General features: G+C 61.0%; 80 protein-coding genes, 1 tRNA gene and 2 pseudogenes (1 of these 83 only partly in view). 31 read left to right on the forward strand and 52 right to left on the reverse strand.

Going from position 1 to position 96,665, the window contains the following annotated elements; all coding sequences use genetic code 11:
• Window positions 1-45: the 5' end (the start) of a molybdopterin-guanine dinucleotide biosynthesis protein B gene (gene mobB / locus PQU96_RS13040; protein WP_272772836.1), read on the reverse strand. The gene continues 450 nt to the left of window position 1, outside the view; only the first 45 of its 495 coding nucleotides appear in the window; it begins with the start codon at window positions 43-45; its stop codon lies off the left edge, out of view.
• A 77-nt stretch (window positions 46-122) separates the two neighbouring features.
• Between mobB and moaC the strand changes: the two genes are divergently transcribed.
• The 7 genes from moaC to gmtX all read left to right on the forward strand — a co-directional run bounded on the left by moaC (window position 123) and on the right by gmtX (window position 8,462).
• The gene (gene moaC / locus PQU96_RS13045; protein WP_272772837.1) at window positions 123-629 is read left to right on the forward strand and encodes a cyclic pyranopterin monophosphate synthase MoaC; all 507 of its coding nucleotides are present in this window, start codon (window positions 123-125) and stop codon (window positions 627-629) included.
• A gap of 23 nt (window positions 630-652) precedes the next feature.
• Entirely contained in the window at window positions 653-2,554 is a 1,902-nt protein-coding gene (locus PQU96_RS13050) for a type IV pili methyl-accepting chemotaxis transducer N-terminal domain-containing protein (protein ID WP_272772839.1), read from the forward strand.
• A complete protein-coding gene (locus PQU96_RS13055; protein WP_272772841.1) occupies window positions 2,551-3,204 on the forward strand; it encodes a response regulator in 654 nt (217 codons plus the stop codon). Before PQU96_RS13050 ends, PQU96_RS13055 begins: the two co-directional genes overlap by 4 nt.
• 213 nt (window positions 3,205-3,417) lie before the next feature.
• Window positions 3,418-3,579 carry a hypothetical protein gene (locus tag PQU96_RS13060; protein ID WP_308446627.1) on the forward strand — a complete coding sequence of 54 codons (162 nt, stop codon included), beginning with the start codon at window positions 3,418-3,420 and terminating at the stop codon, window positions 3,577-3,579.
• Window positions 3,580-3,736: 157 nt separating this feature from the next.
• Window positions 3,737-5,227, forward strand: a complete 1,491-nt coding sequence (gene gmtY, locus PQU96_RS13065; protein WP_272772843.1) for a gamma-mobile-trio recombinase GmtY — start codon at window positions 3,737-3,739, stop codon at window positions 5,225-5,227.
• A complete protein-coding gene (gmtZ, locus tag PQU96_RS13070; protein ID WP_272772844.1) occupies window positions 5,227-7,806 on the forward strand; it encodes a gamma-mobile-trio integrase GmtZ in 2,580 nt (859 codons plus the stop codon). The genes gmtY and gmtZ overlap by 1 nt, the downstream gene beginning before the upstream one ends.
• On the forward strand, window positions 7,803-8,462 hold the full coding sequence (gene gmtX, locus PQU96_RS13075) for a gamma-mobile-trio protein GmtX (protein WP_272772845.1): 660 nt from the start codon (window positions 7,803-7,805) through the stop codon (window positions 8,460-8,462). The genes gmtZ and gmtX overlap by 4 nt, the downstream gene beginning before the upstream one ends.
• A 262-nt stretch (window positions 8,463-8,724) precedes the next feature.
• Here the strand turns inward: gmtX and PQU96_RS13080 are convergent, their stop codons facing one another.
• Together PQU96_RS13080 and PQU96_RS13085 are read right to left on the reverse strand one after the other, a co-directional pair.
• Window positions 8,725-11,349, reverse strand: a complete 2,625-nt coding sequence (locus PQU96_RS13080) for an AAA family ATPase (protein WP_272772846.1) — start codon at window positions 11,347-11,349, stop codon at window positions 8,725-8,727.
• A 240-nt stretch (window positions 11,350-11,589) separates the two neighbouring features.
• Window positions 11,590-12,555 carry a DUF3800 domain-containing protein gene (locus PQU96_RS13085; RefSeq protein WP_272772847.1) on the reverse strand — a complete coding sequence of 322 codons (966 nt, stop codon included), beginning with the start codon at window positions 12,553-12,555 and terminating at the stop codon, window positions 11,590-11,592.
• A gap of 245 nt (window positions 12,556-12,800) precedes the next feature.
• On the opposite strand from PQU96_RS13085, the gene PQU96_RS13090 reads away from it, so the two are divergent.
• Complete coding sequence (locus PQU96_RS13090) at window positions 12,801-14,045, forward strand: hypothetical protein (protein WP_272772848.1); 1,245 nt, start codon at window positions 12,801-12,803, stop codon at window positions 14,043-14,045.
• Between the two features lie 308 nt (window positions 14,046-14,353).
• On the opposite strand, the gene PQU96_RS13095 is transcribed toward PQU96_RS13090, so the two are convergent.
• The 19 genes from PQU96_RS13095 to PQU96_RS13185 form a co-directional block, all read right to left on the reverse strand.
• Window positions 14,354-14,689, reverse strand: a complete 336-nt coding sequence (locus tag PQU96_RS13095; RefSeq protein WP_272772849.1) for a copper-binding protein — start codon at window positions 14,687-14,689, stop codon at window positions 14,354-14,356.
• Window position 14,690: 1 nt separating this feature from the next.
• Entirely contained in the window at window positions 14,691-17,870 is a 3,180-nt protein-coding gene (locus PQU96_RS13100; RefSeq protein ID WP_272772850.1) for an efflux RND transporter permease subunit, read from the reverse strand.
• Window positions 17,867-19,372, reverse strand: a complete 1,506-nt coding sequence (locus PQU96_RS13105; protein WP_272772851.1) for an efflux RND transporter periplasmic adaptor subunit — start codon at window positions 19,370-19,372, stop codon at window positions 17,867-17,869. Before PQU96_RS13105 ends, PQU96_RS13100 begins: the two co-directional genes overlap by 4 nt.
• Window positions 19,369-20,613: a TolC family protein gene (locus PQU96_RS13110; RefSeq protein WP_272772852.1), complete on the reverse strand. Its 1,245-nt coding sequence runs from the start codon at window positions 20,611-20,613 to the stop codon at window positions 19,369-19,371. Before PQU96_RS13110 ends, PQU96_RS13105 begins: the two co-directional genes overlap by 4 nt.
• A 90-nt stretch (window positions 20,614-20,703) precedes the next feature.
• Window positions 20,704-21,075: a hypothetical protein gene (locus tag PQU96_RS13115; RefSeq protein WP_272772853.1), complete on the reverse strand. Its 372-nt coding sequence runs from the start codon at window positions 21,073-21,075 to the stop codon at window positions 20,704-20,706.
• A 203-nt stretch (window positions 21,076-21,278) separates the two neighbouring features.
• Window positions 21,279-22,280 (reverse strand): YncE family protein, encoded by a 1,002-nt coding sequence (locus PQU96_RS13120; protein ID WP_272772855.1) that lies wholly within the window; start codon window positions 22,278-22,280, stop codon window positions 21,279-21,281.
• 11 nt (window positions 22,281-22,291) lie between these two features.
• Entirely contained in the window at window positions 22,292-22,939 is a 648-nt protein-coding gene (locus PQU96_RS13125; RefSeq protein WP_272772856.1) for a methyltransferase family protein, read from the reverse strand.
• Window positions 22,936-23,178: a DUF2933 domain-containing protein gene (locus PQU96_RS13130; protein ID WP_272772857.1), complete on the reverse strand. Its 243-nt coding sequence runs from the start codon at window positions 23,176-23,178 to the stop codon at window positions 22,936-22,938. The genes PQU96_RS13125 and PQU96_RS13130 overlap by 4 nt, the downstream gene beginning before the upstream one ends.
• Before the next feature lies 1 nt (window position 23,179).
• Window positions 23,180-23,419 carry a hypothetical protein gene (locus PQU96_RS13135; protein ID WP_272772858.1) on the reverse strand — a complete coding sequence of 80 codons (240 nt, stop codon included), beginning with the start codon at window positions 23,417-23,419 and terminating at the stop codon, window positions 23,180-23,182.
• A complete protein-coding gene (locus PQU96_RS13140; protein WP_272772860.1) occupies window positions 23,416-25,773 on the reverse strand; it encodes a heavy metal translocating P-type ATPase in 2,358 nt (785 codons plus the stop codon). The genes PQU96_RS13135 and PQU96_RS13140 overlap by 4 nt, the downstream gene beginning before the upstream one ends.
• Before the next feature lie 4 nt (window positions 25,774-25,777).
• On the reverse strand, window positions 25,778-26,086 hold the full coding sequence (locus PQU96_RS13145; RefSeq protein WP_272772861.1) for a DUF5676 family membrane protein: 309 nt from the start codon (window positions 26,084-26,086) through the stop codon (window positions 25,778-25,780).
• A gap of 90 nt (window positions 26,087-26,176) precedes the next feature.
• Window positions 26,177-26,563: a hypothetical protein gene (locus PQU96_RS13150; protein ID WP_272772862.1), complete on the reverse strand. Its 387-nt coding sequence runs from the start codon at window positions 26,561-26,563 to the stop codon at window positions 26,177-26,179.
• A 114-nt stretch (window positions 26,564-26,677) separates the two neighbouring features.
• On the reverse strand, window positions 26,678-27,094 hold the full coding sequence (locus PQU96_RS13155) for a hypothetical protein (protein ID WP_272772863.1): 417 nt from the start codon (window positions 27,092-27,094) through the stop codon (window positions 26,678-26,680).
• 90 nt (window positions 27,095-27,184) lie between these two features.
• Window positions 27,185-27,712, reverse strand: coding sequence for a c-type cytochrome (locus tag PQU96_RS13160; protein ID WP_272772864.1), 528 nt, complete (start codon window positions 27,710-27,712; stop codon window positions 27,185-27,187).
• 26 nt (window positions 27,713-27,738) lie between these two features.
• The gene (locus PQU96_RS13165; RefSeq protein WP_272772865.1) at window positions 27,739-28,068 is read right to left on the reverse strand and encodes a copper-binding protein; all 330 of its coding nucleotides are present in this window, start codon (window positions 28,066-28,068) and stop codon (window positions 27,739-27,741) included.
• A gap of 61 nt (window positions 28,069-28,129) precedes the next feature.
• On the reverse strand, window positions 28,130-28,606 hold the full coding sequence (locus tag PQU96_RS13170) for a cupredoxin domain-containing protein (RefSeq protein ID WP_272772866.1): 477 nt from the start codon (window positions 28,604-28,606) through the stop codon (window positions 28,130-28,132).
• Window positions 28,607-28,632: 26 nt separating this feature from the next.
• Window positions 28,633-30,030: a multicopper oxidase family protein gene (locus PQU96_RS13175; protein ID WP_272772867.1), complete on the reverse strand. Its 1,398-nt coding sequence runs from the start codon at window positions 30,028-30,030 to the stop codon at window positions 28,633-28,635.
• Window positions 30,031-30,041: 11 nt separating this feature from the next.
• Entirely contained in the window at window positions 30,042-31,127 is a 1,086-nt protein-coding gene (locus PQU96_RS13180; RefSeq protein WP_272772868.1) for a hypothetical protein, read from the reverse strand.
• Window positions 31,128-31,384: 257 nt separating this feature from the next.
• The gene (locus tag PQU96_RS13185) at window positions 31,385-31,741 is read right to left on the reverse strand and encodes a hypothetical protein (RefSeq protein WP_272772869.1); all 357 of its coding nucleotides are present in this window, start codon (window positions 31,739-31,741) and stop codon (window positions 31,385-31,387) included.
• A gap of 321 nt (window positions 31,742-32,062) precedes the next feature.
• Here PQU96_RS13185 and PQU96_RS13190 point away from each other — a divergent pair, with 321 nt between their 5' ends.
• Together PQU96_RS13190 and PQU96_RS13195 are read left to right on the forward strand one after the other, a co-directional pair.
• Window positions 32,063-32,749, forward strand: a complete 687-nt coding sequence (locus PQU96_RS13190; RefSeq protein WP_272772871.1) for a heavy metal response regulator transcription factor — start codon at window positions 32,063-32,065, stop codon at window positions 32,747-32,749.
• Entirely contained in the window at window positions 32,746-34,131 is a 1,386-nt protein-coding gene (locus PQU96_RS13195) for a heavy metal sensor histidine kinase (protein ID WP_272772872.1), read from the forward strand. The genes PQU96_RS13190 and PQU96_RS13195 overlap by 4 nt, the downstream gene beginning before the upstream one ends.
• A gap of 409 nt (window positions 34,132-34,540) precedes the next feature.
• Here PQU96_RS13195 and PQU96_RS13200 read toward each other — a convergent pair whose 3' ends face one another.
• The 4 genes from PQU96_RS13200 to PQU96_RS13215 form a co-directional block, all read right to left on the reverse strand.
• Window positions 34,541-35,194 carry a DsbA family protein gene (locus tag PQU96_RS13200; protein WP_272772873.1) on the reverse strand — a complete coding sequence of 218 codons (654 nt, stop codon included), beginning with the start codon at window positions 35,192-35,194 and terminating at the stop codon, window positions 34,541-34,543.
• Window positions 35,191-35,643 carry a disulfide bond formation protein B gene (locus PQU96_RS13205; protein ID WP_272772874.1) on the reverse strand — a complete coding sequence of 151 codons (453 nt, stop codon included), beginning with the start codon at window positions 35,641-35,643 and terminating at the stop codon, window positions 35,191-35,193. Before PQU96_RS13205 ends, PQU96_RS13200 begins: the two co-directional genes overlap by 4 nt.
• Window positions 35,644-36,116: 473 nt before the next feature.
• Window positions 36,117-36,404: a TFIIB-type zinc ribbon-containing protein gene (locus PQU96_RS13210; RefSeq protein ID WP_144373783.1), complete on the reverse strand. Its 288-nt coding sequence runs from the start codon at window positions 36,402-36,404 to the stop codon at window positions 36,117-36,119.
• A gap of 146 nt (window positions 36,405-36,550) precedes the next feature.
• The gene (locus tag PQU96_RS13215; RefSeq protein ID WP_272772875.1) at window positions 36,551-38,893 is read right to left on the reverse strand and encodes a heavy metal translocating P-type ATPase; all 2,343 of its coding nucleotides are present in this window, start codon (window positions 38,891-38,893) and stop codon (window positions 36,551-36,553) included.
• Between the two features lie 80 nt (window positions 38,894-38,973).
• Between PQU96_RS13215 and cadR the strand changes: the two genes are divergently transcribed.
• Both cadR and PQU96_RS13225 read left to right on the forward strand, forming a co-directional pair.
• A complete protein-coding gene (gene cadR / locus PQU96_RS13220; protein WP_272772876.1) occupies window positions 38,974-39,465 on the forward strand; it encodes a Cd(II)/Pb(II)-responsive transcriptional regulator in 492 nt (163 codons plus the stop codon).
• The gene (locus tag PQU96_RS13225) at window positions 39,462-40,517 is read left to right on the forward strand and encodes a DMT family transporter (protein WP_272772877.1); all 1,056 of its coding nucleotides are present in this window, start codon (window positions 39,462-39,464) and stop codon (window positions 40,515-40,517) included. Before cadR ends, PQU96_RS13225 begins: the two co-directional genes overlap by 4 nt.
• Window positions 40,518-40,935: 418 nt before the next feature.
• On the opposite strand, the gene PQU96_RS13230 is transcribed toward PQU96_RS13225, so the two are convergent.
• From PQU96_RS13230 to merR, 3 genes are all read right to left on the reverse strand, one after another.
• A complete protein-coding gene (locus tag PQU96_RS13230) occupies window positions 40,936-42,171 on the reverse strand; it encodes an MFS transporter (protein ID WP_272772878.1) in 1,236 nt (411 codons plus the stop codon).
• Between the two features lie 12 nt (window positions 42,172-42,183).
• A complete protein-coding gene (locus PQU96_RS13235) occupies window positions 42,184-42,783 on the reverse strand; it encodes an MBL fold metallo-hydrolase (protein WP_272772879.1) in 600 nt (199 codons plus the stop codon).
• Between the two features lie 170 nt (window positions 42,784-42,953).
• A complete protein-coding gene (merR, locus tag PQU96_RS13240; RefSeq protein ID WP_272772880.1) occupies window positions 42,954-43,409 on the reverse strand; it encodes a mercury resistance transcriptional regulator MerR in 456 nt (151 codons plus the stop codon).
• 71 nt (window positions 43,410-43,480) lie between these two features.
• Here merR and merT point away from each other — a divergent pair, with 71 nt between their 5' ends.
• From merT to PQU96_RS13285, 9 genes and pseudogenes are all read left to right on the forward strand, one after another.
• Window positions 43,481-43,831 (forward strand): mercuric ion transporter MerT, encoded by a 351-nt coding sequence (merT, locus tag PQU96_RS13245; protein WP_272772881.1) that lies wholly within the window; start codon window positions 43,481-43,483, stop codon window positions 43,829-43,831.
• Between the two features lie 15 nt (window positions 43,832-43,846).
• Window positions 43,847-44,146 (forward strand): mercury resistance system periplasmic binding protein MerP, encoded by a 300-nt coding sequence (gene merP, locus PQU96_RS13250; RefSeq protein WP_272772882.1) that lies wholly within the window; start codon window positions 43,847-43,849, stop codon window positions 44,144-44,146.
• 74 nt (window positions 44,147-44,220) lie between these two features.
• Complete coding sequence (merA, locus tag PQU96_RS13255) at window positions 44,221-45,906, forward strand: mercury(II) reductase (RefSeq protein WP_272772883.1); 1,686 nt, start codon at window positions 44,221-44,223, stop codon at window positions 45,904-45,906.
• A gap of 256 nt (window positions 45,907-46,162) precedes the next feature.
• Window positions 46,163-47,035: pseudogene (locus tag PQU96_RS13260) on the forward strand (sulfate ABC transporter substrate-binding protein); the annotation flags it as partial.
• On the forward strand, window positions 47,013-47,510 hold the full coding sequence (locus PQU96_RS13265; protein ID WP_272772884.1) for a hypothetical protein: 498 nt from the start codon (window positions 47,013-47,015) through the stop codon (window positions 47,508-47,510). The pseudogene PQU96_RS13260 and the gene PQU96_RS13265, both read left to right, overlap by 23 nt.
• A gap of 269 nt (window positions 47,511-47,779) precedes the next feature.
• Complete coding sequence (gene cysT / locus PQU96_RS13270; RefSeq protein ID WP_120809933.1) at window positions 47,780-48,619, forward strand: sulfate ABC transporter permease subunit CysT; 840 nt, start codon at window positions 47,780-47,782, stop codon at window positions 48,617-48,619.
• Window positions 48,619-49,500: a sulfate ABC transporter permease subunit CysW gene (cysW, locus tag PQU96_RS13275; protein WP_272772885.1), complete on the forward strand. Its 882-nt coding sequence runs from the start codon at window positions 48,619-48,621 to the stop codon at window positions 49,498-49,500. Before cysT ends, cysW begins: the two co-directional genes overlap by 1 nt.
• A 78-nt stretch (window positions 49,501-49,578) precedes the next feature.
• Window positions 49,579-50,655: a sulfate/molybdate ABC transporter ATP-binding protein gene (locus PQU96_RS13280; protein WP_272772886.1), complete on the forward strand. Its 1,077-nt coding sequence runs from the start codon at window positions 49,579-49,581 to the stop codon at window positions 50,653-50,655.
• Window positions 50,652-51,581, forward strand: a complete 930-nt coding sequence (locus PQU96_RS13285; protein WP_272772887.1) for a CysB family HTH-type transcriptional regulator — start codon at window positions 50,652-50,654, stop codon at window positions 51,579-51,581. Before PQU96_RS13280 ends, PQU96_RS13285 begins: the two co-directional genes overlap by 4 nt.
• An 86-nt stretch (window positions 51,582-51,667) precedes the next feature.
• Here PQU96_RS13285 and PQU96_RS13290 read toward each other — a convergent pair whose 3' ends face one another.
• The 9 genes from PQU96_RS13290 to PQU96_RS13330 form a co-directional block, all read right to left on the reverse strand.
• On the reverse strand, window positions 51,668-53,653 hold the full coding sequence (locus PQU96_RS13290) for a methyl-accepting chemotaxis protein (protein ID WP_272772888.1): 1,986 nt from the start codon (window positions 53,651-53,653) through the stop codon (window positions 51,668-51,670).
• 251 nt (window positions 53,654-53,904) lie between these two features.
• Window positions 53,905-54,591, reverse strand: a complete 687-nt coding sequence (gene narI, locus PQU96_RS13295) for a respiratory nitrate reductase subunit gamma (protein WP_272772889.1) — start codon at window positions 54,589-54,591, stop codon at window positions 53,905-53,907.
• A gap of 57 nt (window positions 54,592-54,648) precedes the next feature.
• A complete protein-coding gene (gene narJ, locus PQU96_RS13300; RefSeq protein ID WP_272772890.1) occupies window positions 54,649-55,311 on the reverse strand; it encodes a nitrate reductase molybdenum cofactor assembly chaperone in 663 nt (220 codons plus the stop codon).
• A 2-nt stretch (window positions 55,312-55,313) separates the two neighbouring features.
• Window positions 55,314-56,864, reverse strand: coding sequence for a nitrate reductase subunit beta (narH, locus tag PQU96_RS13305; protein WP_272772891.1), 1,551 nt, complete (start codon window positions 56,862-56,864; stop codon window positions 55,314-55,316).
• A 61-nt stretch (window positions 56,865-56,925) separates the two neighbouring features.
• Window positions 56,926-60,615 (reverse strand): nitrate reductase subunit alpha, encoded by a 3,690-nt coding sequence (locus PQU96_RS13310; RefSeq protein WP_272772892.1) that lies wholly within the window; start codon window positions 60,613-60,615, stop codon window positions 56,926-56,928.
• 280 nt (window positions 60,616-60,895) lie between these two features.
• Window positions 60,896-62,146, reverse strand: coding sequence for a sugar MFS transporter (locus tag PQU96_RS13315; RefSeq protein ID WP_272772893.1), 1,251 nt, complete (start codon window positions 62,144-62,146; stop codon window positions 60,896-60,898).
• 261 nt (window positions 62,147-62,407) lie between these two features.
• Window positions 62,408-64,024: a methyl-accepting chemotaxis protein gene (locus PQU96_RS13320; RefSeq protein ID WP_272772894.1), complete on the reverse strand. Its 1,617-nt coding sequence runs from the start codon at window positions 64,022-64,024 to the stop codon at window positions 62,408-62,410.
• Between the two features lie 243 nt (window positions 64,025-64,267).
• The gene (locus PQU96_RS13325) at window positions 64,268-65,647 is read right to left on the reverse strand and encodes a NarK family nitrate/nitrite MFS transporter (RefSeq protein ID WP_272772895.1); all 1,380 of its coding nucleotides are present in this window, start codon (window positions 65,645-65,647) and stop codon (window positions 64,268-64,270) included.
• A gap of 75 nt (window positions 65,648-65,722) precedes the next feature.
• Window positions 65,723-66,985, reverse strand: a complete 1,263-nt coding sequence (locus PQU96_RS13330; RefSeq protein WP_272772896.1) for an MFS transporter — start codon at window positions 66,983-66,985, stop codon at window positions 65,723-65,725.
• A 274-nt stretch (window positions 66,986-67,259) separates the two neighbouring features.
• On the opposite strand from PQU96_RS13330, the gene rnk reads away from it, so the two are divergent.
• The gene (rnk, locus tag PQU96_RS13335) at window positions 67,260-67,673 is read left to right on the forward strand and encodes a nucleoside diphosphate kinase regulator (protein ID WP_272772897.1); all 414 of its coding nucleotides are present in this window, start codon (window positions 67,260-67,262) and stop codon (window positions 67,671-67,673) included.
• A gap of 89 nt (window positions 67,674-67,762) precedes the next feature.
• On the opposite strand, the gene PQU96_RS13340 is transcribed toward rnk, so the two are convergent.
• From PQU96_RS13340 to PQU96_RS13360, 5 genes and pseudogenes are all read right to left on the reverse strand, one after another.
• Entirely contained in the window at window positions 67,763-68,371 is a 609-nt protein-coding gene (locus PQU96_RS13340; protein WP_272772898.1) for an alpha/beta hydrolase, read from the reverse strand.
• On the reverse strand, window positions 68,371-68,679 hold the full coding sequence (locus tag PQU96_RS13345; protein ID WP_272772899.1) for a (2Fe-2S) ferredoxin domain-containing protein: 309 nt from the start codon (window positions 68,677-68,679) through the stop codon (window positions 68,371-68,373). Before PQU96_RS13345 ends, PQU96_RS13340 begins: the two co-directional genes overlap by 1 nt.
• Before the next feature lie 65 nt (window positions 68,680-68,744).
• Window positions 68,745-69,650: pseudogene (dnaB, locus tag PQU96_RS13350) on the reverse strand (replicative DNA helicase); the annotation flags it as partial.
• 160 nt (window positions 69,651-69,810) lie between these two features.
• Entirely contained in the window at window positions 69,811-71,214 is a 1,404-nt protein-coding gene (gene dnaB, locus PQU96_RS13355; RefSeq protein WP_272772900.1) for a replicative DNA helicase, read from the reverse strand.
• A gap of 109 nt (window positions 71,215-71,323) precedes the next feature.
• Complete coding sequence (locus tag PQU96_RS13360; RefSeq protein ID WP_272772901.1) at window positions 71,324-72,493, reverse strand: BaiN/RdsA family NAD(P)/FAD-dependent oxidoreductase; 1,170 nt, start codon at window positions 72,491-72,493, stop codon at window positions 71,324-71,326.
• Window positions 72,494-72,608: 115 nt separating this feature from the next.
• On the opposite strand from PQU96_RS13360, the gene sodB reads away from it, so the two are divergent.
• On the forward strand, window positions 72,609-73,190 hold the full coding sequence (gene sodB, locus PQU96_RS13365) for a superoxide dismutase [Fe] (RefSeq protein ID WP_189373482.1): 582 nt from the start codon (window positions 72,609-72,611) through the stop codon (window positions 73,188-73,190).
• A gap of 62 nt (window positions 73,191-73,252) precedes the next feature.
• Here the strand turns inward: sodB and PQU96_RS13370 are convergent, their stop codons facing one another.
• The 7 genes from PQU96_RS13370 to PQU96_RS13400 all read right to left on the reverse strand — a co-directional run bounded on the left by PQU96_RS13370 (window position 73,253) and on the right by PQU96_RS13400 (window position 81,940).
• Window positions 73,253-75,085 (reverse strand): SurA N-terminal domain-containing protein, encoded by a 1,833-nt coding sequence (locus PQU96_RS13370; RefSeq protein ID WP_272772902.1) that lies wholly within the window; start codon window positions 75,083-75,085, stop codon window positions 73,253-73,255.
• A gap of 180 nt (window positions 75,086-75,265) precedes the next feature.
• Window positions 75,266-75,535, reverse strand: coding sequence for an HU family DNA-binding protein (locus PQU96_RS13375; protein ID WP_017509554.1), 270 nt, complete (start codon window positions 75,533-75,535; stop codon window positions 75,266-75,268).
• Window positions 75,536-75,709: 174 nt separating this feature from the next.
• Complete coding sequence (lon, locus tag PQU96_RS13380) at window positions 75,710-78,127, reverse strand: endopeptidase La (protein WP_272772903.1); 2,418 nt, start codon at window positions 78,125-78,127, stop codon at window positions 75,710-75,712.
• A gap of 142 nt (window positions 78,128-78,269) precedes the next feature.
• Entirely contained in the window at window positions 78,270-79,547 is a 1,278-nt protein-coding gene (gene clpX / locus PQU96_RS13385; RefSeq protein WP_272772904.1) for an ATP-dependent Clp protease ATP-binding subunit ClpX, read from the reverse strand.
• A 16-nt stretch (window positions 79,548-79,563) separates the two neighbouring features.
• Window positions 79,564-80,196: an ATP-dependent Clp endopeptidase proteolytic subunit ClpP gene (clpP, locus tag PQU96_RS13390; protein ID WP_189373478.1), complete on the reverse strand. Its 633-nt coding sequence runs from the start codon at window positions 80,194-80,196 to the stop codon at window positions 79,564-79,566.
• A gap of 23 nt (window positions 80,197-80,219) precedes the next feature.
• Window positions 80,220-81,530, reverse strand: a complete 1,311-nt coding sequence (gene tig / locus PQU96_RS13395) for a trigger factor (RefSeq protein ID WP_272772905.1) — start codon at window positions 81,528-81,530, stop codon at window positions 80,220-80,222.
• A gap of 325 nt (window positions 81,531-81,855) precedes the next feature.
• Window positions 81,856-81,940, reverse strand: a tRNA-Leu gene (locus PQU96_RS13400).
• Between the two features lie 158 nt (window positions 81,941-82,098).
• Here PQU96_RS13400 and PQU96_RS13405 point away from each other — a divergent pair.
• Complete coding sequence (locus tag PQU96_RS13405) at window positions 82,099-82,788, forward strand: Bax inhibitor-1/YccA family protein (protein WP_272772906.1); 690 nt, start codon at window positions 82,099-82,101, stop codon at window positions 82,786-82,788.
• Between the two features lie 133 nt (window positions 82,789-82,921).
• Here the strand turns inward: PQU96_RS13405 and purL are convergent, their stop codons facing one another.
• Window positions 82,922-86,803 carry a phosphoribosylformylglycinamidine synthase gene (gene purL / locus PQU96_RS13410; protein ID WP_272772907.1) on the reverse strand — a complete coding sequence of 1,294 codons (3,882 nt, stop codon included), beginning with the start codon at window positions 86,801-86,803 and terminating at the stop codon, window positions 82,922-82,924.
• Window positions 86,804-86,952: 149 nt separating this feature from the next.
• Between purL and PQU96_RS13415 the strand changes: the two genes are divergently transcribed.
• Entirely contained in the window at window positions 86,953-87,291 is a 339-nt protein-coding gene (locus tag PQU96_RS13415; RefSeq protein WP_189373474.1) for a P-II family nitrogen regulator, read from the forward strand.
• A 71-nt stretch (window positions 87,292-87,362) separates the two neighbouring features.
• On the opposite strand, the gene PQU96_RS13420 is transcribed toward PQU96_RS13415, so the two are convergent.
• Window positions 87,363-88,154 carry an outer membrane protein assembly factor BamD gene (locus PQU96_RS13420; protein WP_272772908.1) on the reverse strand — a complete coding sequence of 264 codons (792 nt, stop codon included), beginning with the start codon at window positions 88,152-88,154 and terminating at the stop codon, window positions 87,363-87,365.
• A gap of 145 nt (window positions 88,155-88,299) precedes the next feature.
• On the opposite strand from PQU96_RS13420, the gene rluD reads away from it, so the two are divergent.
• From rluD to PQU96_RS13450, 6 genes are all read left to right on the forward strand, one after another.
• On the forward strand, window positions 88,300-89,418 hold the full coding sequence (gene rluD / locus PQU96_RS13425) for a 23S rRNA pseudouridine(1911/1915/1917) synthase RluD (RefSeq protein ID WP_272772909.1): 1,119 nt from the start codon (window positions 88,300-88,302) through the stop codon (window positions 89,416-89,418).
• On the forward strand, window positions 89,393-90,172 hold the full coding sequence (gene pgeF / locus PQU96_RS13430; RefSeq protein WP_272772910.1) for a peptidoglycan editing factor PgeF: 780 nt from the start codon (window positions 89,393-89,395) through the stop codon (window positions 90,170-90,172). The genes rluD and pgeF overlap by 26 nt, the downstream gene beginning before the upstream one ends.
• Before the next feature lie 471 nt (window positions 90,173-90,643).
• On the forward strand, window positions 90,644-93,502 hold the full coding sequence (locus PQU96_RS13435; protein WP_272772911.1) for a ribonucleoside-diphosphate reductase subunit alpha: 2,859 nt from the start codon (window positions 90,644-90,646) through the stop codon (window positions 93,500-93,502).
• A gap of 169 nt (window positions 93,503-93,671) precedes the next feature.
• Window positions 93,672-94,253 (forward strand): hypothetical protein, encoded by a 582-nt coding sequence (locus PQU96_RS13440; protein ID WP_272772912.1) that lies wholly within the window; start codon window positions 93,672-93,674, stop codon window positions 94,251-94,253.
• A 101-nt stretch (window positions 94,254-94,354) separates the two neighbouring features.
• Window positions 94,355-95,425 (forward strand): ribonucleotide-diphosphate reductase subunit beta, encoded by a 1,071-nt coding sequence (locus PQU96_RS13445; protein WP_272772913.1) that lies wholly within the window; start codon window positions 94,355-94,357, stop codon window positions 95,423-95,425.
• 71 nt (window positions 95,426-95,496) lie between these two features.
• Window positions 95,497-96,426 carry an integrase core domain-containing protein gene (locus PQU96_RS13450; RefSeq protein ID WP_272772914.1) on the forward strand — a complete coding sequence of 310 codons (930 nt, stop codon included), beginning with the start codon at window positions 95,497-95,499 and terminating at the stop codon, window positions 96,424-96,426.
• Window positions 96,427-96,665 lie beyond the last annotated feature (239 nt).

The following is a 96,665-nucleotide window of genomic DNA, read 5'->3' on the forward strand; positions in this document are numbered from 1 at the left end:
TTTGCCACTGCCGGACCAGCCGGCAATGCCCAGCACTTTTTGCATACCCTCTCCCTTTGGTGGATTGTGGTCTACGCCATACGGCGCTATCGTTCAACCAGACTCCACTCCCGATGATCCAGATGAATCCGCTTACCCATTTCAATGCTGCCGGCCAGGCCCACATGGTCGACGTCGGCGACAAGCCGGAAACCCGTCGCGTGGCGGTGGCCACCGGCCACATCACCATGCTGCCGGCCACCTTCGCGCTGCTGCAGGGCGGCAACGCCAAGAAGGGCGACGTCATCGGCATCGCCCGCCTGGCCGCCATCCAGGGCACCAAGCAAACCGCGAACCTGATCCCGCTGTGCCACCCGCTGGCGCTGACCCGCGTCAACGTCGATTTTAGCGTGGATGAGGCGCTGTCACGGGTGGACATTTTCGTCACCAGCGAGACCGTGGGCCGTACCGGTGTGGAAATGGAAGCGCTCAGCGGCGTGATGGCCGGCCTGCTCACCGTCTACGACATGCTCAAGGCAGTAGACCGCGGCATGCAGATCGACGGCGTGCGCCTGCTGGAAAAACAGGGCGGCAAGAGCGGCCACTGGCAAGCCGACAGCGACAATTCTGCGCCGCGCGGCCAGTGCTGACCATACGCCGGACGACCTAAGCCATGCCCCTGCCCGCCCCTCCCTCCGTTCGCAGCTTGTCCAGCAAGCTGCTGATCCTGACCATCGTCTGGCTGGTGCTGGCGATGACCTCCATCGGCTACACCCTGGTGCTGTCGTGGAAACTGGAAGGCGGCGCTGCCGCCATCAACGACGCCGGCAGCCTGCGCATGCGCAGCTACCGCGTCGCGCTGCTGGTCAGCGAAGGCGCCGACCCGGCCCAGATCCAGCAGGAAGCCGTCCAGTTCAGCGACACCATGGCGCGACTGCGCAAGGGCGACCCGGCGCGGCCGCTGTTCCTGCCCGACAACGCCGAAGTGCGCTCGCAGGCGGCGGAAATCGCCAACTACTGGCAGCACGAGATGCTGCCGAAAATGGAGCAGGCGCAGCTCGACCCGCGCCGCAACACCACCCGCGTCGACCTGGGCGCCTTCGTCAATCGCATCGACAAGCTGGTGCGGCTGGTGGAAGAAGACAACGCGCGCAATACCACGCTGCTGCGTTTCTTCCAGATGACGCTGATGGCGATGGCCATCATCGGCGCCATCACCATGATGTACCTGATGTTCCTGCTGATCATCCGCCCGCTGAACGAGCTGGGTGACGCCATCGTGCAGGTGCGTGACGGCGAGCTGTCGGCACGGGTGCCGGTGATCGGCAACGACGAATTCGCCATCCTGTCCGCCGGCTTCAACCAGATGGCCGGCCGCCTGCAGGAGCTGTACACAACGCTGGAAGACAAGGTGCGTGACAAGACGCGCTCGCTGGACGAGAAAAACCGCCAGCTGACCGCGCTGTACGGCGTCACCGCCTACCTGCACGAATCGCACGACCTCAACACCATGTGCAAGGGCTTCATCGAACGCCTGATCCAGCTGACCCATGCCGACGCCGCCAGCGTGCGCATCGTCGACAGCAAGCGCGGCAAGCTGGAGCCGGTGGCGCAGATCGGCCTGCCGGAGGGGATGATCCACACCCACGACTGTGCCCACATCGACAGCTGCTACTGCGGCGCCGCCGTCGAGCAGCCCAGCTCGGTGATCCGCCTGTTCCGCGAACTGCCGCAAAAGGAACAGAAACACTGCGAGCGCGCCGGCTTCCGCTGCGTGTCGATCTTCCACATCCGCGTCAACCAGCAGAACGTCGGCATCTTCACTCTCTATTTCCGTGACGACACCCGCCTCAGCGCACAGGAACAGTTCCTGATCGAGACGCTGGGCAGCCACCTTGGGGTCGCCATCGAGAACCTGCGCCTCGCCGCCCGCGACCGCCAGTTTGCGGTGTCGGAAGAGCGCAACCTGATGGCGCAGGGCCTGCACGACAGCATCGCGCAGTCCTTGTCCTTCCTCAACCTGCAGGTGCAGATGCTGGAGAGCGCGCTTGGTGACACCCAGGACGAGCAGGCGCGCGAAAACCTGGCCTTCATCAAGACCGGGGTGCAGGAATGCTACGAGGACGTGCGCGAACTGCTGCTCAACTTCCGCACCCGCATCAGCAAGGAAGACTTCCCCGACGCGGTCAACACCCTGCTCAAGCGCTTCGAACAGCAGGCGCGGGTGCTGACCCAGTACCAGCTGCGCGGCAACGGCCTGCCGCTGAACCCGGAACAGCAGCTGCAGGTAATCTTCATCCTGCAGGAGGCGCTGTCCAACGTACGCAAGCACGCACAGGCGCACCGCGTCGACATCGACATCGACAACCACGACGACTTCGTGATGCGCATCAGCGATGACGGCTGCGGCTTTGATGCCGCGGTACTAGCCGCGCGCCAGGCGCGACACGTCGGGCTGTCCATCATGCAAGAGCGGGCATCGCGCATCAACGCCCGCATCCAGATCGAAAACCGAGTAGGCGGCGGCACCACCGTCACCCTCACCCTGCCGCACACAGAAAGACAAGCCGCATGACCCAGACCATCCGCATCCTGCTGGTAGACGACCACACCCTGTTCCGCAGCGGCCTCAAGGCGCTGCTGCAGCGCCAGCCCGATTTCGACATCGTCGGCGAGGCCGCCGACGGACTGGAAGGCGTCAAGCTGGCCGAACAGCTCAAGCCCGACGTGGTGCTGCTGGACCTGGACATGCCGGTGATGCACGGCCGCGACGCGCTGTCGCAGATCCTGGTCACCCAGCCGCAGCTGGCGGTGCTGATGCTGACCGTGTCCGAGGACGGCGAAGACCTCGCCGAGTGCATGAAGAGCGGCGCGCGCGGCTACCTGCTGAAGAACATCAACGCCGATTTCCTGCTGACCAGTATCCGCCGTGCGGTGGACGGCGACAGCGTGCTGTCACCGGAGATGACCGCCAAGCTGGTGGCGCGCCTGCGCGCGCCGGTAGCCGCGCCGCGCAACCTGGAGCTGGACAGCCTGACGCCGCGCGAGCGCGAAACGCTCAGCTACCTTGCCTCCGGCGCCAGCAACAAGGAAATCGCCCGCGCGCTGGACCTGGCGGAGAGCACCATCAAGGTGCACGTGCAGAACATCCTGCGCAAACTGAGCCTGAGCAGCCGGGTGCAGGCGGCTGTATACGCGGTGGAGCACGGCCTGGACAAGGCCTGAGGCTGACCGCGCGGGTGCCACGTTCGAAAACCCCGCAGCTCAACACCAGACAGTGGCAGCACCGGCGTGACGAGTGTCGGTGCACTGCAACCAAGCTGGCAGCGCATCTTCCATATCGCCAAACGCGATTAGCAATACAGGTTTTCTTGGTTTGTTTGCATAAAGGCACCCGCTACAGTGGTGCCATCACTGCACGCACACAAGGAAACCATCATGTCGTTCCCGTCCCGCCAGATCATCACCGCCCTGCTGCTGGGCAGCGCCAGCTTCGCCTACGCCGACGTCAGCCTGCTGAACGTGTCCTACGACCCGACACGCGAGCTGTACCAGGATTTCAACACCGCCTTTGCCAAGTACTGGTTATCAGTAGTTTGATTGCAGCCATAAGTTACAACAGTTATGATTCAAACTGCATCATGAAGCGTAGTTTCATACATATTTTACAAACATACACATAGCAATAGCACCAATAGTATGAGTGATCGGCTCAGTGCCCTCCCTTGCTGCCGTGCTCGAGGAGACATAGCACCACATGCCCTTCTTCTCCACCGTTGCCAAAGTGCGCCGCGATGACACTGGCGCCCTGACGGACATCCCCGTTCTGATTTCTGAAGAAGGCCCCCTAACCCCCCTGATTCACTATTTACTGTGGCGAAGCCATGACCGTTCGCTGTCATGGATGAGGAAGGTGACCTTGGCCGTACAGCGCTTTCTGCTCTACATGGAAGCTAACAGCCAGTCACTAGGCAGCCCAGAAGCAATTCTGAACAGTTTCATCCAGCGACTCTACAGTGGCACTATTGGCCCGGATGGCTTAGATCCTAGCGGGCTATATTGGAGGCCAATGGGAGCCAAGACTGCTGCCCCCCTCCTTGCATGCCTAAGTGACTTCTCGGATTGGCTCTCAGAGCGCCATGGCACCAATATCAATCCATTACGGCAAGCCAGTCGTTTTGATGAAATGCTGACACTGACTGCTATGCAACACCGTCATAGCCGTGCCTTTCTTGGGCACACATACAGCGCCAAACAAGCAGCCAGCCTGGCCCAAAAATCACGAAGCACCAGAGCAAAAAAGGCCCCTCATGTCGCAGATGAAGGTGAGACAAAGGAGTTTCCGGAGAAGTATTTCTCCGATTTGTTGCTGCAGGGTTTCATCAAGCGTGGATTTGAAAATCATGCAGATCCTCTCGCGCGCCTAAATCTGCGCGACTGCCTCATTACACTTTTGGTACATGGGGCGGGGTTCCGACTATCCGAGTGCTTCCACCTATGGGTACATGATGTCACTCCGGATCCGTTGGACCCTTCGATGGCATTGGTACACATCCACCACCCGGCTGAAGGCGCGGCACCAAGTGACTGGTTTAACGAAAGAGGCAAGCCGGTCAAAGGAAACCGTAGCGCATACCTGGTTTCTCGCTATGGACTTCGTCCACGTCATCAAGTGGCAGGGTTGAAACATGCAGGCTGGAAGGACCCCGCACTTGATGAAGACTATTACATGCGGGCTTATTGGTTTTACCCTGTTTTCGGCCGTATTTTCTTGCAGCTCTGGAACCGTTATCTAATCCAGCTAGCCGGAGTTAAGCGGCAGCATCCCTTTGCCTTTGTCGTTTTCAAGGGCGCAACAGCTGGAGAAATGTACAGCATAACTGCCTACTGCCAAGCGCACCGTCAGGCAGTGCAACGCATTGGCCTAGAGGCAGCCAAAACTCTAGGCACCACGCCGCACGGCCATCGACATGCATATGGTCAACGCCTCAGAAGGAACGGCATTGAGCCTTGTTTTCGGCAGAAAGCCCTTCATCACAAGGCGCCAGAGTCTCAGGCCATTTACACCGCCCCCAGCAGCGATGAAGTCAACGCGATTCTCAATCAAGCTGCCAAATCTCTTGAGCAATTAGGCTCGCCAAGCCCAAGCAACAACATTGACCTTGAAAGACTGCTCACCTTCGGTTTCGAAGATGTAGACCCATCCGGACTGTTCTCTGGCCCCAACCCGAAGTTGCAAAGAAAATAATGACAACCACAAAAAAAATCCAACGGAATGCAGACGTGCAGTTCTCGTGGATGACTCGCGAGCTTGGGCCTCAGTATTTGATTTGGCAGGAATACGCTACCACATGGCTCACAACGCAGACCGGAGGGCTACCGACCCGAATCCAGGCGGTGCAGTGTTTTGTTGAAACTTATCTGCACAAACAGAAGCTTCCATTCGAACCAGAAAAAATTCTGCACAGAAACAGCATCTTGCCTAGTTTTTTTGACGTGGCGTGCCCCCAAAGTGCAGCCGGCGTCGCATACAACAATATCGCCGCGCAGTTCTTGGACTGGGTGCTGGAAGCACATTTCAGTGAAAGCGATGACCATGGTCGTCCTGTTGTTTCTCCTGACTTTTACAACCCCATTACCCCTCGTTCCAGAAAAGGGATGGGACGCAGGACAGAGTCCGTGCATTCGCCACTTCCTTACCGGTTCATCCGGGAGTTGCGGGACATACTAGCCCCTGGAGCACACTTTCAAGATTGGACTTGGGCTCAATCTGCGCTGGGTAGTGACGTCGTCAAATCAATGAGGCTATCCTACGGCGGAGATTGGTTTCCCGTTAAAGAAAGTCTCATCGATGCCAGCGATCCGGATTGCGTATGGCGCCGGCGACCGCATAAAGATGGCTATGAAATACTCGAGATGTGGAGTCCGGTCCGCTCACTGGCCTTGCTGGTAAAACTGATGCTACCACTTCGCACCTTCCAAGTTCGGATGCTGGACTCTGGTGAGGCTGATACTTGGCGCTACACTCAGCAGGGCTGGGTGAAGAATGACAGCACATTGGCCACCGGCAATGAAAAGAAGCCATTCAGACGAGGCGTCTTTCGTCGCGTGCTAGACCTTGAAAAGGGTGAAGAGAAAACTTCGCTCTTCATTAACACCAACAAAACCGCGGACATCGACAAGGCCGGAGATGCGTTAGGGTATACCATCCCGTGGCAGTACAATGAGCTTCTATATTGGCTAGAAAAGTTACGGAACTGGCAAGCAAAATACAATCCGATCACCAAGCCGACAGCTTGGTCAGAACTTGGCGTCAAGCAGTTAAAGCACATCAAATCCGATCAGCAACTGGCTGCAATGCCAGACACCTGCTTTCTATTCCGAGATCCCACTGCTCGTAAAGTCAAAGAAAAAGCACAGCCGATCGGGGATGGCAGTCTTGCAAACCTCTGGCATAGGCTGCTGTTGCAGCTAGAAGAACGATGCAAAACCAAAAGTGAACTCAGCAAAGGTATGACGTTAAAATTTGTCGTACCAGATACCGAGGCTGCAACATACTATCCCTTGCACAGTTTGCGCGTCTCATTGCTGACCTGCCTTGCTTTGGATGCTGAAGTTCCGTTGGTGGTGCTGTCAAAGCTGGTAGCAGGTCACTCACGCCTCGTCATGACACTCTACTACACCAAAATCGGTGTTACTCATATGACCCATGTACTTGACGCCGCAACCCGGAGGCTCAATGAAACCGATGGGGAGGGGCTTCAACGTTTTTTACAGGAAGCCGAGTACGAATCGCTGTTGAAAAACATAGTGGCCAACTCCGCCGAAGGTGCGCGAGCCACCATTCCAATCCGCGCGGAAGAACGCCAGCCCGCGGGCTGGATGTCAATGCATCACGGTCTCTGCTTGGTTGGCGGCAACACCTCTCCCGTTGAGGGCAACACTCGCGTTGGCGGCTGCTTTAATGGGGGTGAGCGTCTGCGAGAAAATAAACATGATCCGTCCATGAACACAAACGCCCCGGTTCCGGGTGGCGTAAGAAATTGTGTCCGGTGTCGCTGGTTTATTACGGAGCCTCACTACCTGGACGCATTGCGTGCACATTTCAACACGACCAGCTATCACGTCTCTGAAGCCGCCAAGTTGGCACGCTCTTATGAAGAAACACTTGAAGCATTAAAAAAACGCCGGTACGAGGCCGAGCAACAGCAGCTTCACTTTGCAGAAGAGTCCACGTATTTGAAATACGAACGCTTGTGGGAGGCAGAGTTGGCCCGTGCCGATCAGTTGGCCAATGATCTCATTGCCACCTATCGACTGATAAAGCGCTGTTTCGACTTGATAGAGGAGCGTGAAGGTAGCGAAGATAAGCAGTTGCTGGTTGCTGTTGGCAACATGCAAGACCTGAGCTTGGCTCTGGAAGACACTCCATCAGAACTTCTGCAGCTTTCAGGTGTTTGCCAGGACGCTGAACTTTACCCAGACGAACTCCCTGGTAAAGCAATTATTCGTTTAAGCCAGTTCCTAGACTCCGCCCTTTATCGTGAAGGTATTGAGCCCGTCTTCATGGCACTGCATGAAAGCGAACAACTTCGGCTTGCCAACCGCTTATTAAAGCACTTGGCCGGTGTTGCTCAGCCGCAAGATCCGTTTGTGGGCATGCGCAAGGTCATTGGTGTAATCGAATCTGGCCGTCGACTTGCGGACATCGGCGTAGAAACGGATTTGGTTGACCTGCTGGAAGCTGAGTTGGTACGTCCGGTTGCGCGATTGGCTGATCTGACTCTCCCCAAAAAAACGCTTAGCAAGGTACCCCTACTCTCATGACACTGCATCCTGATGAGGTTTTAGTGATGCTCAAAGAGCAATCGCCAAACCCGGTGCGTCATCGCAACCTTGATGTCATTCATCGCATCTGTGCCGAGCTACATGCAAAGAACAGCCAAGATTTTTCTATTACGACGATCGGCAGGCTCAGCCAAGAGCGCGGCGGGATGTCGAAGCAAGCCCTTTACAATCAGACTTCTAGCTACCTGCGGGATCTGATCAAAGCTTGGGCAGGGCTCGCCGGTAACCCTCTCAAAAAACCAGCCAAGCCATCGAAACCGCTGGCTGAAAGCGAATGGCTGAAGAAGATTGAGGATCCTGCCATACGAGCGTTGATAGGCAACATCATTGCAGAACGCAATTTGCTCAGGAGTCAGGTTGCCATCCAGCGTAAAAACACAGACATAATCATCGACTGTCGCCCCCTGCCTGGAGAGATGAGCCGTCTAGACAACGGAGATATCCTTCAGGTAGTAGCTGCATTAGACACACTAACCCCAACGGAAAAATTCGCCCTAAAGAAAGCAATTTCACCAAGCTTTTTGGCCGATGAGGGGTGGTACGAAGGCAGCGCAGGAGAGATTCGGAATTCGAAAGGACGTGTTTTGTTGGATTTTGGCTTTGCCAATGGCATCCGCAAAATTCTCAATGAGTGAGAGTGCCAGATTGCCTCCAAGGTCGGGGCAGTCCAGGCTATGTGTGTGCCTGAACATTGAAGCAGGGACGGACGCCCTTGTCCGTCCCTGCTACTGAAGTGAATCGAAAACCTTGATGGCGGTGATCACCGCCGACATTCCTTGTGACTGAAACTCAAACTTCACTTTCTTCCCGACGGCAAGCCCTTGGCCAACTCCGGCTTGCCCAGTTTGAACGTCATGGTCATCGCGGGCTATTTCAGTTCTTGCACCGGCCCATGTGTTAACGGCTGAGTAGCACCGCTAATGCCTCATCCAATGCTGTGACCGATTCGACTATTGTGCGCACAGTGGTGCGGTCGAACTCATGGTCTCGTTGGGAGTCGTGCACACCACTGTTGAGATAGCCCCATTCGATGCTTCCAGCGCCGATACCGAGGAGACGTGTCAATCCGGCGACGACATCTGGTGCGCCGGTGTGCTGTGCAGCGACGCGATCAACGGCTGACCGTAACTTAGTACATTTGTTATTGAGCTCCCATGGTGAGCGCGGTCCGCTTAGCTTGAGCTCGAGGCGTCCATCCGTACGCCGGCCCAGCCAGGTCCAGAGGCGGTCCGTCAGGCTCTCCAGTGCGGGCCGCGCTTGGCGCAACGCCTCGCGCTTCTCATCGGCTGCCAATGCCTGCTGGGCCAGCAGAACGTAGTTCTTAGTCGGCGGGTCGCTATCGACGCGGAGCTCGTGTTCGCCTTGATGCGGTAGAAACTTGTAGCGCTTGATGACCGCGGCACGCCGCGTGCCCAGCTCCTGCTGGATGCGATGCAAGAACTCTTCAGCGTGCGAAGTTAGGATGATTTGCTTGCCGTCCAGCAGACCATCCTCGAAGAACGTACGCCAAATCCCATCGCGGTGGTCATCGTCGATCGCGTTGACAACATCATCGAAGATGACTACGGGGCAGCCCTGCGCGATGTTTTTGGCCAGCAGTATCGCCAGGCCCAAGCATTTGATGTGTCCTTCGCTGAATACAATCAGTGCGTCATAGCGAACGCCCGGTTCGCCAACGAACTCCACCTCGATCTTGCCGTTCTCTGCCACGGGCAACCACAGCGCGTGCAGCAGGTCGCCGGGTGGATCATCGCGATTGAACGCGTTGTATAGATGGCGGGCCTGCTCTCCCAGGCCCTGGAGCAATACGCCCGGCAGTGCGGCCAGGTAGGCCTGGATCTCGGGCAGGAAACCGTCGTAGGCGGCCTTGATCCGCTGATGGTGCGCGACTAGCGGCACCTCTGCCGCGACAGCCTGGATCAATTCGCGGTTCGCCTCGTCGAACTGAACCACGGTTTGGTGGGCGGCGGCCAATTCCTGGTCCGCCGTCATGCGCATGGTCCGAAGTTGTTCGACCTCCAGCTGATGCTGGTTCAACCTGTCCCGCTCTTGGGCCAGCGCTCCGCGCTGGGCAAGCACTTCACGAGCCTGCGCGTCGAACCGCTCAATGATTTCGGCGACCTGCAGCAGAGCATTCCAGGCATGTCGCTCACCATCCACCCACGCACCAAGCCAGTTGCCCGCAGCGGTGGGAGGCAGCAGAGGCAGGCCTGCTGCCTGTAGTTCAGCAGGACACGCGTTCGCAGCGGCCGCCTCGACGCGACGCATCTCATCCCAGAGCGCCCGCACGGCCTCACTCAACTGTGTCCGAAGGTCGGCCTCTTGTTGCTGAAGGGCGGCCAATTGCGCAAGCTGCGCCAAACCCACGCGTGCCTTGGCGAAAGGATCCTGAGCCACAGCAGCCAGTCCTGTCCCGCATGCGGGACAGGCGGTCGCCCCGTCGGCGAGGGCCAGCACCGCCTCGTAGAGCTTGGCGTATGACACCTCGCCAGCACGGGCCGCGAGCTGACCGGACGCCCCCTGCCAAAGTCTCTGGACGCGGTAGGCTTCTGCCAGAAGTGCCTGCAGCTGCGCTCGGGTCACCTCGTGTACGGCAGGTGGGACGGCATCCAGCTGTCCTTGGACAAACGGCAGCCGCCCTTGCTGCTGCGGCGTGCCGAGCAGCCATTCCACGCAAGCCTGGTACGCCACGCCGGGGAACATGCGCTGCGCCAAGGCATGCTCCAAGCCCTCGACTGCTGAGATTTTTTGCGGATAGGCCGCAATCGTTTGCTCGGAGTTCGATAGTTGCAGGCGGCGCTGTACCAGCTGAGTCGCCTGGATCCCAACGAGCATCAGGTCCTGATCGAGCGAGGGATTGAAGCTGCGGACAAATTCGCTGAACTGATCCACGCCGAACAAGGTTGCGATGAGCTGCCTCTGATCGCCTGGGGTCCGCGCGGCGATGCGGGCGAAGTCGTCTAGGCGGTTCTTTTCTATGAAGCAGAAGCGGTACTCGGTCTCGTCGGGCAGCACTGTCTGAGCCTCGTCAGCCCCTCTGGCGGAGAGAACCGGCGCGACATGGCGACGCAGGCGGGCATTGTTGCAGTAAATACGCTGATCAACCCGCTTGACTTGCGCCTCGCTGATGGAGCCAAGCATCGCAACTTCCAATGCCTCACAGAAGCTGCTCTTGCCAGTGCCGTTGGCGCCATAAACAAGGGTGATGTCATGACTGAGGTCGAACGTCTCCTGCCGCATAAACCCGCGAAACGGCCCCACCTCTAGCTGCTGCAGGCGCCCAAGTACCGGCCCAGCTTCGGGCACGTGAGCCTCCCCGTCGTACACGGCAGGCATCTGCGCCAGTTGCGCAACAGCCAGCGGCGCCAGGCGAGTGGACCGCCCACGGCGCGCGGCTCCAACCTCGGCAAGTGGCTGCAGGTGGTTTAGCACAAGGTGCGCGAGTCGGCGCACGTCGTCGTGCACTTCTTGCTGCGTCAGGTACGTTAGAAAGCGTTGATACTCCGAATGAATGCTTGCCATGCAATCCCCTCTACTCAGTAAAGACGCTTTCAGCCGCGTCTGTGGTGATGTTTATCTGCCCCCGCGCAGTTGCGTGGGCAATTTTACTTTCACTTGTCATTATGACTTATGAAATTTTTTTGCGAAATAATCGATCATTTGTGCCGCCTGGGTTCCTTGGCGGAAACGCTTTTGTTCCTCGAAATCGATCGATGGCAACATATGGATAAGCTGATGATCTGCATACAGCGCCATAACCTTCTAGGCATCCAACGTCCCGGCTCGTTGTCCCGAGAGCGTGCTCACCGCCTCAATGGCCGCCCCGATCATCACATCGGCAAGTTGCACTGCGGGACTGGCCTTGGAATCGACCTGTGTCACCGACTGGAGCTTGAGCGGGAAGGTGATGCCGGCGATCTCTGACTGACAAAACGTGATCGCGTCCTCATGGCTGATGTAGCGCTGCAGCAAGTCGTGATAGATGAGTAGGTTCTTGGACTGATCGTGTTCGATTCGATAGGGGCCGTCGGCAATGACCTCCATTCGGCTGATCAGGGACTGCAGCACCACGAAGGCGGCATCTGTGCTAACACCCGGGGCGGCGATCGCTTGCAGGCATTCCGGCGCCGCAAACCTTGCCAACGGGCCCAACGCTTCCGGCAGTTCCCGCCAGCGCGAGGCGCGCGCGGCCGCGACCAGATCGGCTAGCGCCGACGGGCTTTTTTCCTTCACTGCACGCTGGAAACTTGCAAGCAGCCGGTCAAGTGCTCCGTTCCCTAGGAGGGTCGGCCCTACCAAGTACAGTAACGATGCAAGCGAGTAGTTCTGTCCGTCCTCGTAGAAGTCGACCCCGCGCTCGTAGTAGAACGGCTCGACCGCATAGTCTAAGAACATCAGCAGCAGCAGGAAGCGCTTGTCGCAGACGTAGGTCACGCATTTGTGGTGGGTTAGCACGTTGCGCTGCAGTGCCATCAGGCGGGGGTGGTTGGCTGGGCGACGCGCCAATGCCCGGTACTTGAGTTCGTCAGCCTGCAGCTTGGGAAAGTGCTCCCGGATCAGGCGCCTGGCCTCGTCATTGTCGATGGCAATGGCCGTCGCCCCCTGAAACTGCTGCTCGGGGTTCAGCAGGTCAAAGCCGGTGAAGCCGCTTTCATCGATCCGGAAACACTCCATTTGCAATACCCTGCATACGGCCAGAAGCCTTCGTTTAATGATGTAGCCGTTCACTGGCTCGAGATGCTGACTGTTGTGTGGCAGTACGTATTGTATTGGCTGATAGCCGTCATGCCTATGTGCTAAAATAACTGTGATCGGCCAAGCAGTCTCCCCTTGCTTTCTCAGGGCGAGTGATCTCTTCAGGCTGATTGCGCCCCATGCCCGACGAAGGGCGATTCAAAGAGCCGTGAGCATCAGATCTTCGTGAGCTGATTGGCACACTACTAGGCAGCATGGCAGTGACATGAGGAGTGGCAATGTTCGGAAGCATCGACAAGAGCAAGGGGATTCTGTTTGTCACCTATGACCTAAGTGAAACGCTTCGGAATGGCGTGACTGGTCTGCGGCGCGAGGTTGATGCGCTGGAGGCCGATAGGCTCTTGAACACAGCCCCCGAGGATCTGAAGCGCTATCTGGCGGAAAAGTACTGTGTCACGCCAATTAAACTTCTGCGAGATCAGTGGTATGCAGATCACAAAGAGATTCAGGTAGATGTTCGGCATGACCCTATGCGCTGGATTCGAGATACGAGCCGCCCCGTCTTGGTATCCGGCGAACGGATAGAAGTGCGAGTGCCGTTTGAAGGCGACCCTGATCTGTTTTACGCTCATGCAAATACTTGGACATCGAATCCTCCGCGCGGAGTCGTTGAGGGTAACGAGTTGGTGCTTCGCTACGACTCTCCCTCCGATCAGCCTCGAGAAGTGCGCCCACTTTTGGATCAACAGTTGACCGAGATCGAGCAGCACATCGGGTGGCAACGTTCAATGATCGACACGCACAACTCCAGCTTGGTGAGTCTCGCAGAGCAGGCAATTCAGGAGCGACGCACCAGGTTACTCGCTCAATCACAGCGAGTTGAATCTCTCGGTATTCCAGTACGACGGCGTAACGACGCTCCCCAAACTTATGCCGTGCCAACCACGAGAAGGGCCGTAACACCAACGCTCCCACCAGCTACAACGGCGCAATTCAAACCGGAGCCCGTGTGGGCAGTCGAGCAGTACGAGCATGCCCTCAAAGTTATGCAAGACATGGCGCTGGTGATGGAGCGTAGCCCAGATGCCTTCAGGTCCATGAACGAGGAGGCACTACGCCAGCACTTCCTCGTACAGCTAAATGGGCAGTTCGAGGGAAAGGCAAGCGGCGAGACTTTCAATATGTCTGGCAAGACCGACATACTGCTGCGCGAGGGCGACCGCAACGTATTCATTGCGGAGTGCAAGTTTTGGAAAGGACCGAAAGCCTACGGTGAGGCCATTGAACAGCTGCTGAATTACGCGACGTGGCGGGACAGCAAGGTGGCGATCCTTGTGTTCAACCGCGGCACGGACACTTCCACGGTGCTAGATGGCATCGACATGGCGACGCAAGCTCACAAAAATTTCAAGCGTGCTGTGAGGTGGCCCCACGAGAGCGGCTTCCGTTACATTTTCCACAGCAACGAAGATATCAACCGCGAGATGACGGTCACAGTTCTAGTGTTCCATGTACCCAAATAATCACACAGGTCCACGGCACTCCCTACATACCGATCAATTGGCCACCAAAAGTACAAGGGGTCAGAAAGGGTCTGCCTCAACCAGCACCACTGGTGCCGATGCACCGGAATTTTCACCAGCTGCCTGTTTGTGGAGGCTGGTCGTCGGCCCAAGCGGCCGAAGGTGATTCGTCTTACCTTTGACAGCTTATTGTCAGTAAACAACCTTAACTCGCTGCCTACTTAGGTCAACACAGGCCAGTCCAGGCTACGTGTGTGCCTGAACATAGAAACAGGGACGGACGCCCTCGTCCGTCCCTACCACTGAAGTTAATCGATCACCTTGATGGCGGTGATCACCGCCGTCATCCCTTGCGACCGAAACTCGAACTGCACTTTCTTCCCGACGGCCAGCCCCTTGGCCAGTTCCGGCTTGGCCAACTTGAACGTCATGGTCATCGCGGGCCATTTCAGTTCCTGCACCGGCCCATGCGCCAGCGTGATGGTACCGGCCCTGGCATCCAGCGCCTTGATGACGCCCTCCGCATGGGCCAGCTGAGCGGACGATTTCGCTGTACTCGCCATCCCCATATCAGTGGCTTGGGCCGGAAGCATCGCAGTGAGGCCGAAGGCGGTGGCGAACAGAATCGAGAGCAACTTGGTCATTTTATTTCTCCTGAATGGATTGGGTAACGAGGGTTGTATCAGGCAATGCCTGAGACGCTTGCTTCTTGGTGCGCATCAGCCGATACGCCGCCGGGATCACGAACATCGACAGCAGCGGCGCGGTGATCATGCCGCCGACCATCGGTGCGGCGATGCGGCTCATCACTTCGGAGCCGGTGCCACTGCCAAACAGGATCGGCAACAGGCCGGCCAGGATCACCGCTACCGTCATCGCCTTGGGTCGTACGCGCAATACGGCGCCTTGGCGAATCGCCTGATCGAGCATGTGCGCGTCCAGCTTGAGTCCGTGTTCCTGCCGTTCCGCCGCCGCCTGCTTCAGGTACAGCAGCATCACCACGCCGAACTCGGCCGACACCCCGGCCAGTGCGATGAAGCCGACGCCGGTGGCCACCGACAGGTGGTAGCCCGCCAGGTACAGGAACCACACCCCGCCCACCAACGCGAACGGCAGCGTCGCCATGATCAGTGCCGCCTCGTCCAGCCGGCGGAAGGTCAGGTACAGCAGCACGAAGATGATCACCAGCGTGGCCGGCACCACCAGTTTCAGCCGGGCGTTGGCACGTTCCATGTATTCGAACTGCCCTGAATAGGCGAGGCTGATGCCTGGCGCCAGCTTCACCTGCTGCGCGACGCTGGTACGCAAATCGGCTACCACCGAGGCCAGGTCGCGGCCGCGCACGTCGACGTACACCCAGCCCGACGGCCGGGCATTTTCGCTTTTCAGCATCGGCGGGCCGTCGCTGATGCGGATGGTGGCGACAGTGCCCAGCGTGAGCTGCTGCCCCATGTCGGTCAGCAGCGGCAGGTTGCGCAGCCCCTCCAGCGAGTCACGGATCTCGCGCGGGTAGCGCACATTGATCGGGTAACGGGCACGCCCCTCGATGACTTCACCTATGTTTTCGCCGCCGATGGACGACGACACCACGGCCTGCACCTCGGCGATGTTGAGGCCGTAGCGCGCGGCGGCGGCACGATCGATATCGACGTCGATATAGCGCCCACCGGTCAGCCGTTCCGCCAGCGCGGAGCTGACTCCCGGCACGCCCTTGGCCACCCGTTCCACCTGCTGCGCCACCTTGTCGATGGCCGCCAGATCGGTGCCCGACACCTTGACCCCGATCGGGCTCTTGATACCGGTCGCCAGCATGTCGATGCGGTTGCGGATCGGCGGTACCCAGATATTGGACAGCCCCGGCACCCTGACCACACGATCGAGCTCGTCGACCAGCTTGTCCGGCGTCATGCCCGGCCGCCACTGTTCACGCGGCTTGAACTGGATGGTGGTCTCGAACATCTCCATCGGCGCCGGATCGGTCGCCGTTTCGGCGCGGCCAACCTTACCGAACACGCTCGCCACTTCGGGCACGGTCTTGATCAGGCGGTCGGTCTGCTGCAGCAGTTCGGCCGCCTTGGCCGCCGACAGGCCGGGTAGCGCGGACGGCATGTACAGCAGGTCGCCCTCGTCGAGTGGCGGTATGAATTCACCGCCCAGCCGGGTCACCGGCCACAGCGTGGTCAGCAACAGCAGGCCGGCGACGAGCAATGTCGTCTTTGGCCGGCGCAGCACCACGTCGAGCAAGGGGCGATAGCCTCGAATCAGCCAGCGGTTGAGCGGGTTGTGGTGTTCGTCCGGAATGCGGCCACGGATCCAGTAGCCCATCAGTACCGGGATCAGTGTCACCGACAGTCCGGCGGCAGCGGCCATGGCATAGGTCTTGGTGAACGCCAGCGGCCCGAACAGCCGACCCTCCTGTGCCTGCAGCGTGAACACCGGGATGAACGACAGCGTGATGATCAGCAGGGAGAAGAACAGCGCCGGCCCGACCTCGGCCGCCGCCTCGGTCATCACCCGCCAGTGCGCTTCGCCGTGCAGTGTTTCGCCTGGATGCTGGTGGCGCCAGGTTTCGAGGTGCTTGTGCGCGTTTTCGATCATCACCACCGCCGCGTCGACCATGGCGCCGATGGCAATGGCGATGCCGCCCAGCGACATGATGTTGGCGTTGACGCCTTGCTCCCGCATCACGATGAAGGCGATCAGGATGCCGAGCGGCAGCGACACGATCGCCACCAGCGCCGAGCGCAGATGCCACAGGAACAGCGCACATACCACCGCCACCACGATGAATTCCTCAATCAGCTTGTCCTTGAGGTTGTCCACGGCCCGGTCGATCAACTGGCTGCGGTCGTAGGTCGGCACGATCTCGACACCGGGCGGCAGGCTGGACTTGAGTTCGGCCAGCTTGGCCTTGACCGCCGCGATGGTCTCGTGCGCGTTCTTGCCGGAGCGCAGGATCACCACGCCGCCGACGGTTTCGCCCTGGCCGTTGAGCTCACTGATGCCACGCCGCATCTCCGGGCCGAGCTGGAGCGTAGCGACGTCACCTAGCCGTACCGGCACGCCGGCTTGGCTGGTGGTAAGCGGAATGGCGCGGAAGTCATCCAGCGATTTGAGATAGCCGGAGGCACGCACCATGTACTCGGTTTCGGCCAGCTCCAGCACCGAGCCACCGGTTTCCTGGTTGGCCTGCTGGATCGCCGCAACCACCTTGCTCTGCGGGATGCGGTAAGCCGCCAGCTTCAGCGGGTCGAGTACCACCTGGTACTGCTTGACCATACCGCCAACGGTGGCCACCTCGGACACACCCGGCAGGCTCTTCAGCTCGAACTTGAGGAACCAGTCCTGCAGGCTGCGCAGCTGGGCGAGGTCGTGCTGCCCGCTCTTGTCCACCAGCGCGTACTCGTAGACCCAGCCGACACCGGTCGCATCCGGGCCTAACGATGCCTTCGCGGCAGCGGGTAGTCGGCCCTGTACCTGGTTCAGGTACTCCAGCACGCGTGAGCGTGCCCAATACAGATCGGTACCGTCCTCGAACAGCACGTAGACGAAGGAATCGCCAAAGAACGAGTAAGCCCGTACTGTCTTGGCGCCCGGCACCGACAGCATGGTAGTCGCCAGCGGATAGGTGACCTGGTTCTCGACGATCTGCGGCGCCTGGCCTGAGTAGCTGGTGCGAATGATCACCTGTACGTCGGACAGGTCAGGCAGCGCGTCAAGCGGCGTAGCCCTGACTGCCCACACCCCCCAGACCGCCACGAACAAGGTGGCGAGCAACACCAGGAAGCGGTTGGCTACCGACCAGCGAATGAGTTTTTCGATCATGGGGTGCCTCCGCTCTTGCCGAGTTGCTGCACCACGAAGTCGCTGCCTTGCTGGCTGAAGCCGAACGAGACGTTGTCACCGGGTTTCAAACCCGCGGCCAGTTCTGGCTTGGCGAGCTTGAAGGTCATGGTCATTGCCCCCCAGCCGAGCGAGGCGACCGGACCGTGCGACAGGGTGATCTCGCCCGGCTTGATGGCCTCGACCTTGCCGCTGGCCTGGTTCAGGGCTGCGGTCTTGTTATTGGACGGCGTCGAGGATGGTGCCGGAACGGCCGAGCCCTCCGCCATGCGCGCCAGCACGCCCTTCAGGCTGGCTTCCGAGTCGATCAGGAACTGGCCGGAAGCCACCACCTTTTGCCCCGCCGCCAGCCCGTTGAGTACTACGCTTTTGCCGCCGGCTTCCTGGCCAAGTTGCACCTCGACCGGTTGGAAGCGTCCGCCGTCGCCAGCGAGTAGCACGACGCTACGGGTACCGGTGCGAATAATGGCTTCGGAAGGCACCATGATTACCGGTTTGTCCGTCCCCGCCTCGAGACGAACCTGGGCGAACATGCCCGGCTTGAGTCGGCCATCGCGGTTGGGCAACTCGATGCGGACCCGCAGGGTCCGGCTATCGGCGCTGGTTTGCGGCAGCACCGCGATGACCTTGCCCTTGAACGTCTTACCGGGATAGGCCGTCAACTGCGCCACCAACGACTGGCCGGTGCGGACACGACTAGCCTGCGCTTCGGGGACGGCCGCTTCCAACCATACGCTGCCCAGCCCGTTGACCCTGGCCAGCGTCATGCCCATGCTGACGGTCATGCCGCTGCGTACGTCCAACTCTTGGATGACGCCGCCGATCGGGGTAGAAATGGTGACAATGGGGTGAAGTGTGCCGGTTTGCTCGACGCGGCGAATCAGCGACTCCGGCATTCCGGTGAGGCGCAGGCGCTCCCGGGCGGCATTGGCAAGTGCCTTGTCGCCGGTGTTGCGCATGGCCAAATATTCCTGCTGGGCGCCAGCCCACTCCGGCACCAGCAGGTCGGCGATGGGGGTGCCGGCTGAAACCACATCGCCCGGGGCTCGGGCATACACTCTTTGCACGAAACCGGGACTACGAGCCTGGACGACGGCGACTTCCCGCTCGTTGAACCCGACGGTCGCCACCGCGTCGACCGTTTCCGTCAGGGTTTTGGATTCGACCGTGGCGAGCCGGATACCCAGGTTCTGCACCACGCCGGGATCGATCTTGACCCCGGCCGCCTCGCCCCCTTCGTCGGCGTACTTGGGTATCAGTTGCATGTCCATGAACGGCGACTTGCCCGGCTTGTCGAAGTGCTGGTTCGGCATCATCGGGTCGTACCAGTACAACACTTTGCCGCCTGTGGCGTCGGCCGCCGTGGCAGCAGGGCTTGCCGTGTGCTCGGTCTGACCTTGGCGGGACAGCCAGTAGCCCCCGCCGCCGCTTGCCAGTGCCACAGCCACCACCAGGGCGACGAGTTTGCATTGCTGCTTGTTCATGGTGCGTTCTCCCCATAGGCAAAGTAGAGTCGGGCGGCGCTACTGGCGCGCTGGTAGTCCAGCTCGATGAGCTTGAAGCGCTGTTCGATCAACTCGCGCCGCGCCGCCAGTACCACCGTCAAATCGGCCTTGCCCGCCTGGTAGCTGGCGGTAACCAGATCGACCTTTTGCTGGGCCAGTGGCAGCCACTCTTGACGGGCCCGATCCAGCTGGCGACCGAGTGCGACGTAATCCGCCACGTTGCTGTCCAGTTCGTTGGCATGATCGCGTAGCAGCGCTTCGCGCTCTGCCTCGATCCTGGTCAATTCCTGCTGCCTGGCCGCAATGTTCGGGTCTTGGCGTGTCCTGGTGAACAGCGGCAGGTCAAAGGTGAACTGCAGCGACACCATGTCGCCAAACTGGGCACCCCGTTTCTGGTAGGCCAACTCCACGCCCCAGTCCGGTTTTTTCATTGCGACCGCTTCGCTTACTTCGGCTTCAGCCTTGTGCGCCGCCGCGCCGAATGCCGCGATCTCCGGGTGCTGGGACAGATGCAAGCGCAAGCTGCCGGCATCGAGGCCGAATGTTGGTGGTTCGCCTGCCAGCGGCTCATCGGCCTCAGGGCCGATCAGGCGGCGCAGCTCGGCCTTCGCCTTGGCCAGGTCGCGAGTCAGGTCATCGTGCCGATCGGCCAGTTGGGCGGACTCCTGCTTTGGCATCACCGCGTCGGCGGGCTGGGCACGTCCTGACGCAATCTGCGCCCGAACCGCCGTGGCAAGTAGCCGGCTCTCCCGTCCGAGCGCATCAAACAGCGTCAGCTTGCGCTCCAGGGCGTATCGGTTGAGCCAGGCGAGCGCGACCTCACTGCGCACCTTGAGGCGAGCCATCCGGTTTTGCGCTTCGGCCACCTCGATCTCGGCCGTGGCGGCCTCGACCCGCGCCCGGCGCTTGTCGGCGTTGGGGATTTCCTGCATCACGCCAACCTTCTGCATGGTCATGAAATCCTGAGTCAGCGAGCCGCGCATCGGCCCGGAGACCGGGTAGTTGTCGATCCCGACAAATAGTTTCGGGTCCGGCAAGGCGCCAGCCGGCATGGCGGCGGATTGGGCGGCACCGATTTGTGCGCGTTGGGCGGCAAGTGCCGGGGAAGTGTTTTCGGCTTGGTCGAGTGCCGCGTTAAATGTGAGTGGTGCGGCCTGGGCAAGGCCGACCAGCCCTGCCAGCGACAGCTGCAGGGGGAATCGTATCCAGCAACGGGACATGTTCTAACTCCATGGCGTGACAGGTGCGCGAAAGCGCACGACAGCAATCCGGGCGACGAAAATCGCACCGGATCGGGACGTCAAACGGGGTTAGAGCTGAGGGGGGCGCCACAACCCGGACGGGTCATGGGAATGAATGGCGGTGTCGGAATAAATGGTAACAACGGCGCTGGCTGGCAACGGTTGAAATTCCAGCAAAGCCAGTACAGGAGAAAAGACTTGGCCGAGCTTGCATTCCTGCCCCGGTTTGCATGGTGTGGACGACTTGGCCTTCGATGATTCCTGGCTGCCCACCTTGTCTATCTGGCAGCAATCGTCGTGATCGGCCTGCATGCCCATACTGTGCGTCATGTCAGACTGCATCGGGCAAGGCGGGATTTGCGGCATGGCAAGTGCCGACGCACCCAGGAACGGGATCGCCAGCATCAGCACAAGAGAAAACATAAGCCGCAGCAATTTCATGGGGGCGAAGTGTATGTGAAAGTGATTGAAAAAGGAAAGCACCCAACACCAGAATAGCTGCTTTCTGATGAGCAAGCCGCTAATATTCACATGGGTTCTGACAACCTCTTTGGCCGAGCTGTCGCTCGGCCAGCACCGCTGGGGACTGATCGGCAGACCAACGGCGGCCTTCCTTCAGAAAGCAGCCGTCACATCGCATTAACTTAGTCGCGATAGCTGATGCCGTTTGGTCCCGCCCCTACCTGATAGGTACTGAGCACGCGGTGTTGACGACTATCGATCACCGACATGGTGCCGGCTTCGATATTGCTGACAAACACGTACTGCCCGTCACTGCTGATCGCCACGCCGTGTGCACCTGGGCCGGTTTTCACCTCGGCAATGGTTTTGCCGGCGGTCGGGTCGACCACCGATACGCGGTCGTCCGGTTGCTTGCTGCTACCCTGGTTGGCTACGAACACCTTGCTGCCGTCCGGGGTGGCGTACATCTGAATCGGGTTGCGGCCAACCTTCACCTTGCCGCTCAGTTTGCGGCTGGCGGTGTCGATCAGACCCAGCGCGTTTTCCGCGCTCAACGATACATAGGCCTGTTTGCCATCAGCGGCGAAACCCACCTGCACCGGGGCATTGCCCACGGCGATACGCCCGGTTTCCCGCAGGCTGGCCACGTCGATCACCGATACGCTGTCGCTCTTCACGTTGGCCACATACAGGGTGCTGCCATCCGGGCTCAGTCGCAAGCCATGCGGATAGTTGCCGGTGTTGATAGTGGCTATCTGCCGTTTGCTTGCCAGCTCGTATACCTGCACCGCGTTGTTGCCGGCATCGGTGACAAAAGCCAGCTTGCTATCGCGGTCGGTCACGACGTGCCCCGGGTGACCCGCCACCGGCAGGACAAAGCTCGGCTGGCTGCCCAGCGGCAGGTCGAACACCTGCAGCTCGCCGGCACTCTGGCCGCTGCCATGGTGGCCGGCATGAATGTTCATGCCCACCGCCAGCAGGCGCTTGCCATCGGCACTGACCTGCACATTGTGCGGCGAAATTTCCAGCGGGATGGTGGTGACATTGCCATCTGCCAGCGTGATCTGGCTGATGGAATTGCCGCGCTCGTTGGCGGTAAACACGGTGCCGGATGGCGCCGCCAGTGCGGATGTGGCCGTCAGCGAGAAGGCGAGCAGCAGCGAGGCGGGAATAAGCTTGCGCATGAGGGATTCCTTTAATGATGTTGTGTCTGCCCCTTGGCGGGGATGAAGGCGGGGGTGTGCTGTCGGTAGGATTGGTAGCGCTCGCCAAACTGCGCCAGCATGTCGGCTTCTTCGTGCTGGGCAAGGCGGGAGTAGATCCAGACCAGAATCGGGAACATCAGCAGAGTCAGCAGGGTTGGCCACTGCAGCAGGAAGCCGAACATGATGACGACGAAGCCGACGTATTGCGGGTGGCGAATGCGGGCATAGGGTCCCGCCGTCGCCAGCTCATGCCGGCGCTGGGCGTGATACAGCACACGCCAGGCGGCGGACAGCAGCCAGAAGCCGGCGAAGATCAGCACCGTGCTGAGCAGGTGAAATGGCCCCCAGTGCGGATTGCCACGCCAGCCAAACATCACTTCCAGCAGGTGGCCATTGTCGTGCGACATGAAGTCGACACCGGGGAAACGGCTGCCCAGCCAGCCGGACAGCAGGTAGATGGTCAGCGGGAAGCCGTACATCTCGGTAAACAGCGCCACGATGAAGGCGGAAAACATCCCCAGCGAGCGCCAGTCTCGTGCCGACTTTGGCTTGGTGAAGCTGAAGGCGAAGATGATGAAGACCAGCGAGTTGATCAGTACCAGCCCCCATAAGCCGTAGGCCTGCATATGGTCGTTCATGGTTGTTCTCCATCCTGATCGTGCCGGTGGGGGCGGCGTGATGCCCCGCCATGGCGATGGCCGTGATGCATGAACAGGTGCATCAGCGGGCAGGCAAGCAGCAGCAGGTACGGCAATGCGCCCAGTACATGCGCCCGGTGCTCGGTGAACAGCAAGAAGCCGGCCACCAGCACAAAACCGATGAAGACCCAGTGACTGCGCTTGCCATGTTGCTCGTGTTGATCATGTTGTTCGGTCATTTCAGACTCCTTTTCCATGCTGGCTGTCATGCTCATCCGGTTTGTTGGCGGCGACGGCCTGGTCAATCTCGGATTCCGCCTGCCGTGCCAGCCGGTAGCTCAGCCAGATCACGCCCCACGGACATGCGGCCAACAGCAGTGCCAGCAACAGCGTGGCAAGCGATAAGCCAAAACGCAGCAGCACGAACACCATGATGGCAAGTGCCAGCAGCGCGCAGAGTTGGTAGGCCCGGGTCTTCATGATGCTGCTCCTTCCGCCTGGGTACTGATGCGCACGCGCTTCAGCAGCGCCGAGTTGACGATGACGGAGAGCGAGCTCAACGCCATGGCGGCGCCAGCCACCATCGGGTTCATGAGCCCCAGGGCGGCAATGGGAATGCCGATGCTGTTGTAGATGAAGGCCCAGAACAGGTTCTGCTTGATCTTGCGCATGGTGGCGCGGGACAGGCGGATGGCGTTCTCCACGTCGCGGACATCGTTGCGAATCAGGATGATGCCGCCGGTTTCCTTGGCCACGTCGGAGCCGGAGCCGATGGCGATACCGATGTCGGCGGTGGCCAGCGCCGGCGCATCGTTGACGCCGTCGCCCACCATCGCCACCACCTCACCTTCCTGTTGCAGCTGCTGGATCACCTTGACCTTGTCCTCGGGCAGCACCTCGGCAATCACCCGCTCGATACCCAGCTGTCGGGCGATGGCGCCCGCAGTACGCTGGTTGTCACCGCTGAGCATCACCACCTTGATGTGCTGCTGTTTGAGCAGGGCAATGGCTTCGCTGGCCTCCGGCTTCAGCGTATCAGCCACGGCGATGATGCCGATCAGCTTGTCTGCATACCCCACCAGCATCGCGGTCTTGCCGTTTTGCTCCAGATGCCGCATGGCGTCATCGGCCACGCCAGTGGCGATGCCCTGCTGGGCCAGTAGCCGCCGGTTGCCTAGCCAAACCGGCAAGCCATTGACCTGGCCGCGGATACCCAAGCCGGCAAGACCGGTAATGGCGCTGGCCGCCGGCAAAGTTAGCTGCCGATGGTTGGCCGCACGTACGATCGCCTCACCCAGCGGGTGCTCCGAGCCGGTTTCCACCGCCGCCGCCAGGCGCAGCACGTCCAGTTCATCGTGGACATCAAACGGCACGATGTCGGTCACCGTCGGCTCGCCGCGCGTGAGGGTGCCGGTCTTGTCGAAGACCACGCAGCTGAGCTTTTCCGCCCGCTCCAGCACCTCGCCACCGCGGATCAGCATGCCGCCGTCCGCGCCCTTGCCGACGCCCACCATCAGCGCCGCCGGGGTGGCGATGCCCAGCGCACACGGGCAGGAGATGATCAGCACCGCGATGAAGGCCAGCAGTCCCTGCGGGAAGTCGCCGGCCAGCCACCAGCCGACAAATGCCAGCACCGCCACGCTGATCACGGCCGGCACAAAGTAGCGGGTTACCTCGTCCGCCAGGCGCTGGATGTGGGCGGTGCTGGTCTGCGCTTCTTCCACCATGCGGATGATCTGCGCCAGCGCGGTGTCGGCGCCAATGCGGGTGGCACGGAAGCTGAACACGCCGGCGCGGTTGAGGGTGCCGCCAATCACGGTGTGACCGGGCTGCTTTTCCACCGGCATGGATTCGCCGGTCAGCATCGACTCATCCACCGTGGACTGGCCGGAAATGACCTCGCCGTCGGTCGCGATCTTCTCGCCGGGCTTCACCACCACGGTTTCCCCGACCATGATGCTGCCGGCCGGAATCTCCACCTCCTGGCCATCGCGCAGCACATGGGCGGTGGCGGGCTTGAGGTCCAGCAGCCGGCGTACGGCGGCGGAAGACTTCTTCTTGATGATCTCTTCCATGTAGCGCCCCAGCAGCACGAAGGCGATGATCACGGCGGAGACTTCAAAGTACACGTCGCGCTCGGCCACCTTCACCGGCAGCACGTCCGGGAAGAACATCACCACCACGCTGTAGAAGTACGCTACCGAGGTACCCAGCGCGATCAGGAAGTCCATATTGATATTGCCGGTGCGCAGCGTGTTCCAGGCACCGCGGTAGAAGGTCCAGCCGCCGATGAACTGCACCGGGGTCACCAGCAGGAACAGCCACATGCCCCAGGTGAACCATGGCAGATTGGGAATGGGCGCCCAGCTCAGTAGCGTGGCTCCGGTTGCCAACCCGAGGAAGGCGCCGGCGCGCAGCACCGCCAGCGCCAGTACCCCGGTCATGGCGATGGTGACGCGGGTTTTCATCGACTTCAATTCGTTTTCCGGCGACTCGAAGGTGCGCAGGCAGGTTTCGCTGCAGAAGTAATAGCTGCGCCCGCCACGTTCGCTCTTCAGCGCGGTGGCCTTGTTGACCACCATGCCGCAGATCGGGTCTTTGGCCTTTTCTCCTGGCTCGATTGCAGCGCTTGCAGGGGCATGGTGCTGATGTTGCGACCCAGCCGTCGGCCCCGTATCGGCCGGTGCCGCCGCATAGCGCGCGGGCGTGGCCACAAACTGCTGCTGGCAGTGCGTGGAGCAAAACCAGTAATCCTGCCCAGCATAGCGATAGTTGGCCGCAGCCTTGCTGCTGTCCACCGTCATGCCACATACCGGATCCTTGACGTGAGCCATGCCATCACTCCTTGTCCGGGGGCGCACAGTGCGCCTGGTGCTTACAACAGCGCGCCAGACACTGGCTTACCCAGCTGAATACCGTGCCGGTGACAAAGCCCCACCCCACCAGCACCGTCAGCGGGAAGAAAAAATCCCCCAGGCTGAATGGTGTCGGTGTGCGAAGCCGGCCAAAGTCCAGCCCGTGGAACAGGGCGTTCAGAAAGGCAACGCCTTGCTCCGGCCACAGCCGGTACAACAGCGCGCACACGGTGTAACTGATTGCCATGGTGATCGCGAGGCTGCGACCGGTATGCCAGTGCGAGGTCTTCATCTGGATACTCCTGCGGGAAGGGCACAGGGAGGTGTGGGTCGGGCGCGCCGCGATCAGCGCCGCGCCTTACCCGCCATGGCGGCGCCCGATTTATTGCATGGGCATCGTTTTGCCTTGCTGCCCCATCATCTGCTGCATCATGTCCATCATCTTCATGCGCTGCTCCATCATGGTTTTAGCGTCTGGGGCCCCAGCACCCATGCCCTGACACGGCATCATGCCTTTGGCCATCATGTCTTTATCCATGGACTGCATCATGGCCATACCGTCCTGCATCGACTGCATCTGCTCAGCCATGAGTTTTTGTCGTTCCTGTGGTGTCTTCGCCGCCATCATCTTGTCGTGCATGGTGCGCATCTTCTGCATCTGCATTTCCATATTGGCCGCATTGGGCTGCATCGGTGGCTGCGCGGCTAGGGTCTGGCTGGCAACGGCGGCCAGCAGCAGGGCTGCGGAAAAATGCTTCAGGCTGTTCATGATCAAAGTCCTCCAAGATGAAAAATGACGTGCAAAATGCAGCGCGATTGCGCGCCGGGCACGAGCGAAGTCGCTACGAGGCAAGGCGTCGCAGTGGCGGGAAGGCTGGATTGGCTAGTTGTTGAAGCGCTGGAACAGTAGGTGTGGTCGCGGTGGCGTGCCACCGGTGGCGGGCGGTGAAAGCAGATGGGGGGCGATGGCCGGCGCCAGCCACAGTAATGGCGGCAGCAGGAACCAGACAAGCAACAGGGTGGACAACAGCGGCAGCGCAACGCTGACATCAGCTTTGGCTAGCGGGGAGGAAAGCGTCTGGCAGGCTTGTTCGCACAGCGGAGACTGCGACGTATCGTGGGCTGCGGCGTGCCCTACTGTAGTCAGCGACTGTGCCGCCTGGGCATGGACAGCGACAGAGTCATGACTATCCGCTGCTTGCTCCTGACAACCAAGCAGCACGCCAAACGCAAACACCAGACACCATGCTGCCAGTAACAGGCGGCACAGTTGCCGGGCTCTTGCTTGGATAAGGCGCATGGTGACAGGCTCCTGTAAAGGTTGATAGCACTATAGACCGCAGCTCATTAACGGGGCTTGATGGCGGTCAATCACTTCTGGCGGGCATGGTCAGCCTTTCCGGGCCCGCTGGTTTACCGCATCGTGCTGGGCACGGATCTCGGCGGGCCACTGGCTTTTTATCCACGACAGCGCGGCGACAATGTCGGCATCACTCAGCCTGCCCTCGTATGTCGGCATGGCGGATTGGTAGTCTGGCATTTTGGCTACCTTGGCAACGCCATACTTGGTCAGCTCAAACAGCATCTCGTCCGGGTGGTGCCAAGTGTGGCCGGTCTCGTTGTGCGGCGGTGCCGGCAACATGCCTTGGCCATTGCGCTCGCGCCAGTTGGGCTGACCTTCCAGCTTGCCGCCGTGGCAGCTGGCGCAATTGGCCAGGTAAACCTGTTGGCCGCGCACAACTAGGGCGGCATCGTCCGGGCGCAGCGTGAGCGATGTCGGCCCGGGGGTCGTGGCGGTATACCAATAGAACCCCAAGCCTGCGGCCAACAGGCCGATTACGGAGGCTACGGCGACGAGTTGCTGTTTGCGAGTGAGAGACGGCATGTTTTCACGGTCGACAAAAAGTGGATAAGGCATGGCCAGGGTTTAGCTGGCCATGATGGTCAGCTGGCAGGCTGGATATCTGTGACCAGCATCTTGCCATCTTCATGACTGACCATGAAGCGGATCTTGTCGCCGACCTTGACCTGATCCAGTAGTGTCTTGTCCTTGGCGGTAAACACCATGGTCATGCCAGGCATGTCCATATGTACGATTGGACCGTGCTTGATGGTGATTTTGCCTGCGGTAGGATCGATCTTGCGGACTTCACCATCGGTCAGCATGGCCATATTGCTATTGGTGGTAGCAACCGGCGTCTGAGTGGCTTGGGCAAAAGGGCTCAGGGTTGCCAAACCCATGGCAGAGGCGAGAATCAGTGCGCGGATAGTCATCGTGTCATGCTCCTGAAGAATGAAAACGGTGGCTAGCCATCAGGCCAGCCACGGTGCGGCGTTATTTTTTGGCAACCTTGATCAAGCCCTTCATACCAGCATCGTAGTGGCCAGGGTGCAGGCAGGCAAAATCGACGGTGCCAGCCTTGGAAAACTGCCAGATCACCTCGCCCTTGGCGCCCGGGGCCAGCGATACCTTGCTTGGCTCGTCGTGCTCCATATCCGGAAATTTCTTCATCTGCTCGTAGTGTTCCAGCAATTCTTTTTCCGTGCCCAGACTGAACTCGTGTTTCACCTTGCCCAGATTTTTGATCACGAAGCGGATGGTTTCGCCTTGCTTCACCGTGATCAGAGGTGCGGAGAAACGCATGTTGTCTGTAGCATCCAGTTGAATGGTGCGGGTCACATTGGTCGCTTTGCCCGGCTGTCCAATCGCAGACTCATCATGCCCCCCAGCATGGGCGCCACCGGCAAAGGCCGAGGTAATGCCCAAGCTAGTTAGCAGGGTAATAGCGAGAAGGTGGTGGGTGGTTTTCATGTAGCGCTTTCCTGATGGTGGTGTGGTTAATGCTGTCCAGGGGGCATCCCCGGTTTTTTGGCTTTGACCGTGGTAGCGGTGGCAGCTTGCGGGTTGACCGCAGCTTGCTGCCGCGGCGCAGTCGGCAGCTCACCGCTGTATTCGTAGGCAACGGTACCAGCCGGGTGCTGGTACCAGCCCGGATCCTTGTAGTTACCGGCCGGCAGGTCCTTGCGCACTTTCAGCACGCTGAACATACCGCCCATTTCCAGTGGGCCGAACGGTCCCTGCCCGGTCATCATCGGCGCGGTGTTGTCGGGGATCGGCATTTCCATTTCACCCATGTCAGCCATGCCACGCTCACCCATCAGCATGTAGTCTGGTGCTACTTTCTGGATCTTCTGCACCAGACCACGGTGATCGACGCCGATCATGGTCGGCACGTCGTGCCCCATGGCATTCATGGTGTGGTGGCTCTTGTGGCAATGAATCGCCCAGTCGCCTTCTTCGTCAGCAATGAACTCCAGCTGCCGCATCTGACCGACCGCCACATCGGTGGTGACCTCATGCCAGCGGGTGGATTTCGGTGTCGGGCCGCCATCGGTACCTGTGACCAGAAACTCATGACCATGCAGGTGGATCGGGTGGTTGGTCATGGTCAGGTTGCCGACCCGGATGCGCACCTTGTCGTTCAGTCGCACATTCAGCGAGTCGATGCCCGGGAAGATGCGGCTGTTCCAGGCCCAGATGTTGAAATCGGTCATGGTGTTGACCTTGGGCGTCTTGCTGCCCGGCTCCACGTCGAAGGCGTTGAGCAGGAAGCAGAAGTCACGGTCGACCTCGTCGATCAGCGGGTGATTGCCCTTGGGGTGGGTTACCCAGAAGCCGTGCATGCCCATCGCCATCTGCACCATTTCGTCGGCATGCGGGTGATACATGAAGGTGCCGGGGCGGCGCGCCACGAATTCGTAGACGAAAGTCTTGCCAGGCTTGATGCTGCGCTGGGTCAGGCCGGAAACACCATCCATGCCGTTGGGCAGGCGCTGGCCGTGCCAGTGAATGCTGGTATGTTCCGGCAGCTTGTTGCTGACGAAGATGCGCACGCGGTCGCCTTCCACCACTTCGATGGTTGGACCCGGGCTCTGGCCGTTGTAACCCCACAGTTGCGCGGTGAAGCCCGGCGCCATCTCGCGTTCCACCGGTTCGGCGACTAGATGGAATTCCTTGACGCCGTTGTTCATGCGCCAGGGCAAGGTCCAGCCGTTCAGGGTGACCACCGGGTTGTACGGGCGGCCGCTATTCGGGATCAGCGGCGGAGCCGTTTCCACCGAGGTCTGGATCACCGGTTCCGGCAAGGCGGCCAGCGCCGAGCGGGCCACGGTGGCACCGACGACCGCGGTGGCGGCACCGGCAACGAATTGGCGACGGGATGGATCGATACTCATGGATTACCCTTTCAGTGGCCAGCAGCGGCAGGGCTATCGCCGCCACCTGCTGCCAGAGAAACAAAACTTTCCGGAACATGGCCCAGCATCACTAATTGCAAATCGGCTTCCGCAAGCCAAAAGTCCCGCAATGCATTGATCGCCTCTACCTGGGCTAATGCACGGGCACGAGACTCTGCCAGTAACTCCCACGTATTCATAAGCATGCCGTTGTAGCGCAGTACGGTTTCGTCGTAGATGAACTGTCTCAGTTTAAGAACCTGCTGCTGACTATCCTTGGCCAGGGTATAGGCTGTGCGATAGGCGCTGTAGGCCAGCTCGGCGTTAGCACGCATGCCGATTTGCTCGCCTAATGGCAAGGTATCCGCCACCTTATTCAAACGAGTTTGTACGGCCTGCTCGGATAGCATGTTCGTAGGCAAAGAAGGCAGAGAAGCCGGTAGCGCCAATGTCTGTGGCGTACTACGGTTCCACTGCTGCAGAGACTTGAGAACCGATGCACGACTTTGCAGTGCGGTGTACTGGCTGCGTTGCCATTGCTGCAGAGAGGCAAGACGGGACAATTGCTGCTGGGCATCCTGCAGCTTGCTCCAGTTACCTACTTTCGCAAGACGGGAGCCGAGTTCTGCCGCAGCTTCATCCGCTTGCATGGCTTCTTGCTGAGAAGGCAGGCCTTGTTCGACAGCGATCGCTGCCAACACGGTTTTACGCGTGGCATGAGCAATGCCGATTACTTCATCAGCATCATCAATCTTGCGTAGCTTTGAGAGGGACAGCGCTTGCCATTGTCCACTGGCAATTAGCCCCACCTCCGCACGCCCCAGTTGAGACATGGGCTTAGCTAAGTCTGGATGGGTTTGCCAAGCTAGGTATACGGCATCGTCAATACTCTTCAACGACAGGGTGGCTGGCTTGTTGTCTGTAGTGTTAGTAGAAACCGAATTGGCTTGCTCCCACTTCAGTACATCTGCATGCCCTCTAGGGAACTCCGCTACTTGCTGATTGGCTTGGCGCCACTCGGAATCAGGCGTTTGCTGTGCCTGTGCCAAGCTAGCCAGCAAAAACAAATGACTTACGAGTAATATTTTTTTGTTCATGCACCTGGCTCCTTCCCTGCCCGCTGATGTCTTGTCATGGTCAAGGCTTAAGGTTCTGAAATATGCATTGCGATTCTGTCTTACCAATATGAACAGGAACCTGACAGCTGGATTACAAATTTGTCATTTTCATCAGTTGTCTAATGTGGGCAGAGTGATTGCGCTCATCAGGTCCTAAAAAATTGCTGAAAAATAATAGTGAAGTGAAGCACACAGAGAAGGTCAGAAACACGGACCTTCTCTGTGATACACAGTAGTTAGCCGATGTAGCGCGCATCGCCAGATTCACGCTTCGAGATGTAACGTGCATCACCACCTTCGCGGCGAGCAACCATGTACGGCGCATCACCGCCTTCACGGCGAGCAACCATGTATGGCGCATCACCACCTTCACGGCGAGCAACCATGTATGGCGCATCACCACCTTCACGGCGAGCAACCATGTATGGCGCATCACCACCTTCACGGCGAGCAACCATGTATGGCGCATCACCGCCTTCACGGCCGGCAACCATGTACGGTGCATCACCACCTTCGCGGCCAGCAATTTCTCCTGCTTGGGCAATGCCAGTCAGTAGCGCAAAAAGAGATGCAAGCATTAGCTGTTTTTTCATGATTCAATTCCTTTTAAAACTAGGTAATAAATTTGGTGAACAAGTTGTAAAGCTATTCCGCCTTATTCATGCATATGCACTAAATTGCCCAAGCTTCGGAGCAAATCCATCTGCGAGAAAATAACTTGAGCAGGGCCTATTTTTTTACTCCCTGGTAGTGTTTTGCACGACCTGAGCAAAACGTGCATTTCAGGTTTTGTTGTCATCACTTTAGGAGAAAGAAGCAAACAGAAAGCTGACACTCAGATTACAAATATGTCATCTAGAGCATGGCGATGCTGGTTAGTGGCAAACTACAAGAGTGCGGAAGAGGAGTACGCTATGAAAATTCTGATCGTTGAAGATGAAGTTAAGACGGGTGAATATTTGCGTCTTGGGCTGTGCGAGGCAGGCTTTGCCGTAGACCTGACACATGATGGCGTGGATGGATTGCACTTGGCGTTGGAAGGCAATCATGATCTAGTGATTCTGGATGTGATGCTGCCTGGCATGGATGGCTGGCAGGTACTCACTCAACTACGTCGGCAACAAAAAACCATGCCAGTGCTGTTTCTGACAGCCCGGGATCAAGTTGAAGACAGGGTGAAAGGACTGGAACTGGGCGCGGATGACTATTTGGTAAAACCGTTTTCCTTTGCCGAGCTGTTGGCACGAGTACGTATTATCCTGCGTCGTGGCCGGGGAACAGTCGAAGTAACTACTTTGCAGGTTGCCGATTTGGAGCTGGATCTGCTGCGCCGTCGCGTTAGTCGCGACGGAAGACGCATTACGCTCACCGCTAAAGAATTCGGCCTACTGGAACTGCTGATGCGTCGCCAGGGCGAGGTGCTGCCGCGTTCACTGATTGCCTCGCAAGTCTGGGATATGAACTTCGACAGCGATACCAATGTAATCGATGTCGCCATGCGGCGGCTGCGAGTCAAGGTGGACGACGATTTCGATCTCAAGCTCATCCATACCGTACGTGGTATGGGGTATGTGCTGGAAGCATCGGAGGAGAAGGCGTGAAGCGAAGGTTTTCGCTGACGACACGGCTGACCATGTTCTATGCAGCAGTGTCGGTACTGTTGCTGACAGGCCTCGGCATCTTGGTCAGCGTGATGATCAACCAGCATTTTGCGGAACAGGACGCCGACGATCTGCGCGACAAGCTAGGGCTGATCCGCGAAGTGATGAGTACATCATCCAGCATTCCAGCCTTGGCCGCTCGGCTGGATGATGTGGTACACAATCACCGTGACCTGTATGTCCAACTGCAGAGGCTGGACTACCCAGTTTACGCCTCCAAGTCACCAGCCGCATTTCACTTTCCTTCACAGGACATCGATGCTAGTCAGCAAATGGTGAGTTGGCAGCATGGCGGCATTGACTATCACGGCATGTGTGGTGGTGGGCAACTCGCCGATACTGACCGCACAGCACTGACTATCTGCGCCGCGATCGACACCCGGCGGCACCAACATTTTATTGGCATGATTGGTCAGTCACTGGCCGTGTACATCCTGCTGTCAGCTCTGGTTGGTGGTTTGCTGGCCTGGTGGGTGGCGCACAATGGTCTGGCGCCACTGCGTGCCATGAAGGCCAGGGCACAGGCTATTACCGGCCAGCGCCTGGAAGCCCAGATGCCAGTGGAGTCCGTCCCCGTTGAAATGGCCGATCTGGCCGAGTCGCTGAACGCCATGCTGCGCCGGCTACAGGAGGAGTTCCGCAAGCTGTCGGAGTTTTCGTCCGACCTTGCTCACGAGTTGCGCACGCCCATCAGCAACCTGCTGACCGAAACACAGGTGGCGATCTCCATGCCGCGCTCAGCCGACGAGTATCGCGACATTTTGGCGTCCAATGCCGAGGAGTTTCAGCGGCTGGCACGCATGGTGTCTGACATGCTGTTTCTGGCCAAGGCCGAGCACGGCTTGGTGCTGCCAAGCCGGGAGCGTATCGCCATCGAGGACGAAGTGGCGGCCCTGCTGGATTTCTACGATGCGCTGGCGGAAGAGAAAAACATCCGCTTACAGCAGACAGGTAGTGGCATGATTTGGGGCGACCGCCTGATGCTGCGCCGGGCACTCAGCAATCTACTGTCTAATGCTTTGCGTTATACCCCGACGGATAGCGTGGTCAGTATTAGCATTCAGCAAGATGAACATGGTACTGCAGTCAGTGTCGGCAACCCCGGCCCCTCCATTCCGGCTGCTCAGTTGCCGCGACTGTTCGACCGCTTCTTTCGGGCAGACTCCGCCCGGGTGGCAGCGGAGTCTGATGGCTCCGGGTTGGGCCTGGCCATCACCCGCTCGATTGCCGAGGTGCATGGTGGCAGTATCGGTGTCACGTCGGTTGACGACTGGACCTGCTTCACACTGCATTTCCCTGATCACGCCTCACCCGCGGCCTGATCGGGTGGCTCCGAATGATGACAGTCGCCTTCCTGCCCTCTGGCCAAGCCGTGCAGGATGGGCAGTCAGGGCGGCAGTCCCCGCTGCAGGGCATTGGCAAGATCAGCCGCGTGTCGCGCATATCACTGGGACGACTCAAAAGCACTATTCGATATTTGGATATCGAATTAGACGACGCATTGGAGATATCAGAGCCGATCGAAATTTAGGTGCCCTCTCGGATTCGACTGGATACCAACTGGAATGCCAGTGCGTACAGATCGACCAAAGCAGTCATTCAGCAGAATGTATTCATCTGTCCGCTAGCAACCCAAGATCGGTCAATCTCCATCCACAAATGTACTAAGCAGTTGTGGTAGATCGGAGGGAGGCACCCTCCCTCCGACTCGGCTTACCGATTGTTATGTGCTCAGAGCTTGTTCTTCTCAATCTCCTCTGCCACCAGCGCCTTGAGCTGCTCAAAACCAAAGCTTGGCAAAGGCTTGCCATTGACGTAGAACTCTGGCGTCTTGCTCACTTTCAGGGTTTGTGCATCAGCTAGATCCTGGGCAATCACATTGGCAATATCCGGCGACGCCATATCGGCTTTCAACTTGTTCAGATCTAATCCGAGCCCGTCCAAGTACTTCCAGATACGATCTGTTTCTACAGTATGGTTCTGGGCAAGGTTGTCCTGCTCTGCCAACAGCGCTTCTAACGCTTCCCAGAATTTTCCTTGTCGACGTGCTGCCTCCAATGCGGCCACCAGCTGGTCGGAACCAGCATGGAAAGGAGCATAGCGCAAAACCAGGCGAATCTTGCCTGGATTGGCCGCCATCATCTCCTTGACCAGTGGATAAAACGCCCGGCAGGTTTCGCAGGCTGGATCAAAAAATTCTACTAGTACTACCGGCGCATTTGCGTTGCCAAGGGTCGGTGAGTACACCCGCACCAGAGCTTCGCGATTGGCGCTGGCCTGCTGCTCAGCCTGCTCACGCTGGTTGTTCTTGTAGATGACGGCAGCGGCCACAAAGCTCAACAGTAAAGCAGCAGCGGCCAAGATGAATATGGTTTTTTGTTTCATTTGCAAGCTCGAAAGAACGTTGCCAACAGCAACGCGATAATGGTGAAGAAAGCAGCTGCGGATAGCAGCGGGATGGTGATAAAGCCAAACCACTCAATTACAGTGGCCGAACACGGTACGCCTTGTGAGCAAGGCTGGATGGCCTCAGGAATTACCCCAGCCACCAGTAGCAAGTGGAATGTCGCTATCAGTGCCCCAGGCACGGCCAGAGCCAGCGCATAGCGCACCACCTTGTGATCGAAGGGAAGCAGCCCCAGCGGCAGAATCAGAACGAGGGGAAACATAAAGATGCGCTGGTACCAACACAATACGCAGGGTGGTAGCAACATCACTTCGCCAAAAAACAGCGCCCCAAGCGTGGCAACCGTAGCCAGCAGCCAGGCGCTAAAAACCAGCAACCAGGCCGTAGGGGTTGGCCGTGCTGGTGCGGAAAGCTCCAGAGATGTCATGAGATGGTCTTCGTCAGACGGGAAATATACCGCAGCCGGACAAGCCGGTAACGGTCAACGGAATACACGACACGATAGTTATAGCGGCATGGGAGCCACCGCTAATCGCCTTGTGTCGATCAGCAGGATGAACTACAAGCGGTAGGGGGGCGTAGAGGAGGCGCGACGGCACGTCCCGTCAGCGGGTGAGGTTCACAGGCTTGCTGCGGTGCCATTATCGCGCCCGGCAAGCGCATACTGGCAACCGGCTGCGGGCCGGCCTGCAAGGCGCAGCAATCCGCACCGACCGAGGGAGGCTCTTGTCCATCGTCTAATTTAGCGCTACCCCCTTGTCCGCAACACCGTACCGCCACATCGGTGCAGACACTGCCACCATGTGGCATGCCCATAGCTTGCAGCGATAGCAACACCAGTGCCAGGAAAAGGTAGATAAAGCGGAAGATACGCATGCGGTGGTCATCAGCCATCAGGAACTAGTCGAACAGCTCTTTCCAGAACGACTTGTGATGGCCGTGCTTGCGCTCATGGTATTCATGCTGGCGATGTTGATGGCCATGACTACCGTAAGGTTGTGGTGTTGGCGGTGCATGAAACGGCTGGGCGTTCTGGGCTGGGCGAGTGTCCCCAACCGAGCGCTCGATTATCTTGTCCAGCTCGCCGCGGTCTAACCACACACCACGACATTGCGAACAGTAGTCGATTTCTATTCCTTGCCGTTCGGTCATGGTCAGTGTGACATCGGGACAGACTGGGCACTTCATGGTAGCTCCTTGATGAGATGACAGTTTGGCAGAACGTGTATCGGACGCTTGCGCACAGGGGTGCTACAGGTAGGGCTTGCAGTGCAATGGCGTATTGAGACCCACCACCACACCGCAGGTTCCATGAGACTGCGGCCAACCCTGGTTCACTTGCGCAGCAGACGCAAACCATTACCCACTACCAGCAGACTGGCACCCACATCGGCGAACACCGCCATCCACATAGTGCCCAGTCCCAACAGCGTCAGCACCAAGAATACGCTTTTGATACCCAATGCCAGCGTGATGTTCTGTACCAGCACCGCCCGGGTAGCACGCGACAGGCGCACGAAGGTCGGAATCTTGCGCAGGTCGTCATCCATCAGCGCCACGTCGGCTGTTTCGATCGCGGTATCGGTGCCCATGGCACCCATAGCGAAGCCGATATGGGCGCGCGCCAGTGCCGGTGCGTCGTTGATGCCGTCACCTACCATACCCACGGTGCCCTCTTGTTCGAACGAGGCCACGGCCTGCAGCTTGTCCTCCGGCAGCTGGTTGCCGCGCGCCTGGTCGATACCGACTTGCTGCGCGATCGCGGCGGCGGTGTGCGGGTTGTCGCCAGTCAGCATCACCGTCTTGACGCCCAGTTGGTGCAGCTCGGCAATGGCAGCGCGGCTGCTGTCCTTCACCGTGTCCGCCACTGCGAACAAGGCCAGCACCTGTTTGCTATCGCTCAGCATCACGACTGTCTTGCCCTGGCGCTCCAGCACATCCAGCCTTACCTCTAACTCTGGGCTGCACAGGTCGAGCTCATGCAACAACCGGTGGTTGCCCAACGTGTAGGTAATGCCATCGATGATGCCACGCACACCGCGACCGGGCAGCGCCTCGAAGCCATCCACTGCCGCATGTGCGCCGGCCCCCAGGTTGGTCGCACGGACAATGGCTTGCGACACCGGGTGGTCGGAGCGGCCAGCCAGGCTGGCCGCCAGGCGGCGGCAATGCTCGGCGTCCAGCGCGGCTCGCGGCTCGAAGTCGGTTTGCTCGGGTTTGCCGTGGGTGATGGTGCCAGTCTTGTCCAGCGCCAGCCAGGCCAGTTTGCGGCCCTCTTCCAGGTAGACGCCGCCCTTGATCAGAATGCCGTGGTGCGCAGCGGCGGCCAGGCCACTGACGATGGTGACCGGGGTAGAGATCACCAGCGCACACGGACAGGCGATCACTAGTAGCACCAGCGCCTTGTAAATCCAGTCATGCCAGCTGGCACCCAACAGCAGCGGCGGCAGGATGGCAAGCAGCAGAGCAATGATAAACACTGCCGGTGTGTAGACACGGGCAAACTGATCCACGAAGCGCTGAGTCGGCGCCTTGGCACCCTGTGCCTCCTCCACCGCATGAATGATGCGCGCGAGCGTGGTGTTGTTGGCAGCGGCGGTCACCCGGTAGACAAAGGAGCCGGATTCGTTGATGGTGCCGGCGAATACCGTGTCGCCTTCGGTCTTGTCCACAGGCAGGCTCTCGCCGGTGATCGGCGCCTGGTTGACGCTAGAACGACCGCTGACGATTTCACCATCCAACCCGATGCGCTCGCCAGGCTTGACCCGTACCATGCGGCCCACCGTTACGCTGCCGGCGTCGACTTCCTGCCAGGAACCATCCGCCTGTTGCACGGTTGCCGTTTCCGGCACCAGCTTTAGCAGACCGGAAATGGCATTACGGGCCCGATCCAGCGATTTGGCCTCGATCAGTTCGGCAATAGTGAACAGCACCATCACCATGGCGGCCTCCGGCCATTGCCCCAGCGCCAGAGCGCCGGTGACCGCAATGCTCATCAGGGCATTGATATTCAGATTGCCGTTGCTGATCGCCACCCAGCCCTTCTTGTAGGTTGTGACTCCGGACAAGGCCACTGCCAGAACACCAAGGCTTGCGGCCAACCAGCCGGGCAGCCCCATCCAGCTGGCAGCCTCCGATGCCAGCGCAGCCATGCCGGCCAGTGCCAATGGCCACCACGGCTTGGCTGTTTCTTGGCTAGCGGCCAACTGACCACTGGCGTCTGGCAGTTCCGGGTGAAAACCCAGCGAACGCACCGCGTCCAGTACCGCCCCCAAAGCATCGGGGGCATGCACTACCGTCAGTACGCGCTGCATCAGGTTGAATTCCAAGCTCTTCACCGTCGCCATGCCGCCCAGCTTCTTACGGATCAGCGCTTCCTCAGTCGGGCAGTCCATCTGCATGATACGCATCGAGGTACGCACCCCGCCATCCACCATCTCTGCAGCCGCCAGACTACCGAAGCTGGCCGGCGCCGGCGCGCAGCAGGTATTAGCAGCGTGATCATGGTTGTGGCCATGGTCGTGCTCATGCTCATGCGCGGGCGCTGACTGTTGCAGCTGCCCCATGATTGGAATGATGCGGCGCTTGGGGGTTTGGCTGGTAGTCGCCTGATCCTGTGGTGTCACTCCGGTGGCAGGTTTCTTGTCATGGTGGTCGTGGTCGCAGCAGCTGGACATGGTGGAACTCCGTTTTTCGTCGTATGCTTGGCATTGAACACCCTAAAGTAACTACAGGGTCAAGCGGAGAAAGGTACAGCATGCAAATCGGTGAGTTGGCGAAACAGGCCGGCTGTCCCGTCGAGACGGTGCGCTATTACGAGCGCGAAGGTCTACTACACGCGGCAGTGCGTAACGAAAGTAATAACTATCGGCAGTACAACCTCAGCCACCTCGACCGGCTGACCTTCATCCGTCGCTGCCGCTCACTAGACATGACCCATGGTGAGATCTGGGCCTTACTGGACGCCCGCCAGCAACCGGATGCCAGTTGCGAATCCATCAACGAGCTGATCGACACCCACCTACTGCACGTACAGGCACGGATGACCGAACTGCGGGCACTGGAGGGCCAACTGATCGACTTGCGTAGCCAGTGCCATGCCGCACGAGCTACCCGCGACTGCGGTATCCTGCGCGAGCTCGACCACCCGGGCGATACCGCCTGGCGCAGCCCGGCGCTGACACATAGCCACGTTTCCGGCAGCCACAGCAGCAGCGATGCTCATAACCACGGGGAAAAGCAAAAATGAAAGCTCTGGATTTTTCTCCGTCGGTACTCGCTGCACTGGGCGCGGCGGCACTGTTCGGCGCCAGCACCCCACTGGCCAAACTGCTGGTGGACGGGTTATCACCCTTCCTGCTGGCCGGTCTGCTTTACCTCGGTAGCGGCCTGGGGCTGAGCCTAGTCCGCCTGATACGTGACCGAGGCTGGAAGCCTACCGGACTGCCAGCCGCAGAGTGGCCTTGGCTGCTGGGCGCGATTGCCTCCGGCGGGATCGCGGGCCCGGTGCTGTTGATGGCGGGCCTGGCGCAAACCAGTGCTGCTACGGCCTCCCTACTGCTCAATCTGGAAGCCGTCCTGACCGCGGTGTTGGCTTGGGTGGTGTTCCGGGAAAATGCTGACCGCCGCATCGTGCTGGGAATGGTGTTAATCGTAGCCGGCGGTGTGCTGCTGAGTGTTCCTGCCTCGGGCGAGGCCACCACCGACCTCGCCGGTCCTGTACTGATTGCTGCGGCCTGCCTAGCTTGGGCAGTGGATAACAACCTGACGCGCAAGGTGTCGGCCAGTGATGCCCTGTTTATCGCCAGTACCAAGGGACTGGTGGCAAGCGCGGCCAACCTCGGCATGGCACTGTTCCTCGGCGCCAGCCTACCGGCGACATCCATCCTGCTACCGGCCATGCTGGTGGGCTTTCTCGGTTATGGAGTGAGCTTGGTGTTGTTCGTGCTGGCATTGCGCGGCCTAGGCGCGGCGCGTACCGGCGCCTACTTCTCTACCGCGCCATTCATCGGTGCCGCCCTAGCCATTCTGCTACTGGGTGAGTCCACATCGCTGTCATTCTGGCTGGCCAGCGCCCTGATGGCCGCCGGGGTGTGGCTACACCTGACTGAACGACATGAGCACGAGCACAGCCATGAGGCGCTGGAACACCATCATCGCCATCTGCATGACGCTCATCACCAGCATGCGCACGACTTCGAATGGGACGGCCGTGAGCCGCATGCACATCCACATCAGCATCCCGCCCTGACGCACAAGCATGCGCATTATCCGGATATCCACCACCGCCACAAACATTGATGACGCTGGGTAACACCTGCGACCTCCCACCCTACCCGGGCAGCTGGCCATAACGGCACAAGTTATGGTGCAGCTGTGCTCCACAAACAAAAATTGCTACCCACTCCGCCATGTTTTTTCGCAAGAAAACGGCGTCAAATGCTGACTGACTAGAAACCGACCAGACCGGCAATCCTGTAGATGGGGTCGCGGTGGACTCCAGCAGCTCCTGAGTTTCAGGCTGAGACGATGGACTCACTCTTGGAGCTCTCTCCGAGCTGTACGGCCAGTTGATCAGCGGGAATGTTAATCGCCTCTCAATGTGGCCCGCGACGAACGCCTCTACCAATCAGATATCGAGATGGTCAACCCTCACCATGCGAGACGCGTTCGCACGGTGTTTGTGGTTCCACAAAGGCAACTGAGTTGTTGCTCTCGTTCACCCTGTTCCTCTCGTAAAAGTTTCAGTCATGCGCACTGCCGAGATCAGCCCTGATAGTAAGGTCAGTGCCGCCACCAGCCACATGGCCGGCACCAGGCCAAACAGGTCGGCAGTGATGCCAGCCAACAGCGCGCCTACTGCGTAGCCAAGGTCACGCCAGAAACGGTATACGCCGACAGCAGAGGCACGCCAAGAGGGGTGAGCCACGTCACCGATTGCGGCAAGCAACGTTGGGTAGACCATTGCCGTTCCGAGACCAAGCAACACCGCCCCCAGTCCAAAAGTCATGAAGTCTGCTGTCAGCGCAGTCACGGCGATACCCCCGGCCTGCAGCCACATCCCCCATACGATCAGCCACTTGCGGCCGATTTTGTCCGATAGCGCACCGGTAAAGATCTGTGAAGCACCCCAGACGGCTGGATAGATCGCAGCAAGGAGGCCAATTTGCACCAGGGTCATGCCCGCTGCGGCGAAAACCAGAGGAAACAGACCCCAAGCCATGCCGTCATTCAGGTTGTTGACGAGTCCCGCCTGGCTGACGCTGGAGAGATTGCAATCGGTCAGCGAGGTACGGCGGAATATCTCGCCTTGAGTAAGCCTGCTCTCGCCGGTCTCTGGATGGTGTGTACGCAGTTCATGCGCCACGTAATGCCGGGTTTCTCGAACCACAAATACAGAAAGCAGCAAACCAATCACGACGTAGACAACCCCTAAATAGAACGGCTCGGGCCTGAGTCCGAAACGAGCAGCGAACCAGCCGGTGGCCAGTGCACTACTCGCCACGGCGAAATAGCCGGCAAACTCGTTGAGCCCCATTGCCAGACCCCGCTGTTTCGGACCGACCAAGTCGATCTTCATAATCACCGTGGTGGACCAGGTCAGCCCTTGGCTCATGCCCAACAGCACGTTGGCCCCGACCACCCAGTTCCAGTCCGGCGCCCACATCAGGACAAATGGCACCGGGATGGCGGTCAGCCATCCCGCCACCAGCACCTGCTTGCGGCCAAAACGGTCGGAAAAATGTCCAGCGAAATAGTTTGTCAATGCCTTGGAGACGCCAAACACCACGATGAAGGAGAGAATCGCTGTCCGCGCTGCGATGTGAAACTCCTGCTCGGCAATGGCCGGCAGAATGCTGCGCTCAAGCCCCACCATTGCACCGACAAAGGCATTGACGAGCACCAGCAGCGAGAATTGACCGAGATTCTCACGCAGCCCGAGGCGGATAGACATCGTGTGCATGCCTCAGCCTCCCAGACCCAGATTGGCCCGCACCATGGCGTCCATATCGACAGGACGAGGCGGAATTTCATTGGTCAGGTAGTCGACGAAAGCCGCTTTACCCATGGTCAGAGCGGGGTTCCAGCGTTTCTCGAAACCGAGGGCCGATGATGGCTTGCCCGACAAGCCAGCACCACAGACGCTACCGGCCTGATGCCCCGGATAGATTTCCAATTCACCCGGTAACGTCAGCAGCTTGCCATGCAGACTGTCGTACAACGTACCGGCCATTTCTACTTCCCGCCCCGCCAAATCGGGGCGTCCCGCCGCTCCGACGAATAAGGTGTCGCCGGTGATCACGAACCAGGGCGCCTCGCCACGACGCGCATCGGTGACCAGCAGACAGACTCTGTCCGGAGTATGGCCCGGCGTGTGCAGCACCTTGATCTTGACGTTACCCACATCCAGCAACTGACCGTCGCACAAGAACTCGAACTCATACTTCATCAGCACCTGGTCGGACTCATGCAGAAAGTACGAGTGCATCTGCACGCTGGGCCAACTCGCACAGTCGAAGAAGTAGGACAAAGTAGATTCCTTGGTTGCCAGTTGCTTGAAAAGCATTATTGACCCCTTCTCAGAAAATCAGACCCTTGTCTGCCTCAGCGGTCCACTTGGCAAATTGTGCGAGTGTCGAGTGCTTAGCGCCTTCAACCAATAACAACGAAATCTGCCCTGTACGTCTATGCCGGTGCCACATAGGGGCCGTCTCAGAAAACAGAAAATAAAGCACGCTAAGGCGTAGTCACCCCGTGACCACCCTGCACCGACACTGCGAGGTTCGTTCCATCTTGCAGTGACGCAATCATCGGGCAGGAAACATTTCCCTTTCGCGCATGGCAGGCACATACCAGATCAGACAGCACGGCCTCCATGCGTGCCAAGTCGGCCATTTTCTCGCGCACGTCCTTGAGCTTGTGCTCGGCCAGGCTACTGGCTTCCTCACAATGGGTTCCATCTTCCAGCCGCAGCAGTTCGGCGATTTCATTCAGACTGAAGCCCAGCCGCTGGGCCGATTTCACGAACCGCACCCGCGTTACATCCGCCTCGCCATAGCGGCGGATACTGCCATAGGGCTTGTCCGGCTCCGGCAACAAGCCCTTGCGTTGGTAGAACCGAATGGTCTCTACATTGACCCCAGCGGCCTTAGCGAAGGCACCGATGGTCAGGTTCTCCAGAATGTTTTTCATACCAGTTGACTCCGTACATAACTACGGAACTAAGGTTACATTACCAATCCCCGATTCGAAAGGAAAAGCGCATGTCTGAGCCGCAAAACGGGCGCGGCGCCCTCTTTACCGGCGGGCTGGCCGCCATTCTCGCTTCCACTTGCTGCCTGGGGCCGCTAGCTCTGATCACCTTGGGGTTCAGCGGCGCCTGGATCGCCAACTTGACGGTGTTGGAACCCTATCGCCCCATCTTTATCGGCGTGGCGCTGGTGGCGCTTTTCTTCGCCTGGCGGCGCATTTACCGACCGGCGCAAGCCTGCAAACCGGGGGATGTGTGTGCGCCCCCACAGGTACGCAGCACCTACAAATTCATGTTCTGGGTGGTCGCCACGATGGTACTGGTTGCACTTGGATTTCCTTACGTCATGCCATTTTTCTATTGATAACAGGAGTTCATCATGAAAACGCAAGCCTCAAAGCAAGCCAAAAAACTGTTTGCCTCCCTCGCCCTCGCTGCTGTTGTTGCACCCGTGTGGGCCGCCCCCCAGACCGTCACGCTGTCCGTACCCGGCATGACTTGCTCCGCCTGCCCGATCACCGTCAAGAAGGCGATTTCCAAGGTCGAAGGCGTCAGTAAAGTTGTCGTGACCTTCGAGAAGCGCGAAGCGGTCGTCACCTTCGATGATGCCAAGACCAGCGTGCAGAAGCTGACCAAGGCAACCGAGGACGCGGGCTATCCGTCCAGCGTCAAGCAGTGAACCACTGAAAACGGCACTGCAGCACATCTGACGCCATGGCCTGCTGGTGCCACAAACGATAAAGGATCTGTCGCATGACCCATCTAAAAATCACCGGCATGACCTGCGACTCGTGCGCAGAACATGTCAAGGAAGCGTTGGAAAGAGTGCCCGGTGTGCAGTCGGCGTTTGTGTCCTATGCGAAGGGTACGGCGCAACTCGCCATCGAACCGAGCACGTTACCGGATGCGCTGACTGCCGCCGTGGCCGGACTGGGCTACAAGGCAACGCTTTCCGATGCTCCACCGGCGGACAACCGCGCCGGACTGCTCGACAAGATACGCGGCTGGACGGGTGCCGCCGATAAGCCCGGTGGCAACGAACGCCCGTTGCAGGTAGCTGTTATTGGTAGCGGTGGGGCCGCGATGGCGGCGGCGCTAAAGGCCGTCGAGCAAGGCGCGCACGTCACGCTGATCGAGCGCGGCACCGTCGGCGGCACCTGCGTCAATATCGGCTGTGTGCCATCCAAGATCATGATTCGCGCCGCCCACATCGCCCATCTGCGCCGGGAAAGTCCATTCGACAGCGGTATCGCGGCGACTGTGCCTGCGACTGACCGCAGCAAACTACTGGCCCAGCAGCAGGCCCGCGTCGATGAACTTCGCCATGCCAAGTACGAAGGCATCCTGGACGGCAATCCGGCCATAACCGTCCTGCACGGTGAGGCGCATTTCAAGGACGACCAGAGCCTTGTCGTTCGTTTGAACGATGGTAGCGAGCGCGTTGTGATGTTCGACCGCTGCCTGGTCGCCACGGGTGCCAGCCCGGCTGTGCCTCCAATTCCGGGCTTGAAAGAGTCACCCTACTGGACTTCGACCGAGGCCCTGGTCAGCGACACCATTCCCAAACGCTTGGCCGTGATCGGCTCATCAGTAGTGGCGCTGGAACTGGCGCAAGCCTTTGCCCGGCTGGGCAGCCAGGTGACGATCCTGGCGCGCAGCACCTTGTTTTTCCGGGAAGACCCGGTCATCGGCGAGGCCGTCACGGCCGCGTTCCGCGCCGAGGGCATCGAGGTGCTGGAGCACACGCAAGCCAGCCAGGTCGCTCATGTGGACGGCGAGTACGTGCTGACCACCGCGCACGGCGAACTACGCGCCGACAAGCTGCTGATCGCCACCGGCCGGGCACCAAACACGCACAGCCTGGCATTGGAAGCCGCGGGTGTTGTCGTCAACGCGCAGGGTGCCATCGTTATCGACAAGGGAATGCGCACGAGTAGCCCGAACATCTATGCGGCAGGCGACTGCACCGACCAGCCTCAGTTCGTCTATGTGGCGGCAGCGGCCGGCACCCGTGCCGCGATCAACATGACGGGCGGAGATGTGGCCCTCGACCTAACTGCGATGCCGGCCGTGGTGTTCACCGATCCGCAAGTGGCGACCGTGGGCTACAGCGAGGTCGATGCACACCACGACGGCATCGAGTCCGACAGCCGCCTGCTCACACTCGATAACGTGCCGCGTGCGCTCGCCAACTTCGACACGCGCGGATTCATCAAGCTGGTGGCTGAAGCCGGCAGTGGGCGGCTGATCGGTGTACAGGCGGTGACCCCGGAAGCTGGCGAGCTCATTCAGACCGCAGCCCTAGCAATTCGGGCGCGGCTGACCGTACAGGAGCTGGCTGACCAACTATTCCCTTACCTGACAATGGTAGAGGGGCTCAAACTCTGCGCCCAGACTTTCACGAAGGATGTGAAGCAGTTGTCGTGCTGTGCGGGATAGCCGCATCTCATAGGGCAGGATTGCCTACAAGAGGCGGAACAGCCCAATGACGATAAAAATTTTGCCCACCACCAAGAAGTACATGATCAACAAAAGCAGACCATGATCGCCTAACGACAATGATCTAATCTCCCGAGCACCATAGGTCAGCGAATACTTCGAAGCCAGGGACAAGCTATAAATCTATGGTGCCACACCTATAACCACATGAAATAAATACAAATATTGCAACTATTGTGTTTTTTACTATTAATATTACCGGAAGGGCAAGACCGGTGAAACCGTCACCATCAAGCAGTCGCACGGCGGCTCCGGCAAGCAGGCGCGTGGTGTGATCGACGGCCTGGAAGCCGACGTCGTGACGCTGGCGCTAGCCTACGACGTCGACGCACTGCACACCGAAGCCAAGCTGATCCCTGCCAACTGGCAGAAGCGCCTGCCGAACAACGCGTCGCCGTACACCTCCACCATCGTGTTCCTGGTGCGCAAGGGCAATCCGAAAGCAATCAAGGACTGGAACGACCTGACCAAGCCGGGCGTGGAGGTGGTGACGCCGAACCCGAAAACCTCCGGTGGCGCACGCTGGAACTACCTGGCAGCCTGGGGCTACGCGCTGAAGCAGCCGGGCGGTAACGATGCCAAGGCCAAGGACTTCGTGAAGAAGATCTACCAGAACGTGAAGGTGCTGGATTCCGGCGCCCGCGGTTCGCTGGTGAGCTTCACCCAGCGCGGCATCGGTGACGTGCTGCTGTCGTGGGAGAACGAAGCCTACCTCGCCACCAAGGAACTGGGCCCGGACAAGTTTGATATCGTGACCCCGTCGCTGTCCATCCTGGCCGAACCGCCGGTGAGCGTGGTGGACAAGGTGGTGGACAAGAAGGGCACGCGCAAGGTGGCCGAGGCCTACCTGCAATACCTGTACAGTCCGCAAGGCCAGGAGCTGGCCGCGGCCAACTACTACCGCCCGCGTGACGCCAAGGTGGCCGCCAAGTACGCCGACAAGTTCAGCCCTGGACAGTCAAAACCGGTGAAGCTGTTCACCATCGACCAGGTGTTCGGCGGCTGGACAAAAGCCCAGAAGACCCACTTCGCCGATGGAGCGATCTTTGACCAGATCATTGCCCGCTGAGCCTGCTGCCACGCTGAGCACGCTGCTGGTGCTGGCCGACGCCCGCGAGGCGGACGGCCACACCCTGCTGCGGCTCGGGCACCAGCAGAACGCGCTGCTACTGGCGCGGCCGGCCGAGCTGGACGAATGGCTACACAGCCACGGCAAGAGCGTGCTGCTGCTGGCCGCCGGTGAGCTGTGCCTGCCGGCACTGACGGTGCTGGCGCGCCATCCGCAACGCACCCTCGGCGCGCTGCTGCTGTCCCCCAGCGGCGATCTGGCCGCCGCCGCGCCGCTGCCCTTCCCCAGCCTCACCGTCTGCCACCCGCCGCAGGCGCACTGGCCGCGACTGACCAGCACCGTCGCCTTTGCCAGCCGCTGGGGCAGCCGGCTGCACACCCTGCGCGGCGAAGACGACGCCGCACTCGGCGAGTTGCGCCTGCTGCTGCAACAGCTGCGCCGGCAGGTGGAAGGTTGGCCGCAAGGCAATCTGTAGCCTGCGCGCCGCCTGGCACCCGACCGCTGGCGCGACCGTTTCCGCCCTCTCCCGATCTGCTTTTCCTGACGACACGCGCGCGGTGGCCGCCACCCGCCGGCGCGGCAGGTTTGCCCGCTCGCCCTCCATCCTCGCTGCCGGCTTTTTCGCTTGGTGAATAAGCAACGAAGAATTCCTTATTTTCGGAATAAGGCCGTCGGCAATATCCTGTTTGCAGTTATATAAAAACAGGATGTCGCGATGCCTACTACCCATGACGGAGGTGCTCCATGACCAAAGCGCCGACCTTGCCCCGCGTGTTACCCGGCTTCGGCCTGTCGCTGGGCTTCACCCTGACCTATCTGTCGCTGGTGGTGCTGATTCCGCTGGCGGCGGTGTTCATCCGCGCCAGCAGCCTGAGCCTGGAAGCGTTCTGGGACGCAGTGACCGCGCCGCGCGTGCTGGCTTCCTACCAGCTCAGTTTCGGCATGGCACTGCTGGCCGCCGCCATCAATACCGTGTTCGGCCTGCTGCTGGCGTGGTCGCTGGTGCGTTACCGCTTTCCCGGCAAGAAGCTGGTCGATGCGCTGGTAGACCTGCCGTTCGCGCTGCCCACCGCGGTGGCCGGTATCGCGCTGACCGCGCTGTACGCGGGCAACGGCTGGCTGGGGCAATACCTGGAGCCGCTGGGCATCAAGGTGGCGTTCGGGCCGCTGGGCGTGCTGGTAGCACTGGTCTTCATCGGCCTGCCCTTCGTGGTGCGCACGGTGCAGCCGGTGCTGGAAGACCTGGAAACCGAGCTGGAAGAAGCCGCCACCAGCCTTGGCGCGCACCGCTGGCAGACCTTCCGTCACGTGATCCTGCCGGTGCTGCAACCGGCGCTGATGACCGGCTTCGCGCTGGCCTTTGCCCGTGCGGTCGGCGAGTACGGCTCGGTGATCTTCATCGCCGGCAACATCCCGATGGTGTCGGAAATCACCCCGCTGATGATCATCAGCAAGCTGGAACAGTACGACTACGCCGGCGCCACCGCCATTGCCAGCGTGATGCTGGTGGCGTCTTTCCTGCTGCTGCTGGCCATCAACGGTTTGCAGGCGTGGCAGGCACGCCGTAACGGGAGGAGCGAATAATGGCCGCCATCACTGCCAATCTGTATGCCCAGCACGACCGCGCCGCACTGCTGGAAAACCGTCAGGCCACCCGCGAGGCGCGCTGGGTGAAGGTCACCATCCTCGGCGCCGCACTGACTTTCTTCGCCATCTTCCTGCTGCTGCCGCTGGCGGTGGTGTTTGTCGAGGCGCTGGCCAAGGGCTGGCACACCTATCTCGACGCGCTGGTGGAGCCGGACGCGCTGTCGGCGGTAACGCTGACGCTGCTGGCGGCGCTGATCTCGGTGCCGCTGAACCTGGTGTTCGGCGTGGCGGCGGCGTGGGCGATCACCCGCTTCGATTTCCGCGGCAAGCAGCTGTTGATCACGCTGATCGACCTGCCGTTTTCGGTGTCGCCGGTGGTCGCCGGCCTGATCTACGTGCTGGTATTCAGCAGCCACGGCTGGATCGGCCCCTGGCTGCTGGAACACGACATCAAGGTGATCTTCGCGGTGCCGGGCATCGTGCTGGCCACCGTGTTCGTCACCGTGCCCTTTGTCGCCCGTGAGCTGATTCCGCTGTTGCAGGCGCAGGGGCGCGAGGAAGAAGAAGCCGCGGTGGTGCTGGGCGCGCGCGGCTGGCAGGTGTTCTGGCACGTGACGCTGCCGAACGTGCGCTGGGCACTGCTGTACGGCGTGATCCTCAGCAATGCGCGGGCGATGGGCGAATTCGGCGCGGTGTCGGTGGTGTCCGGCCATATCCGCGGCGAGACCAACACCCTGCCGCTGCACGTGGAGATTCTCTACAACGAGTACCAGTTCGCCGCTGCCTTCGCCGTGGCCAGCCTGCTGGCGCTGCTGGCACTGGTGACGCTGGCGGTGAAGAGCTGGATCGAATGGCGCGCCGCGCAGGCGCATGACTGATCGCAACAGGCTGGCCGTTGCGGCCAACCTTGCCCCAATTTGAACGGGCCGCGCATGATGCGGCCACGGAGACACAAGATGAGCATCCAGGTACAGAACATTCACAAGGCTTTCGGCGATTTCATTGCGCTGGACAACCTGACGCTGGACTTTCCCAGTGGCGAGCTGGTGGCGCTGCTCGGCCCGTCCGGCTGCGGCAAGACCACGCTGCTGCGCGTCATCGCCGGGCTGGAGCAGGCCGACAGCGGCCGCGTGCTGCTGGACGGTGACGATGCCTCCGACACCCACGTGCGCGAACGCCAGGTCGGCTTCGTGTTCCAGCACTACGCGCTGTTCCGCCACATGACGGTATTCGACAACGTCGCCTTCGGCCTGCGCATGAAGCCGCGCGGCATCCGCCCGTCCGAGGCGGAGATCAAGCGCAAGGTGCACGAGCTGCTGCAACTGGTGCAGCTGGACTGGCTGGCCGACCGCTTCCCCGCGCAGCTGTCCGGCGGCCAGCGCCAGCGCATCGCCTTGGCCCGCGCGCTGGCGGTGGAGCCGCGCGTGCTGCTCTTGGACGAGCCGTTCGGCGCGCTGGACGCCAAGGTGCGCAAGGAATTGCGCCGCTGGCTGCGCCGCCTGCATGACGAGTTGCACATCACCTCCATCTTCGTGACCCACGATCAGGAGGAAGCGCTGGAAGTAGCCGACCGCGTGGTGCTGATGAACCACGGTCGCGTCGAGCAGATCGGCAGCCCGGCCGAGGTCTACCAGCAGCCGGCGACGCCTTTCGTGTACGGTTTTCTGGGTGCGGCCAACCGCTTCGAGGGGCAAAGCAGTGCTGGCGGCATCGCCATCGGCAAGGCCACCCTCACCACCGGGCAGCATGTCCAGCACGGCGAGGTGATCGCCTTCGTGCGCCCGCACGAGCTGGACATCGTGCGCCAGGAGTTCGGTCACGGTATTCCGGCACGCGTCAGCCGCGTGCTGACGCTGGGTGCGCTGACCCGCGTAGAGCTGGAAGGCCGCGACGACGTGGCCGGCCAGCATTTCGATGTCGAACTGCCCGCCAGCCACCCGCTGGCCGGCAGCCTGATCACCGGCGAACCGGTACGCCTGCAACCGCGCAGCGTGCGCGTGTTCGCCAACCCCGAAACAGCAGGTGCCGCATGAACTTCCAGCAATTACGCATCATCCGCGAGACGGTAAGACAGAACTTCAACCTGACCGAGGTCGCCAACGCGCTGTTCACCTCGCAGTCCGGCGTGTCCAAGCACATCAAGGATCTGGAGGACGAGCTGGGCGTGGAGCTGTTCGTGCGCAAGGGCAAGCGCTTTCTCGGCCTGACCGACCCCGGCAAGGAGCTGCTGACCATCGTCGAACGCATGCTGCTGGACGCTGGCAACATCAAGCGGCTGGCGGAGCAGTTCAGCCAGCGCGACGAAGGCCAGCTCACCATCGCCACCACCCACACCCAGGCGCGCTACGCGCTGCCCAAGGTGGTGACTGCGTTCAAGAAATCCTTCCCCAAGGTGCATCTGGTGCTGCATCAGGCCAGCCCGGACGAGCTGGTACGGTTGCTGCTGGCCGGCGAGGCCGACATCGGCATCGCCACCGAGGCGGTGGCCGAGGTGCCGGAACTGGTGTCCTTCCCCTACTACAGCTGGCACCACGCGGTGATCGCGCCGCCGGCGCACCCGCTGCACCAGCAGCCGCTGACGCTGGAAACGCTGGCCGACTACCCGATCGTCACCTACCACCACGGCTTTACCGGCCGCGCGCAGATCGACCGCGCCTTTGCCGATGCGGCACTGGCGCCGGACATCGTGATGGCGGCACTGGACGCCGACGTGATCAAGACCTATGTCGAGCTGGAGCTGGGTGTGGGCATCATCGCCTCGATGGCGGTGGACCCGCAGCGCGATACGCAGGTCAAGGTGGTGGAAGGCGCGCCGCTGTTCGGCCACCAGACCACGCGCGTCGCCATCCGCCGCGGCCACTACCTGCGCAGCTACGCCTACCGCTTCATCGAGCTGTGCTCGGCCGCGCTGGACGAAGACACCGTGCGCCGTGCGCTGTCGCCGGTGGCGCAGGACTAGCGACCGCCCGTACCCCGCGCCCAAAACAATGCGGCCAACCTTTCTCAAGGTTGGCCGCATTGTCATTGCCGGGCGAAAGCCGCGGTTCAGGCTTGCGAGGTGTGCTTGAAGCGGTCTACCTGCGCCACCAGTTCGGTCGCGGTCTGGTTCAGTTGTGCCGACAGCGTCGCTGCCTCGTCGACGATCAACGCATTGTCTTCGGCCAGCGAGGCGATGCGGCTGATATTGACGGCGACTTCATTGCTGGCCGCGGCCTGCTGCTGCATCGCGGCGGCGGTATCCTGGCTCTTGGCCGCGGTCTGGTTGGCCTCGTCGTGAATGCCGTCGAGATCCTGCAAGGTGGCCTGCACCAGGTCGAGGCCGCTTTCCATGCGCGTGCGCGCGGTGCGCATCTGGCCGGCGGCGTTGGCGGTCTCGTTGGTGATCACCTCGATCAGCTGGGTGATTTCCACGGTTTCCTTGCCGGTGCGTTCCGCCAGCTTGCGCACCTCATCGGCGACCACGGCAAAGCCGCGGCCCATCTCCCCGGCGCGGGCGGCTTCGATCGCCGCGTTCAGCGCCAGCAGGTTGGTCTGGTCGGCGATGTCGCGGATCGCGGTGATGATCTGGCGGATGCTCTGCGACTTGTCGGCCAGGCTGACGATCACCTCGCCGGCACTGTCCAGCGAACCGGCGGTGTGCTGCATCGCCTGGGTGGTTTCCTGCATCCGTTCGCGGCCGGCGTTGACGCCTTGCTGCATCTGTTGCGCCACGGTCAGGTTGTCGTGGGTGTTGTCGCGCACCGAGGCGATGCCGACGGTCATTTCCTCGACCGCCGCCGCGATCTGGGTCGACGATTCGCTTTGTGCTTCCGCGGCGGAGGCGGCGCGGGCCGACACCGTCTGCAGCGCCTCGGCGGCGCTCATCAGGCTGTGGGCATTGCTCTTCACCACCTTCAGGGTGCCGGCAAAGGCATCGACCAGCTCGTCGAAGGCACGGCCCATGCGCGCGATCTCGTCGTCGCCTTCCAGTCTCGCGCGTGGTGCAAGGTCGAGATTGTGGCTCATGCTGGTCATCATCTGTTCCAGGTGCATCACCGGCTTGCGGATGCTGCGGTACACCGCCAGGCCGCCGATCAGCAGCAGCAGCGACAGCAGCAGGGTGCCACCGAGGGTGATCATCAGGCTCTGCCAGGCTTCGTCGATATTCCGTGCCACCACGTCATCCAGCTGCTGCAGCAGCTTTTCCTGCGCAGTTTTCAGCTGGGCGATCTGCGCCGAGGTGGCGGCAAACCATTGTTCCGGCGTCACGCTCGGCGGTGTGCCCGGCTCCGCGCCGTAGATGCTGGCACGCAGCTGTTTCAGGGTGGCGGCGGCATCGGATTGCAGGAAGGGCTGCAGCGACTGTGCCAGTTCCGGCGGGACCAGCAGCAGCAGCTGCCCGGCGCAGCCGTCCTGGCGTGCCTGCAGGCCGATGGCCTGGCCGAGGCTGGCCTGGGTCAGACCGCCAGCGGCCAGTGCGCCGTTGACGAAGCCGCGCTCGCGACCGGCGTATTCCTTGGTGCACAGCAGGTTGGACAAGGCGGTGCTGAAGCGGATGACGTCACCCTCGTCGGACGCGGTGGCGAGGCTGGAAACCAGCGCGATCTGCGCCTCGATCTGCTGGCTGTAGGCGGCAAAGGCGGCCGGTGCCGCCAGGCTGCGGCCGTCAATGGCACCGCGCTGCCCCAGCAGGCCGCGCACACCACCGGCCACGGTCATGACTCGCTGCTTGACTTCGTCCTCCGGCAGGGTCGTGGCGGTACTTTCCAGCGCCTGCAGCGCGGCGTCGGCCTTGGCGCGTGCCTCGGTCAGCGTGGCTGGCAATGCGCCCTGCCCGTTCAGGTAGCCGTTGCTCAGGCCGCGCTCGGCCTGCAGCGTGTCCACCAGCGTCGAGGCCAGCGTCGATACCGAGACCAGGTGTTTGGCCTGCTGCATGTCGCCGAGGAAGCTGTAGCGCTGCAGCGACAGCGTCGAGGCCAGGAAGAAGGTCATCAGACCGAACGGCAGGACTAGCAGGATCAGCTTGTGACCAATACTGAGGCGGGAAAGCATGGCGTGGACTCCGGTGGGTAGAGAAATCTTGTCAGGCGTGTTCAAAAACCGTTGCGATCGGTCATGTTTTATTTTGTATAAGCACCAAGCATAGTGCATCGACGATTGATTGTGCAGTCAACATGCTGCACTGCAACCTCAGGATCGGCTCGATTCGCCGCCAGTATTGCAGTGCGTCGCAACAGCCGCGTTGATTAAGCACAAAAAAGGCCTGATTGGGAAATCAGGCCTTTTTTCAACAACCATGCTTGTTAATGACGCGGCCGAACCAGCTGCCAGCTGCGGCCGAGGTAGCTCACCGCACCAAAACCGCTCCACACGTGCACCAAACGGGTGAACGGGAAGATCACGAACAGGCTCATGCCCATGAACAGGTGCGCCTTGAACACCGGCGAAGCCGCCACGATGAACTGCGCCGCGTCGCCACGGAAGGTAACGACGTGCTGTGCCCAGGTCATCAGTAGCACCATTTCGTGACCGTCCAGATGCTGCGCGGACACGACGATGGTGGACAGACCCAGGAGCAGCGTGGCCAGGATCCACAGCAGCACCAGCTTGTCGCGCCAGGTGGTGTTGGCAGACAGGCGGTCGTTGGAGAAGCGGCGATGCAAGAGCAGCAGCACGCCGATCAGGCACAGCGTACCCATGATGCCGCCGGCGGTCATCGCGAACACCTGCTTGAAGCTGTGCGTCACGCCCAGCGCGTCCCACACTGCCACCGGCGTCAAGAGACCGACGGCGTGGCCGAAGAACAGGCCGATGATGCCGATGTGGAACAGGATGTTACCCAGGCGCAGGCTGCCGCGATGCAGCATCTGACTGGATTCGCTCTTCCAGCTGTATTGCTCGCGCTCGAAGCGCGCCAGGCTGCCCAGGATGAAGATCGCCAGGGCGATGTACGGGTAGATCCCGAATACGAATTGATGCAAGTAGTCCATGTCTTTCTCCTTGCGGCCAACGGGCGGGCGCCAGCGCCCACCCGGACCGTCAGCGGATTAATGGCAGGCGGTCGGGCCGCTACCCTTGGGATAGAAATTGACCGGAGCGATCTGCGGCAGAGTCGGCTTCAGCAGCGGTTCCACGCCGTCGATGCCGGGGCCGAAGGTCTCCAGCGCCTCGTCCATGTCGCGGATCGGCGGCACGGACAGGGGCTCCGGTGCCACCGGCGACAGCCAGACCAGCGCCTGCAGCACGCCGGCGTAGTCGCTACCGCTGTCGGCCAGCTTGCCGGCCACGTGCGCCAGCACGTGCACCGCATCCCCCAGCAGACGATTGGCCTCCTCCGCCTCGCACAGCGACAGGAACTCAAGGAACAGCGGCACGTAGTCCGGCAGCTCTTCGCTGACCGGCTCGAAACCGTGTGCCTTGTATTCCTCGATCAGGTCCACCATGGCCTGACCGCGGGCGCGGTCCTCACCGTGGATGTGCTCGAACAGGTGCAGCGAGTGCGACGGACTGCGGTCGAACACCTGCACGTAGTCCTGCTGCAGCTCGATCAGCTCGCCTGCGGCCAACCTTTGCAGCAGCGGCTCCACGCCACGGGCCACTTGCTCGTCGCCGGCCAGAACCTCGCGGATTTCCGGCAGCGCGTCGATCAGCTCCTGCTGCGGGTAGCCCAGCAGGGCTGCCAGTGCGCGATAGATCATCGGGTTGTACATGATCACTCTCCTGCGTTGGCCTTGCGGTCGCGGCGCATGTCGTGGAACACAATCGGCGATGCCTTCTTCTTGCCGAACAGGCTAGGCTCGGACGTGCCGCCGGAGCAGCCGTTACCGAAGGTGAAGCCGCAGCTGGCCTTGTCGTCGAAGGTGTTTTCCACCATCTCCTTGTGGCTGGACGGGATCACGAAACGATCTTCGTAGTTGGCGATCGCCATCACCTGGTACATCTCTTCCACTTGCGGGCCGGAGAGGTGGGTGCCTTTCAGGGTGGCCGGGTTGGTCACCTTGTCCACGCTCTTGCTGCGCATGTAGCGACGCATGGCGACCATGGTTTCCAGCGCTTTCACGACCGGCTCTTCCTTGCCGGCGGTCAGCAGGTTGGCCAGGTACTTGATCGGGATGCGCAGGTCCTTCACGTCCGGAATGATGCCGTTCTCACCGATCAGGCCGTTTTCCAGTGCTGACTGGATCGGCGACAGCGGCGGGATGTACCACACCATCGGCAGCGTGCGGTATTCCGGGTGCAGCGGGAAGGCTACTTTCCACTCCATGGCCATCTTGTACACCGGCGACTTCTGTGCGGCGGTGAGCCAGGCTTCCGGAATGCCCTGCTTGCGCGCCTCGGCAATGATCTCCGGTGCGTTCGGGTCCAGGAACACGCCCAGTTGCGCTTCGTACAGGCTCTTCGGATCTTCCACGCTGGCAGCGGCTTCGATCTTGTCGGCGTCGTACAGCAGCACACCCAGGTAGCGGATGCGGCCAACGCAGGTTTCGGAGCACACGGTCGGCTGGCCGGCCTCGATACGCGGGTAGCAGAAGATGCACTTCTCTGCCTTGCCGGTGGTCCAGTTGTAGTAGATCTTCTTGTACGGGCAGCCGGACACGCACATGCGCCAGCCGCGGCACTTGTCCTGGTCGATCAGCACGATACCGTCGTCTTCACGCTTGTAGATGGAGCCGGACGGGCAGCTGGCGACGCAGGCCGGGTTCAGGCAGTGTTCGCACAGGCGCGGCAGGTACATCATGAAGGTGTTCTCGAAAGCCGAGTACATCTCCTTCTGGATGCCTTCGAACAGCGCATCCTTGGCGCGCTTGCTGAATTCGCCGCCCAGGTCGTCTTCCCAGTTCGGACCCCACTCGATCTTGTCCATCTTCTTGCCGGTGAGCACCGACACCGGACGCGCGGTCGGCGGCGTCTGCATTTCCGGCGCGTTCTGCAGGTGCTCGTAGTCGTAGGTGAACGGCTCGTAGTACTCGTCGATGGACGGCAGGTTCGGGTTGGCGAAGATGTTGGCCAGGATCTTCAGCCGGCCGCCCTGGCGCGGCTCCAGCTTGCCGTTGGGCTTGCGCACCCAGCCGCCCTGCCATTTTTCCTGGTTTTCCCATTCCTTGGGATAACCGATGCCGGGCTTGGTCTCGACGTTGTTGAACCACGCGTATTCGACACCGTCGCGGCTGGTCCACACGTTCTTGCAGGTCACCGAACAGGTATGGCAACCGATGCACTTGTCGAGGTTGAGCACCATACCGATTTGGGCACGGATTTTCATGTTCTTGCTCCTAATGTCTCAGAAGGCTCGGGAGAGGCGGCGCCAGGCGCCGCCGATGCGCTTACGCGCCTTCCGAGAGCGGCTTGTCCAGCCAGTCCACGTTCTTCATCTTGCGCACGATCACGAACTCGTCGCGGTTGGAACCCACGGTGCCGTAGTAGTTGAAGCCCCAGGCCAGCTGCGCGTAGCCGCCGATCATGTGTGTGGGCTTGGTCACGGCACGGGTTACCGAGTTGTGGATACCGCCGCGCTTGCCGCTGGTTTCCGCGCCCGGCACGTTCACGATCTTCTCCTGCGCGTGGTACATCAGGGTCATGCCTTCCGGCACACGCTGCGATACCACGGCGCGGGCAGTCAGCGTGCCGTTGACGTTGAACACCTCGATCCAGTCGTTATCGACAATGCCGGCCTTCTTGGCGTCGATCTCGGATACCCAGACGTGCGGGCCGCCACGGGACAGCGTCAGCATGCGCAGGTTGTCGGAGTAGGTACTGTGGATACCCCACTTCTGGTGCGGCGTAATGAAGTTGAGGACGATCTCGGTGTTACCGTTCGACTTCTTGCCCAGTACCGCAGCGGTGGTCTTCAGATCGACCGCCGGCTTGTACACGCACAGCCCTTCGCCAAACGAACGCATCCACAGGTGATCCTGGTAGAACTGCTGGCGGCCGGTGATGGTGCGCCAAGGGATGTACTCGTGCACGTTGGTGTAGCCGGCGTTGTAGCTCACCTCTTCGCTTTCCAGGCCAGACCAGGTCGGCGAGGAAATGATCTTGCGCGGCTGCGCCTGTACGTCGCGGAAGCGGATGCTGTCATGCTCGCGCGGCAGAGCCAGGTGGGTATGGTCGCGGCCGGTGATCTTGGACAGCGCGTCCCACGCCTTCACTGCCACGTGGCCGTTGGTTTCCGGTGCCAGGGTCAGAATCATCTCGGCGGCGTCGATGGCGGTATCCAGCTTCGGCTGGCCGGCGGCCACACCGTCGGCCACGGTCTTGTTCAGGCCGCGCAGGATGTCCACTTCGTGACCGGTCTTCCAGGCGATGCCCTTGCCGCCGTTGCCCACTTTCTCCAGCAGCGGGCCGATGGAGGTGAACTTGTCGTAGATCTTGCGGTAGTCGCGTTCCACCACCGTCATCTTCGGCATGGTCTTGCCCGGGATCGGCTCGCACTCGCCTTTTTTCCAGTCGCGCGGGTCGAACGGCTGGCCCAGCTCTTCCGGCGTGTCGTGCATCAGCGGAGTCAGTACCAGGTCCTTGCGGGTGCCCAGGTAGTCGCCGCCGATGTCGGAAATCGCCTTGGCGAAGCCCTTGTAGATCTCCCAGTCACTCTTCGACTGCCACAGCGGCTGTACGGCCTCGGACAGCGGGTGGATGAACGGGTGCATGTCGGAAGTGTTCAGGTCGTCCTTCTCGTACCAGGTGGCGGTCGGCAGCACAATGTCGCCGTACAGGCAGGTGGTGGACATACGGAAGTCCAGCACCACCAGCAGGTCGAGCTTGCCTTCCGCCGCCGGGCGCACGGTGACTTCGGTCGGCTTGATGCAGCCGTCCTCGTCGTTCATCACCGCGTTCTGGGTGCCCAGCAGGTACTTCAGGAAGTATTCGTGACCCTTGCCGGAAGAACCCAGAATATTGGAACGCCACACGAACATATTGCGCGGGAAGTTCTTCGGGTTGTCCGGGTCGTTACACGACATGTCCAGCTTGCCGGACTTCAGGTTCTCTACCGCGTAGGCGATCGGGTCCTTGCCGGCGGCTTCCGCATCGCGCACCACGTCCAGCGGGTTGGTGGTCAGCTGCGGTGTAGACGGCAGCCAGCCCATGCGTTCGGCCTTGGCGTTGTAGTCGATCAGCGCCATCTGGCTCATGCGGCCATCGGCGGTCGGCGCCAGGATTTCGTTGACGCCCAGTTTTTCGTGGCGCCACTGGCTGGTGTGCGCGTAGAAGAAGCTGGTGCCGTTCATCTGGCGCGACGGACGCACCCAGTCGGAAGCAAACGCCAGCGGTGCCCAGCCGGTCTGCGGACGCAGTTTTTCCTGGCCGACGTAGTGGCACCAGCCACCGCCGCTCTGGCCGATACAGCCGCACATCATCAGCATGTTGATGATGCCGCGGTAGGTCATGTCCATGTGGTACCAGTGGTTCAGCGCGGCACCGACGATCACCATGGAACGGCCATGGGTCTGGTCGGCGTTCTGCGCGAACTCGCGCGCTACCTGGATCACCATCTCCGGCTTCACGCCGGTGTGTTTCTGCTGCCAGGCCGGGGTGTACGGTACGTCGTCGAAGTAGTCCTTCGCCACATTGCCGCCGCCGAGGCCACGGTCGATACCGTAGTTGGCCGCCATCAGGTCGAACACGGTAGCCACCAGCGCCTGCTTGCCGTCGGCGAGGGTGATGCGCTTCACCGGTACGTTGCGGGTCAGCAGTTCGTCGTGTTCGGCACCGAAGTACGGGAAGCCGACACCGACCACGTCGTCACGGTTGTCGATCAGCGACAGGCGTGCCTTGATCTCGCGGCTGCTGTGTCCGTCCTTCTCTTCCAGGTTCCACTTGCCGCTCTGGCCCCAGCGGAAGCCGATCGAGCCGTTCGGTGCCACAATGTCGCCGCTGGTTTCGTCCAGCACCAGGGTCTTCCATTCCGGGTTGTTGTCTTCGCCCAGGTTGGCCGCAAGGTTGGAGGCGCGCAGGAAGTAGTCCGGGATATAGCGGCCGCCTTCCTGTTTCAGCGTCACCAGCATCGGCATGTCGGTGTACTGACGGATATAACCGGTGAAGTACTCGGACGGCTTGTCGAGGTGGAATTCCTTGAAGATCACATGACCCATCGCCATCGCCAGCGCGGCATCGGTGCCCTGCTTTGGCGCCAGCCAGATATCGCCGAACTTGGCCATTTCGCCAAAGTCGGACGACACTGCCACGGTCTTGGTGCCCTTGTAGCGCACTTCGGTGTAGAAGTGGGCATCCGGGGTACGGGTCATCGGGATGTTGGAACCCCATACCATCAGGTAGTTGGAGTTGTACCAGTCGGCCGATTCGGCCACGTCGGTCTGTTCGCCCCAGATCTGCGGGCTGGCCGGCGGCAAGTCGCAGTACCAGTCATAGAACGACAGCGGCACGCCACCGATCAGGCTCAGGTAACGGCTACCGGCGGCGTAGGACACCATGGACATGGCAGGGATCGGCGAGAAGCCGACCACGCGGTCCGGACCGTAGTTCTTGATGGTGTAGGCATTGGATGCCGCGATGATTTCGTTGACTTCATCCCAGCTGGCGCGCACGAAACCGCCCTGGCCACGCTTGGATTTGTACTGTTTGGCTGTTTCCGGGTTCTGGCTGATCTTTTCCCAGGCGTCAATGGCGCCCATGGTCTTGCGCGCCTCGCGCCACAGCTTCATCAGGCGACCGCGCACCATCGGGTACTTCACGCGCTGGGCGGAATACACATACCAGCTGTAGGAAGCGCCACGCGGACAGCCGCGCGGTTCGTGGTTGGGCAGGTCCGGCCGGGTACGCGGATAGTCGGTCTGCTGGGTTTCCCAGGTGATCAGGCCGTTCTTAACGTACACCTTCCAGCTGCAGGAGCCGGTGCAGTTCACGCCGTGGGTGGAGCGCACGATCTTGTCGTGCTGCCAGCGTTGGCGATACCCGTCTTCCCACTTGCGGTCTTCTTTTACCACCGCACCGTGGCCGTCGGCGAAGGTGGATTTCACCTTGCCCAGAAAATTCAGTCTGTCGAGAAAGTGGCTCATTTTGCCTCCGTATTTTTGCCGCCAGGCGGCACGCAAAGGTTGGCCGCAAGCGAATGCGGATACCTGTGGTCACGGTTGACAGAATAGGAAAACGGGGCAATGGCGCCCATTCGCCACAGGTGGCAGCGATATGACGCAGAGGGAGGAAGGCAACTAGTTCGAAAGAGGTAGGCGACACCGGCGTTGGGAGGGGGCACCCCGTAGCGGCAGAAGTTGCCAGCATCATGAAACAAGCCCTGCCGGTGCTTGCCGGCAGGGCTGCGTCAGGCTGGCTGTGACGTCAGGAGGTCGCCAGTGCCAGATCCGGGGTGGTATGGCGCGGTTTGTGGCCGGCAACACCGTAGTAGAAGATGAACAGGTAGCACAACAGCGGCACCACGAAGGACAGCAGCAGGCCCAGACTATCGGCCAGCGACGCCTGCAGCAGCGGCATCAGCGCCCCGCCGACAATCGCCATGCACAGCACGCCGGAGCCGGCGCCCGTGAAGCGCCCCAAACCGTGCAGCGCCAGCGAGAAGATGGTCGGGAACATGATCGAATTGCACAGGCCGACCGCCAGCAGGCTGTACATCGCCAGCTTGCCGCCACAGGCAACCGCCAGCGCGATCAGCAGCACGCTCAGCAGTGCATTGCAGGCCAGCACCTTGCTGGCGGTGACATGACGCATCACCACGCTGCCCAAGAAGCGGCCGACCATCGCACAGCCCCAGTACACGGCCAGCAGGCGGCCGGCATCGGCCTGGTTCAGGCCGCCGACATCCGGCTGTTCCATCAGGCTGACCAGGAAGCTGCCGATGCTGACCTCGGCGCCGACGTAGACGAAGATCGCCACCGCGCCCAGCACCAGGTGACGGTACTGCCACACGCTGCGGCGTACCGGCTCGCTGCCTGCGGTGCTCTCGGGCGCATGGTCATCCTTGATCGCCGGCAGGCGCAGCAGCGCGAACACCACCGCGATGGCGAACAGCACGCCGGCCAGCACCAGATACGGCAGTTGCACCGCGCTGGCCTCGGCCGCCGCGCCATCGTGGCTGTCGACCAGGATCAGCATCGCGCCCAGCAAGGGCGCCACGGTGGTACCCAGCGCGTTGAAGGCCTGGGTCAGGTTGAGGCGGCTGGACGCCGTCTTCGCCGGTCCCAGTCGCGTCACGTAAGGGTTGGCCGCAACCTGCAGCACGGTAATGCCGGCCGCCAGCACGAACAGCGCGCCGAGGAAGGCCGGATACGACAGGCTGGCCGCCGCCGGATAGAACAGCAGGCAGCCGGCAGCGGCGGTACACAGGCCGGCGACAATACCGCGCTGGTAGCCCCAGGACTGCACCAGCCGGCCAGCCGGCAGGGACACGACGAAATAGGCAGTAAAGAAGCTGAACTGCACCAGTGCCGCCTGCACATAGCTCAGGGAGAACACTCCCTTGAGATGCGGCACCAGGATATCGTTGAGCGAGGTGATCAGACCCCACATGAAGAACAGGGAAGTCAGCACCGCCAGCGGCTTCCCGTATTGTGGTGTGTGGACATGCTGTGGCATGTGACTAGGCTCCGTGTGTTGTTATGCGTGGGAGCAGTAGTCTAATGACAATGCGGCTTGTACTCGATTGCTTTCACCATTCTTACAGCAATTAGCCGGCAAGCAGTCTGGCGACGTTATTTTTACTGTTTGATTTCATGGACTTGGTAAAGCAAGGTGCGGCCACCTTCGCCGTAACGGTGGCACGCCCCGTCCATTAAATGTAAGTTTCATGTAAGAAAATTACCGTGCTGCTCATGGCGGCGCGCCGCCGGCGCCGGCTCACGTGGTGTAACAGGCCACGTCGCGGCGCATGTTCTGCGCCAGTTCGTGCAGGCGCAGCGCATTGAGCGCGGTGCTCTGTGCCGCGGCGCTGCTCTCCTCGGCGATCTGGGCGATGCCTTCCACCTTCTGCGAGATGCGGCCGCTGGCTTCGCTCTGCTCGTGAATGGCGGCGGCGATATCGGCCACCTGCTGCCCAACCTGCCCGGCCAGCGTGCGCAGCTCGCCGATGGCGGCACCGGCCTCGCGCACCCGCGCCACGCCCTGCTCCACGCGGCCAACCACGTTGCCGATCAGGTGCACGGTGGCGTTCGAGCCTTCGCGGATACTGGACACGGTGGCGTGAATCTGCGCGGTGGACGCGGTGGTGCGCTCGGCCAGCTTGCGCACCTCGTCGGCGACCACCGCGAAGCCGCGCCCGGATTCGCCGGCACGAGCGGCCTCGATCGCCGCGTTCAGTGCCAGCAGGTTGATCTGGTCGGCGATGTCGCCGATCACGTTGACCACCGAGCCGATCGACTCGCTGCGACTTTGCAGCTCCTGCACACCGCGCGCGGTGTCGTTCACCGCGCTGGCGATGCTCTCGATCTCGCTCACCGTGTCGCGGATCATGCGCTCGCTCTGCACCACCTGCTGGCCGGAGGCCGTCGCCAGCCGGTCGGCATCGCGGGTACGCTCGGCGATGTGGCCGATGCTGACGGTGACCGCCTCCACCGCCGCCGCCATTTCCGTCGCCGACACGCTGGCGTGGAGGGCACCGCTCTTCACCTGGTCGGACGCCACGCTGAGGTCTTCCGCCGCCACCGTCACCGCGTGCGAGTGGTCGCCGATCTGGTGGATGGAATCGCGCATCTTGCCCAGCAGGTGGTTGAACGCCTTCAGCAGGCCGCCGATCTCGTCATCCTTGTGTACCATCACGCGCTGCGACAGATCCTGGCGGTCGGAAATACCGCGCACCGCCAGCACCGCCGACTGCACCGGGCGGTTGATGCTGCGCAGGATCAGCCAGCCACAGCCGAACAGCAGCACCATGGACAGCAACAGCGACACCGCAAACGCAAGCTTGGCCGAGGCCATCTCCGCCTCGGCCTGCGCCCGGTTGTGGCGCCCCTCGGCCAGTACGTCGTTGACGATGGCCGTCACCGAGCCGCCCAGCTCGGTGCCCACCTGGCGCCACGGCTCCATCGCCGCCGACAGTTGCGGCGGCGTCATGCCCGGTGTCACCCGCACCGCGTGCACCCGGTCCAGCAGCAACAGGTACTGCTCGAACAGCGAGTCGAAGCGCTGCAGGTTGGCCAGCGCCGCCGGCTTGCGCAGTTGCGATTTCAGCTGCCGCAGCAGCTGGTGCAGCTTGTCCGTGGTTTCGCGGGTGCGCAGCCGCGCCTGCAGCTGGAAACGGCTGTCCTGCTCGTACACCTGCAGGATGTCGTCGATACGCAGATCCTTGAACGTGCTGCGGATATTCGCCACCAGCCCCAGCCGCGGGATGATGCGCTCGTTGACCACATCCAGCTTGGCATCGGCCGCCCGCAAGGCGTTCAGGCCCACCATGCTGGGCACCAGCGCGGCCAGCAGGGCCAGAACGGTAAAACACAGCAACTTCAGTTTGATGGTCATCGTCACACTCCGGAAAGAGAGGCCCGGCCGTTCAAGGTCGCGGGCATTACGCGTGCCGGCTTGCCCGTCATGCGCACCGCCGGCTGGCCATGACGTATAGCCGGCGCCTACCCCCTGCGGCCTTGATTCAGATCTAGTAATTCACCGCGTCCTGCCATCTGCCGCGAATCGCGACGCAAAAAAAAACGCCCCGAAGGGCGCCGAAGAAGATTGCAGAAAAAGTCCGCAAACTTGGAGAAGTCGTCAGCAAGGCACTTCCGCGTTCTTGCGGGCGTAGTACCAGCCGTTGATCAGCAGGCAGGTGACGTAGAAGGCGATGAAGCCGTACAGCGCCGCTTCCACGCCGCCGGTCATGGCGATCGAGGTACCGTAGCTTTTCGGGATAAAAAAGCCGCCGTAGGCACCGATGGCACCGGAGAAGCCCAGTACTGCCGCGGCTTCCTTGGTCGCGTCGGCAACCGCTTTTTTCTGTGCCGCGTCGCCCTTGCCGGCCATGCGTTGGTGCAGGGTCAGGAAGATGGTTGGCACCTGCATGAAGGTGGAGCCGTTGCCGATACCGGTCAGTGCGAACAGGCACAGGAACATGGCGAAGAAACCCTGGAAGTTGCCGCCCTGGCCAGCGTGCGGCAGGAAGTTGAGCACGCCGAGCACCGCGGCGATCATCAGCACGAACACGACCTGCGTCACCTTGGCACCGCCGACCTTGTCTGCCAGCCAGCCGCCCAGTGGACGGGCCAGCGCGCCGACCAGCGGGCCGAAGAACACGTACTTGCTCGGATCGACATCAGGGAACTGGCCTTTCATCAGCAGCGGGAAGCCGGCGGCAAAACCGATGAAGGAACCGAAGGTACCGATGTACAGCCAGCACATCAGCCAGTTGTGCTTGCGCTTGAAGATCACTGCCTGGTCGGCAAACGAGGCCTTGGCCGAGGCGATGTCATTCATGCCGAACCATGCGGCCAACGTGGACAGGATGATGAACGGCACCCATACGAAGCCGGCGTTCTGCAGCCACATCTGCTTGGTGGCCTCACCCTTCACCCAGGTCTGCGGCTCGCCGCCGAGGGCGCCGAACAGGCTCATGGTGATCACGATCGGCACCACGAACTGCACCAGCGACACACCGAGGTTGCCCAGGCCGGCGTTCAGGCCCAGCGCGGTGCCCTTTTCGGCCTTGGGGAAGAAGAAGCTGATGTTGGACATCGAGGAGCTGAAGTTGCCGCCACCGAAGCCGCACAGCAGGGCCAGGATCAGCATGGTGACGTAGCTGGTGCTCGGGTCCTGCACCGCGAAGCCGATGCCGATCGCCGGGATCAGCAGACTGGCGGTGGAGATGGCCGTCCACTTGCGGCCACCGAAGATCGGCACCATGAAGCTGTAGAAGATGCGCAGCGTGGCGCCGGACAGTGCCGGCAAGGCCGCCAGCCAGAACAGCTGGTTGGGCGTGTAGTTGAAGCCGATATTGGGCATGTTGAGCACCGCCACGCTCCACACCTGCCAGATGGCGAAAGCCAGCGTCAGCGCCGGAATCGAGATCCACAGGTTGCGGCGGGCCACAGCCTTGCCATCCTGCTGCCAGAAGCTGGGGCTTTCCGGCTCCCAGCGGGTCAGTACATGAGACATGATGTCATCCTCTCTGCGGGGCAGCCCCTGCCGCCCCGATACCATCGAAATTTGGTCAGTAAACCGCGCTTGCCATCAGCGGGTGGCGGTTGCCAGCCCGGCGTCTTTTTCTTCTTCGGCGCGACGCACGGCGCGGAAGGAGAAGTGCATCCAGATCAGCGATACGCACACGGTGCCGTACAGCAGCATGAAGGAGCTGGAACGCACGCCGGTCAGGTCAACCAGCGCGCCGAACATGATCGGCAGCAGGAAGCCGCCCATGCCGCCAGCCAGACCCACCACGCCGGACACGGCGCCGATGTTGTCCGGGAACTCGTCAGCAATGAACTTGAATACCGAAGCCTTGCCGATCGCCATCGCCACGCCGACACCGAACAGCACCAGGGTGAACATGGTCGCGTTCAGGCCGATATCGAAACCTTGCGGACCCTTGACGGTCTGGATGATGAAATGGGTCTGCGGGTAGGACAGGATGAAGAAGGCGATCCAGCACACCCACATCACGCCCCAGGTCACCTTGTAGGCACCGTACTTGTCGGACAGCCAGCCACCCAGTGCGCGCAGCACGCCACCTGGCAGCGAGAAGCAGGCAGCCAGGAACGCGGCATGCTTGATATCAAAGCCGTACTCGGCCACGTAGTACTTGGTCATCCACAGCGCCAGCGCCACATAGCCGCCGAACACCACCGAGTAGTACTGGCAGTAGCGCATCACAGCCGGGTTCTTGATCAGCGCCAGCTGCTGGCTGAAGCTCACCTTGCTGGACACCAAATGCTTGGGGTCGTGGTAGGAGAAGAGCCAGAACAGGATGGCGGTCACCAGCATCACGGCGGCGTACACATTGGGCACCAGCTGCCAGCCGCCGATGGCGATCAGGCTGGGGGCGATCAGCTTGGTCAGCGAGGAGCCGGCGTTACCGGCACCGAACACGCCCATCGCCAGGCCCTGCTGCTCCTTGCGGAACCAGCGCGCCACGTACGGTGTGCCCACCGAGAATGAGCCACCAGCGAGACCGACGACCAGGCCGATGGCGAGGAAATGCCAGAACTGGGTGGCAAACTGCATCATGTAGATGGGCACCACACAGGCCAGCATCAGGGTGAACAGTACGATGCGGCCGCCGAAGCGGTCGGTCCAGATGCCCAGCGGCACGCGGATCAGCGAACCGGACAGCACCGGTGTCGCGGCCAGAATGCCGAATTCGGTTTCGTTCAGGCCCAGCTGCTGCTTGATGGGAATACCCAGCACCGCAAACATCATCCAGATCATGAAGCAAACGGTGAACGACACAGTACTGGACGCCAGCACCGCGTATTGCTTGTAGGTTTGCGAGGCCATGGTGTTCTTATCCGCACGATTGAGACACTGTCACAGTACGCGCTCAGGCATGCGGCCAACATTGGCCACAGGGTTAAACCCTACGATGATTAAGGGTTAGCCGGACAAGGCCAATCGGCGGGGGCGACTAGTTCGAAAGGAGGAGCAAGCGCCGCGGCGCCCTGCCCGACACCGCGCGAATCGGCTATGATGCAGGGATCGTGATGCTGCCAGCCGCCGCATCACGTTTTGCATTGTGCGGGAGCGACCCGCCGTTACCCTTGAAGGAGCGACCATGAGCAGCCTGCCTGCGATCACCCTGTCCAGCCTGGACCACTTGCGTCTGACCAACCTGATCGAACGGGTTTCGGTCAAGGATTTCCCGGGGGTGACTGCACTGGAAGCAGAGCTCGACCGCGCCGAGGTGGTCGAACCTCGGGACATGCCCGCCGACGTGATCAGCATGAACAGCCGCGCCCGTATCCGCCTGCACAACAGCGGCGAGGAGCGCGCGATCACGCTGTGCTATCCGGCTGACGCCGATGCCGATAGCGGCCGCATCTCCATCCTGGCGCCGATCGGTAGCGCGCTGCTGGGGCTGGCCGTCGGCCAGCAGATCGACTGGCCGCTGCCGGATGGCAGCCACACCCGTATCGAGGTGCTGGCGGTCAGCTACCAGCCGGAAGCCGACGGCGACTACCTGCGCTGAGACGACATTCGCCGCCCTCCCCCAAAAAAACGTTGGCCGCAATCGCGAGATTGCGGCCAACGTTTTGTCTTGCGCCAACGCGCGACGGCTTACCAGCAGCGCTTGATCAGCCCGGCCAGCTGCACCAGACGGCCGTGGAAAAAGTGACCCGCCTCCGGCAGCACGATCACCGGAAGGTGCTGCGACCGCGCCCACACCATCACGTTTTCCAGCGGCACCACCTCGTCCGCCTCGCCGTGGATCACCAGCGTATCGGCCGGCACCTCCGGCGTCGGAATCGCGTACTTGCCCACCGCCGGCCCCATCAGCAACAGCTTGTCGGCGTCGATACGCGCACGGGTGCGCGCCGCAACGAAGCCACCAAAGGAGAAGCCGGCCAGCGCCAGCGGCAATGCACCGTGCTGCGCGCGCGCGTAATCGACCACCGCGATCACGTCGTCAACCTCGCCGATGCCGTGATCGTGCTCGCCGCCGCTGTTGCCGACGCCGCGCAGATTGGGCAGGTAGCAGGTATAGCCCAGCTGCGACAGCGCCTTGGCCGCGGTCTGGATCACCTTGTTGGTGTTGGTGCCACCCTGCGTCGGATTGGGGTGGCAGACCACGGCGATGCCGGTCTGCTCGCCGACGGCGGGGATGACGATGGTTTCGAGCGCGCCGACCGGGCCGGCGATGTCGATCTTCTGCATCGCTTTCAGCATCAGATTTTCAGCCTTTCCACGATACGGCCATGCACCATGTGTTCCTCGACGATCTCGTCGATGTCGGCCTTGTCGATGAAGGTGTACCAGGTCTCCTGCGGATACACCACCAACACCGGACCTTCGTCGCAACGACCGAGACAGCCGGCCTTGTTGACGCGGATCTGGCCGCTGCCGTTGAGGCCGCGCGCCTTGATCTGGTCTTTCATGTAACCCAGCAGCTCGCTGGAGCCGAGGTTGTTGCAGCACATTTCGCCTTCGGCGCGCTGGTTGCAGCAGACAAAAACGTGTTTGTCGAAAAAGCTCATCGGGATTCCCTGTCTAGACCTGCGGCCAACCTTGTAACTATGCAAGGTTGGCCGCAACAAATTGCTTAACCGTCGGCGTCGGCCCAGCCGGACATGCCGTGCACCGCCGCGTTGTCGAACTTGGCGTAGTGGCCGAGGAAGGCCAGCCGCACCTTGCCGGTGGGGCCGTTACGGTGCTTGCCGATAATAAGCTCAGCCATCCCCCGGTCCGGAGAATCGGCGTTGTAGTACTCATCCCGATAAAGAAAAAGAATCAAATCAGCATCCTCTTCAATAGCCCCAGAGTCTCTCAAATCACTAACAATCGGACGCTTATCAACACGCTGCTCTACATTACGTGACAACTGGGATAGTGCAATTATCGGAACTCGTAACTCTCTCGCCAAAATTTTTAGCTCTCGGGAAATTTCACCCAGCTCAATCGCACGATTGTCAATACGCCCGGTTCCGGACATTAATTGCAAATAGTCAATGACAATTAAGCCAAGTCTACCTCCGTGCTGATCAGCGAGGTCACACGCTCTGGCACGAATATCAGACACAGACAACCTTGGAGTATCATCAATATACAAAGGGACATCGGCTAACTTTCCTATTGCATAAGTGAGCTTTTGCCAATCTTCGTCACCCAACTTACCAGTTCGCAGAATCATCGAATCCAAACACCCAACAGACCCTAATGATCGCTGCACTAATTGCTCACTGCTCGTTGCCATAGAAAACACAGCCACTGGCAAACTTGCTTCAATAACAACGTGCTCAACAATATTCATTGCAAAAGCCGTTTTACCCATTGCAGGGCGAGCCGCCACAACTACTAGCTCCCCAGGCTGTAAACCAGATGTTTTCTCATCCAGATCGGTAAAGCCAGAAGGAATTCCAGTAACACGATCAGGATTGTCACTTGAATAAAGATTGTCAATACGCGCAACTATTGCTTCAAGGATGGAAGGTATCTCTTGAAAATTTTCCGAAAAGTCATTTCCAGGTTGGTTATGGTTTATTTTGCTCATATGACCTCTTGGATAACAGAAAAATAGGCAGCGCGTTGTGGCACTTTTTTATGGCCCCACAGCTTTTAATAAAACGACATTGAAAACTCTCAGTAGTTGAAGCAACAAATGAATTTGCTTAACCGTCGGCGTCGGCCCAGCCGGTGACGCCGTGTATCGACGCGTTGTCGAACTTGGCGTGCATGCCCAGCCACGCCAGGCGCACCTTGCCGGTGGGGCCGTTACGGTGCTTGCTGATAATGGCTTCCGCCAGGCCCTTGTCCGGCGAATCGGGGTTGTAGTACTCGTCGCGGTACATGAAGATGATGATGTCGGCGTCCTGCTCGATGGCACCGGATTCACGCAAGTCGGACATCATCGGTCGCTTGTCGGTACGCTGCTCCACGCTACGCGACAGCTGCGACAGCGCGATCACCGGTACCTGCAACTCCTTGGCCAGGCCCTTCAGGCCGCGCGAGATCTCGCCCAGCTCAGAGGCGCGGTTGTCGCTACGGCCGGAGCCCGACATCAGCTGCATGTAGTCGATCACGATCAGGCCGAGCTTGCCGCCGTGCTGGCGCGCCAGACGTCGCGCGCGGGCGCGCAACTCCAGCGCGGTCAGCGCCGGGGTTTCGTCGATGTACATCGGTGCATCGGACAGCTTGCCGATGGCGTAGGTCAGCTTCTGCCAGTCCTCGTCGCCCAGCTTGCCGGTACGCAGGATGTGCTGGTCCAGCCGGCCGACCGAACCCAGCATCCGCATCACCAGCTGGGTGCCGCCCATTTCCATGGAGAACACCGCCACCGGCAGGCCGGCCTCGATCGCCACGTGCTCGGCGATGTTCATCGAAAACGCGGTCTTGCCCATGGACGGGCGGCCGGCGACGATCACGAGGTCGCCCGGTTGCAGACCGGAGGTCTTGGCGTCCAGATCGGTAAAGCCGGTCGGGATGCCGGTAACTTCGTCCGGATTATCGCGGCTGTACAGCATGTCGATGCGCTCGACCACCTCTTTCAGCAGCGCCGGCATTTCCAGGAAGCCCTGCTTGGACTTGGCGGTGGATTCCGCGATCTGGAACACCTTGCCCTCGGCCTCGTCCAAGAGCTGCGCCGCGTCGCGGCCCAGCGGATTGTAGGCCGACTCGGCGATCTCGGTGCCGACCAGCGCCAGCGAGCGCATCACCGAACGCTCGCGCACGATCTCGCCGTAGCGGCGGATGTTGGCCGCCGACGGCGTGTTCTGCGCCAGCATCGCGAGGTAGGCCAGGCCGCCGACGCTACCCAGCTCGGCATTCTTGTCCAGGCTTTCGGAAACGGTGACCACATCCGCCGGACGCGCGATGTCGACCAGCTTGGCGATATGCTTGAAGATCACGCGGTGATCGTGGCGGTAGAAGTCGGCCTCGGTCAGCAGGTCGGCAATCTTTTCCCAGGCGCTGTTGTCCAGCAGCAGGCCGCCCAGTACCGATTGCTCGGCCTCGATCGAGTGTGGCGGCGTGCGGATGGCCGCCACCGAGGTGTCGTTGAAATCGTAATCGCTCATAAAGCTCGGGGTATCCGGTGATGCCATTTAGCCGTGCTACGGCCAACCGCTGGCGTGCGCCGGCGCACGCGACAAGGTTGGCCGCAGCCAGGCAGGAGAGAGCGTGATTCTAACAGTTTTTGCCGGCGACAAAGCCGGAAGACCACGCCCACTGGAAGTTATAACCGCCCAGCCAGCCGGTGATGTCGACCACCTCGCCGATGAAGAACAGCCCCGGCACGTCGTTGGCCATCATGGTCTTGGACGACAGCGCCCTGGTGGACACCCCGCCGCGGGTGACCTCGGCCTTCTTGTAGCCCTGGGTGCCGTTGGGCAGCACGCGCCAGTTGTGCAGCGTTTCCGCCAGCTGGCGGCGCTTTTTCGGTGACAGGTCGCGACCGCGCACATTAGCGCCCTGCCCGTCCAGCCATGCCTCGGCAAAGCGCTTCGGCCAGCCCAGCTCGCCCATGGTGTTGGCCAGCAACTGCTCGCTGCTCGCACGTTCCTCCAGCCATGCCTCGGCATCCAGATCCGGCAGCAGGTCGATGACGATCTCCTGCCCCGGCTGCCAGTAGCTGGAAATCTGCAGGATGGCCGGCCCGGACAGGCCCTTGTGGGTGAACAGCACGTTCTCGCGGAAGCGCACCTTGCCGATGCGCACCTCGGTATCCAGCGACACACCGGCCAGCGGCGCGAAGCGCGCGGCATCCTCGACGTGGAAGGTCAACGGCACCAGCGCTGGATCTAGCTTTGTTACCGGCAGGCCGAACTGCTCGGCGATCTGGTAGCCGAAGGCGGTGGCGCCGATCTGCGGGATCGACAGCCCGCCGGTGGCGATCACCAGCGAGTCGCAGCTGAAGTCGCCGGCGCTGGTTTCCAGCCGGAACGCCTCGTTGCGGCCAACCTTGTGCACGGTGACCTCCATGCGCCGGTCGACGCCGGCGGCACGGCACTCGGCATCCAGCATGTCGATCAGCTGCTGGCTGCTGTCGTCGCAGAACAGCTGCCCCAGTTTCTTCTCGTGGTAGGCGATGCCGTGGCGCTCCATCAGCGCGATGAAATGCTGCGGCGTGTACTGCGCCAGCGCCGAACGGCAGAAATTCGGATTCTCCGACACATAGCAGTCATGACGGGCGTGCACATTGGTGAAGTTGCTGCGTCCGCCACCCGAAATGCGGATCTTCTCCGCCAGTTTAGCGGCGTGATCCAGCAGCAGCACGCGGCGGCCGCGCTGGCCGGCGGTGGCCGCGCACATCATGCCGGCGGCACCGGCGCCGATCACAATTACGTCGAAATGCACAAAGCGAACCTTTAGTGTAGTGATTTAGTCAAGAATTGGCGCATTCGCACAATTACAGTAAACTTCATTGGTCGAACAGCGCATGCTGTTTTACTTTCTAACTCTGGAGAGCACGATGGAACACAAACTGCCCGAACTGCCGTACGCGCTGGACGCCCTGGCACCGATCATTTCCAAGGAAACCCTGGAATTCCACTACGGCAAGCATCACCAGACTTACATCACCAACCTGAACAACCTGATCAAGGGTACCGAGTTCGAGAACGCCTCGCTGGAAGAAATCGTCAAGAAATCCTCCGGTGGCATCTTCAACAACGCCGCCCAGGTATGGAACCACACCTTCTACTGGTTCGGTCTGGCCCCGAACGCCGGTGGCGAGCCGACCGGCGCACTGGCTGACGCCATCAACGCCAAGTGGGGTTCCTTCGACGAGTTCAAGAAAGCCTTTGCCGCCTGTGCCGTTGGCACCTTCGGCTCTGGCTGGGCCTGGCTGGTGAAGAACACCGACGGCAGCCTGGACCTGGTTTCCACCAGCAACGCCGCTACCCCGCTGACCACCGACAAGAAAGCGCTGCTGACTTGCGACGTGTGGGAACACGCCTACTACATCGACTACCGCAACAGCCGTCCGAACTACCTGGAAGGCTTCTGGAAGCTGGTGAACTGGGACTTCGTGGCGAAAAACTTCGCTGCCTGATCCCTGCCCTGAGGGCAAAACCAGAAAAGGCCCCTTGCGGGGCCTTTTTGCTGGCTGACGTTTTACTGATCCGCCGGCTGCTGGCTGATCATCACCTTGTCGTGATTGCGCAGCTCGTCCAGGTAGGAGATCAGCACCGTGTTAGCCGACATCTCGCCCAGCACACCCTTCAGCTGCGCCAGCTCCGGCGCCGAAGCGGTCGGTGCCTTGTCCACATTGTCGATGCGATAGATCACGTAGTCGCCATTGTCGCGGCGGGCACCGGCAAACGCCGGCAGCTTGCCAACGTTGGCCGCAAACACCGCACGCAGCTCCGGCACGGCCATGCCGTTGGCGGCGCGGCGCGACACCTTGCGCAGCGCACCCCAGGCCTGGCCATCCACACCTTTGCCGGTTTTGAACTCGGCCAGCAGCTGCAGGCCGCGCTTCTCGGCACGGTTGGCCGCCTCGCGCGCGGTCAGCTCGGCGCGCACTTGCGCCTGCACCTCGGCCAGCGGCTTCTGGCGCTGCGGCTGGTACTGCTTCACGCGCAGTACCACCGTATTGCCGGCAGACAGTTCCACCGGTTCGCTGTTGTGCTTCTTCTTCAGCACATCATCGCCGTAGACCGCTTCCAGCACCTTGGCATTGCCCAGTACAGCGTCACCGGCGATGCCGCTACGGCTCATCGCAGGGCCGGTCTTCACGGTCAGCTTCAGCTGTTCGGCCAAGGCCTGCAGCGAATCCGGCTGCTGGTAGGCAAGTTCGCCCATCTTCTCCAGCTGTGCGCGGTAGCTAGCACCGGCCTTGTCACGCTTCAGCTTCTCGATCACCGCCGCCTTCTGGCCGGCGAAGTCGACGGGCTTCACCTCATCCAGCTTCAGGATGTGGAAGCCGAATTCGGTTTCGACCACACCGCTGATCTGGCCCGGCTGCAGCGCAAAGGCGGCATCCTCGAATGGCTTGACCATCGCGCCACGGGCAAAGAAGCCGAGGTCACCGCCCTGCTCGGCGGAGCCCGGATCCTGCGAGCGGGCCTTGGCCAATGCGGCAAAGCCGGCCGGATTGGCTTTGACCTGCTGCAGCAACGCTTCCGCCTGTGCCTTCACCGCCGCCTTGGCTTCCGGCTTGGCCCCCGCATCCACAGTCAGCAGGATGTGCGACACGCGACGTTCTTCGCTGCCGAATTCCGTCTTGTGCTTGTCAAAATAGGCCTGTGCCTCGGCATCGCTGACCACCTGCGTTGCCGCCACCTCTCCCAGCGACAGCGACACATACTCGACCACCGCCGACTCCGGCTCCTGGTAGCGCGTCTTGTTGCTGTCGTAGTAGGCCTTGACGGCGGCGTCATCGATCTTGACGTCGGCGGCAAAGCCGGCCGGCGAGATCAGCACTTCGCGTACTTCGCGCGATTCGCCGAACAGCGCACCCATGCGGGCCAGCACGCTGGACGACACGAAATGGGTATTCAGGTACGGCGTGATCTGCGTCTGCAGCATCAGATCGCGACGGACATCGGCCTCGAAATCGTCGGCCGAGCGATAACGGCCCTTGATGAATTCGGCGTAACGGGCCGGGCTGAACTTGCCGTTTTCCTGGAAGGTCGGGATGGCGGCAATCGCCTGACGCAGCTGCTCCACGCTCGGTGTGATGCCGTTGCGCTCTGCCGCAGCAATCAGCAGTTGCTGGCGAATCAGGTTTTCCAGCACCGCCTGGCGCGTCGCGGCATTGGCCGGCTGGCCCTCCAGCTGACGCTCGACATCGCGGGCAAAGATTTTGTTGTTACCGACTTTGGCCAGGAAAGGCTCGTCAACGGCAGCGGTATAGCTACCTACACCAAAGCCGACAAAGGTCAGCGCCACCGCGCCAAGAATGATCTTGATCGCCGCTTGATTGTTCTGGACAAAATTGAACATGGATCGGTTTGTTACCAAAAAAACAAGGTGAACGGTTTTGCCGTTCACCTTGCTGTTTGTCTGGCGGAGTCTGTGGCCGGGGCCACGACACTTGCTGCCTCAAGCCTTCAAGTGCACTCCCCTCACAAGACGACAGGGCGGGAACCAACCTGTCTCCCGGCTACCCGGGAAGGTGCACTCTTACAGCGCGTCTTTCAGTGCCTTGCCAGCACGGAATTTCGGAGACTTGGCTGCAGCGATGGTAATGGTCTCGCCCGTTTTCGGGTTGCGGCCACTACGCTCTGCGCGTTCGCCAACATAGAAAGTACCAAAGCCTACAACAGTGACGGTATCGCCGGCCTTCAGCGCGTCAGTTACGGCATCGATCATGCCATCCAGCGCCTTGCCAGCAGCTGCTTTAGAAATGTCTGCTTTGGCGGCAATCGCGTCAATCAGTTCAGACTTGTTCACGTTAAGTCCCCTTTCGTCGTTCTCGGTGTACGTAGTACTGAAATAAACCGCTTGCTTTATAACAAGGCCAAAAACCTTGTGTCAAGCGGCTTCCAGCTGGGGTCAAGCCTGAATCAACCCCTTCTGGAAGCCGATGCTAGCGCGCTTTTCCAGCTAAATCAAAACAAAGCGTCATTAGTGCGTTACAACAGGGGCATTCGGCGCATCATCCGCCGCCGGATTTGCAACAGTCGGCGCAGTATCGGCCAGCGGCTGCGGCGCATGCTCCAGCGCCAGTGCCAGCACCTCGTCAAACCACTTCACCGGATGGATGTCCAGCTTGTTCTTGATGTTGGCCGGAATCTCGGCCAGATCCTTGACGTTGTTCTTCGGAATCAGCACGTGCTTGATGCCGCCACGCTGCGCCGCCAGCAGTTTTTCCTTGAGACCACCGATAGGCAGTACTTCGCCACGCAGGGTGATCTCGCCGGTCATCGCCACGTCGGCACGTACCGGTATGCCTGTCAGCACCGAAACCAGCGCGGTAGCCATGGCAGCGCCCGCAGACGGCCCGTCCTTGGGAGTCGCCCCCTCCGGCACGTGGATATGCATGTCGTGCTTCTCGTAGAAGTCCGGACGGATACCCAGTTGCGCGGCGCGGCTACGCACCACGGTCATCGCGGCGGTAATCGATTCCTGCATCACCTCGCCCAATTGGCCGGTACGGATGATGTTGCCCTTGCCCGGCAAGGCGGCAGCCTCGATGGTCAGCAACTCGCCCCCCACCTCGGTCCACGCAAGGCCAGTCACCTGACCGATGCGGTTCTGCTCTTCGGCAATGCCGTATTCGAAGCGCTGCACACCCAGGTACTTGTCGAGGTTTTTCGGCGTCACCGTCACCTTGCCGGCCTTGCCGTCTTTTTTCAGCGACTGCTGCGTCACCACCTTGCGGCAGATTTTGGCAATTTCGCGGTCCAGGCTACGCACCCCGGCCTCGCGGGTGTAGTAGCGCACGATGTCGCGGATCGCAGCCTCCTGGATCACCAGCTCGCCTTCAGCCACGCCGTTGGCCTTCATCTGCTTGTCGACCAGATACTTGACGGCAATGCTGACCTTCTCGTCCTCGGTGTAGCCGGACAGACGGATGATCTCCATGCGGTCCAGCAGCGCCGGCGGAATGTTCAGCGAGTTGGCCGTCGCCACGAACATCACGTCGGACAGATCGAAATCCACCTCGGCGTAATGATCGACGAAGGCGTGATTCTGTTCCGGGTCGAGCACTTCCAGCAGTGCCGACGACGGGTCGCCGCGGAAATCGGCGCCCATCTTGTCCACTTCATCCAGCAGGAAAAGCGGGTTTTTCACGCCGGCCTTGCTCATGTTCTGCAGCACCTTGCCCGGCATGGAGCCGATATAGGTACGGCGGTGACCACGAATCTCGGACTCGTCACGGACGCCGCCCAGTGCCATGCGCACGAACTTGCGGTTGGTAGCGCGGGCAATCGACTGCCCCAGCGAGGTCTTACCCACACCAGGCGGCCCAACCAGGCACAGGATGGGCGCCTTGAGCTTGTCGACACGCTTCTGCACCGCGAGGTATTCCAGGATGCGTTCCTTGACCTTCTCCAGACCGAAGTGGTCTTCGTCGAGAATGGCTTCGGCGGCATCGATTTCCTTGCTGACCTTGGTTTTCTTCTTCCACGGCAGATCAAGCAGGGTTTCGATGTAGTTGCGCACCACGGTGGCCTCGGCGGACATCGGCGACATCATCTTGAGCTTCTTGAGCTCGGCCATCACCTTGTCCTTGGCCTCTTTCGACATGCCGGCCAGCTTGATCTTTTTCTCAAGCTCGTCGATCTCGCTGGCTTCATCGTCCTCGCCCAGCTCTTTCTGGATCGCCTTGACCTGCTCGTTCAGGTAGTACTCGCGCTGGCTCTTTTCCATCTGGCGCTTGACGCGGCCACGGATGCGCTTTTCCACCTGCAGGATGTCGATCTCGCTTTCCATCAGCCCCAGCAGGTGCTCGATGCGAACCTGGATGTCGAACATCTCCAGGATTTCCTGCTTCTGCTCCAGCTTGAGCGGCAGGTGCGCGACGATGGTGTCGGCCAGACGGCCAGCGCGGTCGATACCGTTGAGCGAAGACAGGATTTCGCTCGGGATCTTCTTGTTCAGTTTGACGAACTGCTCGAACTGGGCCAGCAGTGCGCGACGCAGCGCTTCCACTTCGGCGGTATCGGCACCGTCCAGCGCTACCGGAGTGATATCGGCAGTAAAATACTCGTCGGCATCGCCATGCACCAGATCGACCTTGGCACGCTGCCGGCCTTCGACCAGCACCTTGACCGTGCCGTCCGGCAGCTTGAGCATTTGCAGAATGGTCGCCACGGTACCGATGGCATGCAGGTCCTCGGCAGACGGTTCGTCCTTGGAAGCCGAGCGCTGGGCCACCAGCAGGATCTGCTTGCCGTCATCCATGGCTTTTTCCAGCGCACGAATGGACTTGGCACGCCCGACAAACAGGGGGATGACCATGTGGGGGAAGACAACGACATCGCGCAGCGGCAGCAGAGGCAGCGTGGCTTTATCAGTGAGTTCGGTGGTTTGTGGCATATCACCTAACCTTAACAGGGAGGAATTCAGTTGCGATTACAGATAAGGGCATGTTGACACTTATCAAGCATGCTAAAGCAGATCGCGGTAGTTTTAAAATAAAAAACCGCCGTTACCGGCGGTTTTCTGGGGTGCTGAGCAATCAGGCAGACTGTGCCGTCTGGTCGTCCGCATCCTGATAGATGAATAGCGGCTTGTCGCCCTTCTCGATCACTTTCTCGTCGACCACCACACGGGTCACGCCATCCAGCGACGGCAGCTCGTACATGGTATCCAGCAACGCACGCTCCAGAATCGAACGCAGGCCACGGGCGCCAGTCTTGCGAATCAGCGCCTGCTTGGCGATCAGACGCAGCGCGGAAGGCCGCACTTCGAGATCGACCTTTTCCATCGAGAACAGACGCTGGTACTGCTTGATCAGCGCATTCTTCGGCTGGGTCAGGATGTTGACCAGCGCCTCTTCGTCCAATTCTTCCAGCGTTGCCACCACCGGCAGACGGCCGATCAGCTCCGGAATCAGGCCAAAACGGATCAGGTCTTCCGGCTCGACATCCTGGAACAACGCCGACAACGACTTGCCGTCATCCTTGGAGGTCACTTCGGCGCCAAAGCCGATGCCACCCTTTTCCGAGCGACGACGGATGATCTTTTCCAGACCATCGAACGCACCGCCACAAATGAACAGGATATTGGTGGTGTCGACCTGGATGAATTCCTGGTTCGGATGCTTGCGGCCACCCTGCGGCGGCACCGAGGCAACCGTACCTTCGATCAGTTTCAGCAAGGCCTGCTGCACGCCCTCACCCGATACGTCGCGGGTGATGGACGGGTTCTCGGACTTGCGCGAGATCTTGTCGATCTCGTCCAGATACACGATGCCACGCTGCGCCTTTTCAGGATCGTAGTCGCACTTCTGCAGCAGCTTCTGGATGATGTGCTCGACATCCTCGCCCACATAACCGGCTTCGGTCAGGGTCGTGGCATCGGCAATCACGAACGGCACGTCCAGCAGGCGCGCCAGTGTTTGCGCCAGCAGCGTCTTGCCGGAGCCGGTCGGGCCGATCAGCAGGATGTTGCTCTTCGCCAGCTCGACGTCGTCCTTGCTGCTTGCCGTGTACAAACGCTTGTAGTGGTTGTACACCGCAACCGACAGGGTTTTCTTCGCCTGCTCCTGGCCGATGATGTGCTGATCCAGGCTGGCACGGATTTCCTGTGGCGTCGGCAATTTGGCCGCCACCTCTTCCGGCGTGGCCGCGTCGCCCAGCTTGGCCTCCAGCTCTTCATGAATGATGTCGGTACACAGGTCGACACATTCATTACAAATGTAGACCTGCGGGCCGGCGATCAGACGCTGCACTTCGTGCTGGCTCTTGCCGCAGAAAGAGCAGTAAAGCAGTTTTTCGCTGTTCTTGTCAGCCATTCACACCATTCCCGAATTAGGCAGCCACTTCGGCACGCGAAGTCAGCACTTTGTCGATCAGACCGTAAGCCAGCGCCTGCTCCGCGGACATGAAATTGTCACGCTCGGTGTCTGCCTGGATCTGTTCCAGCGTCTGGCCGGTATGCTTGGCCAGCAATTCATTCATCTGCAGCTTGGTTTTCACCAGTTCGCGCGCATGAATCTCGATATCGGTCACCTGGCCACTCAGGCCGCCGCCGTACAGCAACGGCTGGTGAATCATGACCCGGCTATGCGGCAGCGTGAAACGCTTGCCCTTGGCGCCGGCGGACAGCAGGAAAGCACCCATGCTGGCAGCCTGGCCAATACAGAGGGTCGAGATGTCCGGCTTGATGAAGTTCATCGTGTCGTAAATCGACATGCCGGCGGTAATCGACCCGCCCGGGGAATTGATGTACAGATAGATGTCCTTGTCCGGGTTCTCCGACTCCAGGAACAGCATCTGTGCCACGACCAGATTGGCCGATTCATCGGTGACAGGCCCGACCAGGAAAATGATGCGTTCCTTGAGCAGGCGGGAGAAGATGTCATAGGCACGTTCGCCGCGACCGCTCTGCTCCACCACCATGGGCACCAGCCCCAAACCTTGCGGTTCAATCATCGATTTCATCGACCTCTCCGGATTACAGTTGATTATTGGCCGTTGTTGCCCATCAAGGCATCAAACGACAGTTCCTTCTCGACAACATTGGCACGGGACAGCACAAATTCAACCACGTTGTCTTCCAGAACCATCGAAGTCGGGCCTTCCAGGCGATCCGGGCTGGCGTAGTACCAGCTCAGCACGTCTGCCGGCTGCTCGTAGCTGTCGGCAAACTCTTCGATCATGGCCTTGACCTGCTCAGGCTTGGCTTCCAGCTTGTTGGCTTCCACCACTTCCGCCAGGATCAGGCCCAGTGCCACGCGGCGCTCGGCTTGCTGGGTGAACAGGTCGGCCGGCAGCGGCATGTCTTTCATGGCCATGCCACGCTGCTCCAGGTCCTTGCGGGCCTGTTCCATCAGGCGGCCAACTTCCAGCTCAACCAGCGACTTAGGCAGCTCGATGGTGGTCGCATCCAGCAGCGCCTGCATTACCGCTTCCTTGTTGCGGGCAGTCAGGCGACGCTTGACTTCACGCTCCACGTTCTTGCGGATTTCGGCACGCATTTTTTCCACGTCACCGTCGGCGATACCCAGCTGCTTGGCCAGCTCTTCGTTCACTTCCGGCAGTTGTGCTTCGGCAACGCTCTTCAGCGTGATTTCGAAGACTGCGGTCTTACCGGCAACGTCCTTGCCATGGTAGTCCTCAGGGAAGTTCACGGTCACGCTGACAGTTTCGCCTTCCTTCAGGCCTTTTACGCCGTTCTCGAAGTCAGCCAGCATCTGGCCCTGACCGATCATGAACGGGAAGTTTTCGGCGGAGCCGCCTTCGAAGGCCACGCCGTCGATGCTGCCCTTGAAGTCGATGATCACGCGATCGCCTTCGGCGGCGGCACGCTCAACGTGGTTGAAGCGGGTGCGCTGCTTGCGCAGGATGTCGATGGTCTTGTCGATCTCGGCATCGGTTACTGGCGTGTTCGCCTTTTCGATTTCCTTGCCGGCCAGATCGCCTACCACAACTTCCGGATAAACCTCGAAGGTGGCGGCGAACTTGAAGCTTTCGGCGTCGCCAGCGGCGTCAACCGATTCAAAACGCGGGTAGCCGGCTACGCGCAGCTTCTGCTCGACGGCGGCCTTGTAGAAGCCCTGTTGTACCTGCTCGCCCAGCACTTCTTCGCGAACCTGCGCGCCGTAGTTCATTTCGACGATCTTGGCCGGGGCTTTGCCTGGACGGAAACCCTGAATCTTGGCCGTGCGTGCCACGCGCTTCAGGCGCTCGGCAACTTGTGCGTCGATTGCCGCCATTGGCAAGGCAATGCTCATGCGACGCTCAAGGCCGCTCAACGTTTCCAATTGTACTTGCATGTCCAATCCTTAGATTTAAAGGTGTGGGAGATTAAAGCCAGAGACAAAAAGCAAGATGGCGGAACATTTTACAAGAACCGGCGGAACCTGCTTTTTGCACCAATTCAGAGGTATTGCCGAAGGCGGATCAGTCAGGGCGCCGCCCTGCTCGCCCGCATTCTGGCGACAAAAGCAAGGGATGAGTATAGCACGCAGCCACTAAATGAACAGTGCATCGCGTTTGTACGGGGTGCCACACAATTACGGCTCGGACAAACAAAAAACCGCCGAAACCTTTGCTGTGCTTGGGTTTGAGCGGTTCAGTGTTTTCCATGAAGCAATGTAGTGGTGCGAAAGGAGAGACTCGAACTCTCACGCCTCGCGGCGCTGGAACCTAAATCCAGTGCGTCTACCAATTCCGCCACTTTCGCGACTCACTGCCTTGCTTCAGCAGAGTGCGCATAATAGTAGACTAAGCATTGTCAGGCAAGATCCTGCGTCAAATATTTTTTGATGGCGAAACTATCCTGCAGGTATATTGTCCATGACCTGCATTACCCAAACAACAACAGCAAGGAGTCTCTTCGCCATGCAACCCAATATGCACACCACCTATCAAAGTACTGCACTGAGTGGCAGCCGTCACAAGGTGCTGCGCAATACTTACGCCCTGCTCGGCCTGTCGATGATCCCAACCGTCATCGGCGCGGCAGTTGGCGCCAACATGAGCTTCGCCTTCATGGCTGGCAGCCCGATCATGGGCATGCTCGCCATCATGGCGGTCTTCTACGGCCTGACCTTCGCCATTGAAGCCAACCGCAACAACGCTCTGGGCGTGCCGCTGATGCTGCTGTTCACGCTCCTGATGGGCGTGCTGCTCGGTCCCTTGCTGCAAGCCGCGTTCAAGCTCGCGAACGGCTCGCAGCTGATCATGGTGGCCGGCGGCGCAACCACGCTGGTTTTCGCCGTGATGGCCGGCATTGCCACCACCACCAAGCGCGACCTGAGCGGCATGGGCAAGTTCCTGATGGTCGGCGCCATCGTTCTGATGGTGGCCGTGGTTGCCAACATCTTCCTGCAACTGCCGCTGATGTCGCTGGTGATTTCCGCCGCCTTCGCGCTGTTCAGCTCGCTGATGATCCTGTGGCAAGTCAAAACCATCGTTGATGGTGGCGAGACCAGCTATATCTCGGCAGCACTGGGCATCTACATCAGCATCTACAACCTGTTCACCAGCCTGCTGCACCTGCTGATGGCTTTCGCTGGCGACCGCGACTAAACCCGCTCCCGCCAACAACAACGCCGGCCACATGGCCGGCGTTTTTCATTGCGGCCAACCTTGCGTCAACCGTTGGCACCATAAAAAACACCCCGCCGAGGCGGGGTGTTTTGTCTGCATCGCGGAGAACCGCTTAGCCGATCCAGCGGCGGGCGCTGGCGAACATGCGGAACCAGGCGCCGTTTTCGTCCCACTCCGCCGGATGCCAGCTGTTCTGCAGCGTGCGGAACACGCGCTCCGGGTGCGGCATCATGATGGTGAAGCGACCGTCAGGCGTGGTGACACCGGTAATGCCGGCTGGCGAGCCGTTCGGGTTCATCGGGTAGACCTCGGTCGGCTGGCCGTTGAAGTCCACGTAGCGCAGTGCGGTCAGCACCTGCTCCTGCGCGCCCGGGGCGAACACCGCGCGGCCTTCGCCGTGCGACACCACCACCGGCAGCTTGGAGCCGATCATGTCCTGCAGGAAGATGGACGGCGATTCGGTAACTTCGACCATCGCGAAGCGCGCCTCGAACTGCTCGGAAGCATTGCGCTTCAGTTTTGGCCAGTGCTGCGCGCCCGGGATGATATCCGACAGGTTGGACATCATCTGGCAGCCGTTGCACACGCCCAGTGCGAAGGTGTCGCCGCGACCGAAGAAGGCCTCGAACTGCTCGCGCGCCTGCGCGTTGAACAGGATGCTCTTCGCCCAGCCTTCGCCCGCGCCCAGCACGTCGCCGTAGCTGAAGCCGCCGCAGGCCGCCAGACCCTTGAAGTCGGCCAGCTGGATACGACCGGCGATCACGTCGGACATGTGCACGTCGACCGCCTCGAAACCGGCGCGGGTAAACGCCGCGCCCATCTCGATCTGGCCGTTGACGCCCTGCTCGCGCAGGATGGCGATGCGCGGACGCGCGCCGGTAGCGATGAACGGTGCCGCCGGATTGTCGCGGGTGTCGAAGGTCAGCTCGGCGAACAGGCCGCGCGATTCGGTATCGGCGATCTGCGCGTACTCGCTGTCGGCACCGGCCGGGTTGTCACGCAGACGCTGCAGACGGTAGCTGGTCTCGGACCAGGCCTGCTGCAGTGCCACGCGCGATTCGGCCAGCACCACCTGCTCACCATGCAGCAGGGTCAGGGTATTGTCGTCGGTCGGCACGCCGATCACGCTGGTTTCGGCGCCCAGGCCGGCGGCGGCAAAGCGCGCCAGCACTTCGTCGATCTGGTCGACGGCAACCTGCATCACCGCGCCCAGTTCTTCGTTGAACAGCACCGCGTTGACGTTGGCCGCATTGTCGTCGGTCAGCACCGACAGCTCGACCTGCGCACCGAGGTGACCGGCGAAGCACATTTCCGCCAGCGTGACGAACAGGCCGCCGTCGGAGCGGTCGTGGTAGGCCAGCAGCAATTCGTCCTGCACCAGCGACTGGATGGTATGGAAGGCAGCGGCCAGCTTGGCGGCCTGATCCACGTCCGGCGTCTGGCCGTTCATGTCGTTCCACACCTGGCCGAAGATCGAACCGCCAAGACGGTTGCGGCCGGCGCCCAGATCCAGCAGCAGCAGCGCGCTGTCGGTCGCCTGCAGCTGCGGGGTCACGGTCTTGCGCACGTCGGCCACCGGGGCAAACGCGGAGATGATCAGCGACAGCGGCGCGGTCACCGACTTCTTCTCGCCCTGGTCTTCCCATACCGTCTTCATCGACAGCGAATCCTTGCCCACCGGAATGCTGACGTCGATGTCGATACAGATGTCGGATACCGCTTTCACGGTGGCGTACAGGTTGGCGTCCTCGCCCGGATGGCCGGCAGCGGCCATCCAGTTGGCGGACAGCTTGACGTTGCCCAGTTCGCCCACGTTGGCCGCAGCCAGGTTCAGCAGCGACTCGCCCACCGACATGCGGCCGGCGGCCGGTGCGGAGAACAGTGCCGCAGGCGTGCGCTCGCCCATCGCCATCGCCTCGCCCTGGGTGGTGTTGAAGCCCATCGCGGTCACGGCCACGTCGGCCACAGGCACCTGCCACGGGCCGACCATCTGGTCACGCGCGGTCATGCCGCCCACGGTACGATCGCCAATGGTGATCAGGAAGGACTTGTCGGCCACGGTCGGGTTACGCAGCACGCGGTACGCCGACTCCTTGGTGTCGTATTGCGCGGCGTCGAGGGCGTCGGTCACCACCACACGGGTGGTCACGTCGCGGGTCATGCGCGGCGGCTTGCCGAGCAGCACTTCCAGCGGCATGTCGACCGGGTTGTTGTCGAAGTAGTCGTCGCGCACCTGCAGGTGGCCGTCGTCGGTGGCCACGCCCAGCACCGCGAACGGGCAACGCTCGCGCTCGCAGATGGCGGCGAACAGCTCCAGATCGGCCGGCATCACGGCCATCACGTAGCGCTCTTGCGACTCGTTGGACCAGATCTGCATCGGGGTCATGCCCTTTTCTTCCAGATGCACCTTGCGCAGATGGAAAATGGCGCCACGGCCGGCGTCGTTCACCAGCTCGGGGAAGGCATTGGACAGGCCGCCGGCACCCACGTCGTGAATCGACACGATAGGGTTGGCCGCACCGCGCTGCCAGCAGCGGTCGATCACTTCCTGGCAACGGCGTTCGATTTCCGGGTTGCCACGCTGTACCGAATCGAAGTCCAGGTTTTCGCTGTTGGCACCGGTATCCATCGAGGATGCCGCGCCGCCACCGAGACCGATCAGCAGGCTCGGGCCGCCCAGCTGGATCAGCAGCGCGCCTTCCGGAATCTCGTTCTTGAAGATCTGCTGTTCCTGGATGTTGCCCAGGCCGCCGGCGATCATGATCGGCTTGTGGTAGCCGCGACGCTCGCCCTGGAAGTTTTCTTCAAAGGTACGGAAGTAGCCGGCCAGGTTCGGACGGCCGAATTCGTTGTTGAACGCGGCGCCGCCGATCGGGCCTTCGATCATGATGTCGAGTGCCGAGGCGATGCGGCCCGGCTTGCCGTAGCTGGCGTCTTCCCACGGCTGCTGGAAGCCCGGGATGTTCAGGTTGGAGACGGTGAAACCGGACAGGCCGGCCTTCGGACGCGAACCGCGGCCGGTGGCGCCTTCGTCACGGATTTCGCCGCCGTTACCGGTGGACGCGCCAGGGAACGGCGAGATCGCGGTCGGGTGGTTGTGCGTTTCCACCTTCATCAGTATGTGGGTTGGCTCTTCGCTGTAGGCGTAGGTATTGCTGTCCGGCTGCGGATAGAAGCGCTCGATGGTGGCGCCGTCGATTACCGAGGCATTGTCCTTGTAGGCCACGCGGGTGCCTTCTGGATGCGCGTCGTGAGTGTCGCGGATCATGCGGAACAGCGACTTGCCCTGCTCCACGCCGTCAACGATGAACTGTGCATTGAAGATCTTGTGACGGCAGTGCTCGGAGTTGGCCTGCGCGAACATCATCAGCTCGACGTCGGTCGGGTTGCGCTCCAGCTTGATGAAGTTTTCGACCAGATAATCGACCTCATCCGGCGACAGCGCCAGACCCATGTCGAGGTTGGCCGCATCCAGCGCTGCCTTGCCGCCGCCGAGGATGTCGACGGTGGACAGCGGCTGCGGTTCGATGTGCACGAACAGGCGGTCGGCGTCGTCCAGCGACGGCAGCACGGTTTCGGTCATGCGGTCATGCAGGAGACCGGCCAGGGTTTGGCGGGCCTCATCGCTCAATGGCGCAGCGGCGGTAATGTGGAAGGCGATGCCGCGCTCGATGCGCAATACCTGCTCCAGACCACAGTGGCGGGCGATATCGGTCGCCTTGGAAGCCCACGGCGACAGCGTGCCAAGACGCGGCGTAACCAGGAAAAGATCGCCGGTAGGCTGCTGCGCCAGCGGCGGTTCGCCGTAGGTCAGCAATTTTTCCAGCACGGCGACTTGCGCCTCGCTTAGTGGCGCTTCACTTTCGGTAAAGTGCCAGTACTCTGCCGCAATAGTCAGATCGGGTAGACCTGCTTCGCGAGCAGCAGCAAGAAGTTTATCGAGTCGGAACTGGGACAGGGCGACACCGCCCCGCAGCTTGAGAACGTGCGACATTGGATACCCGCAACAATGAAGACAAGGATCAGGGAAGCGCGTCATAATACACGAAACCCCCTGTCTATATAAGGCCAGAATTCGTATTTTGTCTGACAGCAGGCGCCGTTCGCACGCGCTTACCCGCAAAAATTCAAGGAGTTACTTCAATGAAGAAAGTCGAAGCGATCATCAAGCCGTTCAAGCTGGACGAAGTGCGTGAAGCGCTGTCCGAAATCGGCATCAACGGCCTGACGGTGACCGAGGTCAAGGGCTTCGGCCGCCAGAAGGGACACACCGAACTGTATCGCGGTGCCGAGTACGTGGTCGACTTCCTGCCCAAGGTCAAGATCGAGGTCGTCATCGCCGACGATCTGGTCGATCGCGCCATTGAATCCATCGTCAGCACCGCCCGCACCGGCAAGATCGGCGACGGCAAGATCTTCGTCACCGCCGTGGAACAGGTGGTCCGCATCCGCACCGGCGAGACCAACGAAGACGCGGTATAAGCCGCTGATGCAGCAATGAAAACGGCACCCGAGGGTGCCGTTTTTTTCTGCCAGGGTTGGCCGCAAGGGCATCAGCCCCAGAACTTCCACCATGACTGCTCGCGCACTTGCCACGGCGTCTGCAGATAGCTGCTCTGCGGGAAGTTCAGCAGCAGCACACGACGGGCATCGGCCGCCATATCCTTCATGCCCAGCTGCTCGTAGGCCACCACGATGATGGCCAGCGCTTCTTCATTGTGACCGGTGTTGGCGTACTCCTTCACCACCGTCTGCGCGCGGTTGATCGCGGCAAGCCAGGCGCCACGCTTCATGTAGTAGCGGGCGACGTGCACCTCGCTGGCGCCCAGCGCGTTGATCAGACGCACCATCTTCTCGGTGGCATCGACGCTGTACTGGCTCTGCGGGAAGCGTGCCACCAGTTCCTGGAAGGCCTGGTACGATTCGCGCGCCGCTTTCGGATCACGCTCGCTCATGTCCTGGCCGGACAGGCGCGACATCCACGAGGTGTCCTCGTTGAAGTACACCAGGCCCTTCAGGTAGTACATGTAGTCCAGGTTCGGGTGCGACGGGTACAGGCGGATGAAACGGTTGGCCGAGGCAATCGCCAGCTCCGGCTCCGCATCCTTGTAATGGGTATAGGCTTCGTCCATCAGCGCCTGCTGCGCGTAACGCCCGTACGGGAAGCGCGCCTGCAAGGTTTCATACAGTTTCAGCGAACGCTGGTAGTTGCCGCCATCCAGCTCTTCGCGCGCAGTGGCGTAGATGCGTTCTACTGTCCAGCCACGGGTTTCATCCTTGGTATCCACCGTGGCGCAACCTGCCATCAACACGACGGCCAGCAAGGCTACAAAACTATTTTTCATGAGGTGTCCTTGTTTGACTGCCGTCGATTATAACCAAAACAGCATTTTGCGCACCCCCGCCGTTTCGGGCTCCGCGCAAACAGCAGCGGGACAATCCCGCCCGACTCCTTTAAAATCACCCGATTTACCTCACGCCAGCAAAGACATGAACGAACACGACACCAATCCCGACGAGCTACTGGACGACGACACCCTGGATAGCGAAGCGGAAACCGGCGGCGAGGCCAAACAGTTTACCGTGCCTTACGAGCTGTCCGGCGAACGCCTGGACGCCGCGCTGGCCAAGATGCTGCCGGACTACTCGCGCAGCCGCATGACCCAATGGATCAAGGACGACAAGGTCAGCGTCGACGGCAAAATTGTTCCCGGCAAGACCAAGCTGCTGGGCGGCGAGATCGTGCGCGTGGAAGTGGTTGCCGCACCGGAAGCGCTGTCCTACGTGCCGGAAGACGTGCCCTTCCCGGTCATTTTTGAAGACGAGCACCTGCTGGTGGTCAACAAGCCGGCCGGCATGGTGGTGCATCCGGCGGTCGGCAACTGGAGCGGCACCCTGCTCAACGGCCTGCTGTTCCGCCATCCGGAGCTCGCGCACATTCCGCGCGCCGGCATCGTGCACCGCCTCGACAAGGACACCTCCGGCCTGATGGTGGTCGCCAAGACGCTGCAGGCACAGACCGACCTCGTGCGCCAGCTGCAGGCGCGCACCGTGAAGCGCATCTACCGCGCGGTCGCCACCGGCGTGGTGCCCTACGACGGCAAGATCGAAACCCTGATCGGCCGCGACCCGCACAACCGCCTGCGCATGGCCGTGGTACGCTTCGGCGGCAAGCCGGCGATCACCCACCTGCGCGTGCTGGAACGCTACGACGACTTCAGCTACGTGGAATGCAAGCTGGAAACCGGCCGCACCCACCAGATCCGCGTGCACATGAAGGAAGCCAAGCATCCGCTGGCCGGCGATCCGCTGTACGGCAACGCCCGCCACCACGGCAGCGAAGCCGTCGACGAAGCGGTGCGCAATCTCGGCCGCCAGGCGCTGCACGCCTACAAGCTGTCGCTGGTGCACCCGGTGACCGGCGCCACCCACAGCTGGAGCGCGCCGCTACCGGACGACATGAAGGCACTGCTGGCGATCCTGCGCGACGAGCGCGAGATAAAGCTAAACAAGGCCAAGGCGCAGACACCGCTCGGCGCAGCGATGGAGGACGACGACGATGACTGGGACGAGGACGACTACGATGTGGAAACCCATTACATCCGCTGACACCCCCGCCGAGCCGGTCGACCTGTCGTGGCGCGAGGCCGGCTGGCCGCTGGCCGGCAAGGTCGGCACGCTGATCACCACGCGTGACGGCGGCGTCAGCCCGCCACCCTATGCCAGCCTGAACCTGGGCGACCATGTCGGCGACGATGCGGCCAACGTTGCCGCCAACCGCGCCCGCGTGCGCGAACGGCTGCCGGCGGAACCGGCCTGGCTGCAGCAGGTGCACGGCATTACCGTGGTCGATGCCGCCAGCGTCACGCCTGGCCAGCCACCGCAGGCCGACGCCAGCTTCAGCCGCACCCCCGGTGCGGTGTGCTGCATCATGACTGCCGACTGCCTGCCGGTACTGCTGGCCGATCGTGCCGGCACCGTGGTCGGCGCCGCCCACGCCGGCTGGCGCGGGCTACTGAACGGCGTCATCGAAGCCACCGTCAGCGCCATGAACGAGCCTGCGGCCAACCTTGTCGCCTGGCTCGGCCCGGCCATCGGCCCGGACGCGTTCGAGGTCGGTGCCGAGGTGCGCGACGCCTTCCTCGCGCACGACGTGCACGCGGTGCAGGCCTTCGACCCGATCGGCGACGACAAATACCTGGCCGACATCTACCTGCTGGCACGGCAACGGCTGGCGGCCATCGGCATCAGCGAAGTTTACGGTGGCGACGAGTGCACGGTGATCGACCGCGAGCGCTACTTCTCCTACCGCCGCGACGGCGTCACCGGCCGCATGGCCAGCCTCATCTGGATCAAGCCGTAAGCGGCAACACCAGATATTGTGGTCAACGGGCAGCTACGGCTGCCCTTTTTACTGGGCAAAACGTCGCATTCATGCCACATCATTATGATGTTGCAATGAGATGACAGGCGGCGCGGACACGGCAAACCCTTGTCATTACTGGGACTCTCGTTAGCGCCGCCACAAGCGTCGCACAATCCCAAAAACATTTCTCCTGCCGCAAAGCCAGCAACGGCGCGGGTTTGCACATTTCCGCCGCCTGTCAAGACTTGTTCCGCACCGCCTTAACCACTAGAATTTGCGTCTTTCTCGCGTCACGACAGTACATCTTGTGTTTGTACACAGCTCGCACACAGCTTTTCAACAGAGTTGTCCACAGCCGTGACAAACCCGAGCAACGCGGGCCACCCACCCGGCCAACCCGGGGCCGTCCGCTGTTGCAAGGCAGGCCGCAGGGTCATCCGAACAACCCCACCCCACCACGAGGGAAACATGACAATGCAAACCACTACTTTTGACGGGCAAATGGCTGCCGAACTGGGCCGCGCCGCCGCTCCCCAGGACGACTACAGCCAGTACAAGACCATCCGCCGCAACGGCGCCGTGGTCGCGTTCGAGCCGGTCAAGATCTCCATCGCCATGACCAAGACCTTCCTCGCGGTAATGGGCGCCCAGGGTGCCAACTCCGCCAGCATCCGCGACAAGGTCGCGCAGCTGACCGAGGGCGTGGTCAGCGCGCTGATGCGCCGCAAGCCGGAAGGCGGCGCCATCCATATCGAAGACATCCAGGACCAGGTTGAACTGTCGCTGATGCGCTCCGGCGAACACGACGTCGCCCGCGCCTACGTGCTGTACCGCGAACAGCGCGCCCAGGAGCGCGCCGCCCGTGGCGAAGCGCTGCACCAGATCCAGATCAACGTGATCCGCAAGGACGGCCGCAAGCAGCCGCTGGACGTGGCCCGCCTGCGCACCGCCATCGAATCCGCCTGCCAGGGCCTGGCCGCCACCGACGTGGACGCCATCCTGTCCGAGACGCTGAAGAACATCTACGACGGCGTGCCGGAAGAAGAAGTCAACAAGTCCGCCATTCTCGCCGCCCGCGCGCTGATCGAGCAGGACCCGGCCTACGACTACGTGACCGCCCGCCTGCTGCTGGGCAACATCCGCCTGGAGATCCTGGGCGAAGCCATCGCCCAGGAAGAAATGGGCAGCCACTACCCGCTGTACTTCCCGACCTTCATCAAGAAAGGTATCGCGGCAGAACTGCTGGACGAGAAGCTGGGCGAATTCGACCTGAAAAAGCTCGGCGCCGCACTGAAGCCGGAACGCGACCTGCAGTTCGGCTACCTCGGCCTGCAGACCCTGTACGACCGCTACTTCCTGCACATCGACGGCACCCGCATCGAAATGCCGCAGGCGTTCTACATGCGCGTCGCCATGGGCCTGGCACTGAACGAAGTGAACCGCGAAGAGCGTGCCATCGAGTTCTACAACGTGCTGTCGACCTTCGACTTCATGTCGTCGACCCCGACCCTGTTCAACGCCGGTACCCGTCGCAGCCAGCTGTCCAGCTGCTACCTGACCACCATCGCCGATGACCTGGACGGCATCTACGAAGGCATCAAGGAAAACGCGCTGCTGTCCAAGTTCGCTGGTGGCCTGGGCAACGACTGGACGCCAGTGCGCGCCATGGGCAGCCACATCAAGGGCACCAACGGCAAATCGCAGGGCGTAGTGCCGTTCCTGAAAGTGGTGAACGACACCGCCGTGGCGGTCAACCAGGGCGGCAAGCGCAAGGGCGCCGTGTGCGCCTACCTGGAAACCTGGCACGCCGACATCGAGGAATTCCTCGAACTGCGCAAGAACACCGGTGACGACCGCCGCCGCACCCACGACATGAACACCGCCAACTGGATTCCGGACCTGTTCATGAAGCGCGTGATGGAAGGCGGCGACTGGACGCTGCTGTCGCCGTCCGAAGCCCCTGACCTGCACGACCTGTACGGCCAGGCCTTCGAAAAGGCCTACACCGCCTACGAAGAAAAAGGCCGTCGCGGCGAGCTGAAGGTATTCAAGCAGATCCCGGCACTGAGCCTGTGGCGCAAGATGCTGACCATGCTGTTCGAAACCGGCCACCCGTGGGTGACGTTCAAAGACCCGTGCAACATCCGCAGCCCGCAGCAGCACATGGGCGTGGTCCACAGCTCCAACCTGTGCACCGAGATCACCCTGAACACCAACGACGACGAAATCGCCGTCTGCAACCTGGGCTCGGTCAACCTGTCGCGCCACATGAAGGACGTCGGCGGCAAGCTGGAACTGGACACCGAGAAGCTGGCCCGCACCGTGCGCGTGGCACTGCGCATGCTGGACAACGTGATCGACATCAACTTCTACCCGGTGAAGAAGGCGCGCAACTCCAACCTGAAGCACCGTCCGGTCGGCATGGGCATCATGGGCTTCCAGGACTGCCTGCACCAGATGCGCATCGCCTACGCCTCCGACGCGGCCGTGGAATTCGCCGACGTGTCGATGGAAGCCGTCGCCTACTACGCCTACCTCGCCTCCACCGAGCTGGCCGAAGAGCGTGGCCGCTACCCGTCGTACAAGGGCAGCCTGTGGGATCGCGGCATCCTGCCGCACGACAGCATCAACCTGCTGGCGGCCGAGCGCGGCGGCTACCTGGAAGTGGACCGCAGCGAGCGCATGGACTGGAGCGTGCTGCGCAAGCGCATCGCCGAACACGGCATGCGTAACAGCAACTGCCTGGCCATCGCCCCGACCGCGACCATCGCCAACATCATCGGCGTGTCCGCCTCGATCGAGCCGACCTACCAGAACCTGTTCGTGAAATCCAACCTGTCCGGCGAATTCACCGTCACCAACGAATACCTGGTGCGCGACCTGAAGAAACTGGGCCTGTGGGACGAAGTGATGGTCGCCGACCTGAAATACTTCGACGGCAGCCTGGGCCGCATCGACCGCGTACCGGCCGAGCTGAAAGCCATCTACGCCACCGCGTTCGAAATGGACCCGAAATGGCTAGTGGACGCCGCCGCCCGTCGCCAGAAATGGATCGACCAGGCGCAATCGCTGAACCTGTACCTGGCCGGCGCATCGGGCAAGAAGCTGGACGAGCTGTACAAGTACGCCTGGGTTCGTGGCCTGAAAACCACCTACTACCTGCGTACCCTGGGCGCCAGCTCGGCAGAGAAATCCACCGGTCGTGGCGGCGAGCTGAACGCCGTGGCATCGGCTCCGGTTGCTGCTGCAGCCGAAGTGGACAACACCCCGGCCACCGACGCCAAGTTCTGCTCCATCGACAACCCTGACTGCGAGAGCTGCCAGTAAGTCGTCCCCGCGTGGACACGGCCGCAAGGCCGCGTCCCGCCCAAGGTTGGCCGCATGCGGCCAACCTTCATCCCTCAGCCGCTTCCCGCGAGGCGGCTGAGGAATGAGCCGAACCCGGCAGGCTGTCACTTAGTCCAAGCAGCAGGAACAAGTCGTCAAGGAGAGCATTATGCGCCACTTACCGACCCTGTGTGCCGCCGCCCTGCTGGCCGGCTGCACCACCATGGCCGACACCCTGCACGGATCGCTGACGCCGCCCGCGGGCCTGGGCTACGCCGTGTTTTCCATGACCGTGCGCACCTACAACCCCGGCTACGCTGCGGCCAACCTGAGCTGGCGCGGGCTGGATAACGAGCGCTACGGCATGGTGTACGCCAACTTCGGCACCGATACCGTGTTTGGCGAAGAAGGCATGACACCGGTAGACGGCAGGTTGCAACTGCTGGCGCTGCCGCCGGGCCGCTACCAGCTGCAAACCGGCTACGCGCGCTGGAACGACGATCCGGGCGACGACCTCGTATTCAACTACAAGGGCTACGCCAGCTTTCGCCTCGACAAGCCGTTTGAAGTGCGCGCCGGCGAAACCGTTTATCTCGGCCAGCTGCGCTTCAACCTGGACTACCGGCCGGACGTGGAATTCGGCGACGAGCAAAAACGCGACTTCGGCCACATGCGCCGCGTGTGGAAGGTCAACGACCTGAGCGCCATCCGCCTGCAGCCGTTCAGCGGCAAGGTCGGACGCAGCAACTGAATCACCGGCGGCAGCCGCGCGCTGCCACCTGAAAAACAGGCGGCCAACCCAAGGTTGGCCGCAAGCAAAACGTAAACACCTAAAAAATAACTGGAGCCTCCATGCTGAGCTTTGACGATCCGATCCCGACCGCCACCCCGAGCAACACCCACAGCCCGAAGCGCATCAGTGCCGCCGACAAGCGCGTGATCAACGGCACCACCGACGTCAACCAGCTGGTACCGTTCAAGCACAAATGGGCATGGGAAAAGTACCTGGCCCAGTGCGCCAACCACTGGATGCCGCAAGAAGTGAACATGCAGCGTGACATCGAACAGTGGAAAACCGGCCAGCTGACCGAAGACGAAATGCGCATCGTCAAGCGCAACCTCGGCTTCTTCGTCACTGCCGATTCGCTGGCCGCCAACAACATCGTGCTCGGCACCTACCGCCAGATCACCAGCCCGGAATGCCGCCAGTTCCTGCTGCGCCAGGCCTTCGACGAAGCCATCCACACCCACGCTTACCAGTACATCGTGGAAAGCCTGGGCCTGGACGAAGGCGAAGTGTTCAACGCCTACAACGAGATCAAATCCATCCGTGACAAGGACGAGTTCCTGATCCCGTTCATCAACGTACTGTGCAACCCGGAATTCAAGACCGGCACCTTGGAAACCGACCAGACCCTGCTCAAATCGCTGATCGTGTTCGCCTGCATCATGGAAGGCCTGTTCTTCTACGTCGGCTTCGTGCAGATCCTCGCGCTGGGCCGCCAGAACAAGATGACCGGCGCCGCCGAGCAGTACCAGTACATCCTGCGCGACGAGTCCATGCACTGCAACTTCGGCATCGACCTGATCAACACCATCAAGCTGGAACAGCCGGAAGTGTGGACCGAAGAATTCAAGGCCGAGATCACCGAGCTGTTCCGCCATGCGGTGGAGCTGGAATACGCCTACGCCGAAGACACCATGCCACGCGGCGTGCTGGGCCTGAACGCCAGCATGTTCAAGGAATACCTGCGCTTCATCGCCAACCGCCGCATGCAGCAGATCGGCCTGGAGCAGCTCTTCCCCGGCGTGAACAACCCGTTCCCGTGGATGAGCGAGATGATCGATCTGAAGAAAGAGAAGAACTTCTTCGAGACGAGAGTTACTGAATATCAGACTGGCGGGGCGTTGAGCTGGGATTGACTGAGCAAATGTCAGAAATCGGAAAGGTTGAAATTTTGTAGCCAAAGTTTGAAATTTCCGATAGCCAAAGCATGAAATCTTGCTTTGCTCAATGGAAAGGCCCTGCATTGCAGGGCCTTTCTCTTTGCATGGATGGCACGCAGACCAAACAGCAGGCCATCAGCGTCATGCAGACCAGCGGACTGGCGCCATCCGAACGCTGCGCCTGCCGGTTTGTGGGGCTCTCCCGAGATGCCTGGCGGCATCCGCCGCAGGCGGATGCGTTGACGTGTCAGCTGACGACACGCATCGTCGAGATCGCGCAGACGCGCCGCCACTTTGGCTACCGCCAGGTGCATGAACTGCTGCGCGCCGAATTTCCAGCCATCAATCAAAAGCGGGGTTATCGTTTGTACCGCGAACAGGGGCTGGCCGTTCGGCGACGCAATCATCCGCGCAAGCAGATTTGCATGTGGACACCACTGCAGGCGGCTACGCAGTTGGACGAAGTGTGGGGCATGGCTTTCGTCAGCGACCAGTTGGCCAGCGGCCGGCGCTTGAAATGTCTGACGGTACCCGATGACTTCTGCCACGAGGCGGTGCAGATTGGGGTAGATTTCTTGTTGTCTGACCAATACGTCACGCAAATGCTAGATCAGGTCTCGCAATTTCGTGGCTATCCATTGGCGGTCAGAACAGACGATGGGCCAGAGTTCACCAGTCGGGTCTTTGGATTGGGCACGGATGCAAGGCATCCAGCACATTCTGACTCAGTCGGGCCGGCCGATGAAGAACGGCTACGTCGAAAGTTTCAACGCCAGATTTCGCGACAAGTGCCTGACGAGCATGAGTTCGATACTTTGGCAGAGGCGAGACGGATCATTGCGGTCTGGCGAGATGCCTACAGCCAGGTGCACCCCCATGCCTCGACTGGTCGGATACCACCAGCGGTGTTTGCAGCACGCTATCGTCAGCAGCGGACAACCGAGCTATCAAGCAGTACCACTACCATGCAAACCTAGGACTTATCTCCTTATCGCTGGTATGGCTGGCGGGGGCAGATCAATTGCCCTTGCCAAAGGCGGCTAATCCATCCGGAGTGAAGCTGCTGTTGCTGATGAACAGACCGCGAGTCCATCGCTTGTAAAACAGCGTGCAAAAGTGACCAGGTGGGGGTGCGGACAAAATCTTGGACTTGTTTATGCTGCCAAACCAAGACTTTCCCGATACTCTAGGGGGCTGCGTGCCCCTAGGGAAAGCT

This window comes from Vogesella margarita (assembly GCF_028548475.1).
Classification (GTDB): domain Bacteria; phylum Pseudomonadota; class Gammaproteobacteria; order Burkholderiales; family Chromobacteriaceae; genus Vogesella; species Vogesella margarita.

Excerpts from the sequence above, each read along its gene's own strand:
- PQU96_RS13145 (WP_272772861.1), bottom strand. The coding sequence starts at position 26,086 with ATGAAGACCTCGCACTGGCATACCGGTCGCAGCCTCGCGATCACCATG.
- PQU96_RS13200 (WP_272772873.1), bottom strand. The coding sequence starts at position 35,194 with ATGAAACAAAAAACCATATTCATCTTGGCCGCTGCTGCTTTACTGTTG.
- PQU96_RS13050 (WP_272772839.1), top strand. The coding sequence starts at position 653 with ATGCCCCTGCCCGCCCCTCCCTCCGTTCGCAGCTTGTCCAGCAAGCTG.
- PQU96_RS13180 (WP_272772868.1), bottom strand. The coding sequence starts at position 31,127 with ATGAACAAAAAAATATTACTCGTAAGTCATTTGTTTTTGCTGGCTAGC.
- PQU96_RS13290 (WP_272772888.1), bottom strand. The coding sequence starts at position 53,653 with ATGCTTTCCCGCCTCAGTATTGGTCACAAGCTGATCCTGCTAGTCCTG.
- PQU96_RS13125 (WP_272772856.1), bottom strand. The coding sequence starts at position 22,939 with ATGAACGACCATATGCAGGCCTACGGCTTATGGGGGCTGGTACTGATC.
- PQU96_RS13080 (WP_272772846.1), bottom strand. The coding sequence starts at position 11,349 with ATGGCAAGCATTCATTCGGAGTATCAACGCTTTCTAACGTACCTGACG.
- PQU96_RS13415 (WP_189373474.1), top strand. The coding sequence starts at position 86,953 with ATGAAGAAAGTCGAAGCGATCATCAAGCCGTTCAAGCTGGACGAAGTG.
- PQU96_RS13130 (WP_272772857.1), bottom strand. The coding sequence starts at position 23,178 with ATGACCGAACAACATGATCAACACGAGCAACATGGCAAGCGCAGTCAC.
- PQU96_RS13450 (WP_272772914.1), top strand. The coding sequence starts at position 95,497 with ATGAAATCTTGCTTTGCTCAATGGAAAGGCCCTGCATTGCAGGGCCTT.
- PQU96_RS13090 (WP_272772848.1), top strand. The coding sequence starts at position 12,801 with ATGTTCGGAAGCATCGACAAGAGCAAGGGGATTCTGTTTGTCACCTAT.
- clpX (WP_272772904.1), bottom strand. The coding sequence starts at position 79,547 with ATGGCTGACAAGAACAGCGAAAAACTGCTTTACTGCTCTTTCTGCGGC.
- PQU96_RS13435 (WP_272772911.1), top strand. The coding sequence starts at position 90,644 with ATGACAATGCAAACCACTACTTTTGACGGGCAAATGGCTGCCGAACTG.
- PQU96_RS13135 (WP_272772858.1), bottom strand. The coding sequence starts at position 23,419 with ATGAAGACCCGGGCCTACCAACTCTGCGCGCTGCTGGCACTTGCCATC.
- PQU96_RS13315 (WP_272772893.1), bottom strand. The coding sequence starts at position 62,146 with ATGCCACAGCATGTCCACACACCACAATACGGGAAGCCGCTGGCGGTG.
- PQU96_RS13175 (WP_272772867.1), bottom strand. The coding sequence starts at position 30,030 with ATGAGTATCGATCCATCCCGTCGCCAATTCGTTGCCGGTGCCGCCACC.
- PQU96_RS13280 (WP_272772886.1), top strand. The coding sequence starts at position 49,579 with ATGAGCATCCAGGTACAGAACATTCACAAGGCTTTCGGCGATTTCATT.
- rnk (WP_272772897.1), top strand. The coding sequence starts at position 67,260 with ATGAGCAGCCTGCCTGCGATCACCCTGTCCAGCCTGGACCACTTGCGT.
- PQU96_RS13120 (WP_272772855.1), bottom strand. The coding sequence starts at position 22,280 with ATGCGCAAGCTTATTCCCGCCTCGCTGCTGCTCGCCTTCTCGCTGACG.
- PQU96_RS13060 (WP_308446627.1), top strand. The coding sequence starts at position 3,418 with ATGTCGTTCCCGTCCCGCCAGATCATCACCGCCCTGCTGCTGGGCAGC.
- cysT (WP_120809933.1), top strand. The coding sequence starts at position 47,780 with ATGACCAAAGCGCCGACCTTGCCCCGCGTGTTACCCGGCTTCGGCCTG.
- PQU96_RS13215 (WP_272772875.1), bottom strand. The coding sequence starts at position 38,893 with ATGTCCAGCTGCTGCGACCACGACCACCATGACAAGAAACCTGCCACC.
- cysW (WP_272772885.1), top strand. The coding sequence starts at position 48,619 with ATGGCCGCCATCACTGCCAATCTGTATGCCCAGCACGACCGCGCCGCA.
- PQU96_RS13225 (WP_272772877.1), top strand. The coding sequence starts at position 39,462 with ATGAAAGCTCTGGATTTTTCTCCGTCGGTACTCGCTGCACTGGGCGCG.
- moaC (WP_272772837.1), top strand. The coding sequence starts at position 123 with ATGAATCCGCTTACCCATTTCAATGCTGCCGGCCAGGCCCACATGGTC.
- rluD (WP_272772909.1), top strand. The coding sequence starts at position 88,300 with ATGAACGAACACGACACCAATCCCGACGAGCTACTGGACGACGACACC.
- PQU96_RS13205 (WP_272772874.1), bottom strand. The coding sequence starts at position 35,643 with ATGACATCTCTGGAGCTTTCCGCACCAGCACGGCCAACCCCTACGGCC.
- sodB (WP_189373482.1), top strand. The coding sequence starts at position 72,609 with ATGGAACACAAACTGCCCGAACTGCCGTACGCGCTGGACGCCCTGGCA.
- PQU96_RS13210 (WP_144373783.1), bottom strand. The coding sequence starts at position 36,404 with ATGAAGTGCCCAGTCTGTCCCGATGTCACACTGACCATGACCGAACGG.
- PQU96_RS13170 (WP_272772866.1), bottom strand. The coding sequence starts at position 28,606 with ATGAAAACCACCCACCACCTTCTCGCTATTACCCTGCTAACTAGCTTG.
- gmtX (WP_272772845.1), top strand. The coding sequence starts at position 7,803 with ATGACACTGCATCCTGATGAGGTTTTAGTGATGCTCAAAGAGCAATCG.
- merR (WP_272772880.1), bottom strand. The coding sequence starts at position 43,409 with ATGAAAAACATTCTGGAGAACCTGACCATCGGTGCCTTCGCTAAGGCC.
- PQU96_RS13105 (WP_272772851.1), bottom strand. The coding sequence starts at position 19,372 with ATGAACAAGCAGCAATGCAAACTCGTCGCCCTGGTGGTGGCTGTGGCA.
- tig (WP_272772905.1), bottom strand. The coding sequence starts at position 81,530 with ATGCAAGTACAATTGGAAACGTTGAGCGGCCTTGAGCGTCGCATGAGC.
- merA (WP_272772883.1), top strand. The coding sequence starts at position 44,221 with ATGACCCATCTAAAAATCACCGGCATGACCTGCGACTCGTGCGCAGAA.
- merP (WP_272772882.1), top strand. The coding sequence starts at position 43,847 with ATGAAAACGCAAGCCTCAAAGCAAGCCAAAAAACTGTTTGCCTCCCTC.
- PQU96_RS13445 (WP_272772913.1), top strand. The coding sequence starts at position 94,355 with ATGCTGAGCTTTGACGATCCGATCCCGACCGCCACCCCGAGCAACACC.
- PQU96_RS13320 (WP_272772894.1), bottom strand. The coding sequence starts at position 64,024 with ATGACCATCAAACTGAAGTTGCTGTGTTTTACCGTTCTGGCCCTGCTG.
- clpP (WP_189373478.1), bottom strand. The coding sequence starts at position 80,196 with ATGAAATCGATGATTGAACCGCAAGGTTTGGGGCTGGTGCCCATGGTG.
- PQU96_RS13345 (WP_272772899.1), bottom strand. The coding sequence starts at position 68,679 with ATGAGCTTTTTCGACAAACACGTTTTTGTCTGCTGCAACCAGCGCGCC.
- pgeF (WP_272772910.1), top strand. The coding sequence starts at position 89,393 with ATGTGGAAACCCATTACATCCGCTGACACCCCCGCCGAGCCGGTCGAC.
- purL (WP_272772907.1), bottom strand. The coding sequence starts at position 86,803 with ATGTCGCACGTTCTCAAGCTGCGGGGCGGTGTCGCCCTGTCCCAGTTC.
- PQU96_RS13140 (WP_272772860.1), bottom strand. The coding sequence starts at position 25,773 with ATGGCTCACGTCAAGGATCCGGTATGTGGCATGACGGTGGACAGCAGC.
- PQU96_RS13100 (WP_272772850.1), bottom strand. The coding sequence starts at position 17,870 with ATGATCGAAAAACTCATTCGCTGGTCGGTAGCCAACCGCTTCCTGGTG.
- PQU96_RS13235 (WP_272772879.1), bottom strand. The coding sequence starts at position 42,783 with ATGCTTTTCAAGCAACTGGCAACCAAGGAATCTACTTTGTCCTACTTC.
- gmtY (WP_272772843.1), top strand. The coding sequence starts at position 3,737 with ATGCCCTTCTTCTCCACCGTTGCCAAAGTGCGCCGCGATGACACTGGC.
- PQU96_RS13190 (WP_272772871.1), top strand. The coding sequence starts at position 32,063 with ATGAAAATTCTGATCGTTGAAGATGAAGTTAAGACGGGTGAATATTTG.
- PQU96_RS13115 (WP_272772853.1), bottom strand. The coding sequence starts at position 21,075 with ATGAAATTGCTGCGGCTTATGTTTTCTCTTGTGCTGATGCTGGCGATC.
- PQU96_RS13310 (WP_272772892.1), bottom strand. The coding sequence starts at position 60,615 with ATGAGCCACTTTCTCGACAGACTGAATTTTCTGGGCAAGGTGAAATCC.
- dnaB (WP_272772900.1), bottom strand. The coding sequence starts at position 71,214 with ATGAGCGATTACGATTTCAACGACACCTCGGTGGCGGCCATCCGCACG.
- PQU96_RS13420 (WP_272772908.1), bottom strand. The coding sequence starts at position 88,154 with ATGAAAAATAGTTTTGTAGCCTTGCTGGCCGTCGTGTTGATGGCAGGT.
- PQU96_RS13160 (WP_272772864.1), bottom strand. The coding sequence starts at position 27,712 with ATGCCTTATCCACTTTTTGTCGACCGTGAAAACATGCCGTCTCTCACT.
- narJ (WP_272772890.1), bottom strand. The coding sequence starts at position 55,311 with ATGTACAACCCGATGATCTATCGCGCACTGGCAGCCCTGCTGGGCTAC.
- PQU96_RS13055 (WP_272772841.1), top strand. The coding sequence starts at position 2,551 with ATGACCCAGACCATCCGCATCCTGCTGGTAGACGACCACACCCTGTTC.
- narH (WP_272772891.1), bottom strand. The coding sequence starts at position 56,864 with ATGAAAATCCGTGCCCAAATCGGTATGGTGCTCAACCTCGACAAGTGC.
- PQU96_RS13340 (WP_272772898.1), bottom strand. The coding sequence starts at position 68,371 with ATGCTGAAAGCGATGCAGAAGATCGACATCGCCGGCCCGGTCGGCGCG.
- PQU96_RS13155 (WP_272772863.1), bottom strand. The coding sequence starts at position 27,094 with ATGCGCCTTATCCAAGCAAGAGCCCGGCAACTGTGCCGCCTGTTACTG.
- PQU96_RS13095 (WP_272772849.1), bottom strand. The coding sequence starts at position 14,689 with ATGACCAAGTTGCTCTCGATTCTGTTCGCCACCGCCTTCGGCCTCACT.
- PQU96_RS13330 (WP_272772896.1), bottom strand. The coding sequence starts at position 66,985 with ATGGCCTCGCAAACCTACAAGCAATACGCGGTGCTGGCGTCCAGTACT.
- PQU96_RS13110 (WP_272772852.1), bottom strand. The coding sequence starts at position 20,613 with ATGTCCCGTTGCTGGATACGATTCCCCCTGCAGCTGTCGCTGGCAGGG.
- PQU96_RS13150 (WP_272772862.1), bottom strand. The coding sequence starts at position 26,563 with ATGAACAGCCTGAAGCATTTTTCCGCAGCCCTGCTGCTGGCCGCCGTT.
- PQU96_RS13185 (WP_272772869.1), bottom strand. The coding sequence starts at position 31,741 with ATGAAAAAACAGCTAATGCTTGCATCTCTTTTTGCGCTACTGACTGGC.
- PQU96_RS13405 (WP_272772906.1), top strand. The coding sequence starts at position 82,099 with ATGCAACCCAATATGCACACCACCTATCAAAGTACTGCACTGAGTGGC.
- PQU96_RS13325 (WP_272772895.1), bottom strand. The coding sequence starts at position 65,647 with ATGTCTCATGTACTGACCCGCTGGGAGCCGGAAAGCCCCAGCTTCTGG.
- PQU96_RS13230 (WP_272772878.1), bottom strand. The coding sequence starts at position 42,171 with ATGTCTATCCGCCTCGGGCTGCGTGAGAATCTCGGTCAATTCTCGCTG.
- gmtZ (WP_272772844.1), top strand. The coding sequence starts at position 5,227 with ATGACAACCACAAAAAAAATCCAACGGAATGCAGACGTGCAGTTCTCG.
- lon (WP_272772903.1), bottom strand. The coding sequence starts at position 78,127 with ATGCCACAAACCACCGAACTCACTGATAAAGCCACGCTGCCTCTGCTG.
- PQU96_RS13165 (WP_272772865.1), bottom strand. The coding sequence starts at position 28,068 with ATGACTATCCGCGCACTGATTCTCGCCTCTGCCATGGGTTTGGCAACC.
- cadR (WP_272772876.1), top strand. The coding sequence starts at position 38,974 with ATGCAAATCGGTGAGTTGGCGAAACAGGCCGGCTGTCCCGTCGAGACG.
- merT (WP_272772881.1), top strand. The coding sequence starts at position 43,481 with ATGTCTGAGCCGCAAAACGGGCGCGGCGCCCTCTTTACCGGCGGGCTG.
- PQU96_RS13370 (WP_272772902.1), bottom strand. The coding sequence starts at position 75,085 with ATGTTCAATTTTGTCCAGAACAATCAAGCGGCGATCAAGATCATTCTT.
- PQU96_RS13285 (WP_272772887.1), top strand. The coding sequence starts at position 50,652 with ATGAACTTCCAGCAATTACGCATCATCCGCGAGACGGTAAGACAGAAC.
- narI (WP_272772889.1), bottom strand. The coding sequence starts at position 54,591 with ATGGACTACTTGCATCAATTCGTATTCGGGATCTACCCGTACATCGCC.
- PQU96_RS13440 (WP_272772912.1), top strand. The coding sequence starts at position 93,672 with ATGCGCCACTTACCGACCCTGTGTGCCGCCGCCCTGCTGGCCGGCTGC.